General features: G+C 36.0%; 114 protein-coding genes and 10 pseudogenes (2 of these 124 running past the window's edge). 61 read left to right on the top strand and 63 right to left on the bottom strand.

Annotated elements, in window-relative coordinates; translation table 11 throughout:
- Positions 1 to 1,014, bottom strand: a pseudogene (locus J5U23_RS10425) (benzoate-CoA ligase family protein) (it extends 580 nt beyond the left edge of the window).
- A 69-nt stretch (positions 1,015 to 1,083) separates the two neighbouring features.
- Positions 1,084 to 1,788, bottom strand: a complete 705-nt coding sequence (locus J5U23_RS10420) for a 1,2-phenylacetyl-CoA epoxidase subunit PaaC (protein ID WP_218266109.1) — start codon at positions 1,786 to 1,788, stop codon at positions 1,084 to 1,086.
- A 101-nt stretch (positions 1,789 to 1,889) separates the two neighbouring features.
- Here J5U23_RS10420 and J5U23_RS10415 point away from each other — a divergent pair, with 101 nt between their 5' ends.
- The 3 genes from J5U23_RS10415 (at position 1,890) to J5U23_RS10405 (ending at position 4,736) form a co-directional block, all read left to right on the top strand.
- Entirely contained in the window at positions 1,890 to 2,660 is a 771-nt protein-coding gene (locus J5U23_RS10415; RefSeq protein WP_218266108.1) for a 1,2-phenylacetyl-CoA epoxidase subunit PaaC, read from the top strand.
- Between the two features lie 9 nt (positions 2,661 to 2,669).
- Positions 2,670 to 3,473, top strand: coding sequence for an enoyl-CoA hydratase/isomerase family protein (locus J5U23_RS10410; RefSeq protein WP_218258181.1), 804 nt, complete (start codon positions 2,670 to 2,672; stop codon positions 3,471 to 3,473).
- Between the two features lie 114 nt (positions 3,474 to 3,587).
- Positions 3,588 to 4,736 (top strand): peptidase U32 family protein, encoded by a 1,149-nt coding sequence (locus tag J5U23_RS10405; RefSeq protein ID WP_218266107.1) that lies wholly within the window; start codon positions 3,588 to 3,590, stop codon positions 4,734 to 4,736.
- Between the two features lie 25 nt (positions 4,737 to 4,761).
- Here J5U23_RS10405 and J5U23_RS10400 read toward each other — a convergent pair whose 3' ends face one another.
- The 6 genes from J5U23_RS10400 to J5U23_RS10375 all read right to left on the bottom strand — a co-directional run bounded on the left by J5U23_RS10400 (position 4,762) and on the right by J5U23_RS10375 (position 8,056).
- Positions 4,762 to 5,004 carry a sulfurtransferase TusA family protein gene (locus tag J5U23_RS10400; protein WP_009989047.1) on the bottom strand — a complete coding sequence of 81 codons (243 nt, stop codon included), beginning with the start codon at positions 5,002 to 5,004 and terminating at the stop codon, positions 4,762 to 4,764.
- A gap of 74 nt (positions 5,005 to 5,078) precedes the next feature.
- The gene (locus J5U23_RS10395) at positions 5,079 to 5,246 is read right to left on the bottom strand and encodes a hypothetical protein (protein WP_218266106.1); all 168 of its coding nucleotides are present in this window, start codon (positions 5,244 to 5,246) and stop codon (positions 5,079 to 5,081) included.
- Between the two features lie 80 nt (positions 5,247 to 5,326).
- Positions 5,327 to 6,049 (bottom strand): hypothetical protein, encoded by a 723-nt coding sequence (locus J5U23_RS10390; RefSeq protein WP_218266105.1) that lies wholly within the window; start codon positions 6,047 to 6,049, stop codon positions 5,327 to 5,329.
- On the bottom strand, positions 6,046 to 7,089 hold the full coding sequence (locus J5U23_RS10385) for a nitric oxide response protein (protein WP_218266104.1): 1,044 nt from the start codon (positions 7,087 to 7,089) through the stop codon (positions 6,046 to 6,048). Before J5U23_RS10385 ends, J5U23_RS10390 begins: the two co-directional genes overlap by 4 nt.
- A 47-nt stretch (positions 7,090 to 7,136) precedes the next feature.
- Entirely contained in the window at positions 7,137 to 7,577 is a 441-nt protein-coding gene (locus J5U23_RS10380; protein ID WP_218266103.1) for a hemerythrin domain-containing protein, read from the bottom strand.
- A gap of 26 nt (positions 7,578 to 7,603) precedes the next feature.
- On the bottom strand, positions 7,604 to 8,056 hold the full coding sequence (locus tag J5U23_RS10375) for a hypothetical protein (protein ID WP_218266102.1): 453 nt from the start codon (positions 8,054 to 8,056) through the stop codon (positions 7,604 to 7,606).
- Between the two features lie 150 nt (positions 8,057 to 8,206).
- Between J5U23_RS10375 and J5U23_RS10370 the strand changes: the two genes are divergently transcribed.
- The gene (locus J5U23_RS10370) at positions 8,207 to 8,521 is read left to right on the top strand and encodes a 4Fe-4S dicluster domain-containing protein (RefSeq protein ID WP_012710822.1); all 315 of its coding nucleotides are present in this window, start codon (positions 8,207 to 8,209) and stop codon (positions 8,519 to 8,521) included.
- Positions 8,522 to 8,584: 63 nt separating this feature from the next.
- On the opposite strand, the gene J5U23_RS10365 is transcribed toward J5U23_RS10370, so the two are convergent.
- The 3 genes from J5U23_RS10365 to J5U23_RS10355 form a co-directional block, all read right to left on the bottom strand.
- Positions 8,585 to 9,115: a hypothetical protein gene (locus J5U23_RS10365; RefSeq protein ID WP_218258175.1), complete on the bottom strand. Its 531-nt coding sequence runs from the start codon at positions 9,113 to 9,115 to the stop codon at positions 8,585 to 8,587.
- Positions 9,116 to 9,171: 56 nt separating this feature from the next.
- Entirely contained in the window at positions 9,172 to 11,154 is a 1,983-nt protein-coding gene (locus tag J5U23_RS10360) for an acetate--CoA ligase family protein (RefSeq protein WP_218266101.1), read from the bottom strand.
- 110 nt (positions 11,155 to 11,264) lie between these two features.
- Entirely contained in the window at positions 11,265 to 11,894 is a 630-nt protein-coding gene (locus J5U23_RS10355) for a DUF981 family protein (RefSeq protein ID WP_218266100.1), read from the bottom strand.
- A 46-nt stretch (positions 11,895 to 11,940) separates the two neighbouring features.
- Here J5U23_RS10355 and J5U23_RS10350 point away from each other — a divergent pair, with 46 nt between their 5' ends.
- A complete protein-coding gene (locus J5U23_RS10350) occupies positions 11,941 to 13,317 on the top strand; it encodes an APC family permease (RefSeq protein WP_218258172.1) in 1,377 nt (458 codons plus the stop codon).
- A 21-nt stretch (positions 13,318 to 13,338) separates the two neighbouring features.
- Here the strand turns inward: J5U23_RS10350 and J5U23_RS10345 are convergent, their stop codons facing one another.
- Positions 13,339 to 14,142: a kinetochore Spc7 family protein gene (locus J5U23_RS10345; RefSeq protein ID WP_218266099.1), complete on the bottom strand. Its 804-nt coding sequence runs from the start codon at positions 14,140 to 14,142 to the stop codon at positions 13,339 to 13,341.
- 124 nt (positions 14,143 to 14,266) lie between these two features.
- Positions 14,267 to 14,965 carry a class I SAM-dependent methyltransferase gene (locus tag J5U23_RS10340; RefSeq protein WP_218258170.1) on the bottom strand — a complete coding sequence of 233 codons (699 nt, stop codon included), beginning with the start codon at positions 14,963 to 14,965 and terminating at the stop codon, positions 14,267 to 14,269.
- 553 nt (positions 14,966 to 15,518) lie between these two features.
- On the opposite strand from J5U23_RS10340, the gene J5U23_RS10335 reads away from it, so the two are divergent.
- Positions 15,519 to 16,052 (top strand): hypothetical protein, encoded by a 534-nt coding sequence (locus tag J5U23_RS10335; protein WP_218266098.1) that lies wholly within the window; start codon positions 15,519 to 15,521, stop codon positions 16,050 to 16,052.
- Between the two features lie 34 nt (positions 16,053 to 16,086).
- Entirely contained in the window at positions 16,087 to 17,274 is a 1,188-nt protein-coding gene (locus J5U23_RS10330; protein WP_218266097.1) for an ABC transporter permease, read from the top strand.
- On the opposite strand, the gene J5U23_RS10325 is transcribed toward J5U23_RS10330, so the two are convergent.
- The 8 genes from J5U23_RS10325 to J5U23_RS10290 all read right to left on the bottom strand — a co-directional run bounded on the left by J5U23_RS10325 (position 17,275) and on the right by J5U23_RS10290 (position 23,163).
- On the bottom strand, positions 17,275 to 18,465 hold the full coding sequence (locus J5U23_RS10325) for a metal-dependent hydrolase family protein (protein ID WP_218258167.1): 1,191 nt from the start codon (positions 18,463 to 18,465) through the stop codon (positions 17,275 to 17,277). It abuts the gene before it with no gap.
- Positions 18,466 to 18,765: 300 nt separating this feature from the next.
- Positions 18,766 to 19,368: a hypothetical protein gene (locus J5U23_RS10320; RefSeq protein WP_218266096.1), complete on the bottom strand. Its 603-nt coding sequence runs from the start codon at positions 19,366 to 19,368 to the stop codon at positions 18,766 to 18,768.
- Positions 19,369 to 19,374: 6 nt separating this feature from the next.
- Entirely contained in the window at positions 19,375 to 20,580 is a 1,206-nt protein-coding gene (locus tag J5U23_RS10315; RefSeq protein WP_244988780.1) for a hypothetical protein, read from the bottom strand.
- 391 nt (positions 20,581 to 20,971) lie between these two features.
- Positions 20,972 to 21,283: a hypothetical protein gene (locus J5U23_RS10310; protein WP_010980589.1), complete on the bottom strand. Its 312-nt coding sequence runs from the start codon at positions 21,281 to 21,283 to the stop codon at positions 20,972 to 20,974.
- Entirely contained in the window at positions 21,271 to 21,663 is a 393-nt protein-coding gene (locus J5U23_RS10305) for a hypothetical protein (RefSeq protein ID WP_218258166.1), read from the bottom strand. The genes J5U23_RS10310 and J5U23_RS10305 overlap by 13 nt, the downstream gene beginning before the upstream one ends.
- A complete protein-coding gene (gene cas4 / locus J5U23_RS10300; RefSeq protein WP_244988862.1) occupies positions 21,641 to 22,189 on the bottom strand; it encodes a CRISPR-associated protein Cas4 in 549 nt (182 codons plus the stop codon). Before cas4 ends, J5U23_RS10305 begins: the two co-directional genes overlap by 23 nt.
- A 161-nt stretch (positions 22,190 to 22,350) precedes the next feature.
- Positions 22,351 to 22,530, bottom strand: a complete 180-nt coding sequence (locus J5U23_RS10295) for a ribbon-helix-helix domain-containing protein (RefSeq protein WP_218258165.1) — start codon at positions 22,528 to 22,530, stop codon at positions 22,351 to 22,353.
- Between the two features lie 267 nt (positions 22,531 to 22,797).
- Positions 22,798 to 23,163, bottom strand: a complete 366-nt coding sequence (locus J5U23_RS10290; RefSeq protein ID WP_218258164.1) for a hypothetical protein — start codon at positions 23,161 to 23,163, stop codon at positions 22,798 to 22,800.
- Between the two features lie 1,013 nt (positions 23,164 to 24,176).
- On the opposite strand from J5U23_RS10290, the gene J5U23_RS10285 reads away from it, so the two are divergent.
- Entirely contained in the window at positions 24,177 to 25,433 is a 1,257-nt protein-coding gene (locus J5U23_RS10285; RefSeq protein ID WP_218266095.1) for a phytoene desaturase family protein, read from the top strand.
- Between the two features lie 603 nt (positions 25,434 to 26,036).
- Positions 26,037 to 26,357 carry a hypothetical protein gene (locus tag J5U23_RS10280; RefSeq protein ID WP_218266094.1) on the top strand — a complete coding sequence of 107 codons (321 nt, stop codon included), beginning with the start codon at positions 26,037 to 26,039 and terminating at the stop codon, positions 26,355 to 26,357.
- Positions 26,358 to 26,891: 534 nt separating this feature from the next.
- On the opposite strand, the gene J5U23_RS10275 is transcribed toward J5U23_RS10280, so the two are convergent.
- Positions 26,892 to 27,281: a hypothetical protein gene (locus tag J5U23_RS10275; RefSeq protein ID WP_218258161.1), complete on the bottom strand. Its 390-nt coding sequence runs from the start codon at positions 27,279 to 27,281 to the stop codon at positions 26,892 to 26,894.
- Positions 27,282 to 27,866: 585 nt separating this feature from the next.
- On the bottom strand, positions 27,867 to 28,307 hold the full coding sequence (locus J5U23_RS10270) for an NUDIX hydrolase (RefSeq protein WP_218266093.1): 441 nt from the start codon (positions 28,305 to 28,307) through the stop codon (positions 27,867 to 27,869).
- 373 nt (positions 28,308 to 28,680) lie between these two features.
- Between J5U23_RS10270 and J5U23_RS10265 the strand changes: the two genes are divergently transcribed.
- Both J5U23_RS10265 and J5U23_RS10260 read left to right on the top strand, forming a co-directional pair.
- A complete protein-coding gene (locus J5U23_RS10265) occupies positions 28,681 to 29,724 on the top strand; it encodes a radical SAM protein (protein WP_218266092.1) in 1,044 nt (347 codons plus the stop codon).
- 260 nt (positions 29,725 to 29,984) lie between these two features.
- A complete protein-coding gene (locus J5U23_RS10260; protein ID WP_218266091.1) occupies positions 29,985 to 30,809 on the top strand; it encodes an MFS transporter in 825 nt (274 codons plus the stop codon).
- A gap of 111 nt (positions 30,810 to 30,920) precedes the next feature.
- Here J5U23_RS10260 and J5U23_RS16175 read toward each other — a convergent pair.
- Positions 30,921 to 32,180 (bottom strand): annotated as a pseudogene (locus tag J5U23_RS16175) (tyrosine-type recombinase/integrase).
- A gap of 269 nt (positions 32,181 to 32,449) precedes the next feature.
- Complete coding sequence (locus tag J5U23_RS10250; RefSeq protein ID WP_218258155.1) at positions 32,450 to 33,049, bottom strand: DUF2249 domain-containing protein; 600 nt, start codon at positions 33,047 to 33,049, stop codon at positions 32,450 to 32,452.
- A 247-nt stretch (positions 33,050 to 33,296) separates the two neighbouring features.
- On the opposite strand from J5U23_RS10250, the gene J5U23_RS10245 reads away from it, so the two are divergent.
- Positions 33,297 to 33,524 (top strand): hypothetical protein, encoded by a 228-nt coding sequence (locus J5U23_RS10245; RefSeq protein WP_218266090.1) that lies wholly within the window; start codon positions 33,297 to 33,299, stop codon positions 33,522 to 33,524.
- On the opposite strand, the gene J5U23_RS10240 is transcribed toward J5U23_RS10245, so the two are convergent.
- The 3 genes from J5U23_RS10240 to J5U23_RS10230 form a co-directional block, all read right to left on the bottom strand.
- On the bottom strand, positions 33,505 to 33,828 hold the full coding sequence (locus J5U23_RS10240; protein WP_218266089.1) for a hypothetical protein: 324 nt from the start codon (positions 33,826 to 33,828) through the stop codon (positions 33,505 to 33,507). The genes J5U23_RS10245 and J5U23_RS10240 overlap by 20 nt on opposite strands.
- Before the next feature lie 3 nt (positions 33,829 to 33,831).
- Entirely contained in the window at positions 33,832 to 34,578 is a 747-nt protein-coding gene (locus J5U23_RS10235; protein WP_218266088.1) for a plastocyanin/azurin family copper-binding protein, read from the bottom strand.
- A 104-nt stretch (positions 34,579 to 34,682) separates the two neighbouring features.
- Entirely contained in the window at positions 34,683 to 35,210 is a 528-nt protein-coding gene (locus tag J5U23_RS10230) for a hemerythrin domain-containing protein (protein ID WP_218266087.1), read from the bottom strand.
- A 124-nt stretch (positions 35,211 to 35,334) separates the two neighbouring features.
- On the opposite strand from J5U23_RS10230, the gene J5U23_RS10225 reads away from it, so the two are divergent.
- Positions 35,335 to 35,610 carry a hypothetical protein gene (locus J5U23_RS10225; protein WP_218266086.1) on the top strand — a complete coding sequence of 92 codons (276 nt, stop codon included), beginning with the start codon at positions 35,335 to 35,337 and terminating at the stop codon, positions 35,608 to 35,610.
- Positions 35,611 to 35,654: 44 nt separating this feature from the next.
- Here J5U23_RS10225 and J5U23_RS10220 read toward each other — a convergent pair whose 3' ends face one another.
- From J5U23_RS10220 to J5U23_RS10210, 3 genes are all read right to left on the bottom strand, one after another.
- On the bottom strand, positions 35,655 to 36,269 hold the full coding sequence (locus tag J5U23_RS10220; protein ID WP_218258149.1) for a helix-turn-helix domain-containing protein: 615 nt from the start codon (positions 36,267 to 36,269) through the stop codon (positions 35,655 to 35,657).
- A 17-nt stretch (positions 36,270 to 36,286) separates the two neighbouring features.
- Positions 36,287 to 36,634, bottom strand: a complete 348-nt coding sequence (locus J5U23_RS10215) for a DUF488 domain-containing protein (RefSeq protein ID WP_218260273.1) — start codon at positions 36,632 to 36,634, stop codon at positions 36,287 to 36,289.
- A 71-nt stretch (positions 36,635 to 36,705) separates the two neighbouring features.
- Positions 36,706 to 36,936, bottom strand: a complete 231-nt coding sequence (locus tag J5U23_RS10210) for a C2H2-type zinc finger protein (protein ID WP_218267539.1) — start codon at positions 36,934 to 36,936, stop codon at positions 36,706 to 36,708.
- Between the two features lie 92 nt (positions 36,937 to 37,028).
- Between J5U23_RS10210 and J5U23_RS10205 the strand changes: the two genes are divergently transcribed.
- On the top strand, positions 37,029 to 37,412 hold the full coding sequence (locus J5U23_RS10205) for a metal-sulfur cluster assembly factor (protein ID WP_218266085.1): 384 nt from the start codon (positions 37,029 to 37,031) through the stop codon (positions 37,410 to 37,412).
- Here the strand turns inward: J5U23_RS10205 and J5U23_RS10200 are convergent.
- Positions 37,405 to 37,836, bottom strand: coding sequence for a universal stress protein (locus J5U23_RS10200; RefSeq protein WP_218260690.1), 432 nt, complete (start codon positions 37,834 to 37,836; stop codon positions 37,405 to 37,407). The two genes, J5U23_RS10205 and J5U23_RS10200, sit on opposite strands and share 8 nt — an antisense overlap.
- Positions 37,837 to 38,309: 473 nt before the next feature.
- On the opposite strand from J5U23_RS10200, the pseudogene J5U23_RS10195 reads away from it, so the two are divergent.
- A pseudogene (locus J5U23_RS10195) lies at positions 38,310 to 39,288 on the top strand (transposase).
- 553 nt (positions 39,289 to 39,841) lie between these two features.
- Here the strand turns inward: J5U23_RS10195 and J5U23_RS10190 are convergent.
- From J5U23_RS10190 to J5U23_RS10180, 3 genes are all read right to left on the bottom strand, one after another.
- Positions 39,842 to 41,341, bottom strand: coding sequence for a thiamine pyrophosphate-binding protein (locus J5U23_RS10190; protein WP_218266084.1), 1,500 nt, complete (start codon positions 41,339 to 41,341; stop codon positions 39,842 to 39,844).
- Positions 41,342 to 41,414: 73 nt separating this feature from the next.
- The gene (locus J5U23_RS10185; RefSeq protein WP_218258144.1) at positions 41,415 to 41,936 is read right to left on the bottom strand and encodes a TQO small subunit DoxA domain-containing protein; all 522 of its coding nucleotides are present in this window, start codon (positions 41,934 to 41,936) and stop codon (positions 41,415 to 41,417) included.
- Between the two features lie 6 nt (positions 41,937 to 41,942).
- Positions 41,943 to 42,464 carry a DoxD domain-containing protein gene (locus J5U23_RS10180; protein WP_218266083.1) on the bottom strand — a complete coding sequence of 174 codons (522 nt, stop codon included), beginning with the start codon at positions 42,462 to 42,464 and terminating at the stop codon, positions 41,943 to 41,945.
- A 175-nt stretch (positions 42,465 to 42,639) separates the two neighbouring features.
- Between J5U23_RS10180 and J5U23_RS16115 the strand changes: the two are divergent.
- Positions 42,640 to 42,816: pseudogene (locus tag J5U23_RS16115) on the top strand (IS200/IS605 family accessory protein TnpB-related protein); the annotation flags it as partial.
- A gap of 330 nt (positions 42,817 to 43,146) precedes the next feature.
- Here the strand turns inward: J5U23_RS16115 and J5U23_RS10170 are convergent.
- Positions 43,147 to 44,202 (bottom strand): ISH3 family transposase, encoded by a 1,056-nt coding sequence (locus J5U23_RS10170; protein ID WP_218266034.1) that lies wholly within the window; start codon positions 44,200 to 44,202, stop codon positions 43,147 to 43,149.
- 163 nt (positions 44,203 to 44,365) lie between these two features.
- Between J5U23_RS10170 and J5U23_RS16110 the strand changes: the two are divergent.
- From J5U23_RS16110 to J5U23_RS10155, 3 genes and pseudogenes are all read left to right on the top strand, one after another.
- Positions 44,366 to 44,948 (top strand): annotated as a pseudogene (locus J5U23_RS16110) (IS200/IS605 family accessory protein TnpB-related protein); the annotation flags it as partial.
- A 65-nt stretch (positions 44,949 to 45,013) separates the two neighbouring features.
- Positions 45,014 to 46,195, top strand: coding sequence for an AAA family ATPase (locus J5U23_RS10160; RefSeq protein WP_218258141.1), 1,182 nt, complete (start codon positions 45,014 to 45,016; stop codon positions 46,193 to 46,195).
- Positions 46,196 to 46,779: 584 nt separating this feature from the next.
- Positions 46,780 to 47,604, top strand: a complete 825-nt coding sequence (locus J5U23_RS10155) for a DMT family transporter (protein ID WP_218260685.1) — start codon at positions 46,780 to 46,782, stop codon at positions 47,602 to 47,604.
- On the opposite strand, the gene J5U23_RS10150 is transcribed toward J5U23_RS10155, so the two are convergent.
- Positions 47,566 to 49,569: a DEAD/DEAH box helicase gene (locus tag J5U23_RS10150; protein ID WP_218266082.1), complete on the bottom strand. Its 2,004-nt coding sequence runs from the start codon at positions 49,567 to 49,569 to the stop codon at positions 47,566 to 47,568. The genes J5U23_RS10155 and J5U23_RS10150 overlap by 39 nt on opposite strands.
- 188 nt (positions 49,570 to 49,757) lie before the next feature.
- Between J5U23_RS10150 and J5U23_RS10145 the strand changes: the two genes are divergently transcribed.
- The 4 genes from J5U23_RS10145 (at position 49,758) to J5U23_RS10130 (ending at position 54,011) form a co-directional block, all read left to right on the top strand.
- Entirely contained in the window at positions 49,758 to 50,246 is a 489-nt protein-coding gene (locus tag J5U23_RS10145) for a hypothetical protein (RefSeq protein ID WP_218266081.1), read from the top strand.
- Between the two features lie 61 nt (positions 50,247 to 50,307).
- On the top strand, positions 50,308 to 51,444 hold the full coding sequence (locus tag J5U23_RS10140) for a radical SAM/SPASM domain-containing protein (protein WP_218260682.1): 1,137 nt from the start codon (positions 50,308 to 50,310) through the stop codon (positions 51,442 to 51,444).
- Positions 51,417 to 52,469, top strand: a complete 1,053-nt coding sequence (locus tag J5U23_RS10135; RefSeq protein ID WP_218260681.1) for a TIGR04053 family radical SAM/SPASM domain-containing protein — start codon at positions 51,417 to 51,419, stop codon at positions 52,467 to 52,469. Before J5U23_RS10140 ends, J5U23_RS10135 begins: the two co-directional genes overlap by 28 nt.
- A gap of 132 nt (positions 52,470 to 52,601) precedes the next feature.
- Positions 52,602 to 54,011, top strand: a complete 1,410-nt coding sequence (locus J5U23_RS10130) for an aldehyde dehydrogenase family protein (protein WP_218258135.1) — start codon at positions 52,602 to 52,604, stop codon at positions 54,009 to 54,011.
- A 407-nt stretch (positions 54,012 to 54,418) separates the two neighbouring features.
- Here the strand turns inward: J5U23_RS10130 and J5U23_RS10125 are convergent, their stop codons facing one another.
- The 4 genes from J5U23_RS10125 to J5U23_RS10110 all read right to left on the bottom strand — a co-directional run bounded on the left by J5U23_RS10125 (position 54,419) and on the right by J5U23_RS10110 (position 57,673).
- Positions 54,419 to 55,048: a type 1 glutamine amidotransferase gene (locus J5U23_RS10125; protein ID WP_218258134.1), complete on the bottom strand. Its 630-nt coding sequence runs from the start codon at positions 55,046 to 55,048 to the stop codon at positions 54,419 to 54,421.
- A gap of 35 nt (positions 55,049 to 55,083) precedes the next feature.
- Positions 55,084 to 55,806 carry a hypothetical protein gene (locus J5U23_RS10120; protein ID WP_218258133.1) on the bottom strand — a complete coding sequence of 241 codons (723 nt, stop codon included), beginning with the start codon at positions 55,804 to 55,806 and terminating at the stop codon, positions 55,084 to 55,086.
- Positions 55,807 to 55,879: 73 nt separating this feature from the next.
- Positions 55,880 to 56,815 (bottom strand): zinc metalloprotease HtpX, encoded by a 936-nt coding sequence (locus tag J5U23_RS10115; RefSeq protein ID WP_218258132.1) that lies wholly within the window; start codon positions 56,813 to 56,815, stop codon positions 55,880 to 55,882.
- A gap of 33 nt (positions 56,816 to 56,848) precedes the next feature.
- Positions 56,849 to 57,673, bottom strand: a complete 825-nt coding sequence (locus J5U23_RS10110; RefSeq protein WP_218258131.1) for an undecaprenyl-diphosphate phosphatase — start codon at positions 57,671 to 57,673, stop codon at positions 56,849 to 56,851.
- 157 nt (positions 57,674 to 57,830) lie between these two features.
- Here J5U23_RS10110 and J5U23_RS10105 point away from each other — a divergent pair, with 157 nt between their 5' ends.
- The 3 genes from J5U23_RS10105 to J5U23_RS10095 are packed head-to-tail and all read left to right on the top strand — an operon-like array spanning position 57,831 to position 60,786.
- Positions 57,831 to 58,667, top strand: a complete 837-nt coding sequence (locus J5U23_RS10105; RefSeq protein WP_218258130.1) for a KaiC domain-containing protein — start codon at positions 57,831 to 57,833, stop codon at positions 58,665 to 58,667.
- A gap of 36 nt (positions 58,668 to 58,703) precedes the next feature.
- On the top strand, positions 58,704 to 59,900 hold the full coding sequence (locus J5U23_RS10100) for an MFS transporter (protein ID WP_218258129.1): 1,197 nt from the start codon (positions 58,704 to 58,706) through the stop codon (positions 59,898 to 59,900).
- Positions 59,845 to 60,786, top strand: coding sequence for a dipeptidase (locus tag J5U23_RS10095; protein ID WP_218266080.1), 942 nt, complete (start codon positions 59,845 to 59,847; stop codon positions 60,784 to 60,786). Before J5U23_RS10100 ends, J5U23_RS10095 begins: the two co-directional genes overlap by 56 nt.
- A gap of 89 nt (positions 60,787 to 60,875) precedes the next feature.
- On the opposite strand, the gene J5U23_RS10090 is transcribed toward J5U23_RS10095, so the two are convergent.
- Positions 60,876 to 62,240 (bottom strand): phytoene desaturase family protein, encoded by a 1,365-nt coding sequence (locus tag J5U23_RS10090; protein WP_218260673.1) that lies wholly within the window; start codon positions 62,238 to 62,240, stop codon positions 60,876 to 60,878.
- Complete coding sequence (locus J5U23_RS10085; protein ID WP_218260672.1) at positions 62,237 to 62,698, bottom strand: sterol desaturase family protein; 462 nt, start codon at positions 62,696 to 62,698, stop codon at positions 62,237 to 62,239. Before J5U23_RS10085 ends, J5U23_RS10090 begins: the two co-directional genes overlap by 4 nt.
- Positions 62,699 to 62,828: 130 nt before the next feature.
- On the opposite strand from J5U23_RS10085, the gene J5U23_RS10080 reads away from it, so the two are divergent.
- The 3 genes from J5U23_RS10080 to J5U23_RS10070 are packed head-to-tail and all read left to right on the top strand — an operon-like array spanning position 62,829 to position 65,181.
- On the top strand, positions 62,829 to 63,662 hold the full coding sequence (locus tag J5U23_RS10080; protein ID WP_218260671.1) for a phytoene/squalene synthase family protein: 834 nt from the start codon (positions 62,829 to 62,831) through the stop codon (positions 63,660 to 63,662).
- Positions 63,662 to 64,315, top strand: a complete 654-nt coding sequence (locus J5U23_RS10075; RefSeq protein ID WP_218260271.1) for a lycopene cyclase domain-containing protein — start codon at positions 63,662 to 63,664, stop codon at positions 64,313 to 64,315. The genes J5U23_RS10080 and J5U23_RS10075 overlap by 1 nt, the downstream gene beginning before the upstream one ends.
- Positions 64,297 to 65,181, top strand: a complete 885-nt coding sequence (locus J5U23_RS10070; protein ID WP_218260670.1) for a hypothetical protein — start codon at positions 64,297 to 64,299, stop codon at positions 65,179 to 65,181. The genes J5U23_RS10075 and J5U23_RS10070 overlap by 19 nt, the downstream gene beginning before the upstream one ends.
- 8 nt (positions 65,182 to 65,189) lie before the next feature.
- Here J5U23_RS10070 and J5U23_RS10065 read toward each other — a convergent pair whose 3' ends face one another.
- A complete protein-coding gene (locus J5U23_RS10065; protein WP_240780791.1) occupies positions 65,190 to 65,531 on the bottom strand; it encodes a hypothetical protein in 342 nt (113 codons plus the stop codon).
- Between the two features lie 580 nt (positions 65,532 to 66,111).
- On the opposite strand from J5U23_RS10065, the gene J5U23_RS10060 reads away from it, so the two are divergent.
- From J5U23_RS10060 to J5U23_RS10050, 3 genes are all read left to right on the top strand, one after another.
- Positions 66,112 to 66,885 carry a DODA-type extradiol aromatic ring-opening family dioxygenase gene (locus tag J5U23_RS10060; protein WP_218260669.1) on the top strand — a complete coding sequence of 258 codons (774 nt, stop codon included), beginning with the start codon at positions 66,112 to 66,114 and terminating at the stop codon, positions 66,883 to 66,885.
- A 155-nt stretch (positions 66,886 to 67,040) separates the two neighbouring features.
- A complete protein-coding gene (locus J5U23_RS10055; RefSeq protein ID WP_218260668.1) occupies positions 67,041 to 68,213 on the top strand; it encodes an FAD-dependent oxidoreductase in 1,173 nt (390 codons plus the stop codon).
- A gap of 179 nt (positions 68,214 to 68,392) precedes the next feature.
- Positions 68,393 to 68,575 carry a hypothetical protein gene (locus J5U23_RS10050; protein ID WP_218266079.1) on the top strand — a complete coding sequence of 61 codons (183 nt, stop codon included), beginning with the start codon at positions 68,393 to 68,395 and terminating at the stop codon, positions 68,573 to 68,575.
- Here the strand turns inward: J5U23_RS10050 and J5U23_RS10045 are convergent.
- Positions 68,572 to 69,105: an ADP-ribose-binding protein gene (locus J5U23_RS10045; protein WP_218266078.1), complete on the bottom strand. Its 534-nt coding sequence runs from the start codon at positions 69,103 to 69,105 to the stop codon at positions 68,572 to 68,574. The two genes, J5U23_RS10050 and J5U23_RS10045, sit on opposite strands and share 4 nt — an antisense overlap.
- Before the next feature lie 151 nt (positions 69,106 to 69,256).
- Here J5U23_RS10045 and J5U23_RS10040 point away from each other — a divergent pair, with 151 nt between their 5' ends.
- The 3 genes and pseudogenes from J5U23_RS10040 to J5U23_RS10030 all read left to right on the top strand — a co-directional run bounded on the left by J5U23_RS10040 (position 69,257) and on the right by J5U23_RS10030 (position 72,394).
- On the top strand, positions 69,257 to 70,402 hold the full coding sequence (locus J5U23_RS10040) for a glycosyltransferase family 4 protein (protein WP_218266077.1): 1,146 nt from the start codon (positions 69,257 to 69,259) through the stop codon (positions 70,400 to 70,402).
- 4 nt (positions 70,403 to 70,406) lie between these two features.
- A complete protein-coding gene (locus tag J5U23_RS10035; protein WP_218266076.1) occupies positions 70,407 to 71,003 on the top strand; it encodes a PIG-L deacetylase family protein in 597 nt (198 codons plus the stop codon).
- A 451-nt stretch (positions 71,004 to 71,454) separates the two neighbouring features.
- Positions 71,455 to 72,394, top strand: a pseudogene (locus J5U23_RS10030) (IS1 family transposase).
- A 184-nt stretch (positions 72,395 to 72,578) separates the two neighbouring features.
- Here J5U23_RS10030 and J5U23_RS10025 read toward each other — a convergent pair.
- Positions 72,579 to 73,634 carry an AAA family ATPase gene (locus tag J5U23_RS10025; RefSeq protein WP_218266075.1) on the bottom strand — a complete coding sequence of 352 codons (1,056 nt, stop codon included), beginning with the start codon at positions 73,632 to 73,634 and terminating at the stop codon, positions 72,579 to 72,581.
- 205 nt (positions 73,635 to 73,839) lie between these two features.
- Between J5U23_RS10025 and J5U23_RS16165 the strand changes: the two are divergent.
- Positions 73,840 to 74,041 (top strand): annotated as a pseudogene (locus tag J5U23_RS16165) (hypothetical protein).
- 319 nt (positions 74,042 to 74,360) lie between these two features.
- On the opposite strand, the gene J5U23_RS10020 reads toward J5U23_RS16165, so the two are convergent.
- Genes J5U23_RS10020 through J5U23_RS09990 form a run of 7 tightly spaced genes read right to left on the bottom strand, consistent with a single transcriptional unit; the run spans position 74,361 to position 82,632 of the window.
- A complete protein-coding gene (locus J5U23_RS10020; RefSeq protein WP_218258116.1) occupies positions 74,361 to 74,540 on the bottom strand; it encodes a hypothetical protein in 180 nt (59 codons plus the stop codon).
- Positions 74,541 to 74,556: 16 nt separating this feature from the next.
- Positions 74,557 to 75,534, bottom strand: a complete 978-nt coding sequence (locus J5U23_RS10015) for an ABC transporter ATP-binding protein (protein ID WP_218266074.1) — start codon at positions 75,532 to 75,534, stop codon at positions 74,557 to 74,559.
- Positions 75,503 to 76,441, bottom strand: coding sequence for an ABC transporter ATP-binding protein (locus J5U23_RS10010; protein WP_218258114.1), 939 nt, complete (start codon positions 76,439 to 76,441; stop codon positions 75,503 to 75,505). Before J5U23_RS10010 ends, J5U23_RS10015 begins: the two co-directional genes overlap by 32 nt.
- Before the next feature lies 1 nt (position 76,442).
- Positions 76,443 to 77,795, bottom strand: a complete 1,353-nt coding sequence (locus J5U23_RS10005) for an ABC transporter permease (RefSeq protein WP_218266073.1) — start codon at positions 77,793 to 77,795, stop codon at positions 76,443 to 76,445.
- Between the two features lie 2 nt (positions 77,796 to 77,797).
- Entirely contained in the window at positions 77,798 to 78,844 is a 1,047-nt protein-coding gene (locus tag J5U23_RS10000) for an ABC transporter permease (RefSeq protein ID WP_218258112.1), read from the bottom strand.
- A gap of 17 nt (positions 78,845 to 78,861) precedes the next feature.
- On the bottom strand, positions 78,862 to 81,564 hold the full coding sequence (locus J5U23_RS09995; RefSeq protein WP_218266072.1) for an ABC transporter substrate-binding protein: 2,703 nt from the start codon (positions 81,562 to 81,564) through the stop codon (positions 78,862 to 78,864).
- Positions 81,565 to 81,624: 60 nt separating this feature from the next.
- On the bottom strand, positions 81,625 to 82,632 hold the full coding sequence (locus J5U23_RS09990) for a MupG family TIM beta-alpha barrel fold protein (protein ID WP_218266071.1): 1,008 nt from the start codon (positions 82,630 to 82,632) through the stop codon (positions 81,625 to 81,627).
- Between the two features lie 35 nt (positions 82,633 to 82,667).
- Here J5U23_RS09990 and J5U23_RS09985 point away from each other — a divergent pair, with 35 nt between their 5' ends.
- From J5U23_RS09985 to J5U23_RS09950, 8 genes are read left to right on the top strand one after another with little or no spacing between them, the layout of a single operon-like run.
- A complete protein-coding gene (locus J5U23_RS09985) occupies positions 82,668 to 83,120 on the top strand; it encodes an alanyl-tRNA editing protein (RefSeq protein ID WP_218266070.1) in 453 nt (150 codons plus the stop codon).
- A gap of 2 nt (positions 83,121 to 83,122) precedes the next feature.
- Positions 83,123 to 84,508, top strand: a complete 1,386-nt coding sequence (locus J5U23_RS09980; RefSeq protein WP_218260653.1) for an RNA helicase — start codon at positions 83,123 to 83,125, stop codon at positions 84,506 to 84,508.
- Positions 84,499 to 84,990 carry an HD domain-containing protein gene (locus J5U23_RS09975; protein WP_218266069.1) on the top strand — a complete coding sequence of 164 codons (492 nt, stop codon included), beginning with the start codon at positions 84,499 to 84,501 and terminating at the stop codon, positions 84,988 to 84,990. The genes J5U23_RS09980 and J5U23_RS09975 overlap by 10 nt, the downstream gene beginning before the upstream one ends.
- A 35-nt stretch (positions 84,991 to 85,025) precedes the next feature.
- Positions 85,026 to 86,780: a glutamine--fructose-6-phosphate transaminase (isomerizing) gene (gene glmS, locus J5U23_RS09970; RefSeq protein ID WP_218266068.1), complete on the top strand. Its 1,755-nt coding sequence runs from the start codon at positions 85,026 to 85,028 to the stop codon at positions 86,778 to 86,780.
- Between the two features lie 35 nt (positions 86,781 to 86,815).
- Positions 86,816 to 87,673 carry an ABC transporter ATP-binding protein gene (locus J5U23_RS09965; protein WP_218258105.1) on the top strand — a complete coding sequence of 286 codons (858 nt, stop codon included), beginning with the start codon at positions 86,816 to 86,818 and terminating at the stop codon, positions 87,671 to 87,673.
- Positions 87,642 to 88,379: a hypothetical protein gene (locus J5U23_RS09960; RefSeq protein ID WP_218266067.1), complete on the top strand. Its 738-nt coding sequence runs from the start codon at positions 87,642 to 87,644 to the stop codon at positions 88,377 to 88,379. Before J5U23_RS09965 ends, J5U23_RS09960 begins: the two co-directional genes overlap by 32 nt.
- 4 nt (positions 88,380 to 88,383) lie before the next feature.
- Entirely contained in the window at positions 88,384 to 88,932 is a 549-nt protein-coding gene (locus tag J5U23_RS09955) for a hypothetical protein (RefSeq protein ID WP_218266066.1), read from the top strand.
- Between the two features lie 19 nt (positions 88,933 to 88,951).
- On the top strand, positions 88,952 to 89,479 hold the full coding sequence (locus J5U23_RS09950) for an LOG family protein (protein WP_218266065.1): 528 nt from the start codon (positions 88,952 to 88,954) through the stop codon (positions 89,477 to 89,479).
- Here the strand turns inward: J5U23_RS09950 and J5U23_RS09945 are convergent.
- Positions 89,466 to 90,420: pseudogene (locus J5U23_RS09945) on the bottom strand (Ldh family oxidoreductase). The gene J5U23_RS09950 and the pseudogene J5U23_RS09945 overlap by 14 nt on opposite strands.
- Positions 90,421 to 90,511: 91 nt before the next feature.
- Here J5U23_RS09945 and J5U23_RS09940 point away from each other — a divergent pair.
- From J5U23_RS09940 to J5U23_RS09925, 4 genes are all read left to right on the top strand, one after another.
- A complete protein-coding gene (locus tag J5U23_RS09940; RefSeq protein WP_218266064.1) occupies positions 90,512 to 90,814 on the top strand; it encodes a UxaA family hydrolase in 303 nt (100 codons plus the stop codon).
- Positions 90,796 to 91,962 (top strand): UxaA family hydrolase, encoded by a 1,167-nt coding sequence (locus tag J5U23_RS09935; RefSeq protein WP_218266063.1) that lies wholly within the window; start codon positions 90,796 to 90,798, stop codon positions 91,960 to 91,962. The genes J5U23_RS09940 and J5U23_RS09935 overlap by 19 nt, the downstream gene beginning before the upstream one ends.
- A gap of 2 nt (positions 91,963 to 91,964) precedes the next feature.
- Positions 91,965 to 93,095, top strand: a complete 1,131-nt coding sequence (locus J5U23_RS09930) for a mandelate racemase/muconate lactonizing enzyme family protein (RefSeq protein ID WP_218266062.1) — start codon at positions 91,965 to 91,967, stop codon at positions 93,093 to 93,095.
- Positions 93,096 to 93,691: 596 nt separating this feature from the next.
- A complete protein-coding gene (locus tag J5U23_RS09925; protein ID WP_218267568.1) occupies positions 93,692 to 94,795 on the top strand; it encodes a hypothetical protein in 1,104 nt (367 codons plus the stop codon).
- Between the two features lie 96 nt (positions 94,796 to 94,891).
- Here the strand turns inward: J5U23_RS09925 and J5U23_RS16105 are convergent.
- Positions 94,892 to 95,985 (bottom strand): annotated as a pseudogene (locus J5U23_RS16105) (HoxN/HupN/NixA family nickel/cobalt transporter).
- 163 nt (positions 95,986 to 96,148) lie between these two features.
- Between J5U23_RS16105 and J5U23_RS09915 the strand changes: the two are divergent.
- The gene (locus tag J5U23_RS09915) at positions 96,149 to 96,787 is read left to right on the top strand and encodes a GntR family transcriptional regulator (protein ID WP_218266061.1); all 639 of its coding nucleotides are present in this window, start codon (positions 96,149 to 96,151) and stop codon (positions 96,785 to 96,787) included.
- A gap of 30 nt (positions 96,788 to 96,817) precedes the next feature.
- Positions 96,818 to 97,627: an HpcH/HpaI aldolase/citrate lyase family protein gene (locus tag J5U23_RS09910; protein ID WP_218258094.1), complete on the top strand. Its 810-nt coding sequence runs from the start codon at positions 96,818 to 96,820 to the stop codon at positions 97,625 to 97,627.
- Here the strand turns inward: J5U23_RS09910 and J5U23_RS09905 are convergent.
- The gene (locus J5U23_RS09905) at positions 97,599 to 98,027 is read right to left on the bottom strand and encodes a PaaI family thioesterase (protein WP_218260645.1); all 429 of its coding nucleotides are present in this window, start codon (positions 98,025 to 98,027) and stop codon (positions 97,599 to 97,601) included. The genes J5U23_RS09910 and J5U23_RS09905 overlap by 29 nt on opposite strands.
- A 682-nt stretch (positions 98,028 to 98,709) precedes the next feature.
- Here J5U23_RS09905 and J5U23_RS09890 point away from each other — a divergent pair.
- From J5U23_RS09890 to J5U23_RS09880, 3 genes and pseudogenes are all read left to right on the top strand, one after another.
- A pseudogene (locus J5U23_RS09890) lies at positions 98,710 to 99,209 on the top strand (transposase); the annotation flags it as partial.
- 451 nt (positions 99,210 to 99,660) lie between these two features.
- On the top strand, positions 99,661 to 100,743 hold the full coding sequence (locus J5U23_RS09885; RefSeq protein WP_261310150.1) for an AAA family ATPase: 1,083 nt from the start codon (positions 99,661 to 99,663) through the stop codon (positions 100,741 to 100,743).
- 801 nt (positions 100,744 to 101,544) lie between these two features.
- The gene (locus tag J5U23_RS09880) at positions 101,545 to 103,590 is read left to right on the top strand and encodes a GH116 family glycosyl hydrolase (protein ID WP_218266060.1); all 2,046 of its coding nucleotides are present in this window, start codon (positions 101,545 to 101,547) and stop codon (positions 103,588 to 103,590) included.
- Between the two features lie 320 nt (positions 103,591 to 103,910).
- Here J5U23_RS09880 and J5U23_RS09875 read toward each other — a convergent pair whose 3' ends face one another.
- From J5U23_RS09875 to J5U23_RS09850, 6 genes are all read right to left on the bottom strand, one after another.
- Positions 103,911 to 104,567 carry a PIG-L deacetylase family protein gene (locus tag J5U23_RS09875; protein WP_218266059.1) on the bottom strand — a complete coding sequence of 219 codons (657 nt, stop codon included), beginning with the start codon at positions 104,565 to 104,567 and terminating at the stop codon, positions 103,911 to 103,913.
- A gap of 241 nt (positions 104,568 to 104,808) precedes the next feature.
- Positions 104,809 to 105,150: a nucleotidyltransferase domain-containing protein gene (locus tag J5U23_RS09870; protein WP_218266058.1), complete on the bottom strand. Its 342-nt coding sequence runs from the start codon at positions 105,148 to 105,150 to the stop codon at positions 104,809 to 104,811.
- Positions 105,141 to 105,488, bottom strand: a complete 348-nt coding sequence (locus tag J5U23_RS09865) for a HEPN domain-containing protein (protein WP_218266057.1) — start codon at positions 105,486 to 105,488, stop codon at positions 105,141 to 105,143. The genes J5U23_RS09870 and J5U23_RS09865 overlap by 10 nt, the downstream gene beginning before the upstream one ends.
- 429 nt (positions 105,489 to 105,917) lie before the next feature.
- The gene (locus J5U23_RS09860; RefSeq protein WP_218258041.1) at positions 105,918 to 106,289 is read right to left on the bottom strand and encodes a nucleotidyltransferase domain-containing protein; all 372 of its coding nucleotides are present in this window, start codon (positions 106,287 to 106,289) and stop codon (positions 105,918 to 105,920) included.
- The gene (locus J5U23_RS09855) at positions 106,270 to 106,662 is read right to left on the bottom strand and encodes a HEPN domain-containing protein (RefSeq protein WP_218258040.1); all 393 of its coding nucleotides are present in this window, start codon (positions 106,660 to 106,662) and stop codon (positions 106,270 to 106,272) included. The genes J5U23_RS09860 and J5U23_RS09855 overlap by 20 nt, the downstream gene beginning before the upstream one ends.
- 310 nt (positions 106,663 to 106,972) lie before the next feature.
- Positions 106,973 to 107,167, bottom strand: coding sequence for a hypothetical protein (locus J5U23_RS09850; protein ID WP_218267538.1), 195 nt, complete (start codon positions 107,165 to 107,167; stop codon positions 106,973 to 106,975).
- Positions 107,168 to 107,689: 522 nt separating this feature from the next.
- Here J5U23_RS09850 and J5U23_RS09845 point away from each other — a divergent pair.
- Positions 107,690 to 109,042, top strand: a complete 1,353-nt coding sequence (locus J5U23_RS09845; protein WP_218258039.1) for an ATP-binding protein — start codon at positions 107,690 to 107,692, stop codon at positions 109,040 to 109,042.
- A 411-nt stretch (positions 109,043 to 109,453) separates the two neighbouring features.
- A complete protein-coding gene (locus tag J5U23_RS09840) occupies positions 109,454 to 109,714 on the top strand; it encodes a hypothetical protein (protein ID WP_218258038.1) in 261 nt (86 codons plus the stop codon).
- Here the strand turns inward: J5U23_RS09840 and J5U23_RS16020 are convergent.
- Positions 109,691 to 110,092 carry a SelT/SelW/SelH family protein gene (locus tag J5U23_RS16020; protein ID WP_261310035.1) on the bottom strand — a complete coding sequence of 134 codons (402 nt, stop codon included), beginning with the start codon at positions 110,090 to 110,092 and terminating at the stop codon, positions 109,691 to 109,693. The two genes, J5U23_RS09840 and J5U23_RS16020, sit on opposite strands and share 24 nt — an antisense overlap.
- A 346-nt stretch (positions 110,093 to 110,438) precedes the next feature.
- Here J5U23_RS16020 and J5U23_RS09830 point away from each other — a divergent pair, with 346 nt between their 5' ends.
- The 6 genes from J5U23_RS09830 to J5U23_RS09805 form a co-directional block, all read left to right on the top strand.
- A complete protein-coding gene (locus J5U23_RS09830) occupies positions 110,439 to 111,662 on the top strand; it encodes an NAD(P)/FAD-dependent oxidoreductase (protein WP_218258037.1) in 1,224 nt (407 codons plus the stop codon).
- A 66-nt stretch (positions 111,663 to 111,728) separates the two neighbouring features.
- Complete coding sequence (locus tag J5U23_RS09825) at positions 111,729 to 112,550, top strand: DMT family transporter (protein WP_218266056.1); 822 nt, start codon at positions 111,729 to 111,731, stop codon at positions 112,548 to 112,550.
- 84 nt (positions 112,551 to 112,634) lie between these two features.
- On the top strand, positions 112,635 to 113,519 hold the full coding sequence (locus J5U23_RS09820) for an XdhC family protein (protein ID WP_218258035.1): 885 nt from the start codon (positions 112,635 to 112,637) through the stop codon (positions 113,517 to 113,519).
- A gap of 68 nt (positions 113,520 to 113,587) precedes the next feature.
- Positions 113,588 to 114,466: an FAD binding domain-containing protein gene (locus J5U23_RS09815; RefSeq protein WP_218258034.1), complete on the top strand. Its 879-nt coding sequence runs from the start codon at positions 113,588 to 113,590 to the stop codon at positions 114,464 to 114,466.
- A gap of 1 nt (position 114,467) precedes the next feature.
- A complete protein-coding gene (locus J5U23_RS09810) occupies positions 114,468 to 114,950 on the top strand; it encodes a (2Fe-2S)-binding protein (protein ID WP_218258033.1) in 483 nt (160 codons plus the stop codon).
- A gap of 1 nt (position 114,951) precedes the next feature.
- Positions 114,952 to 115,343: the beginning of an aerobic carbon-monoxide dehydrogenase large subunit gene (locus tag J5U23_RS09805; protein WP_218258032.1), read on the top strand. Its footprint extends 1,966 nt past the window's final position; the window shows 392 of its 2,358 coding nt (coding positions 1–392); its start codon is at positions 114,952 to 114,954; the stop codon falls past the right edge of the window.

Genomic DNA, 115,343 nt, shown 5'->3' with positions numbered 1-115,343 from the left:
TATATGTGAAGTGCCTCAGTGGAACCAATACCATCTAGAATTTCTACGCCATATCTCTCTTTCCATTTATTATATATTAACGGGGGTAGGTTCTCCAGCAGAAACACAAAATCTTAAACTAGTTAAGTCGTAATTCTTCCAATCCTCTACCTGTAGCATTGCGTTGTATAAAGTAGGTACTCCAAAGAAAATAGTTGGTTTGTATTTATGTATGGTCTCCAATACCCTTCTGGGTTCTACTCTATCTGGCATCAGAACGGTTGAGGCACCGTTACCAAAGGCGAAGTAGGATCCATTTCCTAATCCATAAGCGAAAAATAGCTTAGAGGCGCTGAATAGTCTATCTTTTTCACTGATTTTGAGAACGTTTTTCACATAGGTATCGAGAACAACTAATATGTCTTTATGTAAGTGAACTGCTGCTTTAGGATGTCCCGTAGTCCCTGACGTATAGAGCCAAAACGCCATATCGTTTGGAGAAGTCTTTTCAGCTTCTAAGTGGGTGGAGGCTGTGGAAACGAGTCCATGATAAAAAGTCAACTCTGCCTTGTGATTGTGATCCTCGAAAATGATCTTCTGCGTTTCTGATATATTGGGCAAAATTATAACATGTTTAAGTTTATTAGCTCTACCTTTAAGGTATGGAGCTAACTTGGGCCAAATGTCTGGTTCAATTGCCAATACCTTAGCTCCAGTATCCTCTAAAAGGAAAAGATACTCCTCTGGTTTTAAATAAGTGTTAACCGGTACCAGGATCGCACCAATTTTCATGGCACCATAGAAAATCGATATAAAGAACGGTGTATCGTACGCTATCATCAATATCCTATTTTCTTTCTCCACTCCTAATTCCCTTAGGGCATTACCTACTCTGTTTATTTCCTCTATTACCTTGCGATATGACCAAACTTCATCTTTATAATAAATTGCTATTCTTTTATCTGCCTCATTATTGTCCCATTTTGAAAACAACGCATCAGTTACGTTTAAAATTCTACCATACTTGGTAGTCATTATTATTTAATTTTTTAAACCAATTTATATAGTTTACGCTGTTAATCTAGTACGTTAAAATCTCGCAATTTACTTTAGTATAATATTATAGTGGAGATTTTTATCGTAGTTTACTTCAACGAATCCAAAATTCCTCATCTCCTCATTAGTCGATCTTACGTAATCTTCAATGAGTTTATCACTTATCAATTCGGAAACGTTAAGGTCTCTAAGATGAACCTCATTTAGGGATTTCACTTTATATAGCATCTCTAAGGCTCTAGGGAACCAGAAGTTGAGCGCAGCTTGTAACCTATTCTTATTCTGATAGGCCTTCAATACGTTCTTAGAGAAAAATAAATGGGTCTCTTCCTCCTTAATCATGCTAGAGGCCAAATTGGCTAATGGTTCAAATGAACAATCCTTAATTGCTCTCAACTGATATAACCCTGCCCTATCTACTAAAAATACAAATGCTATGACATCTTCCCAGTTAAATAGAGGTAGATTAGATACCTCCAACATATGGATTCCCAATCTAGCTTCTTCAATTTTAACTACTCTATCCTTAACGTTAAACTCTTCCAGTAATCTCACTAGTTGCCAACCATGATTCAGCTCATCTGAAACTAGCTTAGCCGTAAATAATCTGTCATCTACTGTTGGCGCGTTAACTAGCCAGGGTGAAGTTTGTTCTACCATAGCTAATTCGAAGTCTGCCCTTAATGCTATTACCTCTATTAATGTATTTTTTAGATCTTGTGACAGTTCCCTTACACTGTTAAATTTTTGCATAGTAACTCATTAAGTATCTAATTTTTAGAAACTTTTATGCTTTTCGCTTTTTTCTTTCTACGTACAGAAAACGTTATATACTTTTAAGTACAATTGGTATAATGATGGTAGTTGTGGAATACAAAAAGCCTAAAAGAGTTGTTGGATGGGGAGAGTATAAGGGATTAAGAAAGTTTGAGTCAATTTATGATCTTCCACCAGAGGCAGTTGAAGTCTTATTTAAGTTATTGTCAGTTCAGGGGGATACGGAATTTGCGTCAATAGAGCAGCATATGCCTTGGTTAATTCACGCACCAAAACTATCTGATAGGGTAACTATCTCGAGAATTATGGTAGATGAGATGAGGCATGGATGGCAAGTAATTCAGATATTAAAAGAATTCGGTGAGGAGGGAAAGAAAATAGCTGAAGATCTACTATCTAGGCGAATGGGTAAACATAAGCTTGACGCATTTAATATTCCATTCAATATGTGGGAAGATACCTTAGGCTTCACCTTTTTAATAGATAGAGTAGGAATGTTCCAGTTATTAGCCTTTGAGGATTCTAGTTTTGGTCCCTTATCTAGGATAATACCCACGATGATGATGGAGGAGGAGTTTCATATCAACTTTGGATATACTGGTATTAAGAAGCTAGTTGAGGAAGGCAAGAGGGATTTAGCGCAAGCGTTAATAAATAAGTGGTTCCCTAGAGGCTTAGACATGTTTGGCCACTCTAAGTCGATTACGATAGATTTGGCGTACAAGTATGGGATAAAGAAAATGAGGAATGATGAAATGAGACAGTTATACATTAAGGATATTAAAGAACTAATTACTCCTCTAGGTTTAGAGTTACCAGATATAAATAGAAATAGAAGGGTATATTAGGTGAGACTGATGGGCTTAAGTGAGTTAAATCCAAAGTACTTCAAAATAGAAGTCGAAGATGGAGTAGGAATTATTAAATTAAATAGACCTCCAGCAAACGCACATAATCTTGAGATGTTAAGGGAATTAGATAACTTAATAGTCGAGTCGAGATTTGACCAAAACGTTAAATCCATTCTTATAACTAGCAATATTCCTAGGTTCTTCTCTGCAGGATTTGATATAAATGAAATAAAGGACAAGTCGCCAGAGTATATTGGATTATCGAGTCAGTTCAGTAAGGAGGTCATGCTTAGGATGATGTCCACTAAGAAACTAATAATTGCTAGTATAAACGGGCATTGTATGGGAGGTGGGTTAGAACTTGCGTTAGCGTGCGATTTAAGATTTGGCGCTAACGATGAAAACATAAAATTTGGTATGCCGGAGGTAGCCAATTTGGCCCTAATACCAGGGGAGGGCGGGACACAGTTTTTAGCTAGGTTAGTGGGTAGATCTAAGGCAATATACTTAATGGTAACCGGAAAGACGCTCTCTCCTAAAGAGGCCTATGAACTCGGAATATTAGACAAATTAATAGAACCTGAGAAACTGTTTGAAGAGTCCTTTGAGTTTGCACGACAAGTGGCTAAAGGTCCATCATTAGCTGTAGGATTTACGAAATTGGCGGTAAATGAAGGAATGGATTTGCCTTGGTATAATGCATTTGCCCTAGAAAGGGAGATGCAGAACCAAGCATTAGCATCAGAGGACGCTAAGGAGGGAGCTAGGGCGTTCTTTGAAAAAAGGAGACCCGTATTTAAAGGGAAATAACGACCGCTGGATGTAAAGTTCCTAAAATAACTTTTTCCTAATAAACCCCGTTAAACTACTTCCCACATGTTTTTCCTTAGCCAATCTTATTTAAATGAAAAAGTCTGATATCATATGAAGCTGGTAGTTGCTACAAATTTCGATGATTCCCTATTGGAAGGATTAAAAAAGTATCCAGAGGTTAAATACATTTTTGGAAGTTTTAAAAGGACAATAACTGGACACGGTAGGGCTGGTTTTATAGTACCCGATATTAAGGAAGAGCAGTTCAAGAATCACATTAGTAAAGCCCACTCTTACGGCATAAAATTTCTCTACACAATGAATACTAACACGTTATTGGGTAAGGAATATGATGCCGAATTTATTGGTAAAGTAATGAAAGAGATCGACAAGTTAGTAAGTCTAGGAGTTGATGGCTTCATAATAGCAGTACCCTTTCTTATTAGGCTAATAAGAAGTGAATACCCTGACTTAGAAGTGTCAGCCTCATCGTTCTCTAGAATTCGCAATGTAAGGGAAGTTGAGGAGTATGTGAATTTAGGTGTAAACACTGTTATTATGCATGAGGATGCAAATAGGGATTTCAAATTATTAAGAGAGGTTGCTTCATTATCTAAAACTAATAAATTCGACGTGGAGTTAATACTCAACAATTCTTGTCTTTACGGTTGCCCGTTTAGACTTACACATGACGGAATTTCATCAGTTACTTCTATGGTAAATGGAGTAAATGACGTTTGGTTTGAGTACCCTGTATTATTATGTGCAACTGATGTCTTAAACGATCCAGCAAATTTGATAAGGAGTAGGTGGATTAGGCCAGAGGATATAAAATACTACGAAGAGATAGGGATAAGTAGGTTTAAGATTGCAGGGAGAAATAAAAAGACAGGATGGATATTGAACGTGGTTAAGGCTTTTGCCGAGAGAAGATATGAAGGGGATCTCTTAGATCTTGTTAGCTACCCTCAAGGAAGAGCAGCTACCAAGGCTATTCAAATAGTTAATGGACCGTCATCCTATTCTGTACTAACTAAAGTGAAGATAGAGAATACTAAGTTCCCTGAGGGATGGATAAAGTTCTTCTTCACAAATGATTGTGATACGAGAAGTTGTAAGGAATGTAAATATTGCGATATAATAGCTGAAAGAGTAATTACAATTAATGGGGAACCATTTAAGACTGACAAATGGAATATAAGGCAACCTTACCCAATCAATTTAATACCGAAATTTAAAGAAAATGGTATAAAAAAATAGGAAATCAATAATTAGTTATCCCTATTTATTTCATTCTTTTAATTAATATCCTCGTTACTCCTCCTTGTTGTTGTATGTCAACTACTTGGTTTCCGGTTCTCCTAGCCCACGCTTCAATGTCTGGTTTCGCAGCTGGGTCTGTTGCTAGTATTTCCAAAACCTCACCAACATTTATCTGCTTAATTGCCTTTGCAGTTTCCAAAACTGGGCCCGGACAATACATTCCCCTAGCATCTAACGTCTTTGCAATCCTAACCTCTTGAGACATAATATAAGATTTCCCTTAAGGTTTATAAAACTTCTTATATATGCAAATTTTTTTATTTTGTACCTCTTATCCCATTAATCAAGTTCTTCCTTATCTCCTCGAATATATTTAGTATCAATTGTATTTATAAATCCTTTAATTTTCACCAATAAGCTAGTATTCTGATATTTACATTCTGCTTTAAGATTTCTGTCTAGTCGCATAGAGAAAGGGTTCTGGGCTACGTAGTCTTTGAGAGGCATAAGTTGCACCTGGGATTCAACAACCTCGTCAAAATCTTTCTAAAGTGAAAGTTTTGCTCGAATCACATACTTTGCATAAACTAGATAATGGGAAATATTCTCGATAAAGTATACGTTATCGCTAATAGCACAACAAAGAGTATATCCTTCTTCGACCCTTTCTTACCCAAATCCCTTATTTCCTTAGGCGATTTCAGCTTTTCTCCTGGTATTAAATATCTAATTGACGGCTCAATTAACGTTATTAGGGTGATTGGGTTCCTTATACTCAGCCCTATTATTAAAACTAATGAGATAATCCAACTTATCTGTACAATTCCCTTATCTAGTTTCCTATACGGTATCTTATACTCCACGTATAACGCCCCAGTGAAAATGTAGAGGAGCCAGTATATTGATGGTATAAGGAATAGGGAATTATTGATGAATACCCCCCAAACAATCGATATAGACGCTTCAAATGCAGTACCTATTACGTTTCCCCACATAGTGTGTTTTGTAAGATATAATGTGAATGTGAGTACCATTAGTGCTAACGGTATTAAAACGTAAACTATTTCGTCATATGGGAGGAAAATATAAGGGATAATCGGAGGTATCATTAACAGAACGTCCTTATATCCTATCTTTAAGGACATGATTTTAGGCTGTAAGTATTCCATTATGGGCAAAGTATAAGCTATTATTGGAATAAGTATCAGTGACTTTACTAAATTAACACTGAGGAACGGTATTAGAGCAACTATGTAAGTGAGTACTCCTAGAAAATATAACGCATGATTCCTAACTTTACCCCTATTCATTTAACCATCACCACTTGTTTAAGTGTTAATACGAAAAATGAAAGTATTCCAATTCCTTGTAATGGGGCAGCCAATAAAAGAATTGGTATTGACAATCCGAAATCGTACAAAATCCTCATTATCAGGCCAACGTTTAGCAATGTGAATGGAATATAGGAAGGTTTAACGTGTATCCTTCTTCCAAAGGCGTTGACAAATAAATCCATCAATACTACATCAACCCCAAATACTGTGTTGAAGAGAAAACCCACAGCTATTGCGTGGATGTAAATATCGTAATTAAAGACTAATATTGATGCGATCAAAAGGTATATCCAAGCAGTGGTTAAGTGTAGCATTGGATATCTCCTTCCCTTAAATCTGTATAACCCAGAAGCGTGAAACGATAAAATCCACGCTAGAATCATTAAAATACTACCATTAGGGTAAATTCCCATCCCAATAACTAATAATATGAAAGCTAAAACGTTTTCCCAATGCCTAGAAATTTTCACTCCAGTTACAAGTGCAATATCCCTATCCATTACGGCAAGAATTAAACTGGCTGGGAATATTAGGTTTATATAAGGTATTGTATATCCTAATCCAAGTTGAAGGGCTACTATGGCAGTGGATATCATGATAGAGTAAAATAATAACCAATTGTAGGTTGTAGGTAACAGACCTATTTTTGATACGCACAGGTATTCTTTTGAATAATATAGGAGAATTCCCATACTAAGTAGGATGAAAATAAGTCCCAATTGTTGGCTAAGGAAAAGGGATGAAATTGAACCTAAGACTACTAACAATAAATAGGCTACTATTAGCTTGTTATCGGCAGTTTTTCCACTCCATTCAACGCTCAACGCTACCAATATTTCGTTTCCTATCAAAGCGCCAAAGAAGCCATATATCATTATGAACCAGTGAGCTGGGAATAATGACTCAGTCGGGTCTATGAAGAACCCTTGCATGTTCATGAACTCAAATACTGCAGGTATTCCTCCAAGTAGTAGTAATAATATTCCCACAATCATCAGTAAAAGTGGCAATCTCATACGTTTTCTCCTTTTAAACTAAGGATTTATATGAGACACCTAAGGTATTAGGTAATTGCGTGACATTTCCAATCCCTAGGCACTTCCGCTAACTCTATATCTTCCAAGATTAGCTTAGCTTGTTCCTCATCTGATAAGGATTCAAGAAACTGATATACGCTTCCCTCTTCAGCACCATCATGTTCTAAAAGTACTCTCATGAACTCGCGTATTTTCTCCTCAGCTCCTTCAATCTCATTAGATTTCAGTAACTCTTCTGTCTGTTTTAATAAAATCCACATACTTCCATGCTCAGTCTCTAGGCCCCTTATAATGGCTAGAAAAGAAGTATCCGTAATCTTCTTAAAGAGAATTTCCTCCTCCCAATAGATATGATTAGTATATGCTTTCCAAATCTTCTCATAAATAGAAAGGCTAGGGTTTGATAGAAAGTCCTCTACTAATCCCTCAAGTCTTCTATGATCTAATGTTAAAACTAATGATATCATATTATTATCATCGTGTTTACGACTTATTATTTATACTCTTTGTAATAAGGTACCATCTCTATTATACCATTTCTCTTTCCGTCTGGCAAATAAAGGTTATAATAGAAGCCAATCTCTACGTTATCTCCAATTAGAAGGTAAAATTTTCTTTTCTCAACATTTTTCTTTTCATCAAATCCCAGTTTAACATCATCAATCTTAGTCACGGTTTCGTTAACGGCTTTTGCCAACTCTACGGTTTGATTAACAAATTCATTAGTGAGGTCTTTCAACATTAGGATTTGAGGTTCCCAATAGGCTGAACCGTTTATATAAATTATACCACTTGTCTCACTAACGTAAACCATTGGATGATCTGGAATATCAAAATAAAATATGGAACCGCCTATGGGTAACTCAATCGTCTTAGCTATTCCTAATTTTTTCTTTATTTCTTTCTCCTTCTCTTGCTCTTTGCTTATCTTTTGAAGGGCGATCATTTTTGTCCCCAAGGCCATATTTGTTTATCGGCAAAATAAGACATAGCCCTTATATTTTAATCAAAAATAACCAAATTCTCAAAATTGCCTAAAAAATTAGGCGAGCTTTATTTTAACGTTTTATCATATAACGTAAATCGGTGAGACAGTGTGGGCATAGATCCTAACTACAGACAAAATAGGCAAGTAGTAGGAGAGCATGAAGGTCATAAAATATATGGACCGGTTGATGAGCCTAAAGTCCTAGGTATTCATGGTACTATTGTGGGTGTTGACTTCGACGTATGTATTGCAGATGGTTCATGTATAACAGCTTGTCCGGTAAACGTATTCAGATGGTTTGACACTCCAGGGAATCCGGTATCTGAAAAAAAGGCTGATCCTTTCAATGAACAAGCTTGTATATTCTGTATGGCGTGTGTTAACGTCTGTCCAGTTGCAGCAATTGACGTAAAACCACCTTAACTTTAATGTAAAATAGTACAAAGTAATGAAGTAATCTTCTTTTTTTTTTTTTAAAAAAATCCTCTAATTAGGTTTAGCTAAATAAGTCTTTTTGGCTATTGCCATCAATCCTACTATTCCTATCATTTTTACTATATCTCCTATTACCGCCACTATCCCGAGGTTACTTAGGTATAAAGGCAATCCGATAGTAAACACTACTGCACCCCAGAAGAATAAGGAGGAATATATTTTGGAAAAACCTAACGTTGTTAAATATATTGATATTCCAGCTATTGGTTCAAATATATATCCTAAGACTATAATTTCTATTCCCAAGAAATTTCCCGTATATGCAATAATCATCCCTATAAATGTTATTATTATTGCAAGAATTGCAAAATAGTTCAAGATCCACTGTTTTTTTAATCCACTTCTCCGATAGCTGAGATAAGACGGTATTGCCAATATCCATACTAAAGTCATAAGGATTAGAAAAATTTTAGATAAGGCAAAATAAATACCGTTCTCTAACAGGAGAATGAGTCCATATAATATGATAAGTGAGGCAATCAAACTAATTACATTGCCTTGAAGCAAAGATTTTCCATCCATAGTCAATTGTTCGTTTTCATGAAAATAAACTCTTGTTAAAAAAGTTTTTATGAAAATTACTCTAAAACTATTCTCACATCTACCGCAAATGCCCCGTTTTCGTTAACGAATAGTGGATTAATATCCATTTCCTTTACGTTCAAATCAACTATCATTCTTGACACTCTGGTAATTGTCCTTATTAATGAGTTCTCATCATATCCCCTCTTTCGTGCATACAGCATGTCGTGAATCTTACTCTCTATTAATAACTCTTGTGCCTCGTCCTCATAAACTGGTGAAAGCGCATAAGCTACGTTCTTGAGTACTTCGACGTAGATTCCGCCGCTGCCTACCAACACAACGTGGTCAAACGCAGGATCCTTTAAACCTCCCACAAATATTTCCAATCCATTTAACTGCTGTTGAATTAACACTCTACTAGTTATCTTTGACAACTCGCTGTAAACCTTCTTAACGTCTTCTTTCTCAACGTTTACTATAACACCTTTCATTTCTGTTTTATGAACTGGCGTATCTGGAGATATCTTCATTACAACTGGATAACCTATGCTATCTGCAACGTTTTGTGCCTCATTCTCATTTGTTGCTAGTCCCCATTTTGGAGTCCTAATCCCGTAAATTTCCATAAGTTTTAATGCCTCGAAGTCCTTAAGAGTCTTCTTCCCCTTAACCAACTCTAAGGCAGCCTCAATTGGCTGTATAGTCCTAATCTTTCTTCTGGGTGTTGGTCTAGAAGTGTAATATCTAATTGCCTTTACAGCATCTTCCGGAAAAGTATAGCCTGGAATCCCAGTTGTCTCCAATATTTTTAACGCCATATCCTCATCTAGGCCCATGGTTACGCCAATTACTCCCTTTCCTTTAAAATTCGACACAGTTCTAGCAACGTCGCTACAACTCACCATAGGTAACGATTGTACTATTATCAATTTAGTACAATCTAAATTGCTAACTATTTTTAGCGCATTATAATATCTCTCCTTATCGGCATCTCCAGTTAGGTCTAGGGGATTTTTAGGAAGAGATGTTGGTGGGAGTATTTTAGTTAGTTCCTTCTTCATCCATTCTGGAATTTCCACAAGCCTTAGCTTGTTTCTATCTATCTCATCTGAAACTAATACGCCATGTCCACCAGAATTAGTTATAACTAAGATCTCCTCACTTATAGGTTCAGAGTACATCAATATTTTAGCCAAGTTCAACATGTCATGAAGATTCTCCACTAAAATCCCACCAACCGTCTTAACTGCAGCCTTAAACACCTCAAATGATCCAGCTAAACTACCAGTGTGAGTTTTAGCAGCTGATGCTCCACTATTGGTAACCCCTCCTTTCAAAAATACTACTGGTTTTCTTCTGGTAGCCTCTGGTAGAGTCTCAAGAAAGGCGTTTCCATCTGAAACTCCTTCCAAATAAACGAATATTGCCCTTGTCTCAGCATCCCTAGATAAGTAGTTAATAACTTCATACTCCTTTACATCAGCTTGATTACCTAAACTCACCATGTAACTTATCCCTATCCTATACTTCTGAGCCCAGTTTAACATGTAAACTCCTAGCCCACCACTTTGAACTACTAGGCCAATGTTTCCCCTCTTTACGTCGGTATAAGTAAAGGTTGCATTAAATTCTGGTGTAATAATCCCAAAGGTGTTTGGTCCTAGAACCCTAATCCCTCCTTTTCGTGCAATGCCTATTACCTCATTTTCCAGTTTTTCCTCTCCAACCTCTCTAAATCCTGCAGTTATAACTATGGAAGCTCTTACTCCTTTTTCTACTAATTCCTCCATTATTTGAGGAACAATCTCTCTTGGAACAGTAATTATGCCTAGGTCAATATCGTCTGGGATTTCCTTTACGCTCTTAAAGGCTTTTACTCCTTCAACGTCTTCAGCCTTAGTGTTAACTGGGTATAGTTTACCGTGAAATGTGGAGAGTAAATTTCTGAATATAACATTCCCAACTTTCTCCTTATACCTTGACGCACCAACAACTGCAATGCTTCTAGGCTTAAACAAGTAGTTCAGATCGCTCATATTATTCTTTTACAAGGATTTCTAATATATCTTTCTACATGTTGGACTTAATCTTCTCTCACAAATTAGAAGTTTTCCGGTATCGATAAAAAAGATTAAAGAAAATACCTTTATGGAGGATGTGCTAGATGGGCCGGGATAGTTTCAACTGCAATGAACGCGCCTATAATTCCCGCAATCACAACAAATATCCAAAATAATAGGAAGAAAGCGTACATCCATCCTTCTAGCTTTGGATCCTTAACTCCTTGTTGATCTCTAAGCTTATCTAACGCTAAGGTTACTGGATATCCTAAAATACCAGCTATTCCGTAAGTAGCGTATAGTGCTAATAATGCCAATGGTTCCTTAGTAAGCCCTAAATTATAACCCGAAACACCGTAGTAAATAGTTATTAAGCCTACGAATAACGAGAATATTCCAGTGCTTTGTAATCTCTTTCCCATGTATACAGCAATTGAATAGGAGAGGATCGTTATACCAAGTAATAGGTATACGTCATAAAATAATATATTATAACTACCTGGTAATGTCCAAGTGAATTCTCCCCATAGGCTGAGTATTATGATTATTATACCCAAAATTGCAGCGGGAAGTATGGAATCGTCGAGGCTTCTTTTTATTGCCTCATAACCGCTTTTTCTAAATCCTATGAAAGCTTGAATTGTAGTATAAGCTATTAACACTGATACTAATGGCAATATAAATAACATCAAACCCAAATTATCTATGAAAACCATCTTATCACCAAATATATACTTTCCTTTTGAAATACATAAGTCTAATATGTTTAAATATAAACAAAAATTAAATCTTTTACACATTGCTTCACAAGTAACTTTTAATAGGATGCTCATAAGAGGAATCTGTATGGATAGTCTATCCAAGAAGCTCGAACCTAAGGAGAATACTATCCCACCAATTTTAGTTTACGCACAATCATTGGCGTCAATAGCACCTTTGGGTTCTGCCTCAGCCTACTTAACTTATGCCTTATCCTATTCCCTTTCGTCCACGGTCATAGCGGGAATACTAGGTTCATTGATCTATTTCCTTTGGGTTCTAATAGGTTACAGATATTCCAAAGTAATAGCCTCTACTGGCGGAACATATGAGTTTGCGAGAGTTGGAGGTGGAGAGTTAACTGGTAGAATTGCCGGTTGGCTTTACTGGATAAGTTACATGATCTACTTACCATCTGCTACGACTTATCTTGCTAGCGTAGTTTTACCTTCTGAGTTCAGCTTAACTCCAATTACAATAGCTCTCATTGAGGTCTTAATACCAATAATTCTAACTCTGTTTTTGCTAGCTGGAATTAAGCCACCCCTATTTTACGCTCTAGTAACATCTAGTATAGAGGTAATTCTTATTCTAATATTAGGTATAAAGGTTCTAAGCGTTACTGGATTATCAATAGAGCCGTTAGCACTTAAAGTACCAATATCGGATTTCTTTCAAGGAGCTGTAGGAGTCGGTTTCACCCTAGCTGGAGGTGGTGCGTCGTTCTTCTTAGGCTATGAGGCAATAGGGAAAGGGAAGACTGTGGGAAAAAGTTACCTTATCGCATACTGGATAGCGGCAATTGCGGTTTTGTTTGCAGCGTATTTCGAAATAGCTGCTGCGGGTTATTCAAATGTGAGTGTAACCAATTTACTTAACATTACGAATTACCCTGGGTTTTACATTGCCGAGAAGTTCATGGGTAACACGTTTTCCTTAGTATTTTTCATATTCACAGCAAACAGTCTAATTGGCTCAGTATTAGCAGCTTATGTTGCACTTTCCAGACTTTCATATTCATTAATAAGAAAAGATATGCTAAAGTCAATATTTGTAGTGGCAATACCATTTACTTTAGTCAATTTAATAGCATCACTTACGGGGCAATATCTAAACGTTTACAGCATTACAACCGAAATCTCTCTAGTGACTCTTTACGCTTCACACGTAATAGTATCTGGAGTTTTTCCGTCATTTATAAATAAGATTTCAAGACTACAAGCTTGGGATGTATTATTAGCTATAGCAGCAGTGATTTTGATGGGTTATGGCGTGTATAGTTACGTCGTACCCTACAGTTATCCAAGCTCGCTGATAGGCTTAGCTTCTCTAGTTAGCGGCATATTGCTAGGTATAATTAGTTTTACGAAAAGGAGATAATTTTCAACAACTCTTTATAGTTTATAAATCAAGTGGTGTTATGTCCGACATTCCATTGGTCAAGTATATTCCTCTTTTCTTACATTCATCAATTAATTCAAATGTAACTCTCTTAGCGTAAATTATTGGAATAATCTTCTTTTTACTCAATTCAGGTTTCACCTTTAATAGTTTCTCAATAGCGTTTTCCAATTGGGTAATAGCCTTAACCCCAGCCCTCATCTTAACTTCCCCTACAAATACGTAATCGTTATGTTCAGCATACAGATCAATCTCAATCACTTTAGGAATTTCTAAAGACTGGACTATTGCGGTAATGTTATATTCCTTTTTAAGCTTATAGGCTAAGAAGTCTATTGCCTCATCTTCTATAGTTATACTTAAACCCTCAATAGCTCTCTTTATGTCTCTAATATCTTTTTTTATCAGTCTAATGTCCTTTTTCATGTCCTCAACGTCGTTTCTCAGATTTGTAACCTCTTGTCTTAGGTTCACAGTTTCCCTTTTTACTCCCGTAACTACTTCTCTTAAATCCGTAACCTCCTTTTTAAACATGTTAATGGTTTCGTCAATTCTTTTATCTAGCCTCTCCATTTCCGTATTATGTCTCTCATCTTCCTTCTTCATATCTTCTAATATTTTGTTGAATTTTTGGTTTTGGTCTAGGAATTTTTCCCAAATTAACTTGTTCTGATCCATCAAGTAGTTAATCTTCTTGTCAATATCTTCTAGTTTAGTCACTATTATGTTGCTGGCTACTGCTTCTGCAACTTTCTTTATGAATTCAGGGTCATTTTTTAATCTCTCTACAATATCACTTGACACAATTATTTATTTGTTATAATTACTAAAAAAGATTTACTACTGGTTCATAGCGTTACGCTTATTCATTTGTTTTTTATGATCATACAAAATACATCTACATCTTATTAGTTGGTTTTGTACAAAGTCACCCTTTAGGAAACCCTACCACAAAATAGAATAAATTTAGTCCCCTCTCCTCGTATACTTTAATATCAATGTATTTCTCAAAGATCTTCTTATGGAAAGAATTAGTAGGTACTCTTTCATAAATGTAATAAATGTATTTGAAGTCCCTCGACTTGGCTCCGGCTAGGGCTGCGATATATGGCATAATATATCTTAGGTAGACGCTCAAATAGACTCTTTTTATCCAACTGTCTGGTTTGCCCATGGCTATAAATCCCACAATTTTTCTTGAAACTCTAGTAATTTCTCTTATCACATCCTCTATATTGTCAGCTGCATGTAAGGCGAAACTACTCATTACGACATCAAACATTTTTTCCCTAAATGGTAACGCGTCAAAGGAGCAAAGTACCTTGTCTTCTTCTATTAGTGCCATTTTAAGCATGTTTTCGGCATAGTCAGACAATATGATCTCATATTTAGCATTCACCTTGAAAATTTTCTTAAATGTATATGAGAGTTCGCCTTTTCCACCTGCTACATCTAAAACTAATTTAGGTCTTTCACAGAACTTGAGTATGGTCTTAACAAGATCTGCTCTCCACCTCACATCTTGATTAAAGGAAATAAATCTATTAGCCCTATCATAGGCTTTTGGTATATTGTTGTAAACTTGTTGTAGTTCTTCGTTGGTAGCCTTAACGACTTTATTGGCCATTACGTCTTTTTATCTAAAACAAAAACTATTAAGTCTTTTCACTTATATCAAAGCTGAATTTATTGTGTGGTAAACTATTATCTCAATCACGTCAGTATGGGAGCATCATTTTTCTTGAGATAAGCGATAACATTAGTCAAAATTGAACTAGACCGGTATTATTCAAATGAAATAGCTTATATTCTATGGCATTAATATCAAAATTCATGGGAAGTTGCTAATTCTTTTCCTTTGTACCTAGATTTTTCCATTTAAGATATGGCATCTTGTCCATAACTATTATTGTTTTTTTAAAATATTGTTAGATAGCATTAAGTTATACTGAGACAGCAATATTTTAGCTATAGTTCTGTCTTCACCAAGTAATACTTTCTACTTCTCTCCATGTACGAGATTGCCTAGCGTTAAACTGTTCCTCTATACGAATTAGTAAGTTTAAATTCTAGAAGTATAGTTTAAACTTATCTACTAATTTTCTTAATTAAAGATTTTCCACAATAACTCTCAACATTTAGTAGAAAAATTTAATAATTATCGATACGAATATTTACATATGGGGAATGCTGAAATACTTAGTAGTGCTAAGAAGAAATTAGAGCAGTTCTTAGGATTTTCCTTTCCAACTCCTCTCATAATCGAGACTAGTATCCCCTTTTATGGTTTTTATAGGGACAACGTAGTAGCAATAGGTTACTTTGGTGATTATAAGTATGAGTTGGAGAGAACATTAATACATGAATTAGTGCATTTCGTTCAAGATAAAATCTGTAAACCCAAGTTCCCTTATCTTCACATGATAATTGAGGCTATTCCTTTGGCTTTCGGAATAGGAAATGGAAAACTGTTAAGGTATTTCCAATTTGTCGAGGGTTTCGCCACGTGGATTGACGAGGAGATTATGGGTTACAGAGGAGACGAATATTGGTTTTCAGTACCTAAATATTACTTCAAGGTGTATTATAAAGGAGCTGAAATCTTTAGGAAGTTGGGTAAGAAGGAGGCAATAGAATACGGATTAACGAATAGGGAATTCTGTAAAGATCCGCAGAAATACAAGTTATTAAGAACTATTAGCATATCAAATTGATAGATTTTTAATGCTAGATTGGTTAAAGTGCATTATGAATGCTATAGATATCTTATGGCTTGCTTATAAGGGCTTAATGGCTAGGAGAACTTTAGCCATAATATCAATTATAGCCATCATGATCGGAATAACCAGCGTTTCATTCATAGAAGCTTTTAGTCAAGGAGTGGAGCATTCAGTAATTTCCACGCTTTTTCAACTTAATCCTACCAATATTTACGTTTTTAATGAGATAGGTTACGTATCACCAACGGATGTCTCCTTTATGAGCTCCTTACCTGGCATATATGCAGTATATCCGGTAATTGAAGCCCATGGCATAGTTCAAATAGGGGGAAGGGTTATTAATGTTCTAGTAATAGGTGTGGATAACATATCGTCATTAGTAGGAAAAGTGGAACTTGAGAATGGCACGGTGTATCCCCCAGTCACGGTGCCATACGCGGTAATAGGCCATGATATAGCACATCCCATTCCAAATATAACCATTCAACCTGGTTCAACGATAATTCTAAAACTATCTAATGGAAATACGGTTCCCTTAACAGTATATGGTGTATTACAACCAACCCAATCCGTTGTCATAGGTGATACCTCAGATGTCATTTTCATTCCATTAAGTGAGGCCAAGGCACTGATAAATCCTCCAGGCTATTTTCTAGTAGTATTGCAAGCTGGTAGTATAAGTGAAATTAATACGATCACCACTCTATTAAGCTACATTTACGGGAACTCCTTAACGGTAACTACAATACAGCAAGCAATATCATCTGTTCAAGTTATAATAACGAGCTTTTCGTTTCTAGTAATATTAATAGGATCTATATCACTATTCGTTGGTGCCGTTGGAATAATGGGGATAACTTTAGCTAGAGTCTATCAGAGAACTAGGGAAATTGGAATAATGAAAACCCTAGGGCTAACAACTAGACAAATCTTATTAACCTTCTTATTAGAAGCACTTATTGTAGGGATAATTGGAGGAATTGTAGGATTAACATTAACTTTTGTGGGGACATATTTGTTAGACATAAATGGTATACCGTTTAACGCAGGTTCAAGTAATGGTTCAAATTTACTTATACTCATACGTCCGCTTCTCTCAATGTCTGATGTTGGAATCTCAATTGCAATAGCCTTAGTGACGAGTATTATAGCTGGTATATATCCTGCATGGAAGGCCTCCAAATTAACCGTTATAGAAGCGGTTAGAAAAGATTAGTTATTCTTGATACAATCCATAACCGGTATATAGCTTACCATCCTTAATAACATATGAAACGTTAGTGGGCTTCAAGTTCTCAATATCCTTAGTGGGATCATCCTTTAATACTATTAAGTCAGCCCTATACCCTTCCCTTATATACCCAGCCTTAACGTCGAGGCATTCGGAAGCTATTGAAGTTGATGCCCTTAATACCTCTAAATTACTCATATATTTAGATAGCAACACAGCTTCTCTGTAGTTCTGTCCATGAGGTCTCCTCTTAGATCCCACGTAATCCGTACCAGTAGCTATTTTCAATTTATGCGAAACGGCGATACTCATATCCTCGCTGAAATGTCTCTTAACTAACTCTTCTCTGTAAACCTTAGCTTCCGGATCTCTTACCTCAAATGGAATTTCATAAGTAGCTAACGTCGGAATGTAACAAATTCCCCTTTCCTTAATCATGCTCGCAGTTTCATCATCCAATCCTAAGCCATGTTCTATTGTATCAACACCAGCTAAGATTGAGTTCATGATTGCATCTTTTCCGTAAGCATGAGATGCCACTTTCAAACTAAACCTATGTGATTCGTCAACTATGGCCTTAAGCTCATCCAATGCCAACCCCGGTAAGATTTTTCCACCTTGAGAAAATGCTCCAGAGGCGTAAACTTTTATTACCCTAGCACCTTGCCTTATTGCCATTCTTACAGCCTTTCTGCACTCATAAGAGGAATCACAGTAGAATGAGTATGAAAGTCTTTGTGCAATGTCTATTGGTAAATCCTTAGGATCATCGTTACCGCCAGTGATCGCTAAAGAGTATCCAGAGGCGATCACAGTTGGTCCTAATATTTCCCCTCTTCTCTGAAGGTAATCTAACCTAACTGCGACCTTACTTCCCAAATCCCTAACTAGGGTAAATCCTGAACGTAATAGTCTTTCCATGTCCCTAGTACTCCTTATTGCAGCGTCAATTTCGTTAACTATATTCCAAGAGAGAACGTTATCCTCTTCAACTCCGAAGAAATGCAAATGGGAATCGACTAACCCTGGCATTATGAAATTGCCATGAATAACCTCACTTCCTTGAGGAATTTCGATTCCTTCTACGATTCTTTCAATCTTATTATTTTCTACAATCACTGTGCCTTGTTCAATAATTCTTTCTCCATCGAATATCTTTCCAACGAGAGTTATCATCTTATCAAAAAATAGGAAATTAAAGTATATAAAAGAGAGAGGTTGTTTGTGTTTATCCATGGCGTAACTCATGCTTGCTTTTAATTACTTCTAATTCCGCCATTGGAACCCCTCTTAAGGGGTTAAATAGTTGCATTTTAACGAGATATACAATACGTAAATGTTGCACGTTAGCATATTTGCGTGTATACCGTCTTTATAAAATATTCCGCTAACGCGTATATGAAAACGTTACCTCTTGCGTCTTATAATCCCGTACATTTCACCGTTGGGATAAGCACTTATACCAAAATGGGTAAGCTAATAGCTATTTCCAATGAAATCCGTAATCCGCTTTTGCTTAACCTTTATAATCAACTCTTCAACTCTCCTTTTTAGTCTCTCCGAATCCTTTCTTATTTTATGATTCCTAAGGAGATAACCAGTTATATCAATACCATCAAAATTATAGCGTAGAGCCTCTTCAAATTCACGCATTGTTGAAATTCCCAAATACCATTTCCTTCCTTTAATACTAAGGAACTCACTAAGCGTATATGACCTATACCGCTTATCTGAGGCATAACCATAATAAACCTTAAAGCCCATCTCTTGTAACTCTTCAACTATCGTTATGTCCTTTTCTAAGGAGTGAATGGGAACAATAAACTCAATCGACTTTAATAGAGATAAATTCACACGACTTTCATGCGGTAAAACGTAATCGGGGTAAACTGCAATCTTAACCTCATTCCTCTTAACTTGCAGTCTCCTCAAATAATCAATATAAGCTAACTTACTCGTTAAAAGGTCTCTCTTAGCGTCATAAAAAAGAGGATAAGGGTAAAGCGGTCTGTATACGTATTCACTCATATGCTTCCATGCGAAATATGATAAAGGTCCTTTACCAATACCTATAATCATCCCTCATCACGTAAAATCTAAAAGGATATTGTCCATTATGTAATCCGGTAAATCCAGTTTTCTAAACACCCCTACAAAATGCCAATAACTCTCCTTCATCTTTTCTTTAGATTCTTTCGGGATTAATGAAGGAGAATAAGAGTTGAAACGTTTCCCAAAGAGCCAATAGCCGTAAACCTTAGCCTGGTCTTTCTCCTCAATACTAACACCTTGAGCAATAGCGTAAACCATCTTTATAACGTATTTTAAAGCGTATTGCTTAGGAGAAAGAACTTTCCTATAACACGCCCCACTGCTATACTCTATAACCGAATCCTTTGGTGGCTTTCCCGTCCATTTTCCGTTTTTAATTTGGTGGATATCATTAATAGGTCCTTGTAACCTCTCCTTCTCCTTATATCTCAAATAAGCCTCAAGGAGATTAATCCTTAACACTGAGCCAAACCTTGTGAGAATCTTCTGTAACCACATGTCAAGTAACGCCGTGAAGATGTACTTGCTGAGAAGGGTCTTGTCATCAACCGAAAGCTCTTCTTTATCCAATTTTTCCTTTAACTCTTGAAGGGACTGAATACCATACTTCTCCTTCAATTCTTTAGGTATGGGGATATTGTACTTCCTAAAGTAGTAAATGAAGGCATTCTCTTTCTTCCTTCCGAATTTCCTACTCCAGTCGATAAGATACGGAATCCCAAAAACGTATATATGCAAATGTAAAGTGTAATCTCTATGATACTCGTAAGCCGTAAATACCTTGATATCTTTCTTCTTCTTATCCTCATCATTCCACATCTTTCTAATCCAGGATTCCATGTTTTTCTTCAATTTCGTAATTATGGAATCTTGTAAGGGGATAAAGCCGATAATCCTTCCTTTGTCCTTAATAGGAATAACTAAAGGGAAAATGTGGGGGATAGTAATGGTTATCATGATTACGTTCTTGTATTGCTTAAACGCATTATCTAAAGCCTTACTGCTTTTTACGAGCTGGGTAAACGCCCTCTTCTTATCATTAAACCTAGTCCTAACGTTCATGATTATGAATTCCTCATCATCATTCATGAAAACCATTACGCTATTGTTCCATTCCTTAATGTTCTCTTGATAAAGAAAAGCGATATCTGAATGCTCTCTAGTGCCAGGGTGAATAGAGGCTTTGTACTGAGCAGTAAGTAATGCTTTTTGCCTATATCTATTAGCCAGGGTAATCACTCTAAGCCCTATATTCCTCTTCATCTTCCTCGATTCTTGGAATTTTTGTTTTGGATTTGCACTTTTTTCTAAAGTTGTGGATTTGTGATTATTTAAACTCTAGTCAAAGCTCTCGTTTAGCCGAAACTTTTTACTAAAAGGTAAAAGGAGAATTTTAGGGAGTTTCTTTAGCTTATAGGAGACCGGGTAAGTGTTTAAGCGTTCTACTATGCCTTGCTCTACTAGTATCTTTAGACGCTTTTCAAGAACTTTACGGGCTGACTGCTTTGGTATATTCTTCTCCTTTGCATACTCCTCAGCCATAATAGTAAGTGGAACTGCATTTTCCCTTTTCAAACGTGAAATAATCCAAAAATCGACAGAAGAAGGAGAGGAAAAAAGAAGACATGCCTTAACCCGTTCTCTCCAACAGTATCGTAACCTCTTTGTAAACGTACTTTTCCCAATACACTGCTAAGTTACTTGGTAAGGTTATGATGTAGTGTTTGTTATGCCTAGTAGGTTTCTTTAAGCCTATTGGGATTTCTTGGTCATCTAAGATAACCGTAACTAACCATTCCTTGTCCTTAACAAGAGCCTCAAACTTCTTTGGTATATAAACGTAGTACTGAGCGTAGTTATAGGGCTTTCCCTTTATTGTAGTCCTCTTCTCTGTCCTCTGTAACGTCACCCCAGGGATTAAAAGTTGATTTATCTCACGCATAGGGAAATGACCTCACGTTTCAGCAATCTCCTCAATCTGTGAGCATTCCTTATCTTGTGTGAATGCTTAGGAGTGAGTAGTAACGCGTTATTCCCCTTGAAAATGATCGTTAGGAGTTCCTTCCCTCTTTGCGTGACCGTTATGCCGTAATCCTCTATCTCTAACGTTAGATTAGCCTCATACTCTACGTAATGTAGGTGTAAGCGTATTGGTGTCTCAGCCTTAACATGGTCTATTACGTCTTCTGCTATCTCCTTAGGTATAGGTGTGTCGTTGATGTATGCGTTATCATCATCTATTACTACGTGTATACCGTTTATGGTTAGGCTCTTGTAGTCCCCGTTTGTAATTATTGCTTTAACTTGCGTCTTTACCTTCATTAACGTTCACCTTATGAGGGCAAACCTTAGCAAAGACGCAATACTTACACTCCCAATCGTGTTTAGGGGTATGCCTTGCGTAAATGTAGTCTTGGGCTAGTTCAGCTAATTTATCGTCTGTTATCCCCGTATCTACGTAGAATTCAGTTATACGATCCGGTGTTATGTAGAGTAAAATACCGTAAGACGCGTTTAACATGTTTATGTAAATCTTGAGCTGAAGTATGTGTTCTTCCCTCGGTATCCCTACGTCACTCTTTGAGGTCTTTATCTCGATAATCGTATTGTCTTTTCTTGCGTCAATCCTTCCTATGAGTTTGTAGACCTCACCGTCAATAGTTATTTCCTTTGAAACCGGAACTTCTACCTCAGCGTTTAACTCCTCTACTAATATCCTTTCCACGCTTTCGTGAATTAGTGAACCGTGTAATGTAGAGGGATTATAAGCCTCAGCGTATGTTAATTCCTTAAACTTTTCCCTTAGCCTTGGTTTTAATGGGCAATAAAGGAGATCTGTTACGTAGATAGTATTACTGTCCTTCTTCTCATGGGCTTTCCTATCGCTTAGCCGTGACTTAAAGAGCGTTTGTGTGAGGGAAAGATTTTTAAAGTTAGAGAGAGTTATCCATGCCCGCGTTCCCCATCTCCCTTTTTTCTTGACTTGTGATTGAACTGCTTAGGCTGAGTTCATGATGAATGGCGTTTTAGGTAATGCTTAACTAATTGCCTTATCAGTGTGCTTTTACCGGGTAAACCTTGTTCCTTTGCTAATTGCTCTAATTTTTTAGCGTCTTCCCTATCCAAGTATACGGTTATGTTTGTAATATTCGGTCTTACGCCATTTTTCTTCCTTACTCTTTCGGACATATTTGACACTCAGTTAAACCTATCTCAATCTTACTTTAAATTCATTTAAAGTCTATTTTTAGTATGATAATTTTTACCTAAACTTTCTCCTAAATTTTTCTTTCCTGAAATCAAATAAGCGTATTTTTTTCCTAAACTTTACGGTGTTAGAAACCGAATTTAAAAACTTCCTTTTGTTATAGCTAATTTCCACTGGAGTAATACTAATTTGTTAAAATATACTGATTCTCCATTTTGGTATAAGCGCTTATACCAATTTGGAAAAAGTTATTCCTTTTTTAACACATAACCTTTTACAATCCTTGTTGAAAAGCCTTCTTTTATCGTGAACTGTTTTTCCTCAAATAATTGCCTTATACGTTCCGGTAACTGTTGATAATATAGCTCACTCATGAACCTAACGTTATTCACATCAGACTTATCGTATAAGTAACCCCTAACCTCAAGAACTTTTAGAAACTCCTTTACTGCTGAGAGTAATGGGAAGTAGTCTAAAAGCATATCGCGGTAAGACAAGTTTGTTTCACTCTTGTATTTTTTAATACCCTCTTCCTCTTGAGGGGAAAGACGTAATGTAATAGTAACGTGATTCTTTAACCACCTCTGATAATAATTAGTCCTTCTCCTTGGCATAACGTCTTTACTCTCTCATTTTACGTTTATATGCCTTTCTCATATTGAATGCAATATTGCTTATCAATATTAAATGAGGAGAAATACCCGTAAGAGAACGTAAATTTAGATTGAATGCAAGTTTGAATCAATATTGAATCAAGATGTTAAGGACTCTGATCAAAATCTATTATTGTAATAGTCAAACTGAATATATTCACTTAAGAAGGAGATAACGTTCACGAAACTGAATATATTTAGTGAAAAATGGGAATTAATCACGTTAGAAAACTTTTCCGAAATTGCTTATCTTTTCATGAAAGCGTTAATTCCCCTTACTTTTTTATGAAATATACTCTCTTTTATTGGTGAGATTTCTGAAAACCTCTCACCGAAAAAAGCCTTAACTTAGTGAGGTAAACGGCGTTCTGAAGTTTCAGCTATTGTATGAGGAAGTATATTTTATATGCTGTCTCGTCTCTTCCCTTCTCAAAAAGCTCTAAGATGGCTTGATAGACGTCTCTAAGGTATGGGTCTTCAGCCATTAACTCCTTTATTTCCTTTATTATATCTTGTTTAACACTCTCGGGAGTAGACTTTGCTGTTTATAGGCAATATCAAGATCACATAAGAGACTTCTGGATATCTATAAAAGAAATTGCAAATTCAAAAGGAGATAATATTATTTATTTATCAACAACCCCAAGTGCTTATTCTAAGGTATTCGGAGCAGGAGGGCAGATAAATTCACTCTTTCCAGAAATGCTAGCAAGCTTTGGAGCAGTGATTGCAGATTTTGCTACGTTACTATGGTTAGGAAATCTAGTGCTGACATTACTAAAGGGCAAGACGCAAAACTTTGAGGGGTAAGTTTAGATAATGCAGTCTCATTTATAGCCTCTACTTTAGAGGCACCAAAGTTAGAGAAGATAGAAGTGCCCCTACATAACGTAAAGTCCGCATTAGTAAAGGCATTTGAAAAGAAGAGCCAAACCTACTAAAACTTCTTTTTTCCTTAAGCTTATTTTTATTTTATGAGAGTTATAGTCGTTGGAGCAGGACATAACGGTTTAATAGCCTCTTATTATCTAAGGAAAGCAGGATTTGACGTAATAGTTTTTGATAATAAATTTGGAGGAATGACGGACACAACGGCCATAAAAGGCGTTAAAGTAAGTAGGGCTTCCTATGTTTTAGGTTTAATGCCTAAAAAGTTCGTGGAAGAGTTTGAAATTCCAGTAATTCAACAAGATCCAATACAAACAATATGGTTAGAAGATAGGATAATACCGTTCTGGAGGGATAAGGAAAAGAGGCTAAAAGAGTTGGTAAATGCGGGAGAAGACAAATTCCCAGAGTTTGAAGAGAAGATTACAAAGTTTAAGAAGCTTTTAGAGGAAAAGTTCACTTTCGTAACCACTCCTCCGTCGGAAAGGGAAGTAAGGGAGGAGGCTAAGAAAATAGGCGTTGAAGACGTTATGAGGCCTTCTAAGGAGTTTTTATCGAAGTACCTTTCAGAGGACCTTCATTACTTCTTCATTTACCCCGGCATGGAGAGTTCTCCAGGCTATTTAGTTTCGTACTTTTATGATGACTGGTCTTTTGTTAAGGGAGGAATGGGAACAGTAGTTGAAAAGGTCTTCGAGAAGGCTAAGAAGATAGGAGTAGAGCTTGTTAACGAGAAAGTTGATAAAATCATAGTAGAGAACGATAAAGCCGTAGGAGTTAAAGTTAAGGATAAGGTTTACAAGGCTGACGTCGTTTTATCTACTGCAGGTCCTGCTGAGACAATGATTTTAGCTGAATACGACCACAAATTCTTCCTGCACAAATACGGTTGGGTTAAATATAACGTAATCTTTAGAGAAATGCCTAAGGTTGACGAGAGGATAAAGGGCTTTCTTAATTCAATTATTGACTTTGAGGGAGGAGAGATAGTTATTCCTTCTGTAGTCGATGATAGTAGGGGAGGAATAGTAATGGAGTTCATGGGTAAATATGAGGAGGTTATGGATAGGTTTAAGGGAGAGGTCATTCACGTAGATAAATTGAACGCAAAAATTGCTGAGGAAATTTATAATTTACCTGCAGGAGACCTTAATCACTTACCAATGAGGGAACCTTACTTATTTGACGGTAGGCCTGAGAAAGGTTGGGGATATAAAACTCCAATAAAGGACTTGTACTTAGGAGGAGCAGGAACTTGTCCTGGGGGTCAAGTTTCCGGGATTCCAGGTTATAATTCTGCTAGGTTAATAATTAAGGAGAAATTAGGAAAAGACCTTGAATAATAGAAGCTTTCTAATTTCTCCTTTAACACGATTTTATGAAATTTTACTTAGGAACTACTAGTAAACTAAAGCAGTAGAGGAAGTGCTTAAGAACTACGTAACAAATTACGAAATTTTAGCATTTCCTTCAGTAGTCCCTATAACTCCATGAATAAGGAAATTATAAAAGGCGCAAGAAAGAGCTGAAAATTTGAGGAAGAAATTTCCCGATAATGATGGAATATATATATAGGTTTAGAAAGTGGCCTAGTAGAGAGGTTTGGAAATGTATATGAAGAAACTTGGTGTATAGTGATTTTTAGAGAAAAAGAATTTTAAGCATATTTCAGCAGTTAAATTCTAGGAATAAAGCAAAAAAGTCCATGGTTTCTTTTCGTGTAATATTTAATAAAAAACCATGAATCGCAAATATAATCAGTTTGCCTTACGATATATCAATTGCATTTATAAATGTTTACCTAGCTTTACTAGCTCACTACCATTATCATGTGAGTATTTCGCTTTGTTTCTTGTACTTCTTTGTATTCCTTTTAGTAGTGTCGTTATCTAGGTATCTTATTTATAAGTAGAAGAAAGTAAAATGAAAATTTTTTTGGTGCCGTGATGGTAATTTTATGTTCAATTTTGTTAATGATTAATAATCCTTTATTTCTATTTTTTAGTATACTTCTAGGATTTCCGCATGGATTATTATTAACTTTATCCGGCTTAGTTATAGCGAGAGAATTTAAAGACGAGAAATATAAGAACTTAGCTAATTCGCTAAACATGCTTTTCCATTATGTCGTATTTATAATAATTCCTTTAATAATAGGTTTATTTATAAATATAAGCATATTTTATGGCATATTGGCTTTCGTAGTGCTATCCGTAAGCTCTTCCTTGCTAATCATAGACCAGAGTAAGAATAATTATAAAGCCTAAAATAGATTAGTAAAGTCAATTTAGTATTTCTTGAGAAATCTAGAAATCAAGTTGATTATTCCTACAGATAATGAAAACCAATAAGCGAACGTTGGGTAACTCTGTATAAGCATTGTTATTTGATATCCTGAGTCTGTAAATTCTACGCTTTCTTGTCCTATAATGAAAAATGGATAGGTAATGCCTTGAATAAAGTGCGAAAGTATGTAATTAAATATAATGTACATTATTACTGGATCTAGAATGTAAAATAGTGAAGCCCAGGTTATTAGTAAGTAATTTCTTTTCTCGCCTTTTCTTAGAATTAGATATAGGAAATATAAGGAAACTGCTATAACATAAAATCTGAATGCAAAAGTAATACATTAATAAAATTGGAAATATACAAATACTGACCTTCAAAGTAAATATTTAAAAGAAATAAGGAATCGTTAATCTTAACAATTCCTCCTACAGAATATGTCCACCAACAATAAGGTAAGAGTGACACAATAACGTTTAGTATTAAAGCCAATGTAGATAAGGGATATTTTATCATATTGTCTCACTTGTACAAACAGTAACATTAAGGAAATGCAACTTAATAAAAACTATGCAATCATTGTTTCTGATATTATTGTAAAATTCGTGATAATTATTAACTTGTAACGTAATATTCTCAGCTGTTAGTGCTGGAACGATCCTAGGATTAGGCAAACTTATTTCTTTTCCATTTATATTACAAACTACAATAGAGAAATTCTCAGGATTATTTATGCATACTTCTAATTTATTACCTTCGATAAAGAAAGATATCTTCGGTTGACTGAAAATATTAATGTTAGAGAGTTGTAAGATCCCTTGATTTAATGAATTCAAGGCGTTCATAAAAATTAATTCAATCGCAAGGACTACAATGAATGCTATAAGTCCTACAGTTTTCACATCATCCTCTTAATCTTCCTAGTAAAAACTTTTTGCAGTTAGAACTCCTAATTCAAGAAAATACTGATATATAACTAATTTTATCATAGATTTAATTATAATATAATATAATTACGGTGATTTTTATAAATTATAAATTTTATGAAGCACGCATTATGTAGATATAAAAATAAACATAATTACACCGGATAATAAGTTAAGATGCGTGCTAAATACTACAGTAAAAACAAAGAAGTTTTATAATAGATTATTGAATAAATAATTCCAATAAGGAACGATGGAGTAACGAATTAATTGATACTCTATTAAAGTGCAGGAACTAAGAATTTAGCAAAAGTATGAAAATATGATGAAGCCTAAATATATAATACATATCTCAATTTTACAGTAATAATTAAATTTGAAAATATTATTTTATAAGATAATAGGAAAATTATTTCCAATATTAGATTAAATCTCTTGAAGAATAAAATAAAACTCATTATTACTATTACTAGATATAATTTGAAAAATGTATTCATTAATATTTCTTATTACTTACAAATAGAGATTTAATCTCTGTAATAATTCTTATGTTTTTAAGTGCTATGTCTTTTCCCAACCAAATTCACTGTATATTTGTCCTTTTAATAGTCCTAAGTCAATTGCTTGTCTTACATAAGGAACTAAATTTTCTGGAAGCTTGCCAAGCTCAAACCATCTTAAAGCTTCAGCTTTATTAGGTTCTTTAATTGTGGATTCACCTATCCACTTAATTGCTTTAAAGAAAAAGTCTACTCTCTCTTGGTTTTCAAATCTGTGCATTACATGGATAAGCACTAAATCCTCACGGCTAAGTTTAATTCCAGCCTCTTCCATAGCTTCTCTTATCATTGCACTTGTGGCAGATTCTCTAGCTTCGACATGACCAGCTATAACACTCCACCAGCCATCCATGTATCCTGTATTCTTCCTTAATTGCAAAAGAATTTTACCTTCCTTCAAAAGAAAAAGATGAACCGAAAGTATCTGAGGATGTCTGTTCATAGGATATGATATCAGCCAAAAAATAAAAAACTAGTCTAACTAAGTCCTATAATACCAAAATTATAATTATTAAGATAATTTTAGAAATTGACATGCATATATTATATGGCAAAATAAATAATATTATTAATTTATAATTTAAATTTATTATATATAAAATATAGTAAAACAAAGAAATGAATGATATAAAATTATAACAAAGATTAACAGAGTTTAATATAACATGAATACTCTTTTCAAACTAAAAGTATAAAAACTTACTTAATAGATTTATAGTATGACAATACTAGATAAAATTCCATTAGAAAGCATGAATCTTGATAATAAAGTCTAAAATTATTTTAAAGATAGAATTAAGCAAGTTTTTTTATATGTGACTGATAACTGTAACTTATTATGTGAACATTGTATTTACAAACCAAATATAATAAGTGGAAAATTGCATAAAAGAGAGATTCCCTTAGAAACGGCATTAAAACTAATTTATACCTTTAGGAAACTCGGCGCAATAAAATTATCAATACTAGGAGGAGAACCCACTCTATACGGAATTACTAATGAATGGAGAGATCTACTGACATTAATTTATGCGGCTAAAAAAGTATATAATTATAGATACGTTAGGATAGTTACTAATGGACTTCTAATAGATAAATTACTTGATAAAGAAGAATTTAAACTTCTTGATGAAATTAGCTTTAGTATTGATGGACCTACACCAGAAATTCATGATAAACTTAGAGGAAGAGGCACGTTTAAAATATCAGTTAATAATTTAATCCAATCAATTAAAAAAGGTTATAATGTTAACATCACTACTACAGTTACAAAGTACTTGATACCAACAGATGGGAGTGAAAAATGGACTTTAATAGATAGAATGATTAGATTTGCAGAAGAGCTAGGAGTGAGTAGGATAAACTTCCACGTAATATTTAAGATGGGAACAGAAGTTGATGCCTGGGATCAACACGTTGCAATAAATCCATATGATTGGATAGAAATATACAAAAATATTAGAACTAAAATAGCTAATAATGAATATAAAATAAAGGTAAGATTACCTCAGCACTTCGTAACAAGAGAAGAATTTGAGAAAAACAAGAAGTTTTATGGATACTGCCCAGTTAAAATGGGAGAAAGAGTTCTTATACACCCTAATGGTGTACTTAGAGTGTGTTCAGCACTTCTTTCTTCAATTCATCACATAGCTAACTACAATGATAAGGAAATTACTTGGGAAGAATACCAAAACGAAACAGTAAATCACAAGATGAATGAATATACCCCTTGTACTAATCAAATCAACTTGTATTTTGATAACTATGTTCCACTTTGTTTCTCATTTAAACCAGACCAAGATGAAATAATATGGAATGCATTAAGGCAAGAAAAATCTAACGGTTGGTTAGGATAATGAAAGATAAAACCATTTTATTGTTTTATTTATCATTATTCTTTTCTCGCTTTATTTATAATTTCTTTTATACTACCTCTCCAATATTGGCAAAAGTATATTACGACATTACGGACTTCAGTTTAGTTGAAGTTTACCTGTACATCTTTTCTCTCATAGGCACATTCATCTCTTTCTTTTTATTCAGGAGGTTAATCTTTCGCCTAGCTACATTTTTTGTTATTATCTCTATAATCTTTATAATAATTATAAAAAATCCTTTGCTATTTTATCTATCTAATGCTATGGCTGGGTTCTCTTTCGGGATTATAATAGCTTATATGCTTACTATAGCATCTTTTTATGGTGAAAAGCATCTCTATCTTTACTCTTTAGTCCTAGGTATTTCTACTATTGTTCAACCAGTAGTTCAAACATTCATAATGCTTTTCATAGGCTTTGAACTTCTCTTTATCTTCTATCTGGCATTATCTCTAGTCCTTTTTATTTACAGCTTAATACAAAGAATGAAAGATAAAAAGGAAATATTTAACCTAAAATTAAAAGTTAATTATGGAATTATCACATCAATCTTAATCACGATCTCTTACGTCACTGGATTTACTGTTATCTCTACATTCTTACCAGTTTACCTTATTATTATTATTAAGCACTTCAGTGCTGGAATTGCTTACTCTATTTTTATCCCATTTTTCGCATCTACTGTACTATCAAGGACTTTACTTAGTACCATAAAAATTAAGAATCTTAAGATTCTTTCTTCGCTTTCTATCATATTAACAGTATTAGGCTTTACAATACTTTTTGAGCAGATTTATATTATAGATACTATAGCAGCATTTATACTCGGTATTTCTCATGGTATTATTTATCCCTTAGCTTCAGTTTATATAACTAGGTACTCTACTGCTAATGAGAGAAATTCATATATGAGTCTTTATTTACTCTCTAGAGAACTTTCTTTCTCTTTAATAATTTTTCTCTTTTCTTTCATAAATTTGGGAACACAACTAATAGTATCAATTATCCTTAACCTTATTCTTCTGTTAATTCTCTTATTTCTAAGAAATGTTAATTACAACTAGAATACCTAATTATAATAAATATAATAAGGAGATCGGGAACGTTCTCCATTGTATGACCCTAGTTAATTAAATTCATAATAATTATATATGAAGATATTCTTCAGTTTAAAACTAGAGTAACCTCGGGGCGTGTTTATCGTATATCTCTCGTAATTCCTTTTCCGATAGGTTAAGGTAACGTTCTTGAAGGATTTGAAATTGTTGAGGCGGTGTTCTACCTTGTAACACGTTTACGACTAAGGGGCTGACCCCTTGTTTCAACATATAGCTAGCAAAGAATGAGCGTAAATCGTATAATCGAAATTCCCTTCCTATCACTTTCCTCATTGCTATCTTAATCTCTGTCCTTATATCGTCCTCGTCAAAAGGGAATAGCTTAGCCTTCCATTGCTCTATGTTAACGTTTAAAGCTTTAAGGGAATTAGCATACCTTCTTACAAATCGTTCACGGTATGGGAGATACGTTTCCTTTAACCACTCTACAGTGGGCTGATGGATAAATGTTACGTAAGCCCTCTTTGTCTTAGTCACTTTTCCTATCCTAATAACGCGGTTTTCCAAGTCCACTTGGTCTAGTCTTAGGCTGAAAACCTCACCAGTCCTTAGACCAGTCTCAGCTAAAATGAGGAAGTAAGCCTTAGCCCCTAAGCCTTCTATGGCGTTAAAGATTTGCTTAACCGTCTCTAACTCCAAATTTATTGGTGTGTATTCACGTTCATACTTAGGTATCTTTACGGCGTCGTATAATTCCCTTGCAATTCGGGGATTCTTTGGCTTTATAACTTCCTTGATAACCAATTTTAACGCCTTTCCTACGTTTTCGGCTCTCCCCTTACTCTCTTATAACACGTCTAGCATGTACTCCTTTAACCTGGTAGGTGTTAATTCGTAATTCAGTTCAGCTAATGCACGCTTTAGCGAATTAGTTCTCGTATATGCAGTCTTCTTAGCCCTTTGAGTCTTCATTATCTTCTCAAATAGCTTTACATCATCATCGCTCACTATGTACGTATTTGACAGCTCTTTAATGTACTCTCCTAACTCTTGCCATAATAACGTTAAGAAAAAGTTCCTAAAGGACTCATCTGTCTTAGCTTTAACTATGACGCTTATAGCCGTCGTAGGGTCTACGTCAGTGCTCTTAAGCCCGTAGAGTATGTCGTTTAACTCCTCAACTGTTAGAAGGTCTGAGGCTTTCTCAATAACCTCGTTAGGTATCTTCTTAATTTTACCGTTTACGTAACGGTTTAATGTTGACCTATCTACACCTATTTGGCGTGAGACGTAACTTAAGCCTAGCTCATCTATTGCCTTTTTGAGAATAGCTATCTTCTTTTGCTCATCTAACTTTTCCACGTTAACTTTTGCCATAAATTATGTTCACTATTTTCATGTATAGCATTGTTGCATTAAAACCTTATACTGTTGCATTCTAGCTACTTCTTATATAGAGAAAAACGTAGTAATGACGTAATTTAACGGTGTCAAATAGTGACATATCCTCTTAAGGGATCATACACAGTCACCCTCAACTCATTGGGGCTAGTCGAGGGAAACGCCTATATGAACATAATCATAATAAAAATGATATCGAGAAACGATTAAAAAAGTAATTAAAAGTTATGCAAAAATGCTACAGTCTAGTGTTTTAGATTAACCTCTGCAATACCCTTTTTTGCTGCTTCCATTACTTTCTCGTGATCTTCTGGTGAAGGGCTTGGTATAACTATGTGTAAAGCCTCCATATAAGTGTCAGCCTTAACTCCTCTCTTAACTCCTTTAGGTACTATTACGATTGACCCATCACGTACTTCATATTCCTTATTGCCAACGGTAACTTTTCCCTGTCCTTGTAGTACATAAAATATTAAATCTGAATTTGGTGCATGTATTGGAATATATTGCGCTGGCTTGAAAAAGACCAAAATAACCCCATACTCTTCTTTCCTAAGTACTGGAATTGGAGTGAAAACTTCTCCAGTTTTTCTAAACTCGGAAATGTGTGAAATTATCGCCTTATTAGTTTCTCCCTTCTTTTTTGTCAACCTTAATACGAAATCACCATTTTCCGTTTGCTCAACCTTATACTTCTCAACATGACCAGATAGTAGTTGTATTAAATGAGATGGATAATGATCAGCTATTACTGTCAACTCCTCTCCTTCTTTCAGCTTATCGAAGCTTTCTAACACTAATCTGTGCCTATATTCTGGTTCCACACTTCTTAGATCTAGTTCCATGGGATAGTGTTTTACCTTATATTATAAAAAATGGTACGCTAAAACATTAGGGTTACTACGTTTTTGAAAATGCCAGTTAGAAGTACAGAGTTGAAGATACCTAGAGCTCTTTAGCGACCATATGAGAGACACGGTAAATATGCAAAAATTTCGACACAACTTTATTGGACTTTCCGATTCACTTTATTTAACCACCTTATATTTTAGCTCCTCCTTTTATATCTAGAGAGGTCATATAATCCATGAGATGATAAGGTACATAATTGATACTAGAGTTTTAGAGTTCTCCTCTCATAAGATAATTGAAAGAAGGATTAATGAGATAGGAGAGGGTGAAATAATAGTGATAATTTCTAAAGTTGATCCAGCTAGGATACTTGCAAGACTGAAACTTAAGAAAGGTATTGACATTATAGTAAATAAAAATAAAAAAGAGAATTGGATAGTATATCTGATTAAGTCTTCTTACCACTAGTGAAAGCTAGAATTCCAGCAATCAGTAATAGGATAAATGATACTATTCCGATAAATCCCATGGCAGGTATTGGAAGTACTGCAGCTAAAACTAATAGCACACCTGCTATTGTCCTTTCTGAAATTAATGAACCGATTATACCCAAAACAAATGCAGATATAACTAGAAATCCCATGAAGCCGTAAAACATCATTCCTCCATATCCCATCATTCCGTATCTAGGGTAGAAAAATGCGAAAGGAATAGCTATTCCAACAATTAAAAGTAGTGAGCCAACTAATCCTAAAATTTGATAGTTCTCCATCTTTTACACCACCACTATCTCTCCATACATTCCCATTTCTGCATGACCGGGATATTCGCAAACGTAATAATATACACCTGGCTGACTGAAGGTGGTTGTAAAGCTGAACTCATAAGCTTGTCCAGAATTATAGTTCGCATAAGGTAACATTGGTGTCATTCCTATTGTATTCATTCTAATGTACATCATAGGGTAATAGGGGTAAGGTGGTGGGACTGGTGTAATTGCAATATTATGTAACATATCATCATCTAGATTAATGAATACAACTTGAACTGTAGCTCCTCTCGGTATAATAAGTGTTGGGTTAATCAAACCGTAGATTACGAAGACGTCGTGCTGCGCATAGGCTGGCGGTTGTTGTCCAGTTAAGTTTATTGCCCTCTCATGACCCATTCCCAAAACTACTAATACTATATTTGAAGAGGTGAAGAGTAAAGTGTTGTTATTGGAAAACACTTTAACGTAAGATGGAACATTTCTCATCATGGATATTGCCTCGCTTATTGGAATTGTATTTTCATACATCATTTCATATCCTCCATAATATCCCATCATATGGTACATTCCTTTACCCATCATTCCGTAATTCCCTTGTGCGTAATATCCCATGTACTGTAGTTGTTGGTTATAGTATGTTACAGAATTTTGTACTGGTAAATAGTTATTGTAATAATAAGCATACCCTACTACACTTGCGACTACGACTGTAATTATTACACCTATTAACAAGAGCTTTTTGCTTTCCATATGTATTACTTCATGTATGAGTTAAAAAATTTTGTGATTAATGTAGTCTAGAAATTAAAAAGTTAATCTAAAAAATAGAAAAATTCATTAAGTAATTTAATCTTTTATCTTTTATTTGATTTTTTATTGATATATCTATCATAAAGTGTGTTAATTAGCTCTATATATTTCTCGTGTCTTTCCTTACCGAACTCTTCTTCTACCCTCTCAAATTTCTCATAAATTGCCTTGTTCTCGTCATCAGATAACAAATTTTCAGCAGTTGGGAATAGGACGTTATTTTCCTTATCGATATGACTGGCTAACAGTACAATAAGTTTGTTCAAATTCTCTCGCAGTTCTTCGATCTCTTCATATTTAGCCTCGATCCTACTTATTATATCCCTCAACTTGTTATGTTCGTATACCATAACGTAAATTGGACCTCCTACCATCCCTTTATGTTCTAAAAAGTCAAATAGCACTTTCTCTTCCTTCACGTGATGACAATTATCCACGAAATTCTTTATGAAATCTATAATGATTTTAACATCTTGCATATTATCCTTGTTCACATCCATATTGTTCAGTATCTCTAACGCCTTTAAAATAACTGCGTGTTCGTCCATTAAGGTTTTTATGGAGCTCGACATCAATACGTTTTTACTCTTTTGACTATTATACTGAACACCTAATGACTAAGTCGTGGGAAGGGATGTTAAGTAATATGAAAATTAACAATAAAATATAAATACTAGTTTTTTCAAATAAAATTATATGAAAGTAGTTGTGGTACATCAATGGGAAGATAGTCAAAAAGATGCTGTAAATAACTTCTTTAACCAATTGGTTAGTATGGCTAAAGGTAAGAAACTTCCTAAAGGGATGAAGCTGGAAAGCGTGAGAATCTCTCAAGACGCGAAGATTGCCATTTGCGAATGGGATGTAGATAACATGGATTTGTTAATGCAAGCAGCAAAGCAATTTAACATAACGTGGAAAATCACACCAGTGATTCCACAAACCTTATATGAACATAAGTCCTTCTTCTAGGAATTTCACTTTCTTTTTTGCATTCTCTTTATATTTTTGAGATATTACCCTACTTTATCTAAATAATACTTGACGACTTTCCTTAACGCTCTCCTCATAATTTCCTCCAAAGTCGGAGCTGATATTCCCAATTGCTTTGCTAATTCAGTTAAAGTTACTCTCCTATCATCATCAAAATAACCCATCTTGTATGCAAGTTTCAATATTTCCATTTGTCTATCAGTTAAGTCATTACTGCTTATTTCAGAGGTGTTTAGGACTGTAAACTTTATCCCTTGACTAGTAAGATTAGCTAGAAACTCCTTAAAAGCTATCGTATTAGGGACCAAAAGCGTATAGAGTAATGTTCTCTCTTTTACTACTTTTATTTTCTCTACGACAACATTTGAAGTATAGAGAATCTTACAAACTGAGCATCCATTAGTTCTAACCCATACTTTGCTATCATTAAGCTTTAAGACTTTGGTACTATGGGACTTAAGTTTAATTAGATCATCTTTTTGGACCTCTTTTTCGAAAAGGACTATGTGATCAGTTGCATTATCCCCGAGTTTAACGTTGTCAACAGTTGCTTTAAGCCCAGTACTAGATATTATCCTCATAACCTCACAAGGGTGCTCTTCAATCAAGATTGTTACTTCAAACGGTGATTTTAACATCTGATAATCAATCTCAACTATTGTTTTAATATCTTTTTTTCTAGATACTCCTTTAACGCAATTGCATTATTATACGGTGATTTTGAGGCGTAAAGTAAGGTAATATTTTCGCCCTTTCTAATTAATTGCAATAAAATACTCATCTTTGGATTAGCATCTAGTTCCTCGAAATATTTCCTTTTGAACTCATCCCATTTACTGGCATCATGACCGTACCATCTTCGTAACTCATCACTAGGTGCTATATCTTTAAGCCATAAATCTACCTTATTTTTGCCAATTCCTCTTGGCCATAACCTATCCACTAAGATTCTTATTCCGTCATCTTTCTCTATTGGATCGTAAACCCTCTTTATCTTAATCATCATAATTTAAACTTCATTAGTGGTCTAAAAAAGAAAAACGCTAATAGATTAGGTTTGCAATAGTGAAGTCTTTATTGAAGTTCTACCCTTACTGGTTTATTAGTTATATGATGCAGACCGATATGTGTGAGCATACTAGCAGCCCCTCTTCTCTTTTCATGACAAACCGGACATTCATACCCGTCCTCCCTTACTATTGGCTTATAGTCGGAATGCTGAAGTACCTTATGCTGATAGTAAAGGGAATTGGAATTGAATGTCTCTCCGCATACTTCACATTTTAAGACTATACGCTTAACCATAATTATAATTAACCCATCTGGGTATATAAATGACCAATACCTCATTACTTAGGTGCGTTATATAAATTTTTTAAAGCATAGAAGAAAAATGTATGAATGAGAAGGAAAAAGTTGAATGGAAGAAAAAGATAATTCAAGGGATACATGAGGTTTACGATCCTGAAATACCAATAGATATAGTTAACTTAGGATTAGTCTATCAAATAGATATAAGCGACGATGGGGACGTATACGTCAGAATAGGAGCTACAACACCAGCTTGCCCAGTTACGGAAGACTTGCAATACACGGTAGAGCAAGTGGTTAAGGAGAGCGTACCGGCTAAAAGTATAAGGGTAAAGTTGGATTTGGATACGGAATGGACACCATTGATGATGACTGAAGAGGGCAGAAAAGAATTCATAAGAAAATTCGGTTATGATATAGTGAAGAGATGGGCTGAAAGGATGGGTATAGAGGAACAAAAAGTCACTTAACTACAAGAACGGGAATTTTGGCCTCATGGACAATTCTAGATGAGACGCTCCCTAGGAATATTCTCTTAACAGTTGACAATCCCCTACTACCAGTAACTATCAAGTCAGCTCCCGTTTTTCCCGCGTAGTCCATTATTGCAGTGGCAGGGTCTCCCTCAATGTTTACAGCTTCAACGTTTTTAACTCCACTATTCATAGCCTTTTCCTTAGCCTCCTCTACGTCTCTCTTAGCCTTATTATACATTTCATTTATTACCTCACTTGGTATTGGACCTAAACCCATACCAACCAATACTGAAGTATCTATTACTTCAATTATTGTAAGTTTAGCCTCATACCTTTTTGCCAAATCTATTGCAACATCTAATGCCCTTTTAGCATTTTCTGAACCGTCATAGGCTACGATTATATTTTTAAACACCATATTTTAAATCACCGTAATAATATAGATGTACAAATATAAAAAACTTTGTCCACGTAGTCAACATCTTAGTGATAAGAAAGGATCAATATCATATTTAAAAGATTAAATAATGTTTAGGTATAAGGCAAAATTTTCTCTATACTTTTAACTCAACTGTTAAAACAGTATAAATCTGCTCTACTACTTGCGACGGCAATCTATAAAACATGTGTCTACTTTGCTAAAGATCCCATATTTATGATATTATGAAGAATAAATATCTAATCAACATTCTACATCTTTGGAATAAATTTATAAATAGGCTCTTAATGATTTTATGTATGTATTTGAAGGTCTTTATGGTCATTTTATCAATTTTGATTTGGGGCGATTCAAGTTTTCATTGCGAATTCAATTTGTTTCTCTAAGAATAGATGAGAATAATTGATTCTACATTTTCGGTAACACTAAGGGGTCGAGCTTGAGGTAATATAATGGAATTCATAACCATTGATGAGAAAGCCCTCTACGCCACTCGGCTAAGTGAGGCCGTGGAGGAGGTTGAGAAGATGAGTCCCAGGCACGGGAGGGATAAGGATGTGCAGAGGAAGGGTTACGCTAGGTACAAGTTCCTCAAGGGTTTTCGGATCGTGATGGTTAGGAGGGAGATGAGGTACGACTTGGATTGGATCTCGGTGAAGATATCTGTACTCTACGGTAAGCGGAGGATGAGGACTCAGATCAAGGAGACTTTGTTCAAGGAGGAGAGAAGGGTCTTTGCGGCTCTGATGTTAGTCTACTCGGTGAAGGGAGGTAAGTTGAACGCTAAGCTCTGGATGCCTCAGATCGAAGCGAGCGGTGAGTTCAAGTATATAATAGTTGATGGGAAGTACGTGAAGCTCAAGGGAGGAAAGGCAGTCCTTCTTGTGGCTATTGACGTGACCGAGGATGGCAAGAGGCAGGTGGTGGAGATAATCCTGAGCTGGGAGGAGGACGCCATGGCTTATTGGAGGCTCTTGGTTGAGGTCTGGAAGAAGTCGCGCTTCATTCTTATAGTAGCTGATGGGATCAAGGCCTTAGACAAGGTGATTTCCCTCGCCGAACTTCATGTGGCGAGGCAGTGTTGCCTGGTCCACCTCAAACGACGCGCGACCAAGGAGGAAAGGGAGGTCTTAAACGCGATCATCTCCTCAGCTGAAAGCGGAGAGCTTAAGTCCGAATCCTGCCCAACGCTTCTGAGCTACCTCAAAACCAGCTAGAAGCTCTGGAAGTGGCTCAAGTCTAACGACTTGGTCGAGTCCTTCAACTCCCTCTTGGAGAGGAGGCGATTCGGTGTGTTTCAGTCTCCTGGAGGATGCTCCAGATCACCCGAGCCATAGCGATCTACTACAACCTATTGATCTGTTTTCTCATCATTATAATAATATTACGAATCCCTTATTCTTATTGCTTCAACAGAAATATATCCAGTAATTTCTTTATTAAATTAATCTAATTCAAGACAAAATATTATAATTTGTAATGAACCCTTGAATCGCCCTCTAAGAAGTTTAGCGTCATTTTCTGACGGTACCAATATTGTATTACAATAATCGGAAAAACTTTCTAAAAATCTTATTATATCCCTTCCTAATATTCCTAATTCAACGTCTTGTTTGATTCTATGGAATGTAAATGAAGAACGCAGTCTGTTTTAGACAATTTACTTGAAATTAAAGTGGGTAATATAGCCCATGCCGTTTCTGAAATCAATACGTCATATTTCCCTTTTATAATTCTGTATATAAAAAGTAGAGAAAGTTCTATTAACCATAATAATGGTTTTCCTTTTTCCTCTACATTTCTCTTTGAATAGTCAATTATTTCGGCCTTTTCGTATTTTTTAAAGTTCTTTCAAGAATAAATAAACTTGTTTATGAATTCCTTCTCTTTGAGGATAAATTGTCTCCATCATAACGAATCTTATTTTCACAAACTAAAATGCGATTAAATACATAAAAATATTTTGAAAGAGATATCTAAGACATTATACTCTAATTTCCAGTAGTTTTCTTCTCTTATTATCTTCAAATAGCCATTTCAAGTCGTTTTTTATATCCCTTGATTCCCTAGCCTCAAATCCATAAGCCGATGCGACTTTCCAAGGCGAGGTTGATGGAAACAACCAATCAGCTTCTACTCCGTGCTTTGACAAAGACGCATAACCCTGGTTATTGATTACAATCACTTTCATTTTAGTGTTGTATTTTACAGCACTCCATAATGCTTGAGGAGTGTAGTTGAAACTCCCATCTCCAACTATTGCAAGGACGTTATCTCCATTTAGACTGTAACCCACTGATGCGGAAAGTGCCCATCCTAATAATCCTGATCTCATTATATAGAGTGAAGATGGCCTTAACGCTACGTTTTTGATTAGAGCGTCCCTATAGGTGGGAATTTCAGCGAATATTGTATATTTAGCCAAATAGGATTTCATTTCTTTGAAAACATCAACTATCGGATCACTGTCTAACTCTTGCCTAATATTTTCACTCTTAATGGTGTATGGACTTTCATACAACTTATTGTAAAGCCCAATGATGAAATCTTTAGGATTACAAACAATAGTATCCCATTGTCTCTTTATCGCCTCTTTGAAATCAATGGTTACCTCTATTATGTTTAATCTTATATCGACATCGGGAAACACAACATAATTCAACCATCCGCCAATAACCAAAATGAGGTCATACTTTTCTAACTCCTTCAATACATCTGATGCCTTATATCTGGAAAGGGGACCTTTAAATAAGGGATTGGAGGAATCAAGTGGAAATACACTCAAATATGGTTCAGTGTAAAGTGATGCGTTCAGCTTCTCTGCTAACTTAACTAGTTTATCGTAAGCATTGAATATCGAAACTTCATAACCTGCTACTATCGCAATTGAATTCGCTCTCTTTACCTTATCTAAAACAAATTCTATGGAAGGCTTATCACATGTAGTACTTACAAAATATTTAGGCATATTTATTTTCTCCTCTTCATTAACTTCCATATCTGGGATGTCTTGGGGTAAAGATATGAGCACTGGACCGTATGGAGGAGTTGTGCTCTCCTTGTAAGCTCTGATAAACGTTTTAAGCGCCTCTTTCTCGCTTCTTATCTCATATGCTGATTTAACGATACCTTGAGAGATCTTTATGAAGTCACCGTAAAGTACTGGTTCGTCTATTAACTTGTCTGAATATTGTTGTCCAACTAATGCAATAAGGGGAGTTCTGCTAACAAGAGCTTCATATAAGAAGCCCATGGCGTTGGTAAGTCCTGGGGAGGAATGCAAATTAACTACCTGTGGTTTTCTCGTTGCCAAGTAATAGCCCTCAGCCATTCCCACTGCAATTCCATCTTGAAGTGCTAGATAGTAGTTGAAATCCTTCGGCATATGTTTTAGGAAGTTGAGCTCTGTGGTACCAGGATTTCCAAATATTTGTTTAATTCCTATCTCATTTATTAGCTTAAATAACGCATCTCCTACTTTCATTACCAAATAATATGAGACTTAATTATTTAAAATTAATAGAAAAAGAGGGAAAGAGAGAAAAATAATTAGTTTGCTAAGAACCTACCTTTACAATAATCTGAAACTTACTCCCATATGCCGCTGACTGTCCATCAGCATCCCACACTTTTATAATATAAGTTCCTGGTGATATTGGATGAGGCAATTGCAAGATTACCGTAGAATTTTGCCCCAACGGTACTTCTATACCAACACCATAATTCCCTATCTTAATTGGCTTAGATGGATGTAGAGGGAACTCGTTCTTTATATTACTGCTTGGTAACATACCTAGTTGCTGACCAGTCCATTGATATAATACTGTACCGTTAGGATATAGGAGCTGGACTAACACTATGAAACCACCATAGGTATCTGGACCAGCAGTCCTAGCTACTTGTAGGAACAATGTGCCATTTTCGTATAATCTAGTACCCACAAGAGAGTAGGCTGGAGTTTTAGAATAGTTGGTTAAATTTCCAAGTCCTTGAAAGTTTATCTGGTATAATCCTAGTGTAACTCCAGTACTAAATAGTATCATAATAATTGCAATTATTGTTACAACCTTGCCGTTCATCCTTCATCACCATAGGGGTATGTGATATTTACCAATCCTTATTCCCTTTGACCTTTTAGCTAACAAGTAATCAACTGAAAGCCATCTACTCCCGGTGAAGACAAACATGAACGCAGCCGCACCCTCAACTGCAGCTATTTGCCATTCATCAACGCAAGTCGAACCTAACCATCCAGCAGCTAAACCTATTCCCCAGGCTAATCCGGCTAGTACGAGTCCTGACAATCTCGTTAGTAATCCTAATATCATGAACAACCCGAAAATAGCTTCCAATGCTGTAAATAATATTATAAACTCGTAGAGTAAGCTGGGGTTTAACAGAATGTTTTCTAACATTCCCTTAATTGGAGCCCATGCGTGAGGAAGGAACGTTATCAATTTTCCTCCTATATATGCGCTACTATTTGGATCTAGTTTAGCTGGTACATTAATAGCTCTTCTAACGAAGGCTGAGAAGAACATAAATCCTAATGTTATTCTAAGTATGGGAAGGAACTTTTGGGTTTCCTCTACTGTAACTTGAGCCATAATCCATCATCATTAACTATATCTCATTATAAGTTTATAAAGTTAGTTAGCAATAAATGTTAGAAGTTTCTTTTTTTAAAGTAGTATATACTATACAAAATAATATTATATGAGATAAAGAAAGGGATCTCATCATTAGATTGACAATATGAAGCAAATTTACACATGCCTTAAAGACAAAAAGGTTGAAGTAACTACAAGGGATGGTAACTATATTTCAATCGATGTTAATGAGAACAATGTATCAGTTACGGTATTTGAGGGTTTTAAGTTGAAGGAGATTAGGCGTTATGAGACAAACTTAGGTAAAATTGTGGTGAACTATGCTGTGAGGAGGGAGGAGATTACAAAAATGGGGGTTAAGGGGGCGGAAAGCCTCGCAATGGCGGGGATGGATAGCCCCCTTATAAAGCTTAAATACTTCTTTGGTGGAATTTTTCTTAGTGATGCTAATGACGCTCCTCCCCAGCTCGATCGAGGGCTTAATGGGACTGTGGGAGGAGCAGCTAGTATCTCATTCCTTTAAGGGACTAGAGCCTCGCAATGAAAGTCCCGTCTTTTGTGGGGGTGGTTCTCTGGGCCACCCGACTGCCCACCAGATGAGGGATGTAAACCCGAACCGATGGTGGGAACGATGAGCCCTCTGGGAGGGAACCATCGCCCTTCCACGGTAGACCCAAAATCACCTCCCTAAAAATAAATCTATTACATTAATAAGCATATTTATTAGTTTAAATAGAAAATTTTCCAGATTGAATAAATCACCAGGAAACAAAAGGATAAGCAATAATCTGAACTCTTCCCTCCTCACCACACCCTTAAATATGGTGTACAAGGAGTAGAAAACCATGGCCAGCACGAAGATCAACGTGCGGAAGACGAACTTAGTGGAACTGGTGAAGGGAAGGAAAGCCTTGATGTTCCTGTAAGAGGTCTCTATGGGACTCCTTACCTTATTGTACAACCTCAACACCTCCTTCTTCGGTAGGTCAAGATTAGTCGCCCTAGCGAAGTAAACAACCTTCTTCTTCCTCTTGATTTTCTCCCTGCGATACACGATCAGCCTGAACTTAACCTGTTCATCCCTCCTATGCCTCTTACTATTTGTCATGTACTCCCCATCAAACTCCTCATAGACCTTCACGTCCCCAACGGGGACACCAATTATATAATTGAACTGCGAAATGAAGTTAAGCACATCAACTGTGTAGAAACCCGCATCAAGAGCTATTAACCTTATCTTGAATCCCATTGCAACAACTTGCTCCACGAGGATCTTCACGATATCATCCTTGGTCATCCCGTTCACATGTGTGACGAAAGCCAGTAGGAGTACTTTCCCATCATGTTTAGTCGTTGCTGTTGCGTAGTTCCACGAGTTTCCCTTTTCCGAGCTTCCGAGTCCTTCCACCGGTTTCCCGTACCAAGTTTTGGTGGTCCAGTCTATTGAAATGTCTATTTCCTTTTCTCCCTTCAGCGTATCCAAGGATATTTTCCTCACTTGTTCCAAGAGTTTCTCAACTACTTCCACACCTTGCTCCTCCGCGTAATTCCTCACGGTTTGTGGTGATACGTTGTATGCGCTTGACTTGTTTTCTATGGAGTCGTTCCATAAACACGCGGAGACTAGCGTTTTTTCTACGTTCTCTGCCTTTTTTCCTTGGAAGTCTAACATGGAAAGTAATTTATATCCTATTTGTTGAATGTTATTTTGGTGGGGAAGACAAGGTGTTATCACCTTGGTTCACCTCGTGATAATACCGTCTTCCTCACCTTAAGCTTTTCTTCAATTTGTTGAACTCCTAATATAGTTATAAATTCCATTTATTTTCTATAAAATTAATAGTACCTTACCGGAATTATTTTTGTAAAATGATTTTGGGTCTACCGTCCAGGGCGGGGAGGAAATCAGAAGGGGTAAATCCACCAAAGATGAACTGATAAAGAAGAAGTTGGGGAGGTTAAGAGAAAGGGGGAGGAAGCTAGATATACTGAGGAAGACGGTAAAGAGTGTTGTTGACCTGGCTAAGAGTATCAACGCTAAGGTTGTTGTTGGTAAGTTTTCTGCGAAAGCTAAGGAGAAGATGGAGAATGATAAAAGTAGTAAGCTAAGGCATAGGATTCACCATTGGAGTGTTGTTAAGTTCGTGGAGATGCTTAAAGCATAACCCATTGACGTTGAGGAGATCTCTGAGGCTTATACCTCATCCTTTTACCCTTTTAACGGTGAAAAGTTAAAAAAAAAGTAAGCAAGTAGTGGAAAAGGTCGTCAAGGTTACTGGTAGGTATTTAGATAGTGGGAGTGTTTTATTGGAGAGAGATTCAATTGCACCTATTAATCTAATGAGAAAGGTGGATGGGAGGGTGGTGTTTCCCTCGACTAGCCCCAATGATTTAAGGGTGAAAGTTTATGATCCCTTAAGAGGGGTGCTCGTGGCGGAATTAAAAGTGATTAAAAGTAAGGATAAATTACGCCACGGGTAAACACTAACTAGAAGGGAGTTACTCACTTTAATTTTTTATATTCATGAATATATATTCATGAATATATGTTTGATATAAGAAGAAGAGAATGCAACGAGATAAGAAACTTGAAGGGTTGGAGGTTAATTTACGGTAGGAGAAAGGTAGGGAAGACATACCTAGCCAAGAAATGCCTTAATTTCGATGAGTATTATCTAATTTCCAGAACCTTATCTATAATTCACGAAAATAATGAACTCTCATTAAATGAAGGAGTCGATAAAATACTATGGTCACTTAAAGAAGGGAAGATAGTTATACTTGATGAATTTCAGAGGCTACCAGAAAAGTACTTAGACCTACTTTCTACTGTTTATCCTAAGGGAACTTTAATTCTTCTAGCAAGTTCCTTAGGAGTAATTAATAAGGTTATAGGGAGTAATAGTCCCTTTTTAGGTCAAGTAGTGCCTTACAAAATGGGGATAATTAGATACAGTGACGCATTAGCAAGCGTCAAAGATCCATATAAGGCTTTACTTTTTAGGGATCCTTGGATTATTGAACATGCCAATGATTGGGAGGATATAAAAAAGAATTCCCTTTCATTTTATTACATAACCAAGGGTTTAATAGGGGAGATCTTTCAAGAGGAGGATAGGAAATTAACACAGATATACGAGGCTATATTATTAGAGGTAGCGGAAGGAATGTGGAACTCATCAATGATTTCCGCAAAACTCCAGTCAAGAATGGACATCAATCCATCGAAAGCCTCTTCTTATCTAGACACCCTATTTAAAATGGGGCTTATAAAGAAAATTAAAATCTATAAGGGAGGAAAAGGTAACGAGTGGTATTACGATTTAGACTCTCCGATAATGAGTGTAACTTTTTATGCAGAGGCTAAATACAAGGTGTCTGAAGGAGCGAAGTCAGAAGTAGACTTAACATACCCTATCTCTAAGGAGATACAGTTCTCTATCGGAGAAATGCTTGCTGAGTACTATAACGCTGAGCTAGCATATACTCCTCAAGGAGATATAGATGTAGTCTTATTAAAAAAAGGAAAACCCTTCATAGCATATGAGGTCAAGAATAGGTTCACACAAAACGAGGCAAAGAGGGCAATAGAAAGAATAAAGGATTTAGGAATCCCAAGGGCTGGGTTGGTGGGAATTTTGGAAGAACCCCTAAAATCTGAGGACAGTATAGGACCTGATAGGCTAATTGAAATTGCTAAAGAGATAGAGAAGATTAAGTACGAGTAACATATGAAATTAATGAAGAAAAACTCTAACAAGATCTATTGATCATTTATAGATTAGGAAACTAAAATCTTGAGCTAATAACAATTTTGGAGATATTGCCATTATTAAGTTATGAATTATTGATGAAGAGATCTCATCATTAGAGTAACAGTGTAAATGGGAATTTGCAAAATCGTCTTAAAAGCGAAAAATAGATCCATTATGAATTCACTTTATTTCAAAGATTGTTATGAATTTAACTGAATAAAAACGACTGGTTAGCAGAGATACATGTTTACTAACGTTAACGTTCTTATATCTACATTATTCACAAATTATAATTTACAAAGGAGACTTAATCGTCCTTCGTTTATAATAAAAACCATTTACAATTGATTGTACTATATAAGTTGGAAGGACTCGCTTGGCAATCTTAGCTAGTACTATGCTTCGTATTTTACTGGAAGATTTCTTACTAAACGCCACTAATTTTATAAACGAGTTAAATTCCTATTTTTTGATAATAACCTATCTTTTTAATATTGAAAGTTATAAATAAAACCGAGCTTAAGTTTTTAATCTTTAACTATTTTCTGTTTAACTGCATGCAGAGAACTACAATCTCATTCCTTAGATGGATAATTCCGTTGTCATTATTTTGGGGTTTTGCCTTCCCCTTAACTAAAATAATTGCCTACTCAGCATCGCCCATGATCATTAGCGCATTTAGAGTTGGGATAGCTGCAATTTTCTTTCTTGTTGTAGGGAAGGGATTATCAGTGGGTAAGAAGCAATTCGTAAATGGTTTGCTTAACTTCGCGTTCTTCTTAATTCTCATAAACCTTGGAATTGGATTATCTCCAAATCCAGGTTTGGTAGCGGTAATGATATATACACAACCGATTTTTGTTCTGATAATTGAAAGGTTACTGGGTTATAAGATCACACCTAAAGGGATTATCGGAGTAGTTTTAGGAGTAATTGGAGTGATATCGTCAGCAACTCTATCATTTAATATTGGGTTAGTTTTCGGACTGTTGGCTGGGATATTATGGGCTGTAGGTACTATTTATTACTCCAGAAATTTAGCTAAGGAAAACATAGCTAAACTTAACGCATTTATGGCCCTAACTTCAGTTCCCATAGTCCTAGCTTTTACTCCGATCGACTACTATTTCAAATTTAGCCTAATTACACTATCCTTACTTTTACTTTTAGCTATCATAGCCCAAATTTTAGGATTTTACTTCTGGTTTAATGGAGTCAAGGAATTGGGGACTGTTTACGCAAGTACTGGGTCTTTACTAGTACCAGTAATGGCTTACGTTACTAGTTTCGCTGTATTGGGCGTAATCCCAACGTTATCTCAGATAATTGGTTCCGTGATAACCCTATTTGGAGTTTACCTTACCATTACCAGTAAAAGTTAGTTTATAGAAATTGATTAGACTGCTATAGGCTATAATGAGAGAATTTAATTTGACTAACTTCTCATCTTTGAGGTCATAATAATTTATTTGGATTTTAGGATTCACAGTAACCGAATCAACGGTAGCAGAGATCAAGATTTGAGCTAAAAGGCCATTTCCAATCTTGCTCACATGAACCTCAACGCTGAACTCTCTTCCCTCCAATTCCTTCTCATACTCGCTTTTCTTTTCGCTTAACTCTTTCATTATCTCGCTTAAATTACTTGAGAGGAATAACTTCATGAAAGGCCTAAGTGAACTTTTCTTGTCCAATTTTATACTCCCTTTTTTCCTCAATAAAATCTCTCCAATTTTCTTATACTCACTATTACATAACTTCATGTAAGTCTCCCCAAAACCTATATTACAATAACTACCCAATAGCACTTGACTAACTATCTTTCCCATAATCTCATCGTCGTAGTAGTACAGCGCTTTTCCATCTCTCAATGTCCTATCAACGTATTCGTCAATGTGCGACTTACCTTCATTTGATTCAAGCAATGAGAGCAATGATAGGGAACTCCTCTTTTTAGTGTCGTCTATCTGATTAATTAAGACTTGCCCACCGCTTTTGCTAATAATGTCTACTACCCTAGCAACTGGTCCCTTATCCTCCCTCTTTTCAATAAGATAACTAACGTCTACCCCTTCCAAGTAAAGGTTTCTTAACGCGTCGTCTAAGTTATCGTATTCTGAGGTCTTTGGGGTTAACGTTACAACTAAATATTTTATAGACGATTCTCCTTCGTCTTTCTCCTTTCCTCTTATTAGTCTTCCCAATCTTTGATAGAACCTTAATGCACTCTGAGGGACGTCTGTCATTATTAGTAGTTTAGCCTCAGGTATGTCAATGCCCTCTTCTCCCACAATTGTTGATATTAGAACGTCAATTTCCCCTCTCCTAAGGTTTTGTACGACTTTCAACCTTTCATACCTAGATGAGTCTCCGGTTATTACTTTTACCTTCCCCAGATCGGAGATAGCCCTTTCGAATTCATACGCTGTTGACTTCCTGGAGGTAAATATTAGCACTGGTTTAAATTCCTCAACTCTATAAATATTTAAGACGCTTCTTAATGCCCTAGCCTTATGACTTAAATCCTTTGAGTCACAAATGGAATCAATGTAAGGACTTTCCTCAACTTTCCCAATTAGTCTTCTATAACTTTCACAGAAAGCTTCTTTTCCATAAGTATAAAATGTGAGTTCTAGAAACTTAACCGTTTCCTTGTTTCCTTTTATTAATCCCTTGAAGAAGGCTTCGTAGAGTGAATCCTCTAAGTTGTTAAACTCTGAATCGAAAATATCAGCTATTGCCTTAGGGAGTTTAAAGGACGGATCTATCTTGGAGAGGCTCTTGAAGTCATAAGCCAAATACTCTGGCTGACCTAATGACTTAACTAAACGTGAGTCTATCAGATACTTTTTATAAGAGGGTAGTAACGCAGTAAAGCCTATCAAAAACCTGGGCTCTAAATTCACCAACGTCTCCTCATATCTTGCATCCCCAAAGGCGTGATGCACCTCATCAATTATTATTGCGTCTGCCCTATCTAGGCACTTGGCTGTTGTAAAAGGTGTCGATACTACTATTTTCCTGCCTTGTTCAAAGGACTCGCAATTTCCCTCATACTCTACTCCAACGTCGTTTCCAAAGACCCTCTTCCAGAACCTATGATACATCTGGTCACAGAGTAAACGAGTGGGTTCTAGTACAATTATATTATTACTAACCTTACTACTCAAATAGTGAGCAACGGATAGCTCTATCAATGTTTTTCCGCTACCAGTAGGCATCGAAACTATGATGAACCTCTTTGTATCGAGATTCTTCTCAATCTCTTCACTAATGTGCTTTTGATAAGGGTAAGTTTCAAAGCCAAGCTTTTCTCTAACTAGCTTATTGAAGTCCTCCAATGACACGATATAGATATTAACGTATTAGAATGATAAAGTTTGCCCCCAGATTAAGTTCATGTACTTTAAAATCGGTGACTAAAAAATTGGAGAGTAACAAGTTAACTGGCTAAATTCTAGATATGAGTAAGCTAGTAGTTTAGGATAGTGCGTTTTAGGAAAAAGTTTATAAACATGTAATACAAGTTTTGCATATGAATCAGGAAAACAACGAAAACAATAAGAAAACAATTACAATAAGAGGAGTAGATGAGAAAATATATAGAAAGCTAACGGAAATTGCTAGATCATCTGGTAAGACCATCGGGGAAGTTACGAATCAAGCCTTCAAGACATTTCTAGACATCTCGGATGCTGCCAAAAGAACTGCTAGTGGAGTAGTTGAAAGTGGTAAGACGTTTATCGAAGGATTTAAGGAAGGAATGGGTAATTTGATAATAATTTCCGACATAGATGAACTATCAGTAAACAAAGAGGAGATAATGCAAACAGGTAAACCCATTGCATTTAAAGGCATAAAGAAATTAAACCTAGTTGGTATTTCAGATGACGATATAGAAAAATATATTCAAGAAATAAGTGATGTTGATGAGCTTATAATACCCCCAAGTGTCAATAAGTTAAAACTATTGCAGAAGTGTAGGAGGGTAAAAAGAGTCGTTGTGCAAAACAACCCCGTTTAAGAAAATAATTGCTAAAATATTAGGGATCGCTTTTTTATGACTAAGATACCTTTTTATTATTATGATTCCAATAAGCGTTCTAGTAACTAATGCTGGTACAGTTTCATTTCACATTAAGGGTGAATATAATAGGGATAGACCTAGTAAGTTCAGTGACGTATTTAGACCAGTTGCCACGTGGAATCTCACGAGGAAATGCAACCTGAAATGTCTTCATTGCTATATTAACGCATCATCAGAAGTTGAGGATGGGTTAACTACAGAAGAGGCACTAAGGCTAATAGACGAGATGGCTGAAATGAAGATCCCATTAATTATAATGAGTGGTGGAGAGCCTTTAATGAGAAGGGACTTCTTTAAATTGGCATCACATGCTAGGAGTAAGGGAATAAAATTAGCCTTATCAACCAATGGAACATTGATAAGTGAGAGTGTGGCTAAGAGATTGAAGGAATTGGATTTCTCTTATGTAGGTATAAGTTTAGATAGTTACGATCCGGAATTTCATGATAAGTTTAGAGGTCTAACTGGAGCCTTTAACATGACAGTGAAGGGAATTGAAAATGCAATAAACGTAGGATTAAACGTTGGACTTAGATTCACTATTACGGCTAAAAATATCCATCAAGTAGACGAGTACATGAAATTGGCCTTGAAACTGGGAGTTAAGAGAATAACGTTTTACCATTTATCAGCCAGTGGTAGGGGTAAGGAATTAAGGGAATGGATGTATACTCCGGAGGAATATGTTAGTTTCATTAACAAAATGATTGACTATGCAATTAAGCTAAGTGGGAAGATAGAAATTGAGACTACATTAGGACAATTTGATGGGGTTTACATTGCTAAAAAGTTGGCCAGAAATGAGGAAGAACTTGAAAAATACTTGAAATTTGTTGAAAATAGTGGAGGATGTGGGAGGAAAATGATCTCAATATATCCAAACGGTGACGTTTATCCTTGTCAATTCATTGACTTTTACAAGTTGGGTAACGTTAGGGAAAAACCGCTTAAGGAGATAATTAAGAATATTCCAGACTTGTTCATAAATACGGACAAGTATTTGAAAGGAGAGTATTGTGATAAATGTAAATACAAATCCGCTTGTAAAGGAGGAGATAGAGCGAGAGCGTATTATTGGAATGAAGACATTTACGGAGATGATCCGTTATGCCCTTTGAAAACACTCCACATTTAGTCTTCTGGGAAGTAACTAAAGCTTGTCCATTGAGTTGTAAACATTGTAGAGCTAATGCCATAGATAAGCCGTTACCAGGAGAGCTTAGTACTAAAGAAAGTAAGAAACTACTAGAAGATATAGCTAGATTTGGAAAAGTTGTTATAGTTTTCACTGGTGGCGATCCGTTAAGTAGGAGTGATATTTTCGAACTAATGGAATACGCCAAATCGTTAGGATTAGTAGTTTCAATAGCACCCTCCCCTTCTTATCGTTTAAGCGATGAGACCATGAAGATGATAAGTAATTACGCAAGATACATGTCAATTAGCCTAGATGGGGCTACCTCACAAACCCATGACTGGTTAAGGGGGCTTGGTAGTTACAAGTATGCTTTAAGGGGAATAGCGCTTGGATTAAAGTACAGGATACAAGTTCAAGTTAATACCCTAGTTTGGAAGAAGAGTTACAGTGAATTACCTTTCCTAGTAAAATTGCTTAAGGAATTAGGAGTGAAAATCTGGGAAGTATTCTTCTTGATTCCAGTGGGGAGAGGTGTAATAGAACTAGATATTCCTAAAGAGAAATATAAAGACGTTATAGACTTCCTAGTCGAAACCACAAGATACGATTTAGTTGTAAGAACGGTTGAAGCTCCATTCTTTAGGAGAGCTAAACTTGAGTATACTCCAGACACTATTAAAAATAACGAGCTGATTTCAAAATTACGTGAACTGTTAGGTGACCCAGTAAAGGATGTTGATAAGAGCGTTTTACCTACAAGGGACGGGTCTGGTGTCATATTTATCGGTTACAACGGTGATGTCTATCCAAGTGGCTTCCTACCATTGTACTTAGGTAATGTTAGGAAGGAGAGTATCGTCGATATCTATAGAAAGTCAGAGGTTTTGAAAATAATAAAAGATGGACGGTTTAATGGAAAATGTGGTGTTTGCAAATTCAATAATATTTGCGGGGGGAGTAGAGCTAGGGCTTTTGCAGTGTATAATAATCCATTTGCAGAGGATCCAATGTGTCCATATTGATATGCTTTTATTTTAAATTATTTTAAACTAATGATGGATGTGCTTAAAAAACTCTTATAAGTATTATAGGTTTAAAAATTGGATTAAGTATTTCATAATTGCTTAAAAACTTCAAATGTAAATATATACTTGATGAGTTTAGAGGTTATTGAAGTTCGTTCGCCCTCTAATCTTAAGGTAATTGGAACTGTGAAGAGAATGAATAAAGACGAGGTTAGGGGAGAGATAGAGGAGGCATATAAGGGATTTGAAATAATATCAAAGATGCCCCTATATAAGAGAACTGCCATATTGAGGAAAGTATCGGAAATTTTGGAAAGAGAGCAGGAGAGATTAGCTAGACTACTTGCAATGGAAGCCGGTAAGCCGATTAGGGATTCCAGAGTTGAAGTATTAAGAGCTTCCAGACTGTTTAGACAAGCCGCTGAAGAGGTGGGAATGGTTCTAGAAGGTAAGAATTATAGGGTAGATGCTTATGAGTACCCTCCTGGGAATGAGAATAGAATAGTTGTGAGTACTAGGGAACCGATAGGTGTTGTAACTGCAATTTTACCCTTCAACTTCCCCATAAACTCCTTTGCCCACAAGGTTGCCCCAGCTTTAGCAGTGGGAAATTCAGTAGTGGTTAAGCCAAGTATAAATACACCTCTAGCAGCCGTAGAGATGAAGAAAATATTGGTTGAGGCTGGATTACCTGATAGTGCAGTTAGAGTGGTCACTGGTTATAGTAGTGAGATCGGGGATGAGATAATCACTCACCCATTAGTTGGTTTGATTACGTTAACTGGTTCTACGCAAACTGGTCTTAAAATAGCATCTAAAGCTGTTTCATTAGGGAAGAGGATAATAATGGAGTTGGGAGGTTCAGATCCCATAATCGTCTTAGAAGACGCCAACATAGAGAGGGCCTCTTCAATAGCTGTTAGAGCTAGGTTTGAGTACGCTGGACAGAACTGTAATGCTGGTAAGAGAATTATAGTTAGGCAAGAGGTATACGACAAGTTCGTAAAGGCGTTTAACGAGAAGGCTAAGGCGTTAAAGGTAGGTGACCCCTTGGATGAGACTACTGACGTTGGACCAGTAATCAACAAGGAGAGTGTTGAAAACTTAAACAGTGTATTGGAAGACGCTAAAGTTAAGGGAGGAAGGGTTGAGATCCTCAATAGGGGGCCAGAAAGTGGAAGTTTCTTCTCGCTGGCTATGGTAACCAATCCCTCACTGGATATGTTAGTCTTAAAGAGTGAAGTCTTCGGACCTATAGTACCAATTGTGAGCGTTAAGAGTGATGAGGAGGCAATACGAATAGCCAATTCAACTGAGTATGGTTTGCAATCAGCAATCTTTACTAACGATGTGAATAGGGCCTTGAAGTTAAGTAGGGAGTTGAAGTTTGGTGCTGTTATCATAAATGATAGTACTAGGCTAAGGTGGGACTCATTACCCTTTGGCGGATTTAAGAAGACAGGTATTGGGAGAGAAGGAGTTAGAGAGACAATGCTTGAAATGACTGAAAATAAGTTAATTGCTATTACATTACTTTAAGTGGTAAAATTTTTTACTACATATTTTATAGTGTGAACTACCCCGCCCTAACCGGTACTCCCAAAATCATTTAATTAAATATAATAATTATGGATTAATAAATGCCTATTATCTTATATATGATAATATATATCAAAAGGGAATGATTCTATCTGAATTTCCATGAAATTAAAGTATTCCTTTTTCATTTTTCTAACATCTACGAGAAAATATGAGAAGAATAACATGAACTATACTACTGCTTCTTAAGTAATACATAAATATTGGAGTATTTGGTGAGATTTTTACTTTAAATTTTTAGTTAGTTGTCAGATAGTTATAAATTTTAATTGCTTAATTTCTATAATATTTTGGAATGGATTATTTCTGAAAATAGATTTTGGGTCTACCGTTCAGGAGGGAGTAGCTCACAACTGCATCCAGTACTGTATCAACTTAAATGCATTAGCTTCAAGTTCTCCCTCAAATCTCTTCACGTAGTTCGCCACACTTTCATCTCCACCGTAAAGCTTAACCCATTGACTAACCATTTCTGAATTAACTTCCAAATGGAATTGTACACCTAAAGCTCTCTTTACCTTAAAGGCTTGGAAGTAGTTATTGCTATAAGCTAAGAGAACTGCGTCTTGCGGTAAGGAAAAAGTATCCCCATGCCATTGGAACACTGAAAGTTCGTCTTTGCTTGTGAAATCCTTCAATTCCCCTAATAACTTTACCTTTTGTATACCAATCTCTTGCCCGAAACCACCTTTTATTACTTTACCACCCAAGGCTTCTGCAATTAATTGAGAGCCTAAACAAACTCCTAAAATCCTCTTATTTTCCTTATACGCCTTTTTTATTAAATCCATTTCAACGTTTAAAAAATGATATTTATCCCTTTCATAAACTCCAATTGGCCCTCCCATTATTATTAAAGCGTCAAATTGCTCATTTCCCTTAAGTTCTTCAGCCATTATTTCATTAACGCGAGGTAAGAATTTCTTTAACGTTCCTAACGTTTCCACCGGATGATTATAAACTGCTAGTATCTTCATATGCATAAAAATAAGGAAATATAGAAATATAAGTATTAATGACCAACTGCCCTAGCTACCCTCTGTCCAGATAAGGCTCCTAAGATACCGGCAATTGTATCTCCAGGCATAAAAGCTAATACGTCGAACTGTATAGTAACCCAGTTCACTATAGCACCATTTATTAAAGGATTTAGAAATCCTAGGTAAAATATTGGGTCTGGAATAGCACATAGTATACCAATTATGGTACCTTCAATTGCAATCAATACTACTCTTTTTGTCTTGAGTGAAGTTCCGTTGCTATCGCTATACCTAATGTTGAATAGGTTACCCCTAGTAGCTATAATCACAGCATCTATGAAAAGACCGTAAGTAAATGCCTCATAAATAAAATATAATGGCTGGCCAGCAAAGCCGTAATGGAACAAATCCGCCAATAATGTATAAATCGTTAAACTCATTGCACCGACTCCAGGCTTTCTGACCAGCGATGCGACTATTAGAAGTATGAAAAGCCTTCCCCAGAATTCAATACCGATAAATGGAGAGCTAGGAAAGAACCTCGCTATGAAACTCCCCATATAAAATTCCCATACTACACTAAATGCTCCTCCAATTGAAATGTAAACGAAGTCAATTGTTGTGAAAGATGACTTAACTAGTCTTCTGCCCAATCCGTAAACTACTAAAGGCGCTAATATAAAATAAGCAACTACTATTTCCCATGGTATCATTCCCGGAACTGATGTATCGAATTTTATCCCATTAAATCCCATATTATACACTTTATTAATCATCTTTATAAAGATTTCGTATAGAGAAACTATATTATATTTAGAAGCATGTAGACTATATATTACTACCATATATTAATCGATAAATCATTTGAGCTCTTCTAGCTGGATAGGGATGTGTGGATAAAATGTCCTTAAATGCACTAACCTTAGTTCTCAACCACTGTTCAACTAGCAATTGAGGATCTTTCTCTTCCACCTTAACTGGTGGAGCTGTCACTATAATTCCAGTGAATGGGTCAATCCTAATGTTTTGCATATAAATTTCAATCTTAGCTAACGCAGTAGCTAAAGCCTTCGACCCCTCTCCTAATACTAGAAAAGAATTATAATCCGCATAGGATTCTCTCAGCCTATTAAACCATAAGACGAAAATTTGTAAGATGAAAGTTACAATGAATATGACAAATCCTATTGCTAAAGTCGCTATGGCGAATAATAGTTCAATTTCATCTGCTGCAAGGAATAATGCCAAATATCCGAAATTCATCAGTAGCGTACTTATATATCCTAACACTGTAGGAATAAGACCTATTGTCATACCTATCTCAACGTCCCTATGCTTTATGTGTCCTACTTCATGAGCTATAACTGCGGTTAACTCATCAACGTCCAGAATGTTCAAGAGGGGTAGAGTTATTCCAACTCTCATCCCGCCTAATCTATTACCGTAAGCAAATGCATTAGGATAAGGTGCGTCAATTACGAAAACCCTAGGGGGCTTAATTTTGGACTCCTCAGCTATTCTCCTAACTAAATTGTAAAGCCAGCCGTACTGTGGGTCATTTGAAAAAACCTCATAACCACCTCTTCCCACTACATAAGGAGATATAATCCACTGGAATAACCAAAAAATTACGAGAGCTGGAAATATAAAAAATAAAGATATATGAAGTAGAGAGGCTATTCCCATTAATACTATGCCCTCTGATATAATAGTTAGACCTAATGAGATAACCATACTTAACGTCAATCTTTGTTTTAAATCCATCAATAAAATCTTGTACATCCCTTAATTAAAACATTATGCAATACTGCTTAAGATTCCACTAATGATCGCTATAATCCCCAAGATTATTACGAGTACAACTACCTTATTCGTCCTAGCAAATCTCAATAACGCGTTAATGAAGAAGATACTAACAAATGTAGCAACTACGATTGAAATTAGCAAACCAGATAGGCTTACCGAGTGAACTGCTTGTGAAACCTCGTGCTTGCTGAAAAGTACAGTCACACCTATGGCACCTAGTGCGGCTGGTATTAATGAAATAAAGGATAGTTTAAACGCTTCCTCTGGCTTTACGCCTAACAATATTAACGCAGATGTGGTCATTCCAGATCTACTGACGCCGGGAAGAGCTGCCAACCCTTGTGCGATCCCAACGATTATTATATCCCTTAACTTCAAGTCGTGTAACCCTTTTCTAGGAAAATAATTGTTCCTTGATAAGTAGATTACAATTCCGTCAATTAATAAGACTACTCCTAGTACTGTCATTGGTAACCCTAAAATTGGTAAAGAGATGACGAAAAGGTAAAGGGGCACTCCCACAAGCCCAGTAATTATCGTTACAATTACCAAGAACTTCAAGAGTAAATAGTCTTCTCTTCTGGAGGACATCCTAACAAGTGCCTTTAATAACCCTGAAATCTCCCTTCTGAAGTAGATTATTGCAGCGGCAATTGTCCCAATTTCCATGAATAGGCCAAAGGAGTATGCTACGCTGAAGGAAAGACCTAAAAGAGTTGATGAGACAATTAATACTTGAGTTTTACTACTTATTGGTATCCACTCACTTATTCCTTGTACGATTCCTAGGATTACGCCAATTAATATGTAATCCATGTGTAAAAAGTCTTATGTTTGGAAATAAGCCTTGCCTACATAGAATATATATGACAAATTAAATTATATAGAAGCTATAATGTAGGAATGCACCTTGTTGTGAACAAAGAAGTAATCGTCAAGCAACTTTTATATGCCTTACAAATTATAATATCTTATGAAAAGAGTAAAGACATATATACCTGGGCTTGATGAAATCCTTTACGGTGGAATTCCGGAAAGACATATAGTATTAGTTTCGGGTGGACCGGGAACTGGTAAATCAATTCTAGGAAAACAATTCCTATATAACGGGTTAACAAAGGGTGAAGGAGGGGTATTTGTAGCCTTAGAGGAACATCCCGTCTCTGTACGTAGAAGCTTTGAGCACTTTAAATGGGATGTGAGAAAATATGAAAGGGAAGGGAAATTCGCAATAATTGACGCATTTACAGGTGGAATTGGCAGTGCCGCACAAAGGGAGAAGTACGTTGTGAAGAACATAGATGATGTGAAGGAGTTATCAGAAAACATTAGAGCTGCAATAAAGGATACAAATGCTAGTAGAATCGTTGTGGACTCAGTAAGTACACTTTACTTAACGAAACCAGCGATGGCTAGGAGTATTGTAATGCAATTGAAGAGAGTTATTTCCGGTCTAGGATGTACTGCGATTTTCGTAAGTCAAGTTTCAGTTGGGGAAAGGGGATTTGGTGGGCCAGGTGTGGAACACGCAGTTGATGGTATAATAAGGTTAGACCTTGATGAAGTTGAGGGTGTAATGTATAGGTCAATTATAGTTTGGAAGATGAGGGATACTAAGATATCAATGGTTAGGCACCCAATGGATATAACCGATAACGGAATTTCAGTACAATGGGATAAGTACTTGAAGATGAGCAATTGGTCAGTCTCAATACAACCATTACCGCAAAAGGATGTTGATGAGATGAGAAAGGCAGTAGAAGAAGCTGAAAAGGAAGTGGAAGTAAAGGTAGAAGAAGAGGAGGATTAGAGTTAGTTATTTAACAAACTGTATAACTTTTAACTTATGGACAGGGTTAGCATTTTTTCACTAATAGTCTCAAGGGTTTTAAGAAGTTTATCAGCTGGTATAATATTCGTTATCTTACCTTACCTTGTTTTAGTTGAGTTGAAATACTCATCATTAATCTTGGGATTTACATACACTGCTGGTACTTTTGCTACGGCAATATTTGGCTTAGGTGTAGGTTACCTTGCAGACTTGTATGGAAGGAAAAATTCCCTAATCCTAGCTTCGTTTCTCCTACCCTTAAGTGCTTTACTCATATTCCTAAATCACTCCCTAATAGCACTTTTTGTCGCATCAGCATTAGGAGGGTATTCAGCAACTGGAGCAGTTGCTGGTGGAGGAATCGGGGGAATTGTTGCCCCTATACAAAACGCCCTAATTACTGAGCTAACCGAGAACGAGAATAGAACATTTTACTTCTCTCTTTTCACATTTCTATCTGGGATATCCGCTTCAGTTGGCTCACTTATAGCCGGGTTATTTAATTCAGAGCAAGGATTTTTGATTGCTATAATAATGGGATTTTTGTCAGTTCTCGCACTACTCCCCATAAGGGCTAAAAACATAAGGGCTAAGTCCGCGTCATTGAAAAACAAAGTAGTAATAGGAAAGTTCTCGATTACAGGATTATTAAATGGTATATCTGTAGGTCTAATAACTCCATTCCTAATTCCGTTCTTCATCCTCGTGTATCATACACCGAAATCTGAGATGTCAATCTACACTTTCGCAAGCAGCCTTATCGCTTCCACACTAATCCTCATAGCACCATTTTTGGATAAGAAAATGGGATTTGTGATGAGCATAGCTATTACTAGAGGTATAGGAGCAGTTCTTTCAATTATGATGCCCCTTATAAGGATCTTCCCAATATCTTTAGGAATTTACTTGATCCTTCCTGCCATGAGAATACTAGCAATGCCTATACAACAAAGGGCTATGACGGAAATGGTAAGCCAAGATGAGGTGGGTAGAGCAATGGGGATTAATCAAGTAACTAGATTGGCAGCATCCTCTGGTTCAACTGGCTTAACGGGTTACCTATTCTCAGAATCGCAGATTGACTTGCCGTTCTTGGCATCTGGTATCATAATGGCTTTAAATATTTACATGTACTATAAATTCTTTGGAGGCAAAAATGAAGTTAATAGACCTTCACGAGGATCTAGCCTACTCAAACCAAGTGGGGATTGATGTAATTGAAGGTGAAAGACAGTCCAGCATAAAAATGCTTAAAGAGTTCGACTCGTTAATTTTTGCCTCAATCTTCCCACACGTTGATACTTTAGACGAGAGGAGTGAGGAATTAACTGCCCTTTATGGAAATCCCACTAGGTCAACGAATTTTTCTCTTGAATTATTTTTAGATCAAGTGAAGTTTTACTATTATCTAGAGAGAAAAGGTATGGTGAAAATTGTGAGAAGCGGTAATGACGTTGAGCCTCGAGGTGTTAAATTGCTATTGTCATTGGAAGGTGCTGATGTTTTAAGGGATTATAGCGACCTATATCTTTTAAAAGAACTTCACGTTTACAATTTAGGTTTAACTTGGAATTACGATAATAAGTTCGCGTCGTCTTGTATGTCCAAGAAGGATTACGGACTGACTTCAGAGGGAGAGGAGCTAGTTAAATTAGCCAATAGGCTAGGAATAATAATAGATCTGGCCCATGCTGGTAAGAGGACTGTTTTAGATGTCACTTCAATTTCTAAAAAACCAGTAATCGATTCCCATACCAACTTCACCAGACTGAAGCAACACAAGAGAAATCTGGATGATGAGGAGATAGAGGCTATCGTTAAGACTAAGGGTGTCATGGGAATTACGGCGATAATATCCACTTTAAAGGAGGCAACAATTAATGGACTAGTTGAGAGTATAAAATATTTAGGAGAATCGTTCGGTTGGGAATACGTTGCCATTGGCACTGACTTCCTGGGGATTGGCGAAACACCTAAGGGATTTGAGAACATTTTAAAGGTTAAAGAATTGGCTAAGGCAATAGAAGGGTATGAGGAAGAAGTCTTATGGAAAAACGCTTTTAGAGTAATAAAAGAAAATTTATCTTCTTCTGGCTAACATAATTCCAATTATTATTACTGACTTGCTTATATAAAATATATTAGTCAGATCTATATTATTTGACCTAACTAATATAAGGAATCAGACTATGATAACTCATTCAATATTTTCTTACTTACAATCATTGCAGAAAGAGTTACCATTGGCACACCTATTCCAGGTTGAGTATATTGGCCAACGTAATATAAGTTCTTCAGCTTAGTGTTCTTCATTGGAAGTCTAAAAGGCCCAGTCTGATCTAGGGTATGGGCCAGACCGAACGCTGCACCTTCAAAGGCGTTGTAGTCTCGTTTGAAGTCCTCGGGCCCATAAACTCTGAGATAATTAGCCTTAATTTTACTCCCTATCTTAACCTCCAAATCCCTAATTATTGCATCTACAAGTTCTTTACTAATGCTGGTACCAGTGCCCACTGGTATTAGTATAACTAGGTCTCGCGCCTCCTTATCTGTTGCCGCCCTATAGCTTACATAATAAGAAGTATTCTCTATGCTAGGTAAAGAATTTCTTTCTATGGACTCGAAGTGTTCCCTCCAATTACCGTTGATAACTACTGTATGATGAGGCAAATCCAACTTATCCTCTATCCCAATGTAGGCTAAAATTGCTGATGGCGATAGCTTATATCTTCTACCTTTTATTATAACCTTATACTCCTCTGGTAGTAAACTATCAGCGTAAAAGTAATCCATGTTGAATATAAACACGTCTCCCCTTTCCTTTTCACTATCCGACGAGACTTCTACAACTTTATTGCCATCTATTTTAACCTTATTAACTTGAAAGCTGAATTTAAATTGTACTCCCATTTTTGTAGCAATCTCGTACAATTTCTTAACATAACCTTCAAAACCTTTATGGGGATAGAAGACACCTTGATGGTAAATTGCGTAATTTATCATAGCATAAACTGCTGGGACCTTAAATGGAGAACCACCTATAAATACCGATGAGAAACCCATGGCCTTTCTTATCAAACTATCCTTAAAGTACATGGAATTGAAATTATCTAAAGTATTCAACAGTGCAGACAAGTTAGTTATTACCTCCTTATTCAGAAAATCTAGTAAAGTCATTTCCTTCTTTATGAAGTTCTTAGAAAAGTCATAAAACGTCTTTACCTTATATAAATACCTTTCATCAATGTCATCTCCAGTAAACTCTCCATACTGCTTTTCCAAAAACTTACTTTCGATGACCTTAACTGGAGGTTTAATTCTTTCTATCGGATGCGATACTTGCCCTATTTCAGAAAAGAATTCCTCAAAGATCTCAGGCATTAAATACCAAGAAGGGCCCATATCGAACCTATATTCACCAGCTGAAAAATACCTCGCTCTTCCACCTGGGATGGAGTTTTTTTCTAGTACCGTCACTTCTTCAAATACCTTTTTGAGCAGTATAGCAGTAGAAATGCCTCCTATCCCCGCACCTACTACAACTGCCTTCATCCCGATTCATCCTTCATTGTTGGAACCTTATCCAAGCCCTTAATAATGAATAGAAATCCCCAGTTGCCTTCTCCTTCCTTATGGTGTATATCGTGAACTAATATTAAATCTCTAAAAGGTCTCCGCTTTAAACCCCAAGATCTGAGATGTAAATGTCTATCGTGAATTACCATATCGTGAATGAAAAAGTAGGCTACTCCATAACCAGTCATACCGAATGCCATGCTCAAAGCCATGTAATCCCCTTTTATGCCTAAGAAGAAGAAATAGAGCGCAATTATGGCGAATATTAAACCGAACAAGTCGTTTTTCTCAAATTCAGTCTGCTTTTCGTTATGATGATCCTCGTGCAGAAACCATAGTAAACCGTGCATCACGTACTTATGCATTAACCTCGCTACGAATTCCATACCTACAAACGTTAGTGCCGCAATTCCGACATAGTCTATAAACATCATGATGGCTTACTCAACTTATAACCATTTAAAAATATGTTAGAGAGTTTTTTATATTCTAATAAATATGAATATTAACAATTGTCTAACACAAAGATTTAGCTACTATAACGTGGTTAAACTTAGATACTGAATGGTTCAAAAACTCAATGAGATCTTTAAGAAGGGAAGCATTACATATTACAACAGCTCCTATTTCTTCCCACCGAAGGTTAGGGAAGACGTGACCAAACTCTATGCCTTCGTGAGAGTATTTGACGATCTTGTGGATTCTGTTCCACAAAAAGTCGAGGAATTTTACAATTTGAGGAAACTCTATTACTTGGAGAAAAGCGGTTATGATACCAGAAATATTGTATTACAAAATTTCGTTGAATTATCTATGAGAAAGGGATTTGATGATAGTTGGGTAGAGGCTTTCCTAAACGCAATGGAGAGTGACATATATAAGAAGGTCTATTATACAATTGACGAACTCTTAAAGTACATGTATGGCTCTGCTGAAGTAGTAGGCTTGTTCATGATGAAGATCCTAGACTTACCAAGTGAATCAATGCATTACGCTAGAATGCTTGGTAGAGCAATGCAGTTTCTGAACTTCTTAAGAGATATCCAAGAGGATTTATATCTAGGCAGGCAATATTTACCCGTTGAGGATATGGAGAAATTTGGAATTGACAGAATGGAGTGTAACGAAGCTTTTAAGGGATTTATAAGATATGAAATAAACCGTTACTTTGAATTTGAAATGGAAGCCGAAGAGGGATTTAGGTACATACCAGCTAGATATTTAGTTCCTATAAAGACAGCTTCAGAAATGTATAAGTGGACTGCGTTAAGAATAAGGAAATTTCCATGTATCGTATTGTCAAAAAAGATTAAACCTAGAAGAAGGAAGATAGTAGTTACAGCAATAAAGAACTTTGCTGGTGTCTATTTGTGGAGGTTCTTAAACCTGATTATGTGATGATAGACTCGATAATTTTCTTTCCAACCTTAATCCTTTCACTGTTCGTGAAAAGAAATTACGTGAATCTATTGAAATCCATTGTCATAGTTTCTCCACTTTACTTATTTTGGGACTTTCTGGCTACATGGAGAGATTCGTGGAGTTTTAATCCTAAGTATGTAATAGGAATTTACATAATTGACTTGCCCATAGAAGAAGTAATGTTTTTCCTCGTAACTCCTTTTGCTACACTTTTAATATTCGATTTCATTAGGAATAAAGTTAGGGACGCAGAAATAAAGTGGATTCCGAAAACGATAGGTATTTCAATTCCTCTATTATCGCTTTCCCTTCCATTTGTCTACACTTATTCTTATACATTTATAGATTTAATTTACTTAATAATGAGTCTTACAATCTCTCTCTTGATTGCGAGAGATTTATTAATATCTAGAAATTTTTGGATCTTTATAGGACTTAGCTACATCCCCTTCCTAGTATTCGACTATTTCCTAACTTCAGATCCAATCGTAGTATATGGACCACATAGTATTTTAGGGATTAGATTTATCACAATTCCAATTGAAGATTTCATCTACTCCTTCTCTATGATCACACTATATACATTATTTTACAAAAGAGGTAATAGATTATGGATGAGACAGAGATAGAGAAGCTATATAATGGTCGACTAAGTGACCTTTACTATCTTTACTCTCACGCTAGTTCAGAGGAGATAATAAAATGGATGAGAAATCGTAAAACAGCAGAGATGAGAATTTATGAGATAGAGGGGGACAGTGATGTTGTAGTAGTTATTCCCACTGCTAATGTTAACGGAAAACTGGCCAGAAATGTGAAGGAAGTTTATAAGGGGTTTCATATAATATTTGTAGAAAGCTTCGGACCTTTATTCAACTACGCTAGAAGTGCAAACTTTGGATTAAAGTACTCTTTAAGGTTAAAGCCGAGATGGATTATAATATCCAATGATGATGTAATAAGTGTTAAAGGAGATGTTAAAAACGAGTTAAGCGTAGTTTCCAGAAACGTAGATTTAGTTATGGCTTCAAAATCCAATTATCACACATATCCCGTGGTGTTAGTAAAGCCAAATGAATATTTTATCAAGGGAATGAAGGTTTTCGGCAAGGTCTTCAATTCAGCTCCTGCTGAGGTTTATGGTAAAATATTACGTTACAAGGAAAGGTTTGAGGTAGATGTAATTACGATGATTAAATCCATGGTTGGTTTCATGGTAAAGTTCTCGGGGGAAATAGTGGGCGAATTCATTAACGCTGGCAGTTTCGCAATAGTAAGACCTAAGGAAAAAGTAATGGATGAGACGTTCATTAATTCCCATGAGGATCTATTGCTTTCAATTACCTCAAAATATTACATAAGTAACGTTAAGGTAAGGGAGATGAGAGGAGCTTCATTAGGGTTTGGGAAATTGAGATTTGCAAAAATCTTCGTTAATGAGATCTACTTTAATTATCTAATTAGAACTGGAGTATTAAAATTAAATGATAAGTAATTAGATAGTTATGCCTTCTTAGCCAACGTTAAAATCAATTCCCTTAAATTGTCAATTCTTTTGTTTAAATCTTCAAATCTCTTATCAATTGCCTCGAACCTCTTGTCTACATAATCTATTATTTCCTTTTTGTTTTTATCAGCATATTCCGTACTCTCCTTTCTAGCCTTATCCGCATAATCCATTGCCTCCTTAAATTTTTTATCTATCGACTCCATTATTCCCTTCAATTCGTTCCTAATGTTTCTTAACTCCGTAAATAAATAGTCCATATTTTTGGTGTTGTAGTAGTTCATCAATATTAAGTACTCTTGCTCACTTAACCTCTTCCCTTGAGTGGTCTTATTCAATAAACTCCTCACATAGTTGCTTAATAATTCTCCCAAGCTTTTGTACAATATATCTTCAGCTATGTATAAAGGGGCGATTCAGGTTTCCATTGCGAATTGTAATTATGGCAAAAATATATTAACAAAGGAAATTGTTAAACGTGAATCCTTACCAGTCCATAGGAGAGTGTTCAATTAAATTCATTTCGTTTCAATAAATAAACTGAATTCGCAAAGGAGACTTCAATCGCCCGTATAAAGCCTCGCGTCCTATACTTTAAAACCTTTATTAAAAAACACATATAGAGATGTTCTTCCTTAACCTCTATCGTGATCTTGAAATTCTCTTAACGAGGATTAGGACGAGGGTACTCGTTAATTAGCAATGTCTGCTTAGTTGTGGTTATGGCAAATTTTATTGTAAAACTGTACAATTATCTGTATATCACCTTATTAATATATATTATATTATTCTTTATAGTTGAATATAATGTATAATCGTATAATATGAAATATTATAATTATAATAATTTTTAAATTTTACTTAAGTTGGACAACTTCACAGTATAAAACTTAAAGTTTGAAATACCAAGAATTAAATGTGATAAGCTTTATTTTAGTAGCACCTCATGGAGATGAGATAATTGATCCAAAAGAAGGAAAATTATCGTTGTTAAATAAGGCAATGAGGGAAGCTGCAAGTTTAGTTGAGGCTGATGAATACATCGTAATTACTCCCCATAATATAAGAATTGATGATCACATGGCGGTAATATTAACACAATACGCTGAAGGAAAGCTGGGTAAAATCAAGAGAAAGTACCTTTGTGATAGGGGATTGGCTTACGAAATATATGAAAGAGCAAAATGGAAGGGTCTACCAGTGGTTGGTGTTAATTTCGGGGCTTTAGAAGGAAAGGAGTCAAAGATCGCGCTGGATTGGGGGTCATTGATTCCTCTTTACTTCTTGAAAAGAAGGAGAATTGTATTGTTGACTCCAGCTAGGGGGGTTAAAAGGGAGATACTGAGAGAGTTTGGAGTAGTAATTGGTGAAGTTTTAAGAGATCATAGAAAGAGGATTGGCGTAATAGTTAGTGCGGATCACGCTCATACTCACGATCCAAAGGGACCTTACGGTTATTCAGAATACGCTGCGGTTTACGATTCCATGATTGTAGATATTTTCAAGAACGAAAGATTTGAGGATCTGATGAAGATTGATGATAAAGTTGTTAGTGAAGCGAAGCCCGATAGCTATTGGCAATTGCTCGTAATGCTCGGAATTCTTGAGAGTAGTTGTAATAGGTATAGCGTTAAGATGATGGTATATCAAGTCCCAAGCTATTTTGGGATGATGGTTGCTCTACTCAACTAATTCTTTACGGTTATATAAAAAACTAAACTATGGAAACATTTCTAATAAAATAGAAAATTTTTCCAAATTATAAAGTTCCTCTTCATAAAATAAAAGTTTTGCTATTAATCTCACTCTGAGGAGCTTTTAAATACCGTTAAAGAAGTTTTTATCATATGTCTAAAAAGATTGTAATAATAGGTGGTGGAATAGCTGGACTGGGAATTGCAAATACTTTAGTCGAAAAGGTAAAAGACAAGGCTGAAATAACAGTAATAAATAAGGAAGACTTCTATTTTGCCGGGCCTAGTAGACCATTATTATTAACTAACGAACAGGAATACGGTAGAATAATTAGAGGATATGAAATGGTTGGAAAGAAGGGTATAAATGTTAAGGTAGGGAACGTTTACAAGATCGATCCGGAAAATAGGAGGGTTTATCTTTCAGAATCCTCAATGGGTATTAAGAATGAGCCTATCACTTACGACTACCTCGTTTTAGCCCCCGGTATAGTATTTGATGGTTCTTCAATAAACGGTTACGAGAAGTATTGGTATAAGAACACTACAGTCTACGACCCTGGAAGAGTTAACGTTTTGAAAAATAGGCTGTGGAATGAAAATGAGGGTAGTATAGTAGTTTACGCTCCCAAAGCTCCTTATAGATGTGCACCAGCTCCAACTGAGACTGTCTTATTAGCACATACTGTACTAACACATAGAAAGGTTAGGGAGAAGTTCAAGATAATTCACATAGACGCTAATGATATGACACAACCACCATTTATAGCAGACATCGTTAAGGAAATTTACGATAAGGCTGGAATACAGTTAGTTACTGGACAAGAGATTATTGAAATCGGTGAGGATTACGTAGTTACTAAATCTGGTGAAAAGTATAAATTTACAATATTAGCATTGTTAGAACCAAATAGGGCTCCTAGATTTGTGGAAGAAGCTGGATTGGGTTCCCCATTTGTTGAGATTAGGTCGCCTCTAGATTTGAGACATCCTAAGTATGATGACATATTGGCAGCTGGTGACGCAGCTAAACTGCCTTTCCCCAAGAACCAAGAAATCGCTTTCGAGAGCTCACTATTCGCTGCTAACAAGATCTTAGAAATGGAAGGAATATCGGAGAGTGTTCCAGTGCAATATGCCTTCGTTGGCTGGGCTTACATGGGCAATTTGGAGGGTAAACTGGAGACGATAAGCTTGCAATTCCAAATGGACTTAACTGTACAACCGCCAAAGCCCGCTAAGGATCCGCAATTAAAGAGGGACTACACTTTGCAGAAGGATAGATGGGAACAAGCTTACTTAGGGAAGCTATTTGGTTATAGCTGACCTACCGTTGCCCTAGAGGTCGAGGCTTTAGATTATAAATGGAGTTTTAAATAGTTGATTTCCTTTGACTCTAAAAGCCAACACTCTTCTTACCGTTTATCACATCATCTTTTTTGACCAAAAACACATTAAAAAGTGAGATTTGACTAACGCAGAGAAGAGGGATCTTCATTGCCATCGTGACGTCCGTATCGATAGATGCATATATTCCAATAATTTATTTAACAAGTTCGTTTAATATTTACCAATATGCTTTCTTCAACGGGATAGTATGGACTTTAGGCTTAATAGCTTCTATAGCCTGGTTTGTAATGGGATACGAAACTGGAAAGGGAATCAGTATTGAGGAAATTGAGGGTTAGCTTTTCAGAATGGAATCAAAAACCTCCTTAAAAACGTCATATGCGTCTTGAGAGTAAAGGCAGACTATGACTTTTCTTAAGGTTACTGGCTTGTAATTCCTAAGGACACTGGCCATAATTCTAGCGCATATTTCATATGGATAACCGTAAATTCCAGTTGAAATTGCTGGTAATGCAATAGAGTTTAATGAAAGCTCGTCAGCCTTCAGTAACGATTTGGAAATCGCGGATTCAAGTTTATCTTCACTCTCAATTCCATATCTTGGACCCACTGCGTGAATAACGTATTTAGCCTTTAACTTCCCCGCACTAGTAACGGCAACTTCCCCAACCGGAACTGGTCCGTGTTTTTCGACGTATTTGTCACTCTCCTTCTGTATTACGTAACCTCCCTTTTTGACTATTGTATAAGCTACTCCACCACCATGTTGTAAATAGGAGTTGGCAGCGTTAACTATGGCATCAGCCTCAACTTCAGTTATATCACCTTTGATTAAGTGAATCTCGAGGCCGTATTGGTTCTTATACATAATATCATATTATCTTCCTTTGAACTTTATAATCTTAAGCTTTAGAGATCTCGCTAATTAGATAGAACTATAAGGAATTCTTCAATCAAATCTAAATGTTAAAGACCGTACTCTATAATAATTTAAAGGATAGATCAACAATCATTAGATAATGAACGTTTTAGCGGTTGTGGACTTTGGACTTAACGAAAAGACAGGTGGATATAAGAGAAATCTTGAGATCATGAAGAGGTTACCAAGGTATGTAAACGTAGACGTAATCCCCTCTTTGCGAAACGTTAGGCTTTACTCATTTAGGAGGGATTTAATCTCCTTACTAGAAACCTTAAACTCAACTCCAGATTACGTCATTGAACTATTAGAAAAGAGCAGTAACGTTGAGGAGTTCATAAACCGCTTAAAAACGAAAAAGAGATACGATATCGCAGTGGTTTATAGTAATTCATCGGAAAACGTTGAATTAGCTAGGAGAATAACTTCAGCACCTATAGGAGTTCAACTACAATTAGAACCCTTTTATGAAAATGTGAGAACGCTTTTCAAAATAAAATTTAGGGGAGTAACTGGTAGGGCTGTTAAGAAGTTTAAGGAAGCAATAGAGGAATCTAAAAGTGAAGAAATGAAGTGGAAAAAACTAATAGAGAGAGGTGACTTGAACTTCGCTATTTCCGTAAGTAAAGTTCCCTTAATTAATTCCGGTCTGGATAAGCTCTTAAGCTATAGGGTTACAAAACCCGGTAACGCCTTTGATGAGTATTTACTGAAGTTTAGGAGAGAAAGGGATAAGGAAGATTACGCCGTATACTTTACAAGGCTCATGCCGGAAAAGGGACTTTTTGAAATTCCCTTGATTTGGAAGAAATTAAGGAGAGATATTAAGCTTTACGTTATGGGACAATTTGTGGATGAAAGCGATAAGGATTCCTTCTTATCCTTAGTTAAGAGACTTGACGTAAACGTTGAATATGTTGGCTTTAAGGAAAATGAGGATCTTTTCAAAATCGTAGCGAAGGCCATGTTTACAGTCTACCCTTCACATTACGATAGTTTCTCCCTTGTCGTGCTTGAGTCTCTAGCGCTAGGAACTCCGGTCTTTGCTTACGATACTCTAGCCTTGAGGGAAATATACGGGAGCGTTAAGGGAGTTCATTTGGCGAGGGAAGATGACGTAAAGGGTTTGGCTGAATTAATATCGAACTTCAAGGGAGAGGAAGTGCCAATTCCCATTGAATATTCCTCTTGGGATAAGGTAGCTAAGGCTGAGTTAGAAGATATAAAAGCTTTTGTGAAGATGTAATTTCATGAAAGTGTTAATTGTGGCACCACATCCAGATGACGAGACCTTGTGTTGTGGTGGTACTATTCAAATCTTTAAGGAAATGGGTTACGAGGTAAATGTTGTTATAATAACTGATGGGAGATATGGTTCCTCTGACGAGAGGTTAAGGGGAAGTATGGAATTAGTTGAGATTAGGAGACAAGAGGCTTTAAGGGCTAGTAAAATTTTAGGTGTAGATAATGTTACATTTTTGAACTTTGAGGACTCTAAGGTTAGCGAGAGGGAAAAAGAGGTTGAAGATGCTTTAAAGAGCTTAATGGGTGACGCTGTCTTTTCTCCTATACGTTTTGATAATCACGCTGACCACTCTACTATTGGAAAAATCGTGGAGAAAATTTTTCCAAATGCCTATTTTTACATTATTTGGGGATCATTTCAAGGAGGATGGAAAGAAATAAGATTTGATATTAAACGCTATAAGGAGGTTAAGTTGAGAGCATTGCAAGAGTATAAGAGTCAAATTGGCGGTTTACCTTTAGAGAAATTTACTGGAGATTATGAGGTTTTTTGGGTTAAAGAGGTTTTAAAAGAAAGTAACAATTATAACGTAAAAATTTAAAGCTTAAATTCCCAAGATCTCTTTATGAGAAAAGTGAATTGTATAATTCCAAGTCAGTATGGGAATCTCTTTTTTCTGAGATAAAAGATAATATTAGCCAAAATTGAACAAAACCAGTACCATACAAATAAAACCATATATATTTTATGATATCAAGTACAATTAAATCAATCTTTATTAAGAAAGTGAAGAATATAGAAATAATTTTACGCGGTTAAAAAGGGTTGCCTAGAGTTAGCTGAAGTTCATGAAAATTAACTCTCCAACTTGAGGGAAAACTTGTACGGGTGTGTTATCATGCAGTCATCTTATTCGATAATTTACAGTAAAAATATGTCTGATTTATAAATTTCTCGAATAATTGTTCTCGTCTAGAAGTACTCGTGGAGCTAGAACGTGTAGAAAAGGTTTATGTGTGAGGGTTGTGAGGTTTTAGTAGGGGATTGCGGAGATGGATCTCGCAACCCTCACACAATTAATACTTCTTGTTTTAAGAAATTTAAATTTTAAGCCGAGAAAGCACAAGCTAGAGGACCTTGCACTGGCAATATTAGCATACTTGCTGGGAGTACAAGTAACAAAACTGGGAATACCGCCATCAACGCTATATTACTACACTAGAAAGCTCGGGGTAAGGAGGAAGAAAGAGAGCAGACCAAGATGTCCATCATGCAACTCTGATAGTGTGGTAAAGAACGGTTCATCAAGGGAAAAGACAAAGTATAAGTGTAGAGTTTGTAAGAGGACTTTTACTCAACTGAAAACTACAGGGTGAGTAGGGAACAAAAGGAGAGGATCTTGAAGGAGTATTTGAATAGGATGAGCATGAGGGGAATAGCTAAGGTTGAAGGAAAGCCGTTAACCACAGTCTAGTAAAGAGAAAAGGAGTAGAGGCATACGTTAATCTATTAGTATTACAAGAACAACTAAAGGGCTTTACTGCAAAGGTCACGATACTTGACGAGAGTTGGACTTACCTTAGGGTAAGGCATGGTCCCAAGAGGGAGGATATTTGGATTTGGAATCTAGCTGATGGTACGCCCTTCTTCACTACCGGTGATAGGGATTACGGGAGTTTTCGCTTTCTCTTGAATTCTCTCCCTAAGAGTGAGGTTATTTACACGGATAATTACTCTGTTTATCAAGTCCTTGATAATCATATTGCGAGTAAGAAGTACACTTACACCGTGGAGAGTTATAACTCTTACTGTAGGGCCCATCTTGCTAGGTTAGCTAGGGATACTAGGGGTGGTAATAGGAGTAAGAGGATGGTTGATTATAGTCTTGCCTTGTTGAACGTCATGTACCCTGTAATCTATTCAAGGGAGATTACTCCCTTGAATGAGGCTTACTGGAAGGGAGTATTGAATATTAGAGAAAATCTGATATAATTTTACTAGTAGATATCGAATAAGATGACTGCATGAGAACACACCCAATTTATACCCTAATGACGACACTATCATCCACCAGAAGAAGTACTAAAAGCTTGGGAAAAAGTATACACAATTATTTGGCTAACATTCTAATAGAAGAGGAATAGAAATTATGTAATAAAATCGAAATATAATACTTTTAAGCTAATGCATTTTTTAACACGGGATCTGCTAAATCATATTCCCTACTTTCCTTCTTTACAACATAACCCCTCTTTTCAAGCTTATCCAAGTACTTCTTCAACTCAGCGTCGTAAACTACCCTTTTCTTCTTATCCTCTAAATACCTCTTTAGCTCACTCCACCTCTTATACCCCTTAGCAATTGCTTCTATAACAATAACATAATCCTTCGAGAAGTGACTCAATTCCTCCATTGCAAGTCTACTCGCGATTTCCAATACCTCATCAACTATCTCCCTCTTTACTTCTCCAATCTTTACACACCTATAACCAAATTCCGTTAACCAGCCAACAATACCGTCAAGCTTACTTACAACATATTCCAAAACGCTTTCATTAGGTGAAATGTTAGCTTGTCTAAATCCCTCTCTCAAGAACTCCAACGATTGCTCGTTACTAAACTTGTTTAACCTAATCTCCTCAAGATGCCTACCATAAAGTGGTGATGAGGGGTCATCTATTTTCAAGAAGTCGTATAATAATCCAATCTCACTTCCCGTGAGAATAAACGTAACGTTTTTACAGTAGTCATAACAATGGGCTAAAATTGAGAGAAATTCGTTAGCTAACTTTCCCCTTAAATTCTGAGCCTCATCAAAGGCTATAATTACTTTTCCGCTTTCGTCAACTTTATCCATTATTTCTAAAAGGGATGGTCTATTCTTAGGATCCCATGACAACGATATGTCTATACCGAAGAGGGAAATTCCCTTTACGTATTTTAAAACATCAACTATCTTTCTCTTTCTATTTAGCTGAGATAGTAAATTTGAAAATATTGTGTAAAGTGACCTATAGGAAGTTAAAGGATATCTAACATCGACTAATGCATAAGGTAACTTGCTCTCATTTAAGAATACTTTGAGAAGTGATGTTTTTCCGATTCTTCTTATTCCAGTGAGTAACATTATTGACTCATCTTTGGATGACAATAGTTTCTTGAGTTCTTCTTCCCTATCGAATAAGTCCTCCTTAGTTTCTTTAGGTTTAAAGTCGAAGTAAATTACTAACACCCTATTGGTATACTAACAGGGTGTTATTAAAATGTTTTCTAACAATACTTCTTCATACTGGAAAAAGTAAACATACCTCCTAAAACCGGGAAAATCCAACAAGTCAAGTTGAAGACTGTAGCATTTTTGCATAACTTTTAATTACTTTTTAATAATTCTCAATATCATCTTTATATTATGATTATGTTTATATAGTATTACCTCAATGTTATATATTGATGAGCTCTCTACTGATGACGGGCTTTGCTCACGAGGTTTTGGGAGTGATAAGTGTAGATTAGAGGGTAATGGTGTTTTCCTCGACTAGCCCCAATGATTTAAGGGTGAAAGTGTATGATCCCTTAAGAGGGGTGCTCGTGGAGGGATTAAAAATAATTAAAGGTAAGCATAAGTTACGCCATGGGTAAACATATTCCAGAAAAGTCCCTATCAACAATCTTATAATCACTGAAAGTGAAACCTACATTGTAATCTGGGAAGTTAACTTCACTTGAATAGCGTGAACAATCCTTGTTAGTTAAATTGCATAGAGCGCCTTAAAGCCGAAATAGCTCTTGTTCCTCTTCTTTAGTGTGGATAAAGTGTAGCCATTGAGCTACAAACTCTCTTTTTTTTTTTTTTAAATATTGTGTAAACTCTTATTTCACGCTCTTACTCTAAAAAGAGAACTCCTTTATACGATAATTTATGGCTTAATGGTGACGCTATCGAGAATCTTCAAACTCCTTAAAATCTCTCTCCTAGAAATTCCATTAAACCTCTTATACCCACCATTGCACCAGCTATGGCAAGTATCATTGACACTACCAAAACAGATAAGCTTTGAAATGAGGCTCCTACGTAATCCAATCCAATCGCTCCACTTAACATTGCAAGACCAACTATTATCTTTAGTATTGACCTCACTCCATTTAACCTCCCATCAATAAAGCCAACATGCTACGTAATGACCTGGAGAAATTTCCTTTAGCTCCGGCTCTTGTTCCTTACACTTAGGCATTGCAAATGGGCATCTTGGGTAAAATACACATCCCTTATCTGGCCTCACTATATCAACCTTAATCTTTATTTCCTTCATTTTATCCCTTAGCGAGGGATCTATTCTAGGATATACCTCAATTAGACCTTGAGTATACGGATGTAACGGGTTTTTAATAATCTCATTTGAGTTTCCCAACTCTACTACCTTTCCCAAATACAGCACTGCAATCCTATCTGAAATTATTTTAGCTATTGGTAGCTCATGTGTTATAAGCATAAACGAAAAACCTTTACTTTCCCTAGCGTCCTTTATTATCTTTAGTATCTCTCCCTTTAGTGAAGCGTCTAACATTGTAGTAGGTTCATCTGCAACTATGTATTTAGGGTTCACAACTATAGCCCTAGCTATACTTAGCCTCTGTCTTTGCCCACCAGATAACTGATATACTCTATTTTCCAACAGTTCAAGTGGAAGATCAACTAACCTCATTGCTTCCTCTATCTTTCCATCTATATCAGCCTCTTTTCTGTACCTCAACGGCATTGCTAAAACATCGTAAACTCTCATTATAGGATCTATAGATGAATAAGGATCTTGATATATCATTTGAACGTATTTGTTAATGTCTTTCAATTTTGCCTTATTTACATTAATCTCCCTATTATCAACTTTAATATAAACATTACCAGAAGTAGGCTTTTGAAGACCTATCGTTACTCTACCTAAAGTTGTTTTACCAGATCCACTTTCACCCACAACTCCCATAACTTCCTTTTCTCTTATACTCAGTGTCACACCATCTAATGCCTTAACTATATACTTCTTACTAAATACTCCACCCTTAGTGAAATACACTTTTAGGTCTTCCACTTTAACTACATAATTACTAATAGAGCCAACAGGCAACCTCATCACCATCTGAGAACGTTTTCATTTTAGGTTCTTCCTTAAAACAAACATCCCTAGCGAAGGGACATCGAGTATTGAATCTACAACCCACTGGTGGGTTTGAGAGATCTGGCATGGATCCCGGTATACCTTTTATTATATCCTTATCCAATGTGGCAATTGATTCAATTAGCATTGAAGTATAAGGGTGTCTAGGTTTTTTGAATATAACTTCTGAAGGCCCACTTTCCATAACTTTACCGGCATATAGCATGTAATCTCTATCTGAAATCTCAGAAAGTAAGGCCAAATCATGAGTTATGAAAATTATGGACAAGTTCAACTCCTTTCTTAATTTCTTTAGTAGGTTAAGAATGTGTTCTTGTACCATCACATCTAGGGCTGTTGTTGGTTCGTCTGCTATCAAGATCTCTGGATTTAAGGCTAGGGCCATTGCAATGAAAGCCCTTTGTTTTTGACCTCCAGAAAGCTCATGGGGATACTTCTCAGCCAACTGCGGATCCATGTTAACCATTTTGAACAGCTCATTAACTCTTTTGTCATAATCTCCATTCCAGCCATGAATACGTAAAACCTCAATTATTTGATCCTTTATCTTGAACACTGGAGTAAACCCAGACATTGAACCTTGAAATACCATCGCTATCTTCTTCCACCTATAATTTTTTCTAAAAGTCTCCTCGTCTAGCTTTAGTATATTCTCACCTTTGAATAGTATCTCTCCACCCTCAATTTTACCGGGAAACGGTACAAGTCTCATCATACCATAGCCTATTGTGCTCTTTCCAGATCCACTTTCCCCAGCTAGTCCAACAATCTCTCCCTTATCCAAGTATAGGTTAACATCGTCAACGGCCTTTACAACGCCTCTTTTTGTGTAAAAGTAAATTTTTAAATTTTTTACTTCAAGTAACATTTTACCTCTCACCTAATGTGACTCTCTCTATTGCGAAACCTATTAGCACGAAAGGTATTGCCACAATAACAATCATGGCTCCAGGAAACACTACCCACCACCACCATCCGTTAACTTGTGCTTGATAGGTTTCTGCAGCGTCTAAAATTCCACCCCAAGTTACTATGTTTGCTGGAGCAATTCCTAAAAAGGCTAACGTTTGGGCTAGAAGTATTCCTGCTGGAACACCTAGAGCCATATAAGCTACTGTTATTGGTATTAGTCTAGGCATAAAGTGTGTAAAGAATACTCTATATGATGGTATTCCAAGTAGTTTATCAGCCTCAACAAAACTATTTGACTTTATTGATAAAGCCATTGACCTAGCTATTATAGCGTAAAATGGCCAAGACAAGAATGCTATTAGTAGTGCTTCAATTTCCAGATTAGGTTGCGTTACAAATGAGACTGCAACTAAAAAGGGAAGAGCTGGTAATGCTAAGAATACTAAGGTAAGCCACTGTATTGCAGAATCCTTGTTTCCACCCAAATAACCAGAAATGCCTCCCACAAAAATTCCCACGAGTACAGCAACTAGTGAAGTTAATGCGCCTATTTCTAACGCATTCGGCAATCCTAAAAGAACTCCTAAATCCAATGGCCTTCCGAAATAGTCAGTTCCCATCAAACCGTAAGAATTCCCCAATAAGAGTAACCCTGACTTTGTAATGTTCATAGGCGAAGATGATACTATTTCTATCTTAACTACATACTTCCCTTGTTCAGTTATTGTAAAATTGGATTTTGGAGAGTTAAATAACGCTGATGATAATACAGTGCTATTAACTATATTTGGTGTTTTTCCGGTAATCGAAGATATATAATTCAAAATATCACCTCTAATACTTGTAAGGTCAAATGGCACATTAAATACTCCATTTGGAACGTTTATCTGTAAGGTATAACCATCTGGTTTACTCCAATATATTACTTCCTCAATAGGGGTAACATTTGTTGAAGTTATGAAATATACGTTATAAGCCGGTAAGACTTTAGACCAATTGAATTGGTATGTTATTACTGCTACGAATATATTTTTCGCAGGAGAATATAGGGACATATTTATTGGTGATAACTCCTCAGTTGTGAAATACTTGTTTGGGTAAAAGATAGATAACCAAGCTGGAGGTACATGTTCTGGATACTGATTCCAAGATGCTGGATTATTCCAAGATGCGTAAACTTTTGCAGGAATAGATATGGCTATTCCAGTAAATATAAGTAAAATAATTAAAATTATAAGACCTGCCAATCCGATTTTACTAGACAAAAAATCTCTGAGATAAGAGGAAAAACCTACATTTCTTTTGCTCAAGGCTACTCACCAACTTTTATTCTAGGATCCAATAATCCGTAAACTAATTCGCCTAAAAACAACCCAACTAACAACACAATTGTCAAAACGTAGGTTATCCCTAATATCACTGGTAAATCATTTAAGGTTATGGCAACATAAGTTAATAAACCAACACCAGGCCACTCGAAAACAACCTCTGTGGTTAAACTACCTCCTAATGATCCAGCTAGCGCTAAAATAGCTTGCGTGGCAATTGAGGGGGAGGCAGAACGTAAGACATGTCTATACAATATTCTAGAATCTGGTAATCCTCTGGCCTTAGCTGTAATCACAAAGTCTTCCTTCATTATCGATGTAACTAAACTTCTAACAATGTATGCGAATCCTCCGACGTTTACAATAAATATAGTAATCAATGGTAATGACATATGATATAAAACACTTATTCCATAATCAAATGGATTCTTAGGAGGTGGAACTGAGGTCATTCCTCCAGGTGGGAAGACTTTTACTGCATATGCTAAAGCAGCAATTAGGACAAAACCTAACCACCAAGTAGGAATACTAGAATGTATTACAGCTATAATCGCAATTACCTTCTCCCAGAATTTAGATTTTGCAGAGAGTAAGCCAATTATGGTTCCAGTTACTATGAATATTATGGTAGCAGTAGTAAATAAGAGAATGGTATTAGGCAAATAATAAGCAATAATTGAGCTAACCTCTCTAGAACCAGAAGGAGCCTGTAAAAAGTAAGCTGTACCGAAATCGAAACGTATTAAATTATACATTTGGATAAAGTACTTATCGATAATTGGCTGGTTAAGTCCATAAGCTGCAATTAAAGATTCCCTATACTTCTCTACTGCAATCTGAATTTGGGTAGAGTTCAGACTATGGGCATTTTTAAATAAGGTTTGAGAGAATTGTGCAACTTGAAAATTAATACTCTTAGCTATAATCTCTTGTAATATGGGAAAAGTGAAAATATAAAGAATGGTTAAAGTGGCGAGAAGAACTGAAAAATAAATAAGTACCTTTTTTATCATATACGTGGTAAAACCCATTATTACTCACTCTTTTATTATCTTCTTCTGAACAATAATACCGCTAAAGCTATTATTATAATTATTAGGACTACTATTACAGCTATATAGCCAATATTCGAGGCACTAGATACTACAGTACTGACTATAGTACTCACTACAGTACTAATTACAGTACTAACGGAAGTAGTAGTAGTTGTGGATACAGACGTAGTGACTGATGTAGTCGTAGTAGTACTTGTTGTTGTACTCGTAGTAGTTGTTATGGATGGCAATACTACAAGAGTATATGTTACTGGATTTATTAATATTGAAGTATTAGTGTATGCTGATACTGATACTAGATAGGATCCAGGGGATAATGAAGATGGAACGGTGAAGGTAAATTGTCCATTAGCATTAGTCATTAATTGATACCCCGATATTATAGAACCATTTGGATATAGTAGTTCTATATTAACTACAGCATTTGGAGTAGGTATTGCAGTAGTACTCCCAGCAGGAGTTCCCATTACAGTACCAGTTAAGGTTTGACCAGTTGAAACTGTTGATGGGACACTTAGTGAAACTGAATACATTGTTGGTAAGGCTAATGCATTAGATGGAGGAACCAAATGGAAGTAGGGATTCCTAACCAGTTTTGCATAAGGTGGAGAAGCGCTTGGATTCCACGCCACCAAGATATATGGACCATCACCTATTAATCCATTTCCATAGGTCTTCATGAAGTTAATTGCCGCTTGATATCCAGCTTTTGCTTCTTGTGGAGTTACTAGAGTTATACTGCTTAAGTTCTCTACTATCTGCAAACTCTTAGGTATATATCCAGTAGCTGAGGCATTTTGTAACGCTGAAGTTATATATCCAACATCGGTTGGACTAACTAGATTTAACCAGTCAACTCCTTTGGACTGAGCTGCTCCCTCAGACCACGCAGCTTTACCTTGTGCAACAACATCTTTCATACCAACATACATTTGCCATGGGAAGTAACCTCCGCCAGCTAATGCGTAACCTAATGGATTGAAAGATCCAAATAAACTAACTACAGCCTCAGTAGGATCGAAGAACCAATCATTGCCCCATATTTCTATAGCAGTGGAGTTAATTATCTTAAATCCTTTAATAGTCTGTAGTGCTGGAGCATATACTGATGATGCAGTTGAGTCATAAATTGGATTACTAGAGTTTAAGGACATCTCGGACGCAACAATATATTCATATATTATGTCAGCAAGAGTTATATTTTGACCATCAGCCCATTTGTCGTTATTGAAAAGTGGGGCTAAGTTATATATTACAGCCATTTGCGCAGTAGTATTAGGAGATACCTTAGTTATTTGTTGTGTTGTTGGATTCCACCACAATGCATTTGAAGGTACTGGCACTACAGCATGTGGAGTTATATTAACTATCTTATAAGTGTAAATGAAGGGTACTGGATATCCCGAACCTGGTACTGTTAAAGATGATGGAGTGAATAAAGCATTTCCTATTTCATCTGTATAGGAGTCAGTGAATCCAGCACCGGGATTTGCTGAACCTTGACTTAAGTATCTAACACCTATTGTAACATTTGGATAACTTCCATTCGTTATGGAATAGTACGTCTGGAAGCTTAGTAATGTACTCTGGGCGAAACTTGGATAAACTCCGTTAATGCTAGATAGTGCGTATATTGGAGTTAGGCTCATCCCTAATCCTATTCTTACTGACATGTTAATACCTAAGTTTACAATCTCATTATATATTTGGTAATACTCTTGGGCGCTAGTGAACTGACTTTGGGCTATTATCAATGACAAGTTGTCAAGCTCATTAGCTTCTTTGAGTAATAATGGAGATTCATACTTGGTATCGTTATACGTACCCATACTTAAGCCGTAATATGATGAAAATGGATCTGCAGCTCCTAAAGTACTGTAAAGACCTACTGCTAGACTAGAATCATAATATCCATAAGTACCACCCCAAGCTTCAATTAATATATCCCACGTAGTATTTGCGGGATCACTACCGTATACTACAGAAATTTCCTTCTGCAAATTCCCTTGAATTTGCTGGACAGTAAAACCTAACTTCTGTAGCTGAGTTATAAAGTATTCAGCATATTCTCTTCTTACAGTGGCATCAGTTCTGACAAATACGTAAACTGTTATGGGTTTCCCATTATAATACCATTGACCATTAATATACTTAGCACCATGAGCAGTTAGAACTTTATAAATGGTTTCATTTGCATAAGTGAAATTATAGTGAACATTAGCGTACTTAGATAGTGTTTGTTGGAGATGAATCACATCAGGTTCTCCAGCATATAGAGATATAGTTGGTATACCATAACCGTGTAGTATACTATCTACAAAATAGGTTCTATTTACTATATAGTTCAGTGCGAATCTAACTTCTTGGAATTGGAATGGGTTAAAACCAAAAGTAGTATTTAATGGATTTACCAGAATGTCATAATAAGTACTCGGTAGCAAGTAAGCTTTGGCTCCTGGAGGCAAACTCGTATATTCTGATGGAGGTACAGCGTAAGCGTAAAAGGCTATTTGCCCATGCTCAAAAGCCAATATACCGTTAGCGTCATTACCGTTATATGAAATTATTGTTATTGCTGTAGAAGCAGGCGAAGAACTGGCAGATTGTGCTATGGCAAAAATGGGGCTGATAACAGTTGCAACTAGTATTAAGAGCGAAATGATTTTTTTGTTTTTTATATTTAACACACTATACACCGAATATATTTAGGGAGGAGCAATATAAAAAATCTTTTGCATACAATGATTCAATCTTGATTATTTACTAATTAACATGATCTCATTCGACATTTTGAGAATTTCCATGTTAATGTCATCTATTTCCCCTACCAACCTATAGGGACCAATTCCCAAATCCCTAGTGAATATCCATACCTCTCTACCCCTCACTGTCACCGCATTTTTAAATATTTTGGTATAACACGTTTCACCTTCATATATATTATCCCTAGTATAACATACTAAGGCGTACTCCCTATACTTTTCAACCACAAACTTTTTATCTAATCTTTTGCCCATAGTTTCATCATATACTTTAATTCTTATCTTCGTAATATCAGATTTGAAAACCTCTGATACTTGTCTTAAACTTTCATAATCTGGAATGGGGTCTCCTATCAAAACTCTGTCGACGAATTTGAATAAGTAATTGGCAGAATCGAATGGTTCCACGTACCTTAAAACCTCTAGTGTAGTTCTGAGATTAAACTTTGGATTAGAGATAAACGCACCGGTCTCTATACCTCTTTCCTTAAATATCCTATTCTTCTCCAGAAAGATCTCTTTAGATATTCCACTGTACAAGACTGGGTAATAGTTATGACAAGCTTTAATCCTTTCAAGATTTGCATTTCTGGCAATAAAGTCTACCTCTTCCTCGCCTATCTCAAATGGGTTTAACTCAACAGTCATTTGCTTACTCATTTCAACGATTTCTTCTTTACTAAATCCGTAGTCAGCCCTAACTCCCTTAAAGCCAATGTCCATAAACGTTGATAGATCTCTCGGAGATGCATTCAACTCTTTAAGAATTTGCGGGTTTATATCCACAAAGGCATAATAGTCCAATTTGTTAGCCTCTTTTAAGATCTCCTTGGCAACGCTAAGCGCCTCACTTACCGGAGTCCTCCAATGGGTTCCGGGGCCAATACCCATAAATATTTCGGAAAATCCCAGATCTTTACCATTTTTCAATAAACTAATTTGCTCATCTTTTATCTCCTTCCAACCAGGGAAGATTGAGAAACCAATTCTTCTCTTAGTCATACTATATAAAAGGCTTTGAGGATAATATATTTGAAATGGAGGAGATTGAAATCCGGACTCACACCGCCTTACACGTGGTTAAGGGAGCAGTGAGAAAAGTGTTAAATGTAAAATGGACTGCAAGCACTTACGTTGGTGGTAATCATGGTAGATTAACGGTAAAGTTTGAGAGAAAACCTAGCAATGAGGAAATAGATAAGGTCTTTGAGTTAGCTAGCGAGAAGGTTAGAGAAAACCTTCCAATAATAATTGAGGTTTTACCGAGGGAAGAGGCTGAAAAGAGATATGGAGATGAGATTTACGACCTCTTTCCAGTTCCAGCTGAAGTTAGGGAGTTAAGCATTGTGGTAATACCAGACTGGAATATTAACGCTTGCAATAAGCAACATACTAGGACTACCTCTGAGATTGGAGAGATCATCAAGGACTATTGGAGATATAGGAATAGTAAACAGTTACTCGAGATATCATTTGACATAAAGTGTTAAGAATGATAGGAAAAGTCCTTGATCTTTTAAACTGTAAGGAGACTGAGAGGGAAATTAACGGAAGAAAGTTTTCAGTATGCGATGATGTTAACTTCATCTTGAATTTACCTATAGGTTATCTAAAGGACGTAATTTCACCACTTGAAAACTATTTATCAAAACACGTGACTAACAACTTTTCAAGATTAACGCACGTAATTCCTAATGATTTTGGGGATTCACAAATACATTTCAGTAGATTCTTTTTAAATCTTTATAGTAGTGGAATTTCTGAAATCCCTAGATTTAACATCCTTACCTCGTTAGTCATCTTCAATGAATATCAAATGATGCCAGATAAGGCTCTAATTGCTGCAGCTGACGAATTGGCGAGGAATGGCGTTAACGCAATTTTCTCTACTTCAACACCTTCGGTATTCTTTGAGAATGAGATAGTAAGTAGATTTAGAAATAGAAGAGTGGTATCTATTTCAATAGTTAATGAATATGGGCAAGCGGTTGAGGGTAGGGATTGCGTGAAGAAAGGTGAGGGATATTATCAGTGTAGGGGTAATTACGAAGTGATTGAATTAATTGAGGATTTTAACATTAGGGATTTGGATTATGAGATCATTAAGAGTGAAGGGATATTCAAGGTAGAGGAACCATTCACGCTTTTCGTAAATTCTTGGGAAAAGGCGTTTAGGCTATACAAGAAATTGAGGGAGGAAAGAAATACAGAAATATGTTTTCTTAATAGTAGTGATGAATGCAAAGTGACTATTACACCTAAAATCATACCTACTAGGTTTAACGTGGTGAGCGAAATTTCATCATTACCAACTATTGTAGCTAGAAGTGGAATGATTAACGATAGGGATAAGATCTACGTCTGGGTTGATAGGGATAATTACGATACAGTAACTGAAAGTACTCTTAATCTACTTTCGAATATCAAAGTATGTTTAAAACATCCCTTTGGCTGTAATGGAAAGATGGGATATGCCAACAAGACGGTCTTAAAGCCTAACATTGATGGGAGGCTTATAAAAAGGCTAAGTGAAATAAGCCACTTAATGGATAGAAGGGAGTTCGAGAAGGTGACAGAACTCTTCAGTGATTTCGTAACAGTTGATCTATTTACTGATAAGGAGAAAATAACTACAGTACCTCCCGAGTTTGTATACGAGAACAAAAAGAAGATATTATATTACGGAAATGACTGCGTTTACATGTACTTTACTGATGGAGAAAAATGTTCTAAGATAGTTTATAATTGGTTAGAAAGCGGAGGTGTCTCATGGTTTAAGAGGAATTTAGCAAGGGCTTATAAGAATTACGTTGAGGAAGAAGGAAAAAAGGAGGTATTTTTGGGATTAAAGGCTAAAGACGTGAGAGAATGGATTTAGAGAAGTTTAGGAGAGAGTATTATTACGTTGTTCCCATAATCGCCAATAGGATTAAGAGGGATGAGGAGAAAGTTAAAAAATACATTGAGCTTGCCATAATCTTACAGAGTGCAATAGGAAATGAAGTATATACTGCATATTATCTTTACTACATATACGAGGAACTAGGTGATATTGATCTAGGAATTCCGATCGTTTTGGCAATTATTAACCATAGAGATGTATGGAAGGCTAGAGGTCTCAGAAGTGTTACAGCGTATAATACGTTAAAGGTATTTGAGGTTAAAGAAGATTTAAGGAGAATGATTGAAAATAATTTAAGGGAAATTAACATTCCAATGGAAATCGTTATGAAAATATTAAATAATGTTGAACCAATACAGATTAGAAAACTATTCAGCAATTTGTCTCTAGTTCATCCAGAAGTGTATAGTCTGTTTTTAGGTGTATTTGCCTCAATTGAGGAGGGAAATGAGGGTTAGAATTCCTTTTTTATAACCGAAACTAAAATTTAAGTATGGGAGGAATTTTCGCTTTTGTATGCAAGGATTCCATTGATGTTTCAATTATTAACAAGGGTTTAAAGAAGTTGATTTATAGGGGATATGATAGTGCTGGTATTGCTTACCTTGAAGACGATAACTTAGTAATAAAGAAAATTTTAGGTAATATCTCAAAGAATGAGATAAGCGTTAGTGATAAGGCAAGAGTTGCAATAGGTCACACTAGATATGCGAGTAGGGGTTGGCCAACTTTGGAAAACGCTCACCCACTAACCGATTGTAATGGGAAAATAGCAGTTGTAATGGACGGTATTCTTGACGATTACGAAAAAATTAGGGAAGATCTGATTGCGAAGGGACATAAATTCGTCTCTACAACTGACACTGAGGTGATTCCCCACTTACTTGAGAATTCAACAAACTATCTAAGCTCATCATTAAACGTTATGAAAAGGGTAAAAGGCATTTACTCTCTGGTTTTTGTAACCATAGACATTGATAAAATATTCGCAATTAACTCTGGCCAACCCTTGATGATAGGTATCACGCCGGAGTGTAAATACGTTTCTAGCGATTTACCCTCTTTGAGCGGTTTTGCTGAGAATGCGATAATAATGCCAGAAAATACTGTGGCAGTAATCTCTTGGAATAATGTGGAAGTGTATAATATTGAAGGTAATGAGGTAAAACCGGAAATTAAGAGAGTTAAATACAAGGAGGAGATAGCTGAAAAGGGTGGATTTCCACACTTCATGTTAAAGGAGATATACGATATTCCACAGGCCTTGATAAACTCATTTAACTCTTTAATGGAGAAGTATCTTTCCTTAGCCTCGATGATACTATATGGTGCTAAAAACGTTTACGTGATAGGTAACGGCACCAGTCTTCACGCTGGATTAATCTCCACTTATTACTTTTCAGAAATCGGTCTGAATGTTAACGTTGTAAGTGCTGCAGAATTTCCATATTATGCCTTGGAAAACGTAACTACTGGGTCAGTGATTATTGCAATAAGCCAAAGCGGAGAGACCAGTGACGTTATAAGGAGTGTTAAAATGGCCAAGCAAAGAGGGGCAGTGATATTAGGCATAACCAACTCTGTAGGTTCAAGATTGGCATTAGAGTCTAATGTATATTTACCAATAACTGCTGGACCAGAAATGGCTGTGCCAGCAACCAAAACTTTCACCTCAACTATTGTGGTACTTAAGGTACTTTCACTGTACACTGGGCTCCACTCCGGGAAAAATAGTAGGAGTGACATTAATTCATTAAAGATTGAGATTGAGGAATTAGCTAAGCAACTTATTGCAAGTTTACCGGAAATGGAGAAAGAGGCAGAGAAATTGTCTAATAAACTGGATAAGGAAAGCCTATACGTTTCAAGTAGTGGGATAAATTATCCCGTAGCCTTGGAAGGAGCTCTGAAATTTAAGGAAGCTTCAATGACTCACGCAGAGGGCATGCAGTTGGGAGAACTTCTGCATGGTCCCATTGTTCTCACAAATAAAGGTTACCCCGTAATTTTAATAAAACCTGCTGAGGCTGAAGATTTATACAATAGGGTTGTTAAGTCTATAAAGGAAAGGAGAGATGTAATTATAACTATATCTGAAGATGGTAATATAAGGAGTGTAAAGACAATAAGGGACTTAACTCCTATAAGCAATGCGATACCGTTACAGCTATTAGCGTATAAGCTGGGAGTTAGGAGAGGTTTGCCAATAGATACTCCTCCAGGGTTAGTAAAGGCTGTCATAGTTTAAAAAATAATAAATTATTCTTTTTCTAAATCTACCACATGGCAATTGAAGTTGAGAACTTACAGAAGAAGTTTGCCGATAGAGAAGTACTTAAGGGTGTCAGTTTTACAGTTAGAAGGGGTTCAATTACTGGTTTTATTGGACCAAATGGTGCTGGAAAGACAACTACAATAAAAATACTTTCCGGACTACTAAAAAAGGATAAAGGGGTAGTTAAAGTATTCGGGGAAGATCCTTGGGATAACCCAAAGGTTATGGAAATGATTTCAGTAATTTTCACTAACTTAATTCATCCTCAAGAAAACACGGTAGGAGAATATTTGAGAGATCTAGGAAATGTGTATGGAAAGAGGGAGATAGTTGACTATCTAATTAGTGAATTCAAGTTAACATCGCAACTGAACAAGAAACTTTATCAATTGTCTTCAGGTTTAGCCCAAAGAGTTCAATTAGTAGCCGCGCTGATAAAGGAGGCAGAGTTAATAATAGCTGATGAACCAACTGCAAATTTGGATCCCTCCTTTAGAATGGAATTCTACGAGATAGTAAAGAGGCTGAATAGGAAAAATGATGTAACGTTTTTCATTTCGTCCCATATTCTCTCCGAGCTTGAAAAAGTTATAACTGATGTAGTATTTATTAACGATGGAAGAATATCATACACTGGTAGGATGAACCAGGCCTTAAGTGGAGTTGGAGAGGAAGAGATTTACGTGATGGTAAACGATTCTGAAAGGGCCTTGAAGGTATTGGGAGGAATATTGGAGGGACCGTATATTAAGGTTAAAGGTAAACTAAGGGAAATAGTTGACAAGTTGGATGATAGTGGAATTGAGATTATAAGTATTAGGAGGTCTTCATTGGATGATGCGTTCAAGAAGTTTTCAAATATTTAGAGTTATATTCAAGGAGAGATATCGACAACCAACTCTTGAGTTAGTTATACCAACAATGCTAGTTTCAAACGTTTTCATTACTGCATTTTACGCTAGGGGAGTGTTTAATACTTATGGTTTAGTTCTAGCATTCATACCTTTAATAAGCGTTTCGGAAACCCTAGCCTTTGCCTTAGCTTTGAGGAATATCATTTTCGTTACTGGGGATCACATCTATAGGGGTTCCATAATATCCTTCCTAACGATGCCTATAAAGAGAATTAGCTTGTTCTTCTTCACATATTTTTGCGATATTGTATTACCTTATTTATTTTGGTTATTCACAACCGAACTTTACATTTTGCTTTCCGGAATTCCAGTTCCTCAATACTTAATTCTGGTCTACACCGTTGGTTACTTCTTTACTGAAAATATTATACTTTTAACGGCCCTCTCATTTAAGAGTGGAGGAATAGTGACCCTCCTATCCGGGACAATCTTGGGAATCTTATTTATCTTTGGAGGTATTGCGGGATATTATGGAATAATGACAAACTCACCACTGACACCAATAGCAACTATTTCGAACCCATACGTGTTTTTAATTTATGAAGCAATAAGCCAAAAACAGGTAACTTACTTGAACGTTGGAATTTATAGTGAGATTATAATATCATTGATACTTTTCTTCGTTTCGTTACAAAAATTCAGGGTAATGGAGGTATAATGGGATGAAATTCGGACTTCTTACCACCTTAGGTTTCTCCCTATTAGCTCTATCCCTATTATCCATTAATTCGCCAATTCACTCATACGTAAGCATTTCAAACCCATATTCCATTAAAATACCTAATATAGCACATGTTAATGCCAGGCTTCTCGAGAACAACAGCAATGTCACAGTTTACGTGAAGCTCGTCCACAATGGAAACGTAGAAAATATTGTTAAATTACCTTATTATTTAGAATTGACGCCTGGGACATGGGAGTTCTCCATATATAACGAGACGTTTCCCATAACTTTAACAAAAGTGATAAACGCCACTGTTGTTAATAAGTCAAACGGCATAGTATACGTTTATGAATATCAAAAAATAGAGAAATATCAAGAAATAGTGACAACTAAAAATGCCACCTATCCTATTGCTCTCGAAGTGACAATATACAAGGTTAACATACTTCAATACAAGACAATAGCGGAAATCCTTGGCGTGATCATAATATTCACTGATATTATCTTGTTAGCTTTTAGGTTTGTTAGAGATAATCATAAATTATAGATGAAATGATTCACTATTCATGATCATTTCCATAGCAGCCCATAGTGAAGAACCGAATTCCGAGCTAGCCGAAAAGGCTAGAAAGTTCGTAAGGTCAATTAAAGCATGTAATCCAACGCTGCTTTTAGGAGGATATTGGGGATTAATGAAAGTGGTAGTTGATGAGGCGTTAAAAGAGAACATGAAAACTGTCTTGATATTACCCATCGAGAGGGAAGATGTTACAATTCCTAGAGATGTAATTTCAATAAAATCTGGTTGTGAGTTTAGATGCAGATCCGTAATCCTTGTTAGGTCTGGTGATATACTAGTTTCATTGGGAGGAGGTGTTGGAACGGAAATAGAAATAATGATTGCTTACGCAATGGGAAAGCCAATATTTGCATTATCTAATACGGGGTTGAGCACTGATCAGTTCGCCAAGGCATTTCCAGAATATATTGACGATAGAAAAGTCATTAAGATAAGGTATTTTGAGGATTCAGAGGAGATGGCTAAGGAGATTTGCAAGAGTGAGATGAAAAGTGCGAAGACTACTTTCGGCTAAGCTTTCGTAACTGATTCCATAACTCTTCATCGATTGGTATTCCATCAACGAGCCTTTTTTGCTCTTACATTTAACCCGTGTTCACCAGGGAATTCAATTCCTAAAGTTTCCCTCAATTTCTCTATTTCCTCTCTATACCCTGCAAAGAACGAAGGATTAATACCTATTAATACTTCTCCCTTATTTGGAGGACTATCAGTATTTAGCACACCTTTGACGTCAGATCCTAGGGCTGAACCAGTCAAGAAACTTACTAGACTTTCTAAAACTAACATTGAGAAGAATCCTTTCATTCCACCAATTGGTAATAACCCCCCTCTTAACACTCTTTCTGGATCTTCTGTAGGGTTACCATTCTCGTCAACTGCTAAACCCAAAGGGATTTTCTCCTTTCTTCTAAGCGCTTCTATTATTTTACCTCTTGAAGTTGCTGATAGTGCCATGTCTAGGACTATTGATGGTGGGATGCTTATTGAAATTGGAGTAGTGGATAACACTTTCCTTGAACTTCCTGGCATAACTACTGCAGGCTCTCTATTGCCAAACATTATTCCAACTAGTCCCCTCTTGCCTAATTTCTCGGTGTAGTAACCTAAGAACCCAATATGAGACGCATTCTTAACTGCTATTATCGAGATGGGATCGCTCGTAAATTCCCTTTCAACCAACTTAGTCCACAACACAATACCTATACTTGCTTTAGCATCTATCCACATACTATTTCCGCTTTGCCTTATGATTTCATATCTTAACCTTTTACTAATTGTTCCAAGTTCTATACCCTTAACTAGGGGAATTAATCTTTGAACACCGTGAGAAGAATGGCCTCTAAGCTCTGCCTCAACGAAGTGGTCAGCTATAATATTACTATCCTCTACCTCTCTTTCCTTAAGTATTTCAATAATTAACCCTCTTAACTCATCAGCTCTTACCTTTTTCATAAGTGAGATATTTTATGATAAGTCCAATTTAAGAATAGTTAAAAAGTCTGTATACGGTTAAGTATATATGCTTTCTTACATAATATAAGACATGCCACATTTCCTTATTCATAACAAAAACGACAACGTTGGAGTTGCCATAACTGACATTAAAGCTGGGGAAGAGGTGGAAGGAGCATACATTGAGGACATGGCAAAAGGACCTAAGATTAAAGCAATTAACGACATACCCTTAGGACACAAGATAGCCTTAAATAATCTTAAGCAAGGTGATACAGTGATAAAGTACGGTAGGCCAATAGGATCTGCTATAAAGGAGATTAAGATTGGAGAACACGTACACGTACATAATATAAGATCTAACAGGTGGGGAAAATGGAGAAAAAGCCAGTAATAAAGGGTTACATTAGGGAAAACGGTAGCGTTGGAGTTAGAAATTACGTAGCGCTAATACCGGTAGATGACCTATCTAATTCCGCTGCAATAGGAGTATCGAAACTAATTAGGGGTACTGTTGCAATTCCTCACCCATATGGTAGGTTACAATTTGGTAAAGATTTGGATTTACTCTTCCACGTTCTATCTGGGACTGGTGCAAACCCAAACGTAGCTGGAGCAATAGTTATTGGGATTGAGGAGAACTGGGCAAATAAGGTAGCTAATAAAATAGCTGAGACTGGAAAACCAGTCGAGGTCTTTCCTATTGAGGGAAATGGTGATTTGAGAGTAATTGAAAAGGCGAGTAGAAAGGCAAAGGAGATGGTTCAAGAGGCCAGTGAGAAACAGAGGACAGAAGTTGACCTATCCTCTTTAGTTATTAGTATTAAGTGTGGGGAGAGCGATACTACATCTGGTTTGGCATCAAATCCAGCAACTGGGTATGCTGTTGACAAACTGATTGATTACGGTGCAACAGTATTATTCGGAGAAACGTCAGAGTTAACCGGTGCTGAAGACATAGTTGCTAGTAGGATACCGGATCCAGCGCTAAGAGAGAAGTTCATGAAGATTTATAAGGAATATGTGGATTTCATTGAAAGTCAAGGAGTTGATTTATTGGGTTCTCAACCAACTGAGGGGAACATTAAGGGAGGACTGTCGACAATAGAGGAGAAGGCTTTAGGAAATATACAAAAGTTGGGTACTAAACCTATAACTTGCGTGTTAGATTATTTAGACCTACTAGAGAAGAGTTCGTCTAGACTATGTTTCGTTAATACGTCATCTGCTGCAGCAGAGGCAGTTACATTGTTTGCCGCCAAGGGTTCTGTACTTCACTTGTTCACGACTGGTCAAGGGAATGTTGTTGGGCATCCAATAATTCCCGTTGTTAAGATTTCAGCAAATCCAAAGACCGTTGCAATAATGAGTGAGCATATTGACGTTGACGTTTCTGACTTACTTCAACTAAAGGTTAGTTTAAGGGAAGCTGGAGAGAGGATATTCAACTATACGATTAGGGTTGCAAATGGTAGGTTAACTTCAGCTGAGGTATTGCAACACGATGAGTTCTCACCAATAAAGCTTTACATAAGTGCTTGAGGATGAAGGTAAAACCCTTTTCTTTATCTATACCCTTTAATACTGATCCTCCCTCTGATTGGAAGGATACGTGGGATGTGCAACTCTACGTTAAAGTGGAAGATGAAGAAGATTACGGTTGGGGAGAAACATTAGTAGCAGGGAGCGGAATTATAAACTCTTACCTTTCCATTATAAATGATATAGTAATACCAGTTTTGTCTAAAGTAGAATTAAGCGAACCAACAGACGTTAGGACTATTTTAGAGAAGATTCTTTTTAGTGCTGGAAATTGCGGAGTGGTTTCCGGGGCCATAAGCGCTGTGGAAATGGCATTATGGGGTTTAAAAGCTAGGAAAAGTAATGTAGAATTGACTAGACTAATTGGCGGTAAAGTTAGAGATTCAGTAAAAGTATACGCTAGCTTTCCCAGATTTAGTAAAATTGATGATGTTATTATTGCCACTAGAAAATCTATAGAGAGAGGTTTTGATTTAGTTAAACTTCATCAATCTCCTTCAAGTGTTATAGAAACGGTTAAAGCTATAAGAGAGAATTACAAGGAAGTTAAAGTAGCAATTGACCTTAATTCCCCTTTTGATAATCTAGATAAGGCTAAGGAGTTCGTGAACAAGGTTCATAAATACGAGATTGAATGGGTAGAGGAACCATTATGGCCTCCTAATGATTACGATTTACTTTCCAAGCTTACTGAATTTTCTCCCATATCTATTGCTGCTGGAGAAAATGAGTACTCCTTATACGGTTTTAAGAAATTGATTGAAAGTGGTATAACGTATCTACAACCAGATATTGCTAAGATTGGAGGGGTAAGTAAATTTCTAGAAATATTAGATTTGACATCAAAACATAAGGTGAAAGTATTGCCTCACGATAGGCCTGACGCTTCTCCACTGTCCTTGATATACACGTTAAATCTCGGACTAGTAAGGAGCCAAATAGAAATGGTGGAGTATACAATTGCGGACTTTCCCAACGACCTATTTTACTCCTTGCCAAAATTCAAAGATGGCTATGTATATCCCTCAGAGAACCCTGAAGTTATAGAGGAAAATATAGAAAAATATAGTTATAAAAATAGGCTCAGAATATTACATTTCAGTGATCTAGAAAGTAAACTAACAAGGAAATAATCCGAAGAATTTACAAGAAAAGTGTGAAGAAAGCCTATTCAGTTTTATCTAATTTTGAAGAAATTTAAACATGACCGAGGAAAAGGTAATTAAATGGTGATATATATTTGAGCTTAACACCAGTCGCTAAGAATTAGCGAGATTAAACCTCTTTAACCTTTTCCCACTTATACTCGTCTCAAAGTGTTCTTGTCATTAGACTAGAACCACTTCCCTTGCTTGGAAAGGGTTAGAAAACCTTTAGCCTAAAAACCCTTTACTTTTCTGTAAGAACTTCGCTCTCGTGACAGATTAAATCACTATATTATTAGGTTACTGTAGGAGTTTTACCTTACTTCAAAAATCCTAAATACGATAAGTGGTATACTACTAAGAACTATATTCAAAAATATTCATAATAACCATTCTATTTCCATGACTGCTGAGACAATCAGAGGTATTAGCTAATGAGATCCTTAAAAATTTCGATTTTATGTTTTTATGGCCAGTTGGGCTTTTAAACCCTATTGGTTATAAATTCTATATACAAGATCTCATACAGTAATTTTTTATTTTTGATAATAATGAGTATCAAACGTATGAGGAAAAACTTCCTTATGTCTTCTTGGTTATTCGGTTTGGCCAATAGTTTCTCTTCACCTTTACTTAGTTTGTACATTTATGTTACATCTTCGATTTATTATTCAATTTATTTTATCTTATACACATCAATATTCATTTTAATAGGTTATATCTTAGTAGGATACATAATTAATGTGTATAATAAAATAATTACTTTCTATAAGATAGGGATAGGTCTTTACATACTTTTCTACTTGTTGTTATTATTACTAAATAATAATGCGTACAAATACACCCTCCTGTTGGGCGCTATTTATGGAATAGCCCAAGGTTATTATTGGTTCGCATGGGATGTCATTTTTTACAAAGTTCAAAACAAATTGAGCTTTTTCAATAAAAGTTCATATTTAGGGGTTATTAGTAGCTTACTATCTCCTCTAGTTTACGGTAGTATATTGTCCGTTTTTCACAAATTCGGATATGCAATCTTATTTTCTATTACGTCGATGATATTGGTTTTTGTTATATTGTTAGTCGAAAGTACAGATGTTGAATCCAAATTCGATCTAAAGAAGAGTTTTACTATTTTCATAGAAAATGAACCCTATAAATATACTATGACGTCGTTAACGATTACTAGTGGAGTAAATTATGTTTTGTCAAATTTGAATCCAATTCTTATATATCAAGTGGCCAAGTCTTATGAAGACTTCGCAATTCTAAACTATATATTGACTGGGATCTCCTTGATATCGGTATACGTAATAAGGCAAAGATTGATGAATAAGATTGATAAGTTTAAATTAGTATTAGCTTCCTCTATAACTATTACAGTATCTAGTATTTCAATATTTTTCTTTCCAATATTTTATTTAATAATATTTTATATCACTTCACCACTAATTTACCCTATCATTGATGTATATAACTGGAATATTATGAACAAAAATCTATTAATTAATTTTTTAGTAAATAGACAAATATTTTTAAATTTAGGGAGAATATCTTTTTCGTTTATTGAGGTACTGATGAGTAATTCTTTCTTTCCTGAACAAATAATTCTTATAATTCCAAGTTTGATAGTTGCCTCTTTAATATTCCATAGAGGTAAAAAGAAGATCTCCTATGAAAAGTTTTAGGCCAGTTATCATAAAATTAAGAAATATGAGCCTTGTATACTCAAGGGAATATTGCCATACCAATAATAAGTGCACCATGAGATACGTACTTCATCTTTAATGCTCAAATTTTGAAATTTTGACTTTATAGATTGTAAATGACACTAACCAAGGTGTTACAAATGTACCAATTATTATCATCCCAATACTTGACCACCATTGATCACCATTTATTATTGTAATTAGTTCCCAAAAAGGTCCACTGAAGTTAAATTCTGCTTGAACTACTCCCAAAAATTCCAATGTCCCTATCAAATAAGCTACTAGTATTGATATAGTAGTCATTGTTAGGTTATACCATAATTTTCTAATTGGATTTCCACTAAAAGCCCAACCGTAAGCTCCGCTCATATAAAATCCATCTGTAGTGCCAATAAGACTCATTCCCACTGTAAATAATAAAAGGAAATACTAGAAGATTCCATAAGGGTAATTTTAAAAATATTCCTGCTGCAGAAAGGGCTAAAAGCGCTGTTTCTGAAGCCGTATCAAATCCTAACCCAAACAGTACCCCTATTGGATACATGTAGTGCTGTTTATCTACTATTTTGAACAGCTTGCCGAAAAAATCTACTCATAAATCCTCTCTTTAATAGCAGATCTTGTAGTTTCTTCTCATCCATATTCTTATTCATAGTATATTGATTATAGATTTGATAGATTTCTAATAAAATAACAAAGTTAAGAGATCCTATAATATATAAAAATCCTCCACTTATAAGCGTACCGAGTACGCTACCTATGTTCTCAAGTATCGAAATATTGGAAACGATAAAACGGGTTGCAACTATTAAACTAACTGCTAATAATATCACTATTGTTGAATGGCCTAACGAAAAGAACAACCCAGTAAATTGTGCTGGTTTCCCCTCTTGAATTAACTTTCTCGTTGAGTTGTCTATTGCTGCTAGATGATCTGGATCTATAGCATGTCTTAAACCTAAGAAATAAGCTAATATGCCAAGCGTAAAGAAGGTTCCCTTAATCTGTGATTCGGAAATATTAACTGGAATATTCCCCACAACTTTTGCAGATACGAGTAACCAGTAAAAGAGAAATCCAGTTATAATTACTTCACTTATATAAAATAGAACTACATTAACTAGAGATTCTTTACCCCTAGACGGTATTCCTTTATTCCATTTATTCATATGATCAGTCTTCCATTAAAATATTTAGACTTTACTACTAAATTCTTTAGTAATTCATACCAGCGTAATTCTTACTAATTCTTCAGTAAAAACGTTTCTTTCATGTATACTTAAAGTCACTCAAATGGCAACACTTATAAGTTTACTATAGAAACATTTCCATATGTCATTATCACAAATAGCTTACGAGAGAATTCTGGAATACATTATTACTGGCAAATATAAGCCCGGTAGCACTCTGAAAGAAGAGGAGCTTGCGTCATTACTTAAGATTAGTAGAACCCCAATTAGGGAAGCCTTAGTTAGGTTAGAAAAGGAGGGAGTGATAGTAAAAAATGGTAAATCATTCACCGTAATACCGTTAACTGAAAGTGATATTCTTCAACTCTACGAGGTTAGAATTAACTTGGAGTCTTTAGCAGCTAAACTAGCAGCAATAAGAGCTAGCCAAGATGAGATTAACAAGCTCATAAACGTTTTAAACGAGATAAAAGAGTCAGCAAATGCTGATCCGTTAACCTTAGCCAACTTAAACGGTAACTTACATAGAACAATCGCCGAGGCGTCGCACAACAAATACATTGCGGATATTTTGGATAGTATTAGATTGAAACTAAAAATCGTTAGGGTAACCTTGTTTACCAGCTTCCAGAGAAGGGATGATGAGTTTAGGGAACACGAGAGTATAGTAATAGCAATAAAGAATCGCAGTCCAGATTTGGCTTATGATATGATGAGAATGCATGAGGAGAAAGTTTTAGAATATGTGAAGCAAAACATTCTACCAGTGTTGTTTAGATAAAATTTTATGCTCAATTCTCATTATTAACTTATGATAAGGAGATCCCAGTTATACGTTCCCGCAATTTCCGAAAAGATGATAAGGAAATCGGTTGAACTGAAAGCTGACTCAATAGTTTTCGATCTTGAAGATGCTGTACCTCCAGAAGATAAGGAAAGAGCAAGGGAATTGCTAATTAAACTTGTGAAGGAATTGGATTGGGGTAAGAGGGAGTTATGCGTTAGAGTTAACTCTTTACAGCTACTTGACTCCTATAAGGATATTATAGGAATTTCGAGGGACGATAAAATCACGTGTATTGTTATACCTAAGGCTGAAAACGACCTCTCATTTCTCCACAAGGCAACTGGGAAATACTTGATACCGTTAATAGAGACTGCAAAGGGTTTAGTTAAGATTGAGGATATAGTTAGGTCTGAAGGTGTTGTCGCTGTAAGTTATGGTGCTGCTGACCTTTCCTTATCCCTTGGTGGAGACTATAATTTCTATGAAAAGAACGAGTACGTGAAGACTTTAATTGTTAGTGTAGCTAGGGCTTACGATGTTGACGCCATAGATAAAGTTTACTTCGATTTGAAGAACCTAGATGGATTTAGAAGAGAATGTGAGGAAGCAAAGAAGTTGGGATACGTGGGAAAGCAAGTTATTCATCCTTCTCAGATTGACATTGCCAATGAGGTATTTTCCCCAAGCAAGGAGGAAATCGAGTGGGCTAAAAGGGTTATAGAAGCCTATGAGAAGGGAAAAAGGGAAGGTAAGGGGGCCATAAGGTTAGATGATAAATTAGTTGATTACGTGCATTATAAGATTGCTAAGAGGATAATTGAGTTCCAGAGCTAGTATCCCTATACACGGCCCACGTTCCTAGAGCCTTTGCGCATAAATTACCGTTACCATCATATGCTGATATATCAACTACTATTAGCCTTTTTCCCTCACTTATTATTTTAGCTTCTACTATAAATGGACCATCCCTCATTGGCTTCAAAAAGTTTATTTTGAGTTCCACTGTGACTCCATCCTTCACGTTTTCCAAAGTTCTCACGGCGTAGCTACCTGCATAGTCAACTGCTGAGAATATTATTCCACCGTGTAAAATCCCACCTATTCTAGTCAACTTTTCGTTGAAATTGAATTTTAGCCTTGCGTAACCTCTTTCAAGTTTCTCAAAATTGATTCCTATAAAATTGAAAATTTCCTCTTGTTTAAGCATCTCATTTACTTCGCTTACCGATAACATGAGAATAAGTTTTCATTCATCGTTAAAAAGTTTCTTACATCATGGCGTAAGGGTCATTGGACTATGCTGTATAGTGGGTCAATTAGTGAATACTTTTCATTCTCCTTAAGTACTATTCTCGCATTAATCAACTGTTTCAATGCTGATTAAAAGTCCAATCCTTAATGTCTCTCCTCAAGAATCCCTCAGAAACCTTCTTTAAATCCCTCCATCTAGCCTGCTTCATAATACTCAACGCCTTAACTATAACTTCAGTATGGGAGCATCATTTTTCTTGAGATAAACGATAACATTAGTCAAAATTGAACTAGACCGGTATTATTCAAATGAAATAGCTTATATTTCGTAATGATGCGCGTAAATAGACCAATTATTATTGAGCTAACAGAATATATAGATAGCAGTTGTTCTACTTTAACGTAGCTTAAAGATTTTCATTAAACCTAGTGCATTCCCTAAACGTTTCTCAACGAACGGGAGAAACTCCTCCACCTTTCTGCTCAATCCCTTCATCTTCAATATTCCAGCTAGGGAATTGAAGGATTTAATGAAATCACTCTAGCAATGTCCAGCTTCTTCTCGGACTTCCCACTTTTCAATCAACCAGATACAGAATTAAAAAACTTCATCGGTAGTGCTGAAAATCCTGTATAATCGAGGGAAATTAGAATAACTGCTAACACAAGAAGAACTTTACAACCTAGAATACACACCAATAGTACTTGAGGAAATCAGAGTATTGGCAAAAACACTCCTAGAAACACAAGAGAGGTTGAAAGAGGTTAGGAAGATGATTGAGGAACAAGTATCAGATGACCACGTTTTGTTAACGATCCCGGGGATTGGGAAGCTTGCATCTGGGATAATTATTGGTGTTGTTGGTGATATTAGACGCTTTCCTAAACCAGAATCCTTCGTGGCTTACTGTGGTTTAGACCCTGTTGTAGAAAGGAGTGGGAAAGCTGTGGTAAGTAGGGGGATTTCTAAGAGGGGTAATAAGTACTTGCATAGCCTGTTCTACTTCTTGGCAGGGAGGAATTATTCGAGGAACCCAACTCTACTCAAGTTTTATGAGTCCCACAAGGACGAGTTGCACGGTAAGAAACTATACACTGCCTTAGCTAGGAAGTTAGGATTGTTTGGAGCGTTTAGTAGAATAACAAGCCTTACGAGCCCAAGTGATTGGAAAACCATCCCTTTAATCACCACGTAAGTTGAAAGGATCCACGTGACAATGTTAGCTGGTACTATGCTTGAAATTTGACCGAAAGATTTATTACTGAACGCCCCTGGAAAAAAACGCTTATGATGCTTTTCTCCTTATTTGTTTATTTGTTTTTCTCTCGTAACACATGATTTTACTCATAGTGTCGTCATTAAGGTATAAATTCTCTTCCTTATATTCCAAACGTATAGTAAGTATATCAGTTTAACGCCTTCTCTTCTTGAAGATTGATTAACTTAATTAATTTGTACCCTAGTGACGACACTATGATTTTACTCTTCTCTGGCTTCGTATTGATTCCCCGTGGGAAAAAAGACTATAAGGAAGTGAGGAAATTTCCCGGTATATCGTCTATCTGGCACATAAAGTTTTTTAACTGGCTATCTCTCCAGTTAATGGGGATCTCCCCTGTTATTCGATCCAAAACCTAAGGAAGACCCTAAGGATCTCTTTGACAGAGAAAAAGAGATGGAAAGACTTAAGTTCGGAATCGATTACCCAATGACTCTCCTTCTGGGTATAAGGAGGAGTGGAAAGTCCTCATTAGTCAAAGTCTTAACAAAGAAGGAAAGAGGTATTTGGATATACCTTGATCTAAGGAAGTTTGAATCATCGACTTTCATAAGCTTTAAAGATTTGATATTAGAATTAGAGAAGGTCATAAATGTTTCAGTTCCGGAAAGGTTAAGGAAGCTCTTTGCTGGAGTAAGAGGAGTTAGTATTGCTGGAGTAAATTTAAGGTTTAAATGGGGTGGAGAGGGAAAAGTTGAGTTTTCTCAGATTCTTGAAAAGCTTTCTGAGATTTCAGAGAAGGAAGGGAAAAGAATTGTAATTATCTTCGATGAGTCCCAAGAGTTGAGAAAGCTCAAGGGGTATAATCTCCTTTACCCACTGGCTTATGCTTATGATAATCTAAAGATCAGATTCGTATTCACGGGTAGTGAAATAGGAATGGTTTATGATTTCCTTAAGCTGGATAACCCTAAGTCCCCTCTCTATGGTAGGGCTTATACTGAAGTAACAGCTAACCCTTTTAGTAAAGAAATAGCAACGGAATTTTTAAGGAAGGGTTTTGAAGAGTTAGATATAAAAGTTGAGGATAGAAGTTTAGAGGATGCTGTAGATACACTAGGAGGACTTCCAGGCTGGCTTACTTATTATGGGTTTACCTATATCCAGGAGAGGGACCACAAGAGAGCATTGAAGAAGACAATAGAGACTGCAGTTAATTTGATAAGGGAAGAATTCAATAATTTCTTAAAAGGGAGAGAAGAGGCTAAGGAAAGATATAAGACAATAATGACTGTTTGTACAAAAGGTTGTAGATGGGGTGAAGCTAAAAACGCGATAGAAGCTAAGGAAGGGACGAGAATCGATGATAAGAGATTCACGGAATTGTTGAATAACTTAGTGAAAGCTTCTTTCCTAGTGAAAGAAGGAGAGGTATATAAACCTGCAGACGTTATGATAAGCGTAGCCTTTAGTTCGTGACTCCTAAATGCCCTAGAAGGACAAGACTTTCCCTCTACAGAGGATGTATTAGTCAAGGGTGTTAGTACTGCTAGACTTCCCGATGAGGGTAGTGGTTATAGAGGTTTTCTTCCTCATCCTCTACCGTGATCTTGTTATCCTTTTAACAAGGATTGGAATGAGGGTACTCCTACGGTTACAAGCTCAGGTCTGTTAAAGGTGAAGTATGTGGTGCCTCGTTAATTAACAAGGCTTGCTTACTTGTTTAGCTGTGATTATGGTAAATTTTATTGCAAAACTGCACAATTATTTGCATAATATCTTGTTAATATATATTATATTAAATTGTAAATCATAATATAATATATAACCATATAATATGAAATATTATAATTATAATAATTTTTCATTTTTACTCGATTCGAAAAACGGCACGTACTTGTCAGACGAGAGAGTGATAATAAATGTAAATATTTCAAATATATGGAAATTGTTGTCCACACTTGAAATGGAATAGTAGAATTTTCATCAGCATTATCATACTATTGTAAAAGTTTAGGAAAAGTAAAGAGAATTATGAGAATTAACTAAGATAGGAGAGATTAAGGTAGAACAAATTTTTCAAGACTAATTATTTTTTAAATTGCTTTAACTAATTTATAGTATGTATAGTATTTTTGGAATTATAGTTGAAAAGCGTAAACCCTTTATGATGTTTAGACTTCATTGAATTTTCATGAAATTGTATCAGCCTCGTTGCAAAGATTATAAACTGAAAAACGTCTTAATAAAATTTTAATCTCAGATATATGAATTCCTCATATGGTAGTTTTCACATCAGATGAAAAACTCATTAGCCTACCGCTAGGAGGAATAGGCGCTGGAAAAGTAGAGATTAGCAATAAGGGAAAATTAGTTAATTTAACAATAGCTAATAATTGGACAAAACCCATAAGGGAAATGCCTGGATTCCATATCTTCGTCAAACCCAATAATAGAGAACCTTTCTTTCTCCAGAGTGAACTAATATTCTTGGAACTCAATAAGCTCTCTACGCGACTTAGATATGAGGGACTTTATCCCTTCGTCAGAATAAAGGGGTCAAAAGACGGGATAGATGCAGAAGTAGAAGCATTCTCTCCAATTATACCATCAGACTTATTAAACTCCTCACTTCCAGCAGTTGGATTTACAGTAAAAATAAACGTTGAAGGTCTAATAGTAATCTCGATATCAAACATATGTGGAATGAGTAAAATAGGAAGATATAACGAGAAGATTGAAAAAGGAATAATAATGAAAAACTCTAAGGCTAACGAATATGATCCCTTTAACGGGGACATAACATTAATTTCTGACTCTCCAAAAATAATAGTACCACAATACAATTTTCACTCTAATAGAGGATTGGAGAAAACACTCAATTTACATAGGTTGATAGAAAATGAGGAACCTTGGAAGCAATTGATACTTGATAAGATACCAAATTCAGACAGTAAAGAGTCTACGGGTTACTATTATTTGCCTACAGGGTTAATAGGTGCAGAAGGAAGGGAAGTAACTTTCGTATTTGCGTGGTATTTTAATAAACCTTGGGCTTACTATCCTTACAAGCATTATTACTCTAACTATTTTTCAAATTCTACTGAGGTAGCCAAATATTTTTTGGATAATTTTGATAAATTAAAACATAAGACTAAAGAATGGCAGGAAAACCTAATAGATCCGTCATTACCAGAATGGCTAAAAGACGCAATAATTAACAGTACTTACATATTCTCAACTAGCACGTGGTTAGACGAAAAGGGAAGATTCGGAATCTATGAAGCTCCAGAAATAGGACCGATGTTAAGTACAATAGGTGGAGTATGTTATGAAACGGGATCCTTACCAACAGTCTTAATGTTTCCACAATTGGAAAGGTCTACTTTAGACCTCTTCATGAAAGCTATGAGAGAAGACGGCTACATTCCTCATGACTTAGGATTACACTCATTAGATACTTCATCTGATGGAACTACGGCACCACCTAAATGGAAGGATACAAATCCCACTTTTATCCTTATGGCCTATCGGTATTATTTAAGGACTAAGGACACTGATTTTCTATCTAGAATTTACCCGTACCTAATAACGGCAATGGAATGGATGGTAAAGCAGGACTTTAATGAAGACGGCCTACCGGAAGTAGAGGGCTCATGTGACACAGGCTATGATTGTGTACCCATGGAGGGGATTTCAAGTTATGTAGCGTCGCTATATATAGCCTCATTGATGGCACTAGTGGAAATCGGGAAAATATTAGGAGATCAAAATGCAGTTAATCGATACTCCTCACTGTTAACTAAGGGAAAGAAGTCCCTACCGTTTGACGGTAAGAAATTCGTAGCTTGGACCGGAAAACCAGACCACCATAATGCTGTTTTCATGGCACAGATTTTCGGAGAATGGTGGGTTTATTTGCTCAATTTAGATCATATATCAGATATTAATAAAGTTGAAACTGCTCTCGATGAAATATACAGAGTTAACGGTAGTGCTTCAAATTTTTGTACACCGAATATGGCTAGAGAAGATGGTGGAGAGGTAAATATAGATTCCCAGTTAACCTCATCATGGCCCAGACTAGTTTTTAGCGTTTCCGCATTAGCATATGCGTACGGAAAAAGGGAATGGCTAAACATAGCTAAAAAGGAATGGGATAATTTAGTAAGGAAAGGACTTCCATGGAATCAACCATCTTTAATACATGCAGAGGACGGAGAACCAGATGACCCGTTCTTAGATCATTATATTGGTAGTGCCGCCCTATGGAGTTTCACATACAAATATGCTTTATCTAAGTTAATTGATAATGACAAAATATGAATTATGCAGTTTAAATCGAAAATCCATTTATATTTAACGAATATCTGTAATGACGTGATTCCTCGTATATTATCTAAACAAGAGAGTTTATAATAAAAGGTAAATTTTAGGGCCATTCAAGTTTCCATTGCAAATTCACTATATTTCAAAAACTATGACGAATTTAGTTGGGTGATAACGGTTTATAAAGGGAATACATGCTTGATCATGTTAACACTTTTATATTTATATTATTCATAAATTACAATTCACAATGATCCCAGAATCGCCCAAATTTTATCACTCTTAATATACTTGATATATCTACGCAAGGGGGAACGTTAATTATCTAAAATCTCCCTTAAGTGCGATTTATCTATTAGCTTCTCTACATAAAACCTTTCGAAGTCCGTTTCAAAAAATCTATGGACGTAATCCTTGTCTAGGTATCTAAACTGAGATTCATGTCTCATCATAGCCTTTAACTTGACCTCCTTAAACTCCTTAATGTTAACTAAAATCCTCTTATGGCTTAGTTTCCACAAAACACGCCTCCAATTTAAGGGAGGCCAATTTAAATATGTAAATTCACTAATCCTCAAACCGATAACAGCTTGTTTAGCAATATGACCACCTGCCTTATGATCTGGATGAGCCTCGAAGAGGGAAGGATAGAAAACTATGTCGGGACTTAGAGATTTAAAAATTTCAGAAACGTAATTTTTTGCTTCGTTAACATGAAATTTAAGTCTATAGTCAGGGAAATCTAAGAAAAATGGACTATTCCTTATACCTAAAATCTTTAAACCCTCTAACGCTTCTCTCTTTCTCTTTTCAGCTAAAGTCCTTCCCCTCTCTTCAGCTATAGGAGAACCCATGCTACCATCTGTCAGATAAATAATATAAACCTCGTTACCTCGTTTAACTAATTTAGCTAAAGTACCTCCGGCATTATCACACTCGTCGTCTGGATGTGGTGAAATAAAAACTATCTTCACATATTAGAAATTTTCAAAACGTTATTTTAAGCTTTATCTTAATTATAGGGAAATATCATGAACATCTCTTAGATTTAACGCTAATGTATGTAGAATTCACGGTATCGTTATTAATTTATTTATTTTTGTGTTGCGGAAACTTAGGGCATAATTAAGTGCTCTATTGCCCTAGTCTTGTGGAACAAAACGCTTATCCTTGAGTTTATAGGTTAATAACGACAGTATGATTATAGTTAACAAATTAAACTTCTTTATACACGTCAAGAAATTTAGAATACCAAGATATGTACTCTTCTTTATTAATCACGTGAATTTCAAAGGGATTTGGATTGCCTATAGCCTTGTTAACCTCATGGTAAATTTTCAACCTGTCGAATTCATTGCTCACATTAGTTATTATTAACACGTCAATATCACTATCCGGTCTGAAATTTCCCCTTACGTAACTGCCGAATAAAATAATCTTAGTATTTGGATCAATATTCCTAACAACTTCTTTAATTCTATCTAGATAGAAATTTAAGTTCTTTATATAATTGTCTCTCAATCTCTTATTCTCCTCAAGAACATCAATTATAGACATCCTAGACTCCTCATTATATTCTCTACAAAATTTAAAGCTTTTTCAGCACTCTCCTTTGAGAAAGTATAAGGTAAGTAACGAGAAGAGATATACGATTGTACTAAAAAATCCAACATTAACTCATCTATTTTTACCTTCTCAAATCTCCCTAGATTACTGATTAGTATCTTTAGGTCATGAGTTTTCGGATAATCACCCAAATGAATATATAATTTATATTTAACGCAAAGTTGTAGAGCTTGTTCCGAATGAAATACCGATAAATTCCAAATCCCTTCCTCAAAATCTCTCCTTGCATCATGCAAGAAATTTTTAGCGTTGTTGAGAAGAAAGCTCATAAGCAACTATTCATATTACTCGTTTTAAATTTATTGAGACTACATGAAGTAGTGTTCTCGGACATGGCATCTTAGTTCGATATTTTAGTGTAGACAACTATTCATTTAGATCCTCTAAATTTGCTCTTATTAAATCTGAATTTGTGATAAAAACTTTAAAAACTATAATATCTTCTACCTTCTATCAACCAAATCCCGCATAAGTTGAAAATCAATTCTTAGTTCAAATGACTTATACTAAATAACAGTTTCCATCTTTGTTGATTTGTTCAATTTATTTCGTGTGAGTGATATAATATAGGGTGAATTTTCTCCGATTAACACTTATCAGAAAATCCCTAAAGTTTAAGGAAACCTTGGCAATCTTTTAAAAATTATCCCAATAAACTAGTGTATGAATAAAACCTCAGTAACGGTGCGTAGTATAAATCACCATTCCCATAGTCTACCTTTTCTCCTAAACCTCTTTCTAATTTTCTTGTACTTCTCTAATACTTCTCTTTCAAATTCTTTCTCCCCGCACAGTACTTTTCCATCTTCTATAATCTCCAGAATAAAAGTCGAACCTTCGTCTAGTTTCTTCAGAAAAACTTGAGTATTCATTGCTACAGGCATTACTTGAGGAAATTTTAGATTATAAGCCATACCAAAGCTTTCTCTCGGATCTCTAGAGAATATATCGGAAACTACTAGAACGTCTATATCACTCTCATTAGTGTAATCTCCTCTGGCATAGGAGCCAAATAGTATGACCAGTTTTGGATTAAACTTAGAATAAATTTCACACAGTTCCTCCAACAATTCCCTTCACCCATGATAAAATCTTCTTACCGCAATCTAAACATCTATTTGCATCATCCTCATTGTAATAATCGGCAGGAGCACCCTGGTCATATGCATCGGGATAGCGGGAAGGGATATAATGTTTATCGAGCTCTTGAGCGCACTTCAATATCTCACCGGGAATTTGGATAGAAGAGGATTGTAAAAGAAAGGTAATTGAATGTCCCCTTAATTCTTTATGAAAATAACTTAGTAACGCTTTAACCGCTTTCTCGGCAGTCTGTTGAGACTCATAACAAGCTTCCTCGTAAACCTCATTCTGATAATTAATCTCCGCAGATCTAAGATTTCTCTCAGCTTGTCTAAGCCAGTCACTAACTCTGCTTACCATAAAAAATTGTAATAATTTAACTTATTAAGTTCATGTCCGCTTAACTTCGATTGGTGCAACGGCTTACTTTATCCCAGACGTTAAGTAGCTAACTTCACATGATTTCATGATATTTAATGTCAAACATCTCAACCCTTGTATAAATCATAGGATGATTTTCTGTCGTATCAGTGAGATACTCCTTACTACTGATCTCCCAATTGTAGATAACAGTTCAATATTTAAATTTTAGTTTAAATCTTTAAAGTCCTTTAAATGCCTTAATGTATAGAAAGCTATGTGAACTACCGTTTATCCCTATACTTTCATTTCAATCATTTACTTTCATTTCAATCATTTTATCTTCAATCGTGATTGAGTGTAGGGACTTAGCCCTCAACCACCTACCCAGCTTCACGGTAGGTGGGTCATGGGACTCCTTAGAGCCCAACGGCACGGGGCTCACATCTCCGCAATTTTCACCCTCATCCTTTTGGGCATAGCCCACATCGGCATAAGGGATCATCTTCATCGGAAAATTCTAACATTATCAAATATAAAAAGGTTTCTGTTAATGTGAAAAAGGATTCAGCCCACTCCTAGGACGGGGCATCTTCACCTCGCGATGGAGATTTCCTGCTTCTCAGAGAAACCTCGATCCCCCTTTACCCACAGCGGAGGTCCCATCGAACGGAACCGTTCTGTAATGCCCCGTGTGGAAGAGGGGTACGGAGGGTTTTCTCTCCACAGGCTTAAGATCCCCCCAGTCCCGAGGGTACTGACCCAGCTCTTACAAGGTTTAAGAAAATTTTGACATACAAATATAAAAACGTTTCTATAAAGGGGTATTCATCCCTCCGTCACGGGTACTTTCGCTCCCTTAACCCCCATTAAGTTAAAAAATTATATAATTTTTCTCTCTTACCTAAAAACGGCTTATTTTCCATTCAATACAATTTGTTGACACGCTTTTTGTTCTTTCCCTTTTATCATCATTTTTCTTCCCTTTTACGATAGTTTAATAAGTGGTATCTAGATTATTATAATTGTGATACCACTTTTTATTGATAGAGAAAGAGAGTTGAAATTTTTGGAAGATAGGTACAGAGAGGATAAGGCTCAATTAATAATAATTTACGGAAGGAGGAGGATTGGAAAGACCGAGATAATTAAACAATTCATCAAAGGGAAAAAAGCGATTTACCATTTGTGTACTTCTGACGGTTTAGCAAGTAACGTTAATAGACTTAAAGAAGAGTTTGCATCATTTACCGGAAAGGCTTATTTTAAGTCACTAAATGTTAGCCTAGACGAACTTTTGATGTACTTTGCGGATGAGGTTATGGGGAAGATTGTTTTAGCACTAGACGAATTTCAGTATTTAATTGAAAGTGAGAGAAGTATCACTTCGCTAATTCAGAGGGCCTGGGATGAGAAATTAAAGGATAGTAAAATTTTCTTGATTCTCACGGGTTCAAGTATCGGTATGATGGAGAATGAGGTTTTATCCAACAAATCTCCTTTATACGGTAGAAGAACAGGGAGTTGGAGAGTTGATGAAATTTCGTTTCCCTACCTTTCTGACTTCTTCCCTTCGAAGAATATAGTAGATCTAGTTAAAATATGGAGCATAGTAGGAGGAATACCATTCTATATTCTTCAGTTTGATGAAAGAAAGAGTATTGAGGAGAACGTTAAAGAAAAGATAATGAGCAAGGGTAGTATACTTTATGATGAACCATTATTTCTTCTTAGGGAAGAATTTAGGGAACAGAGAGTTTATCTCAGTATATTAAGAGCTATTTCCAAAGGGTATACTACTATCTCATTAATTTCGAATTACACCGGAATTGATAGGAGTAATCTCACAGCTTATTTAGATAGATTGGAAGAAAACGGAATTATTAGTAGGGTAATCCCTTATGGAAAGAAGAAGGGTTGGTACGAAATTAGTGATAACTTCTTTGATTTCTGGTTCAAATTCGTTTACGACAATCTGAATTATTTAGAGATAGACATGGTCGATGAGGTTATTAGTAAGAGTAATTTTGACGAGTATTATTCCTTTAAGTTTGAAAAATTAGTCAAGGATTTACTGAGAAGAAAGATGATCAGACTTCCTTTTAATTACAATCTCGTTTCCTTCTATTCTCATAAGGGAGAAGAAATTGATATAGTTTTAGAAGGCGAAAGGGCTATATTTCTAGGAGAAGTAAAGTGGAGTGAAAATGTTGAAGTTAAACCTTTATTGTGGAAGATGAAAAGGGTAATGTCGAAAATTAACGAAAAGGGAAAGGAGGAGTATTACGGTGTGTTTGCCAAATCGATTACGAAATGTAATGGTAACGTATTATGCTACGAATTAGGGGAAGGAAAGGAGGTTTTCAGATTAAAAGGTTAAATTCCCGAGTATGAAGAAAGTGTAATAAACTGTTATTATGTTGTTAGACAGCCCCTCTATTTAACAGATTATAAATTTTAATTGAAGTGACGATTCTAATTTGCCGAAATAAGATTTATAACATAACAGCGATACCTCCTTAACACTCAAATTCATGTCCCATTAATACTTATTATGAGTCCTTGAGCGTTATATATTAATTTTCATTGAACTTACAGCACACTCTACTTGGCTAACTCTTTAGTTGGTTATGCTCCAAGTGTTAGATCATTGATTTGAAAAATTCAAAATTAATATACCAAATATGAAAAATCATCTTACACCTTATCACTTTTATGAAATAAATTGAACAAATTAACAAAGCACATTGGAGAAAAAGGATTTTAACTTCTGTAAACAATATCTCCTATAATGAGTTGGAAATTAAAAGACCTTAAGGGGTTATCAGCTCCTACTGACGTTAAAATGTGTACAGTAGATGAGGCAGTAAGACAGTTAAAAGATAAATACAAGATAGATGTTGATATCTTAACTAAAATAGCCACTGACGTTCTAGTTAAACATCTTACAGAAAAGAAGATGACAATAGAAGATATAAAAAAGAATTATAGTGATGTTAAAGACATTGAAAGAATTATAGAGGATATCCTAAGATTGTCTGGCAAGTTGTAATTTTTGACCTATACTTTTTAGAATCTCCTCACTTTCTGGGAACCTTTTTTCTATATATCTAGAAAATACTAACTCATCATTAACATATATATCTAGTATTCCCCTATCACCTTGGACTAGTTCAACATTGGCCTCCTCAAAATAGGATAGAATATCTCTTGCCAGATTTAACGCTCTGTCCATATACTTGCAAGGCCTGCAGTAAACTATCTTAACGTCAATTTTCTTATTCAGATCAGCTGGTGAGACGTATTTAGTGGGATTAACCTTAAACTCGTCTAAACATCCTTTAGAACAGAAATAGTACGTTATACCCTTATAGTTTATTCTATAGGGCGTAGTGTTCTCAACTTCCATCTTACAAACGGGATCTTGCATAAACTAAGGAAGGATTGGTAAATTATAAAACTTTCCCAAAATACTTTCAACTTCCTTAATGTACTTATATTAATAATCAACCCATAATTTCAATATATAATGTTTTGTGGATTGCTTCAATTTTTATCTAATTTAACGTTAAGCTTACTTTTAAATCAACGCTTGATTTTGAATTTAAGAAAATTTAACGAGCTTGACGCCTAAGAAAATCGAAGGATTCAACAAAGCACAGTATATAAACTAGTTTACTATAAAACGGAATTAGAGTTTAGAAAGCGGAATTATAAGGAGAATATAAACCACCTTAAACTTAAGGTTTATAATAATCCTTAACAAGTTTATTATTATGCCTGAAAAATCTTGTTACTACTTAATTATTGGGAGTGGTATTGCGGGATATAACGCGTTGAAGGAACTACTCCAAATAAAACCAAACTCAAAAATAATCATGGTAACAGCAGACAAATACTACCCATACGACAGACCACCACTATCGAAATACTACCTAAGAGGAGAAATGTCACGTGACAAATTATTCTTTGAGTCTGATGATTTTTATAAGAGGGATAATTTGGAGGTAATATTGAACAAGAGTGTTGAAAGGATCGATATAAGTTCAAAGGAGGCAATATTGAGCGATGGTAATACAATATCCTTTAATAAGGCACTAATAACCACTGGTGGTAGGCCTAGAAAATTAAACATTCCAGGAAGTGAGAATGCCTTATACTTGAGAACACTTGATGACTCCGACAAGATAAGGGAGGCTGCGAGTAAGAGTAAGAATGCGTTAATAATTGGGGCTGGATTTATAGGTGTTGAGGTTGCATCTAGCCTAACGACACTTGGCGTGAAGACTACAGTAGTTGAAGTAATGCCATACATATGGAACACATTCGTTGATGAAAAAGTATCAAGAGTAATACAACAATACTTGGAGGGTAAGGGGATAAGCTTCATACTTAACGATTCAGTAAAGGAGATCCGAGATAGAGTCGCAGTAACGTCAAGTGGTAGGAGATTAGAGACAGACATGCTACTAATAGCCGTGGGAATAACACCAAACGTGGAACTCGCCAAAGAAAGCGGTATACAAGTTGATAATGGTATAATTGTAAACGAGTACCTAGAAACTAGTGTTAAGGACATTTACGCAGCTGGGGATATTGCAAATATATTCGATCCTAGGGAGGGTAGGAGGAAGAGGATTGAGCACTGGAATAATGCGGAGTACACTGGAAAATTGGCAGCTAGGAACATGGCTGGTAATAGAGAAGCCTACAACTTCATATCATCCATATGGTCAGATATATTCGACATACACATAGAGTCAGCTGGAGAGACGAGGAATTACGATGAGTACGTAATAAGAGGAAGATTCAATTCTGATAATCCTAATTTTAATGTAATATATTTGAAAGGTGGTGTAGTTAAGGGATACGTTGCGATAAATAGGGATTATAACGAATTGGAGGTTCTAAATAAGTTAATTGAAGAAGGTAAAGACGTTTCTAATAAGAAGAACTCTTTGGCAGATGAGGGATTCGACCTCAAGGAGTTGCTTAAGTGACTCTATTTCAAATTAGTTTAGCAGTTAACGGTAATCTTTTTTACTTAATATGTATAATCTTTCCCTATGTCATCCCGTACGGCATATCTCTTTATAAAATGGATGATCCCAGTAGCCATAGTTTGGGGGCTTTCATATCCTTTAACTAAACTAATTACAGTTTATTCCTCGCCAATGATAGTTAGTGTGGTTAGAGTTGCTATTGGTAGTGTATTTTTCATATTGTTAGGCAAGGGTCTTTCATTAGGTGTGAAGCAATTCATTAACGGTCTGTTTAACTTTGTGGGATTGTTAACCTTTTTGAACTTAGGCGTTTATTTCTCTTCAAACCCCGGTTTAGTTGCAGTTATGATCTATACTCAACCGCTATTCATCCTTATAATAGAGATGATCATGGGAACTAAAGTTAAGATGAGAGGAATAATTGGAATAATTTTAGGCGTAATAGGAGTAACAGCCTCAGCGTTCCTATCATTTAATTTAGGACTATTATTTGGTTTACTAGGAGGCGTGATATGGGCAATTGGTACAGTATATTATAGAAGGAATTTAGTTAAAGAAGATTTAGTGAAATTGAACGCATTTATGGGTGTTACTTCACTTCCTATCCTATTACTCCTAACGCCAGTTGGATATCATTTCGTGCTCAGCGTAATAAACGTGGGATTGCTAATAGCACTAGGATTAATTGCACAAGTGGGAGGATTCTATTTCTGGTTTAACGCTGTTAGATATTTAGGAAGTGTAAAGGCTGGCTCAGGATCGTTGTTAGTTCCGATAATGGCCTACGTATTGTCTTTCGCTTTCTTTAGAGAAGTTCCAACACCTATTCAAATAATTGGTTCTGCAATAACACTAATAGGAGTGTACTTAACGATGACTAGCTAAGATAAATAGAGTGGAATCTTGTTTATTATTTTTCAAACATAGCGCGATTAAATTTAAATAGTCTTATTTTTATATTAACTTATAATGATGTATGAAGAAAAGAGCAATAGCTACTTTGGCCATTCTTATAAGTTTATAAATAGGGTTAAGGAGTTGATTGAAAACGAAGAAGAGTTTGCAATAGTTGAAGTAATAAAAACAGAAGGTCCTAGTTCATTAAAGCCCGGTAATAAGCTAATAGTTAAGAGTGATGGAAGCTTTGAGGGATGGATAGGAGGATTCTGTACTAAGGATGATATAATAAGGTACTCGTTAGAGGCAATAGAAAATGGTCAAATCAAATATTTGAATTTAAATACTTGTCATGGAGGAGTTGTCTATTTATATATAGAACCCGTTATATCTAAGAAAAGACTTATTTTAGTTGGAAATAACCCTATAACGCGTTACATTCAGAGTTTAGGAGAGATGCTTGGCTTCATTATAATAAAGTTAGAGAGTGCAAATGAGTTAGCAAATGTAAAGATAACTAGAAATACCTTTGCTGTGATAGCTACCATGGGTGAGAAAGATCATGAATTTGCGGAAAGTCTTCTAAATTCTGGGATAAGGTATATTGGAGTTGTAGCTGGAAAGAGAAGGGGAGAGGACTTACTTTCATATCTACATAATAAGGGATATAAGGAAGAGTCTCTTACTAGAATTAAAGTTCCTGCAGGAATAGATATACACGCTATTTCACCAGAAGAAATAGCGTTAAGTGTTTTGGCTGAAATAGTTAAGATTTCAAATACTAAAGAGATGATTAGCAAGAAAGAGGAAAGTGAGGAGATTGTTGATCCAGTTTGTGGGATGACGGTCTCTAAGTCAGTTCCTTATTATTCAACTTTTAGAGGTAAAGTATACTATTTCTGTAGTAAATATTGTAAAGATAAATTCGATGGTAATCCTCAAATATATGTTAAATAATGAAATATGTATTATTAGATATAATTATCTTTTTATGCGGATAGACTGAGTATTAAATAGTGAGATAAGTGTATCCTCCACCATTCGACTATTATGCTCCAAGTAACCTCAACGAAGCATTAGAGCTTCTTTCCAAGTATGGCGAAGAGGCTAAGGTATTAGCTGGTGGACAGAGCTTGATAATAGCAATGAAATTAAGGATAGTCTCTCCTAAGTATATAATTGACGTCAATAACATACCTAATCTCTCATATGTTAATGAATCTGATGGATATTTAAGAATAGGTGCCCTTACTAGGTATTCTGACCTGGAGTTCTCAGATTTGATAAAAACTAAGTATCCATTACTTCATGAAGCTGTTAAGCATCTAGCTGATCCAATAGTTAGGAATTGGGGAACAGTTGGAGGAAATGTGTGCTATAATCACCCAGGAAATAATTTACCCGCCGTAATGCTAGCATATAATGCTGAGTTTGTTGCTACTAGTCTCTCTGGGAGTAGGGTTATTAAAGCGAGGGATTTCTTCTTAGGGCCCTTCCAAACTGCACTAAGACCGGATGAGATTCTGACTGAGGTGAGAATCCCAATTCCTCAACCTAGAAATGGAGGTCATTATATAAAATTAGAGAGAAGAGTTGGAGATTTCGCTATAGTTTCCACTGCAGTCAACCTATCCTTAGATTATGATGGTACCGTTAAGGAGGCTGGGATCGCAATAGGAGGAGCCGCTAACAACCCAGTTAAAGTAACTAAAGCTGAGGAGTTATTGAAGGGAAATAAGATAAATGATAGCCTAATAAAGCAAGTTGGAAAAATAGTCACTGAAGAGATTACGCCAGCCGAAGAACCCTTTGGCCCACCAGGAGAGTACAAGAAGGCAATGGCCGGGGTGCTGACAGTAAGGGCAATTAAATACAGTCTAAGAAGGGTATTGGGAGGTGGTTGAAATGGCTCAGAAGGTTCACGTGAAAATAACAATTAATGGAAAGCCATATGAGGCTGATATAGAGCCTAGGTTACTACTAGTACATTTCATTAGAGAGATTGCAGGACTGACTGGAACTCATATAGGATGTGATACAACAAATTGTGGTGCTTGTACGATAATTCTCACTGGTAAAGCAGCAAAGTCATGTACCATATTTGCGGTTCAAGCTAATGGAAAGGAAGTACTAACTATAGAGGGTCTAGCTAAAGATGGCAAATTACATCCAATACAAGAAGGATTTTGGGTTAAGCATGGACTACAATGTGGTTATTGCACTCCAGGGATGATAATGGCTGCATATCAATTACTTAAAAGGAATCCAAATCCTACGGAGGAAGAGATAAGATGGGGTATTTCTGGAAATTTGTGCAGATGTACTGGCTATCAAAATATAGTTGAAGCCATAAAATACGCTGCTGAGAAAATGAGGGAGGTAGGTTAGGATGGAAGAAACTTTACCACCAACAGGAGTTCACGGTATGGGACATAAGATAAGGCGTAAAGAGGATGTCAGGTTCTTAATGGGTAAAGGGACTTACGTTGACGATATAAAACTACCTAATATGGCGTATCTAGTTTTCGTGAGAAGTCCTTACGCTCATGCTAAAATAAAGAAAATCAACGTCGAGAAGGCTAAGTCTATACCAGGAGTTATCGATATAATTACTGGAGAAGAGCTAGATAAGGCAGGGTTAGCATGGATCCCAACTCTAATGGGAGATAAAATGATGGTATTACCAACAGATAAGGTAGTATTTCAAGGTCAAGAAGTAGTAGCTATAATAGCTGAGGATAGGTATGCTGCAATGGATGCGGCAAATCAAGTGGAAATAGA

Origin of the sequence: Saccharolobus shibatae B12 (assembly GCF_019175345.1) — an archaeon.
GTDB classification, from domain to species: domain Archaea; phylum Thermoproteota; class Thermoprotei_A; order Sulfolobales; family Sulfolobaceae; genus Saccharolobus; species Saccharolobus shibatae.
The sequence above is the reverse complement of the archived record's forward strand: the minus strand, read 5'-3'. Positions and strand labels throughout refer to the sequence as shown.

Bases quoted from the DNA above. Each gene is read 5' to 3' on its own strand.
- J5U23_RS09990 (WP_218266071.1), bottom strand. From the start codon at position 82,632: ATGACTAAGAGAAGAATTGGTTTCTCAATCTTCCCTGGTTGGAAGGAG.
- J5U23_RS09935 (WP_218266063.1), top strand. From the start codon at position 90,796: ATGGAGAAAAAGCCAGTAATAAAGGGTTACATTAGGGAAAACGGTAGC.
- J5U23_RS10305 (WP_218258166.1), bottom strand. From the start codon at position 21,663: ATGAAGGTAAAGACGCAAGTTAAAGCAATAATTACAAACGGGGACTAC.
- J5U23_RS09830 (WP_218258037.1), top strand. From the start codon at position 110,439: ATGCCTGAAAAATCTTGTTACTACTTAATTATTGGGAGTGGTATTGCG.
- J5U23_RS10040 (WP_218266077.1), top strand. From the start codon at position 69,257: ATGAACGTTTTAGCGGTTGTGGACTTTGGACTTAACGAAAAGACAGGT.
- J5U23_RS10250 (WP_218258155.1), bottom strand. From the start codon at position 33,049: ATGGAACTAGATCTAAGAAGTGTGGAACCAGAATATAGGCACAGATTA.
- J5U23_RS10125 (WP_218258134.1), bottom strand. From the start codon at position 55,048: ATGAAGATACTAGCAGTTTATAATCATCCGGTGGAAACGTTAGGAACG.
- J5U23_RS10010 (WP_218258114.1), bottom strand. From the start codon at position 76,441: ATGTTACTTGAAGTAAAAAATTTAAAAATTTACTTTTACACAAAAAGA.
- J5U23_RS10205 (WP_218266085.1), top strand. From the start codon at position 37,029: ATGAATGAGAAGGAAAAAGTTGAATGGAAGAAAAAGATAATTCAAGGG.
- J5U23_RS10285 (WP_218266095.1), top strand. From the start codon at position 24,177: ATGAGAGTTATAGTCGTTGGAGCAGGACATAACGGTTTAATAGCCTCT.
- J5U23_RS10340 (WP_218258170.1), bottom strand. From the start codon at position 14,965: ATGGCCAATAAAGTCGTTAAGGCTACCAACGAAGAACTACAACAAGTT.
- J5U23_RS10385 (WP_218266104.1), bottom strand. From the start codon at position 7,089: ATGAGATTGCCACTTTTACTGATGATTGTGGGAATATTATTACTACTA.
- J5U23_RS10000 (WP_218258112.1), bottom strand. From the start codon at position 78,844: ATGGGTTTTACCACGTATATGATAAAAAAGGTACTTATTTATTTTTCA.
- J5U23_RS09940 (WP_218266064.1), top strand. From the start codon at position 90,512: ATGCCACATTTCCTTATTCATAACAAAAACGACAACGTTGGAGTTGCC.
- J5U23_RS09915 (WP_218266061.1), top strand. From the start codon at position 96,149: ATGTCATTATCACAAATAGCTTACGAGAGAATTCTGGAATACATTATT.
- J5U23_RS09980 (WP_218260653.1), top strand. From the start codon at position 83,123: ATGATAGGAAAAGTCCTTGATCTTTTAAACTGTAAGGAGACTGAGAGG.
- J5U23_RS10240 (WP_218266089.1), bottom strand. From the start codon at position 33,828: ATGGAGAACTATCAAATTTTAGGATTAGTTGGCTCACTACTTTTAATT.
- J5U23_RS10395 (WP_218266106.1), bottom strand. From the start codon at position 5,246: ATGCCTCTCAAAGACTACGTAGCCCAGAACCCTTTCTCTATGCGACTA.
- J5U23_RS10280 (WP_218266094.1), top strand. From the start codon at position 26,037: ATGGTAATTTTATGTTCAATTTTGTTAATGATTAATAATCCTTTATTT.
- J5U23_RS09880 (WP_218266060.1), top strand. From the start codon at position 101,545: ATGGTAGTTTTCACATCAGATGAAAAACTCATTAGCCTACCGCTAGGA.
- J5U23_RS10110 (WP_218258131.1), bottom strand. From the start codon at position 57,673: ATGGATTACATATTAATTGGCGTAATCCTAGGAATCGTACAAGGAATA.
- J5U23_RS10365 (WP_218258175.1), bottom strand. From the start codon at position 9,115: ATGGATGGAAAATCTTTGCTTCAAGGCAATGTAATTAGTTTGATTGCC.
- J5U23_RS09810 (WP_218258033.1), top strand. From the start codon at position 114,468: ATGGCTCAGAAGGTTCACGTGAAAATAACAATTAATGGAAAGCCATAT.
- J5U23_RS10190 (WP_218266084.1), bottom strand. From the start codon at position 41,341: ATGAAAGTAGGAGATGCGTTATTTAAGCTAATAAATGAGATAGGAATT.
- J5U23_RS09840 (WP_218258038.1), top strand. From the start codon at position 109,454: ATGAGTTGGAAATTAAAAGACCTTAAGGGGTTATCAGCTCCTACTGAC.
- J5U23_RS10140 (WP_218260682.1), top strand. From the start codon at position 50,308: ATGATTCCAATAAGCGTTCTAGTAACTAATGCTGGTACAGTTTCATTT.
- J5U23_RS10295 (WP_218258165.1), bottom strand. From the start codon at position 22,530: ATGTCCGAAAGAGTAAGGAAGAAAAATGGCGTAAGACCGAATATTACA.
- J5U23_RS10070 (WP_218260670.1), top strand. From the start codon at position 64,297: ATGGATGAGACAGAGATAGAGAAGCTATATAATGGTCGACTAAGTGAC.
- J5U23_RS10155 (WP_218260685.1), top strand. From the start codon at position 46,780: ATGCAGAGAACTACAATCTCATTCCTTAGATGGATAATTCCGTTGTCA.
- J5U23_RS09950 (WP_218266065.1), top strand. From the start codon at position 88,952: ATGATCATTTCCATAGCAGCCCATAGTGAAGAACCGAATTCCGAGCTA.
- J5U23_RS10160 (WP_218258141.1), top strand. From the start codon at position 45,014: ATGTTTGATATAAGAAGAAGAGAATGCAACGAGATAAGAAACTTGAAG.
- J5U23_RS10130 (WP_218258135.1), top strand. From the start codon at position 52,602: ATGAGTTTAGAGGTTATTGAAGTTCGTTCGCCCTCTAATCTTAAGGTA.
- J5U23_RS09850 (WP_218267538.1), bottom strand. From the start codon at position 107,167: ATGATCCCTTATGCCGATGTGGGCTATGCCCAAAAGGATGAGGGTGAA.
- J5U23_RS10215 (WP_218260273.1), bottom strand. From the start codon at position 36,634: ATGATTAAGATAAAGAGGGTTTACGATCCAATAGAGAAAGATGACGGA.
- J5U23_RS10045 (WP_218266078.1), bottom strand. From the start codon at position 69,105: ATGTATAAGAACCAATACGGCCTCGAGATTCACTTAATCAAAGGTGAT.
- J5U23_RS10375 (WP_218266102.1), bottom strand. From the start codon at position 8,056: ATGATCGCCCTTCAAAAGATAAGCAAAGAGCAAGAGAAGGAGAAAGAA.
- J5U23_RS09960 (WP_218266067.1), top strand. From the start codon at position 87,642: ATGATGCGTTCAAGAAGTTTTCAAATATTTAGAGTTATATTCAAGGAG.
- J5U23_RS10210 (WP_218267539.1), bottom strand. From the start codon at position 36,936: ATGGTTAAGCGTATAGTCTTAAAATGTGAAGTATGCGGAGAGACATTC.
- J5U23_RS10355 (WP_218266100.1), bottom strand. From the start codon at position 11,894: ATGGTTTTCATAGATAATTTGGGTTTGATGTTATTTATATTGCCATTA.
- J5U23_RS10200 (WP_218260690.1), bottom strand. From the start codon at position 37,836: ATGGTGTTTAAAAATATAATCGTAGCCTATGACGGTTCAGAAAATGCT.
- J5U23_RS10235 (WP_218266088.1), bottom strand. From the start codon at position 34,578: ATGGAAAGCAAAAAGCTCTTGTTAATAGGTGTAATAATTACAGTCGTA.
- J5U23_RS09865 (WP_218266057.1), bottom strand. From the start codon at position 105,488: ATGAGCTTTCTTCTCAACAACGCTAAAAATTTCTTGCATGATGCAAGG.
- J5U23_RS09870 (WP_218266058.1), bottom strand. From the start codon at position 105,150: ATGTCTATAATTGATGTTCTTGAGGAGAATAAGAGATTGAGAGACAAT.
- J5U23_RS10410 (WP_218258181.1), top strand. From the start codon at position 2,670: ATGGGCTTAAGTGAGTTAAATCCAAAGTACTTCAAAATAGAAGTCGAA.
- J5U23_RS09855 (WP_218258040.1), bottom strand. From the start codon at position 106,662: ATGGTAAGCAGAGTTAGTGACTGGCTTAGACAAGCTGAGAGAAATCTT.
- J5U23_RS10310 (WP_010980589.1), bottom strand. From the start codon at position 21,283: ATGCGTGAGATAAATCAACTTTTAATCCCTGGGGTGACGTTACAGAGG.
- J5U23_RS09965 (WP_218258105.1), top strand. From the start codon at position 86,816: ATGGCAATTGAAGTTGAGAACTTACAGAAGAAGTTTGCCGATAGAGAA.
- J5U23_RS10135 (WP_218260681.1), top strand. From the start codon at position 51,417: ATGCCCTTTGAAAACACTCCACATTTAGTCTTCTGGGAAGTAACTAAA.
- J5U23_RS10100 (WP_218258129.1), top strand. From the start codon at position 58,704: ATGGACAGGGTTAGCATTTTTTCACTAATAGTCTCAAGGGTTTTAAGA.
- J5U23_RS10320 (WP_218266096.1), bottom strand. From the start codon at position 19,368: ATGATTATAGGTATTGGTAAAGGACCTTTATCATATTTCGCATGGAAG.
- J5U23_RS10095 (WP_218266080.1), top strand. From the start codon at position 59,845: ATGAAGTTAATAGACCTTCACGAGGATCTAGCCTACTCAAACCAAGTG.
- J5U23_RS10415 (WP_218266108.1), top strand. From the start codon at position 1,890: ATGATGGTAGTTGTGGAATACAAAAAGCCTAAAAGAGTTGTTGGATGG.
- J5U23_RS10335 (WP_218266098.1), top strand. From the start codon at position 15,519: ATGGGGAATGCTGAAATACTTAGTAGTGCTAAGAAGAAATTAGAGCAG.
- J5U23_RS10090 (WP_218260673.1), bottom strand. From the start codon at position 62,240: ATGAAGGCAGTTGTAGTAGGTGCGGGGATAGGAGGCATTTCTACTGCT.
- J5U23_RS10225 (WP_218266086.1), top strand. From the start codon at position 35,335: ATGAAAGTAGTTGTGGTACATCAATGGGAAGATAGTCAAAAAGATGCT.
- J5U23_RS09905 (WP_218260645.1), bottom strand. From the start codon at position 98,027: ATGTTATCGGTAAGCGAAGTAAATGAGATGCTTAAACAAGAGGAAATT.
- J5U23_RS10035 (WP_218266076.1), top strand. From the start codon at position 70,407: ATGAAAGTGTTAATTGTGGCACCACATCCAGATGACGAGACCTTGTGT.
- J5U23_RS10270 (WP_218266093.1), bottom strand. From the start codon at position 28,307: ATGAACAGACATCCTCAGATACTTTCGGTTCATCTTTTTCTTTTGAAG.
- J5U23_RS10055 (WP_218260668.1), top strand. From the start codon at position 67,041: ATGTCTAAAAAGATTGTAATAATAGGTGGTGGAATAGCTGGACTGGGA.
- J5U23_RS09975 (WP_218266069.1), top strand. From the start codon at position 84,499: ATGGATTTAGAGAAGTTTAGGAGAGAGTATTATTACGTTGTTCCCATA.
- J5U23_RS10350 (WP_218258172.1), top strand. From the start codon at position 11,941: ATGTTTAAATATAAACAAAAATTAAATCTTTTACACATTGCTTCACAA.
- J5U23_RS10115 (WP_218258132.1), bottom strand. From the start codon at position 56,815: ATGGATTTAAAACAAAGATTGACGTTAAGTATGGTTATCTCATTAGGT.
- J5U23_RS09955 (WP_218266066.1), top strand. From the start codon at position 88,384: ATGAAATTCGGACTTCTTACCACCTTAGGTTTCTCCCTATTAGCTCTA.
- J5U23_RS10230 (WP_218266087.1), bottom strand. From the start codon at position 35,210: ATGTCGAGCTCCATAAAAACCTTAATGGACGAACACGCAGTTATTTTA.
- J5U23_RS10405 (WP_218266107.1), top strand. From the start codon at position 3,588: ATGAAGCTGGTAGTTGCTACAAATTTCGATGATTCCCTATTGGAAGGA.
- J5U23_RS09925 (WP_218267568.1), top strand. From the start codon at position 93,692: ATGTCTTCTTGGTTATTCGGTTTGGCCAATAGTTTCTCTTCACCTTTA.
- J5U23_RS10015 (WP_218266074.1), bottom strand. From the start codon at position 75,534: ATGGTGATGAGGTTGCCTGTTGGCTCTATTAGTAATTATGTAGTTAAA.
- J5U23_RS10185 (WP_218258144.1), bottom strand. From the start codon at position 41,936: ATGAACGGCAAGGTTGTAACAATAATTGCAATTATTATGATACTATTT.
- J5U23_RS09820 (WP_218258035.1), top strand. From the start codon at position 112,635: ATGATGTATGAAGAAAAGAGCAATAGCTACTTTGGCCATTCTTATAAG.
- J5U23_RS10075 (WP_218260271.1), top strand. From the start codon at position 63,662: ATGATAGACTCGATAATTTTCTTTCCAACCTTAATCCTTTCACTGTTC.
- J5U23_RS16020 (WP_261310035.1), bottom strand. From the start codon at position 110,092: ATGCAAGATCCCGTTTGTAAGATGGAAGTTGAGAACACTACGCCCTAT.
- J5U23_RS10105 (WP_218258130.1), top strand. From the start codon at position 57,831: ATGAAAAGAGTAAAGACATATATACCTGGGCTTGATGAAATCCTTTAC.
- J5U23_RS10245 (WP_218266090.1), top strand. From the start codon at position 33,297: ATGATAAGGTACATAATTGATACTAGAGTTTTAGAGTTCTCCTCTCAT.
- J5U23_RS10220 (WP_218258149.1), bottom strand. From the start codon at position 36,269: ATGTTAAAATCACCGTTTGAAGTAACAATCTTGATTGAAGAGCACCCT.
- glmS (WP_218266068.1), top strand. From the start codon at position 85,026: ATGGGAGGAATTTTCGCTTTTGTATGCAAGGATTCCATTGATGTTTCA.
- J5U23_RS10085 (WP_218260672.1), bottom strand. From the start codon at position 62,698: ATGATGTTTATAGACTATGTCGGAATTGCGGCACTAACGTTTGTAGGT.
- J5U23_RS10120 (WP_218258133.1), bottom strand. From the start codon at position 55,806: ATGGGATTTAATGGGATAAAATTCGATACATCAGTTCCGGGAATGATA.
- J5U23_RS09985 (WP_218266070.1), top strand. From the start codon at position 82,668: ATGGAGGAGATTGAAATCCGGACTCACACCGCCTTACACGTGGTTAAG.
- J5U23_RS10400 (WP_009989047.1), bottom strand. From the start codon at position 5,004: ATGTCTCAAGAGGTTAGGATTGCAAAGACGTTAGATGCTAGGGGAATG.
- J5U23_RS10390 (WP_218266105.1), bottom strand. From the start codon at position 6,049: ATGAATAGGGGTAAAGTTAGGAATCATGCGTTATATTTTCTAGGAGTA.
- J5U23_RS10380 (WP_218266103.1), bottom strand. From the start codon at position 7,577: ATGATATCATTAGTTTTAACATTAGATCATAGAAGACTTGAGGGATTA.
- J5U23_RS10325 (WP_218258167.1), bottom strand. From the start codon at position 18,465: ATGATAACTCTCGTTGGAAAGATATTCGATGGAGAAAGAATTATTGAA.
- J5U23_RS09910 (WP_218258094.1), top strand. From the start codon at position 96,818: ATGATAAGGAGATCCCAGTTATACGTTCCCGCAATTTCCGAAAAGATG.
- J5U23_RS10330 (WP_218266097.1), top strand. From the start codon at position 16,087: ATGAATGCTATAGATATCTTATGGCTTGCTTATAAGGGCTTAATGGCT.
- J5U23_RS10145 (WP_218266081.1), top strand. From the start codon at position 49,758: ATGAATCAGGAAAACAACGAAAACAATAAGAAAACAATTACAATAAGA.
- J5U23_RS09825 (WP_218266056.1), top strand. From the start codon at position 111,729: ATGTCATCCCGTACGGCATATCTCTTTATAAAATGGATGATCCCAGTA.
- J5U23_RS10420 (WP_218266109.1), bottom strand. From the start codon at position 1,788: ATGCAAAAATTTAACAGTGTAAGGGAACTGTCACAAGATCTAAAAAAT.
- J5U23_RS10360 (WP_218266101.1), bottom strand. From the start codon at position 11,154: ATGAGCGATCTGAACTACTTGTTTAAGCCTAGAAGCATTGCAGTTGTT.
- J5U23_RS10290 (WP_218258164.1), bottom strand. From the start codon at position 23,163: ATGCCAAGGAGAAGGACTAATTATTATCAGAGGTGGTTAAAGAATCAC.
- J5U23_RS09930 (WP_218266062.1), top strand. From the start codon at position 91,965: ATGAAGGTAAAACCCTTTTCTTTATCTATACCCTTTAATACTGATCCT.
- J5U23_RS10080 (WP_218260671.1), top strand. From the start codon at position 62,829: ATGGTTCAAAAACTCAATGAGATCTTTAAGAAGGGAAGCATTACATAT.
- J5U23_RS10180 (WP_218266083.1), bottom strand. From the start codon at position 42,464: ATGGCTCAAGTTACAGTAGAGGAAACCCAAAAGTTCCTTCCCATACTT.